The organism is Roseateles terrae (assembly GCF_014192155.1).
GTDB lineage: Bacteria > Pseudomonadota > Gammaproteobacteria > Burkholderiales > Burkholderiaceae_C > Roseateles > Roseateles terrae.
In genome coordinates, this window is the sequence record NZ_JACHXO010000001.1 from 976,728 (window position 1) to 1,090,868 (window position 114,141).

Genomic DNA, 114,141 nt, shown 5'->3' on the forward strand with positions numbered 1-114,141 from the left:
GACCGGGTGGTACGCGTGGATCGGGGCGGGCGAGAGGACTGAGTTTTTGTCAAAACTCAGAGCGGGGTCCGTTTGACGCTGGAGGTTTCAAGGCGCACCGTCCACGCTCTCTAAACTGCTCCGGACCTAGATCATGCCGTCCGGAAGATGAGCCTCATCACCAAGGTCAGAGTTGCCAACACGTCGCGGACGGTGGAGGCAGAGGTCGTCCCATGCAGCTTTGCGGATGTGGTCGCTTGGCACCGCCACATCCACATTCCGTTCGTGGCGCAGACGCGCGTCATTGGAAGCCAGTGGGATTGGCCAGCGCTCTACCTCGGGTGCCATGTGTCCGAGCAGACCCTGGGGCGACAGGCGCTCGCGTTCCAGGTCCGAGTGTCTGACGCTACCGGAAACGCAGTGCCCATTGCGCAGGCATTGGTCAGCCTCCCCTATCCATGGCCCGCGGCGCATCACCAGCGTTGTGTGTTCCTGTGGTTTCTAGCCGCCACTCCCGCAACCGCCCTCAACCATTTCGGCATTCGAGATCGGTTCTCCACCTTGCCGCCCTTGCTCGATGTGGCCGTGCAGGTGTCGCTGTCACACGGCCTGGAGGGACGGATCGGCCTGCACGCGGCCCTGGGTCACACCACTAAGGAGAGCGACGCACTGGCGGCCCGCTACGAGCGGGAGGGGCTCAAACGGCGCTCCCGGCTTTCGCGCTTTTTCCGATTTCCGCATCGCAAAGACGACGGCCGGCTTTTCTACTTCGGGCCGGAGGACGCCAAAGCCTTTGCAGCCCGCCAGGATGACCTTCGCTAAGGTTGTCGTGTATCCTCAAAACATTCAAGGTCTTATCAACATGAGTCACGCCATGCCTCAGCCCTGGGATTCATCTCCGACCGAACGCCAGCCGGATCCGCTGTCTGCGGAACCCGGCAAGCGGTCTGTGGAACTGGCATTTCTCAGTCGCCTGATGGACGCCGCCAAGACAGCCGGCTCAGCTGTTTTGAAGCGCGCCGACCGTGCTCCCTCATCGGTCGCGACCAGTCTCGAACACATGCAGAACCCCGTGTTCCAGCAGGCGGCCAGAGCCATGGAGCGGTCCATGCCCGTCAACACCGGTTTTGGCCGGTTCCGTGACGAGAACTGAACCTCAGAGCAGCGTCTACTGAATCTGCTCGCTCCCAGGCGCCTGCTTCTGCGGATCGGTGAACAGCTCGCCGACATCCACGGCATCGAACTTGTAGTGGTTGCCGCAGAACTCGCACCCGATCTCCACGCCGCCCAGTTCCGCCAGGATCTCGTCCACTTCCTTGCGGCCCAGGCCCAGCAGCATCCGGCCCACCCGCTCGCGGGAGCAAGTGCACGCAAAGTGCGGCGTCTGCGGCTCGAAGCGGCGCACGTTCTCTTCCCAGAACAGGCGGCGCAGAATGGTGTCGCTGTCCAGCGTCAGCAGTTCTTCATTCGTCAGCGTCGCGGCCAGCATGCTGATGCGGTTGTACGCATCTTCCATCAGCTCCCGCTCCACACCCGAACTCGCACCCGCTTCCAGGTTGCCCTCACCCTCGATCGGCAGACGCTGAATCAGCAGCCCCGCCGCCCTCTGGTCATTGGCGGCCAGCACCAGCGTGCTGTCGAGCTGCTCCGACTGCCGCATGTAGTGCTGCAGCACGTCCGACAGCTTGTTCAGCGGCTCGCCTTCCGGCCCCACCAGCGACACCAGGCCCTGATACGGCTGCTGCCCGGGCAAGCGGTCCTTCGGGTCCAGCGTGATGGCGCAGCGGCCCTGTCCATGCGCATTGAGCATCTGCTGCAAGGTGGCATCGTCCGGCACGTCGTCGCGCGTCTTGGCGGTGGCGCGGAAGCTCATGTCCGGCTGCACCTCCGCCACCGCCAGCTTCAGCGGACCGTCGCCCATCACCTGGAAGATCAGCGCCCCGCTGAACTTGATGTTGGCCTGCATCAGCACCCCGGCCGCAGCCATTTGGCCCACCAGGTCGCGCACGGCCGACGGCAGCGGCTCCTTGCGCCGGCTCAGCAGCTCTTTCCAGCTGCTGTCCAGCCGCACCAGCATGCCGCGCACCGGCAGGCCTTCAAACAGGAACTTGTGCAGTTCGCTCATGGATATCCTTCAGTCGATTCGAGTCAGGGAGTCGGCATAACGCTGGCCGTTGCGCACGTAATGCGCGGCACTTAGCGCCAGGCCCTGGATCTGTTCGGGTGTCAGTTCGCGCACCACCTTGGCCGGGCTGCCCATGATCAGGCTGCCGTCCGGGAATTCCTTCCCTTCGGTCACCAGCGAGCCCGCGCCCACCAGACAGTTGCGGCCGATACGTGCACCATTCAAGACCACCGCACCAATACCGATGAGGGAGTTGTCCCCCACCGTGCAGCCATGCAGCATCACCTGATGGCCGACGGTCACGTTCTGCCCCAGCACCAGCGGCATGCCGGCATCGGCATGCAGCACGCTGCCATCCTGGATGTTGGAGCCGGCGCCGATGGTGAGGTGGTCGCTATCACCGCGCAGCACCGCGTTGAACCAGATGCTGACGCGGTCGCCCAGCGTCACCCGGCCGATGACCTGCGCGCTCTCGGCCACCCAGACGGCCTCCCCCAGCTCGGGCCTGTGTTCGCCCAATTGATAGACAGCCATGTGACGTGCTCCCGGTCGGTGGCCGGCCGCAGCCGACGCAAAAGCGATAATTCTAAGGATGGAACTCCGCACCCGCGCCTTGCAGGTCCTTCTGATCCCGGATCCGGATGAGAAGGCCGCCGCCGCCCGCGCGCTCTACGATCAACGCGACACCCTCTCTCTGGACCCGGACGCCCTCCTCACGCCCGACGCGGCGCTGCCCGGGCGACCCGAGCGGCCGCGGTTGATGTCCGTGCTGCAGGTGCCGTCCCGCTCGCCGTTCACCATCGAAGGCCGGGCGGCGTTGCTGCATGCCATCGCCCATATTGAGTTCAACGCCATCAATCTGGCACTGGATGCGGTCTGGCGCTTTCCCGGCATGCCGACCGACTTCTACGCCGACTGGCTGCTGGTGGCGGCCGAGGAAGCACTCCATTTCAGCCTGCTGGACAAGCATCTGCGCACCCTCGGCCGGCGTTACGGCGACTTCGACGCCCATGACGGGCTCTGGTCGATGGCGCGCCGCACCGAAGGCGATGTGCTGGCCCGCATGGCGCTGGTCCCACGCACCCTGGAAGCGCGCGGGCTGGATGCCACCCCACCGCTGCAGGCCAAGCTGGGCCGCGCGGGCGACCACCGGGCGGTCGAGATCCTGGACATCATCCTGCGAGATGAGGTTGGCCATGTGCGCATCGGGAACCGCTGGTATCGGCATCTGTGCCGGGAACGCGGACTCGACCCGGTGGCGCTGTATCCCCGCCTGGTGGAACAGTTCGAAGCTCCGCGGCTGCGACCGCCCTTCAACGTCCAGGCCCGCAGCGAGGCTGGCTTCAGCGATGAGGAAATCGCCTACCTCAGCAGCTGAGGCATGATCGCCGGTCTTGACGCCAGCGGCGTCGCGCCCTCCCCCGGTTCAAAAGCGCCGCGCGTGCACCGACCTGGCGGGTGATCCCTGCCCCGAGATCCGTTGTTCCCATGTCCCGCATCCAAGCCAACCTGCTGCTCACCCTGGTCGCCGTGATCTGGGCCTCCGCTTTCGTCGCCCAGTCCCGCGCGATGGAAGTGATGGGGCCGATGATGTTCACCGGCATCCGTTTCCTCATCGGGGCGCTGGTGGTGTTGCCGCTGATCCTGCGTGAGCGCCGAGCCCCCGGCGCCCGAACCTTGACCGCCTCGGACGGCGGCAAGATCGCCGGACTGGGGCTGCTGCTCACCCTCGGCGCCGCGCTGCAGCAGATTGGCATCCAGCACACCACCGTCACCAACGCCGGCTTCCTGACCGCGCTGTATGTGCCGCTGGTGCCGCTGCTGGGCTGGCTGCTGCTGCGGCACTGGCCGCACTGGTCCGTCTGGCCGGGCGCGCTGGCCTGCCTGGTGGGCGCCTTTCTGCTGTCGGGGGCGCATGAATTGAAGATTGGCCTGGGAGACGCCTGGGTCGTCGCTTCCGCCCTGCCCTGGGCGCTGCATGTGCTGCTCATCGGCGTGGTCGCGGACCGGATGAACTCCCCGTACACGGTGGCCGGCGGACAGTTCCTGCTGTGTGGCCTGCTGGGTCTGACCTGGGGGCTGGTCAACGAGCCCTGGAGCTGGGAGGCCGTCCAGGCCGCCGCAGCGCCGCTGCTCTACACGGGGGTGCTGTCCGTGGGCGTGGCCTTCACCGCGCAGGTCGTGGCCCAGCGGTATGCGCATGCCGCCGATGCCGCCATCATCCTGTCGTCGGAAACGCTCTTCACCGCCGGCTTTGGGTATGTGCTGATGGGTGACCGCCTGTCCGCGGCGGGCTTGCTGGGCTGCGGGCTGATCCTGGGCGCGATGCTGCTGATTCAATTGCTGCCCATGCTCCGGATCCTGCGGCCACGGGCCGCATGAGGGCGCACGCAAGACGGCCCCGAGACGGTCTCGAGAGGGCCTCAAGACAAACTGACCACGCGCTGCGCACAGACCGAGCACGGCCCGGCCCATGGACGGCGCAGACCTGACCCCGCCCCGGCCACTCACTCAAGCGGAAACGCCGTACTGCGCTTCACCGTCCGCAGCACCAGCATCGAATTGGCGCGGGCCACGCCCGGCAGTTGCATCAGCACCTGGGTGTGCACCCGTTCCAGGTCTTCCGCATCCCGGTAGGCAAACCGCAGCAGGTAGTCGTTGCTGCCGGCCACGTAGAAGCAGTCCAGGATGTCGGGCGAGTCCTTGACCGCCTGCTCGAATTCGGCCAGCGCCGTCGGCGTCATGCGCTCCACATTGATGATGGTGTAGCTCGTGCCCGGCTTGCCGATGGCCTTCGGATTCAGCAGGGCCACCACGCGGTCGATCACCCCTTCGTCCTCCAGCCGTTTGACCCGGCGCAGGCAGGCCGACGGAGACAGGTGGATCTGCTGGGCCAGCGCCTGATTGGAGAGGCGCGCGTCCTGCTGCAAAGCGGCCAGAATGGCACGGTCGATCGAATCCAATGTGGGCGGGATGCTCATGTGCCGCATTTTCTGCTGGATTCAGTGGATGGCGCCGCAGGAAATTGCGCCAGCCCGGGTTTGCCCGACAGCACAACGCTTCCCGATTGCGCCGGTCGTTCTCTAGACTCCCTGAATCTCGCAAGGATTGCCCATGACCGACGCCCACACCGCCGCAAACTCGCCTGCGACCACCGATATGGACGCCTACTGGATGCCCTTCACCGCCAACCGGCAGTTCAAGGAATCCCCGCGCCTCCTCACCCGTGCCGACGGCATGTACTTCACCGACGACCAGGGCCGCCAGGTGCTGGACGGCATCGCCGGCCTGTGGTGCGTCAACGCGGGCCACAACCGGCCGCGCATCGTGCAGGCCATCCAAACCCAGGCAGCCGAGCTGGACTTCGCGCCGCCCTTCCAGATGGGCCATCCCAAGGCCTTCGAGCTCGCATCGCGGCTCACCGAGATCACGCCCGAAGGCCTGAACCGGGTCTTCTTCACCAACTCCGGCTCGGAAGCGGTGGAGACCGCCCTCAAGATCGCCCTGGCCTATCACCGCGCCCGGGGCGAAGGCCAGCGGACGCGGCTGATCGGTCGCGAACGCGGCTATCACGGCGTGAACTTCGGCGGCATGTCGGTCGGCGGCATGGTGGCCAACCGGAAGATGTTCGGCACCTTGCTGGCCGGCGTCGATCACATCCGCCATACGCTGGACATCCAGCGCAATGCCTTCAGCGTCGGTCTGCCGGCCCACGGCGCGGAACTGGCGGACGATCTGGAACGGCTGGTCGCTTTGCATGACGCCTCCACCATCGCTGCGGTGATCGTCGAGCCGATCGCCGGGTCCGCCGGTGTGCTGCTGCCGCCGCAGGGCTATTTGAAGCGGCTGCGGGAGTTCTGCGACAAACACGGCATCCTGCTGATCTTCGATGAGGTGATCACCGGGTTCGGGCGCACCGGCCAGCCCTTCGCCGCGCAGACGTTTGGTGTGACGCCCGACCTGATGACGGTGGCGAAGGGCCTGACCAACGGCTGCGTGCCGATGGGGGCCGTTTTTGCGCGGCAGTCCATCCACGACACCTTCATGCAGGGGCCGGCCCATCTGATCGAGCTGTTCCACGGCTACACCTATTCGGCACATCCGCTGGCCTGCGCGGCCGGTCTGGCGACGCTGGACACCTATGCGGACGACCAGTTGCTCACCCGCGCCAGCCACATCGGCGGTCACTTCGCCGAAGCGCTGCATTCGCTGCGGGGCGAGCCGCATGTGATCGACGTGCGCAATTTCGGCCTGGTGGGCGGTGTTGAACTGACGCCGCGGCCGGGCGAGCCGACGAAGCGGGCCTTTAGCGTCTTCCTCGACTGCTGGGAGCAAGGCGTTCTGGTGAGAACCACGGGCGACATCATTGCGCTGTCCCCCCCGCTGATCGCCAGCGCGGAAGACCTCAGCCGGATGGTCGAGGCCATTCGCACCGCTCTGCGGCGGCTGGCTTGACGGGACCGACTCCGCCGTCAGGCATGATGGCGGCCGCCATGCCTAGCTCCAGTCCCACTTCCGCCGCCGCCACCCCTGGTGATGCCCACGCACGCGCCCACGCGGTGCCCTGGCTGGCCTACGGCTGCCTGGCCGCCAGCACCAGCCTGATCGGCAGTTATGTCGGTTTGTCCAAGCTGCTGGTGGCGGTCTTCCCGGTGTTTCTGCTGGCGTGGCTGCGCTTTGGCATGGCCGCTGTGATCATGGCCCCGTGGCTGGTGAAGACGCCGGGGGAAGCCCCGTTGTCCCGGCGCACCAAGGGCCTGCTGTTCCTGGAGTCCTTCTTCGGCAACTTCCTGTTTTCAATCTGCCTGCTGTTCGGCGTGCGGCAGAGCTCCGCCGTGGTGGCGGGGGTGATCATGGCCGGCATTCCGGCGGCGGTGGCTTTGCTCTCGTTCCTGTTCCTGCGGGAGCGCATCGGCGGACGGGTGCTGGCCGGCATTGCGCTGGCGGTGTCCGGCATTGCGATGGTCGCCCTGCATCAGCAGGAGGGCAGCGCGCAGCAAAGCGGCTGGGGCGCCCTGCTGCTGCTGGGCGCGGTGCTGTGCGAAGGCAGTTACGTGGTGATTGGCAAGCAGCTGACGCAGGCGCTGTCGGCCAAGCGGATCAGTGCGCTGATCAACCTGTGGGGCTTGGCACTGGTGACGCCGCTGGGGCTCTGGCAGGCCCTGGACTTCGACTTTGCCGGCGTGGATCTGAAGCACTGGGGTCTGCTGCTCTTCTACGCCGTGGCCGCCAGCATGGTGACGGTATGGCTGTGGATGCAGGGGCTGCGACATGTCAGCGCGCCCAAGGCCGGGGTGTTCATGGTGTTCCTGCCGATCTCGACGGCGCTCATCGGGGTAATCTTCCTCAATGAGAGGATGTCCGGCCTGCAGGCGCTGGCGTATGGGCTGGCGCTGGGCGGGGTGGTGCTGGCCACATGGCCGCAGCGCGGGGCGGTACGGACGGGTGGCCACTGAGCGACTGAGCGAGGTGACATGGCGCGGGCCCCCGGCCTTATGGGCAAGCTCCAAAAAGCAATACAAGTGGTCGAGGAGCGACCGCAAAAACGCCGGAAACTGCGCTAGGCTTACTACCAATGTAATACCATTTGGCCTCTGGCGCTCCGCCGTTCGCCCTGTGACTCTGCTTCCATGCCTGCCTTTGATCGCACTTTGACCAGCTCCAGCCCCTCGTCCGACTGGGAGGCTTGGGTGGAAAGCTGGTGCGAGGTCCTTCAGCAGCCGCCACGGGGCTTGAGCATGAGGGCCTCCACAGGCGATTTTTCGGGTCCAGCTGGTACCGGTGCCGTCAGTGGTCCCGTCTTGCGCCATGCTGTTGAGGCGTTGACGCGTCTATCAGAGATATCAGAGACGCCGCAGCCAGAGGCGCGGCAGCACCAGCCCGATGCGCCCAAGGCGGACACGCTCCCATCTCCGCCCCATGCCCTGATCTTCGCCCCCCACCCCGACGACGAATGCATCGTCGGAGCGCTGCCGCTGCGCCTGCACAAAGAGGCAGGCTGGCAGGTCACCAACGTGGCCGTCACCCTGGGGAGCCGACAGGAACGCCGCGCGGAACGCCTGGCGGAACTCCAGGCCGCTTGCGACGTGCTCGGTTTCGGTCTGCACCTGCTCTCCGACGAAGGCTTCGAGCAGGTCAAGCCCGAAGCGGCTGCCGCCCGCACGCCGCTGTGGCAGGAGCAGGTCTCCCAGGTGGCCGGCCTGCTGCGCACCGTGAAGCCGGCGCTGGTGCTGGTGCCGCACGCGGGTGATGGCATCCCCACCCACATCGGCGTGCATGCGCTGGTGAGCGAGGCATTGGCCCAGGCAAGGATCAATACGGTCGTTGCCTGGACAGAGTTCTGGGCCACCCAGGCCGCTCCCAACCTGCTCGTGGAGACGGGCGTCACGGACACGGCCCGGCTGGTGCGCGCCCTGTCCTGCCACCATGGGGAGATCGCCCGCAATCCGTATCACCTCCGGCTGCCAGCCTGGATGGCGGACAACGTGCGTCGGGGTGGCGAACTGCTCGCCGGCCCCGGAGAGACGCCGCCGCCGTTCGGTTTTGCGACGCTCTACCGACTCTCACGATGGGTGGACGGCGAGCCTCAAGCCGATCTGCCGCCTCGCATGGTGTCCTGCGAGGAGCCGCTCGACGCGGAGGCCTTGTTGTCCACTCACTAAAGCCGGGGCGGATGCGGTGGCGGCATACTGGCCCCGGATCGCGCCGCTGCCGTCCCTTGACGCTTTCAAACAGCGCACAGCGGCGCTACCGTCTATCGCATTGACGCATTTCCGCATTTCCGCACTAGCGCACGACCGCCCCCAACCCCTCACGCCATGACCCAGTCCACCGCCCCCACCCACCTGCGCATCCACCAGTTCGCCGGCTTGAAGCCCGGGCCGCGCCTGCTGGTCAGCGCCGCGGTGCATGGCAATGAAGTGGCCGGCGTTGGCGCCATCGAACGGGTCATGCGTCTGCTGGACGAAGGCAGCCTCACCCTCCTGCAGGGCGCGCTGACGATGATCCCCATCGTCAATCCGCTGGCCCACCGGCTGAAGCGCCGCGAAGGCGATCGCAACCTCAACCGCAACCTGCGCCCCACCCCGATCCCGCAGGATTTCGAGGACCGCATCGCCAACCAGCTCTGCCCGTGGCTGGCGGCCAGCGACGTCCTGCTGGACCTGCACAGCTTCAACAACCCCGGCCCCGCCTTTGCGATGCTGGGCCCGCGCGACAACAATGGCGACCTGGAGCCCTTCCGCCACCAGGCGGCGGAGAGCGCCCTGGCGCTGGCTGTCGGCACCGGCCGCATCGTCGAGGGCTGGCTGTCCACCTACGCCCTGGGCCTGAAGCGCCGCGCTGACAAGGCCAGTGACGGCACCCGCCGCATGGCCCTGCAGCAGGATCCGCACTATGGCGTCGGCACCACCGAATACATGCGCAGCCAGGGCGGCTACGGCATCACGCTGGAATGCGGGCAGCATGAAGATCCGAACGGCCCCGAGGTGGCATTCAATGCCATCCTGCGGACCCTGATGCTGCTGGGCATGGTCGCCGCGGGCAGTGCCGGCGTGCAGGCAGCCGATCCGAAGCGCCCGGTGGAACTGCTGCAGCTGTATGAAGTCATCGACCGGGAGCATGCGGATGACCGCTTCGAACGCCCCTGGGCCAGCTTCGACGCCGTGGCCGAAGGCGAGCGCATCGGCACCCGTGCGGATGGCACGCCGGTGCTGGCGCCGGCGGGGGGCCGCATCGTTTTTCCCAATAGCAAGGCCGAGCCGGGCAACGAATGGTTCTACCTGGCAAAGCCCAGTGACCGTGCATTGACTTGAGCCTGCCGCTAGAGTGGATGCATGACTGACACCCTCCACCCCGCGCCTGTGCGCATCGATTTCGTTTCCGACGTGGCCTGCCCCTGGTGCGCGGTCGGCCTCAAGTCCCTGGAGACCGCGCTGGCGCGTCTGCCGGAGGTGAAGGCGGACCTTCACTTCCAGCCCTTCGAGCTGAATCCGAAGATGCCGCCCGAAGGCGAGGACATCGAGGAACACCTGACCCGCAAGTACCGCTCCACCAACGAGCAGCGGCAGCAGATCCGCCAGCACCTGCGCGACCGGGGCGCCGCCGTGGGCTTCACCTTCACCGAAGGCGCCCGCAGCCGCATCTGGAACACCTTCGATGCGCACCGGCTGATCCATTGGGCCGGACTGCAGTCCGCCCAGGCGCAGCGGGACCTGAAACTCGCCCTGCTGACCGCCTATCACACCAGCGGCAAGAACCCGGGCGACCGGGAGGTGCTGCTGGACACCGTGGCGGGCATCGGCCTGGACCGGGCGGAAGCCGCACGCGTGTTTGACGGCGGCGACTTTGCGGACGATGTGCGGGAAGCGGAATCGCTGTGGCAGGACCGCGGCATCAGCTCGGTGCCGGCGGTGATCCTGAACGAAAAGTACCTGATCTCGGGCGGCCAGCCGCCGGAGGCCTTCGAGCAGGCGCTGCGTCAGGTGATGCAGGAGATGGCCGAAGAAGGCTCAACCCAAGCCTGACCGTGACGCAAGGGGGATGATCCGCCTGCGGGGGTCTGCCCAGACCTGAGACAATACACGGACGTTTCGCCGGGGCCCACGCTGTCCGCGTGGGCCCTTTTGTTTTTGTGCATCTGTAGTTCCGTCCATGTTCAAGAACCTGATCATTTATCGCATCGCCAATGACTGGCAGCCCAACGCCGAGAAGCTGGAAGACGCGCTGGAGGAGGAACGCTTCACGCCCTGCGGCGCCACGCAGGCGCTGTCGGCTGGCTGGGTGCCGCCGCGCGGCGAGCCCGGCGCCCGTCTGCTGGAAGAAATCGAGGACCACTGGCTGCTGAGCCTGCGCCTGGAAAAGCGTGTGCTGCCCGGTTCGGTGGTGCGCGAGCATGTGGAAGAGCTGGCCGAGAAGATCGAGCAGGAAACCGGCCGCCGCCCCGGCAAGAAGCAGCAGCGCGACATGAAGGAGCAGGTGGAGCTGGAACTGCTGCCGCGCGCCTTCACGCTGCAATCGCATCTGCGGGTGTGGATCTCGCCGAAGCAGCATCTGTTGATGGTGGACGCTGGCTCCATCGGCAAGGCGGACGAGCTGATCACGCTGCTGGTGAAGGCCGACAGCTCAATCAACCTGCACCTGCTGCAAAGCGCTGAATCGCCGGCGGCCTGCATGGCGGCATGGCTGATGGACGGAATGCCGCCCAAGGACTTCGTGATCGACCGTGACTGCGAACTCAAGGCGGCGGACGAGATGAAGGCGGCCGTGCGTTATGCGCGGCACAACCTGGACACCGATGAGGTCAAGGCCCATCTGACCAGCGGCAAGATGCCGACGCGCCTGGCGCTGACGTGGAAGGAACGGGTGTCTTTCACCCTGACCGACACGCTGCAGGTCAAGGGCATCAAGTTCCTGGACATCGTGTTTGACGGCCGTGACAAGCCGGCGAAGGACGAAGCCTTTGATGTGGATGCGGCGCTGGCCACGGGCGAACTGAGCCAGCTGATCCCGGATCTGGTGGAAGGCCTGGGCGGGGAGCTGGACTTCATCGGGCAGTCGGCCAAGATTGCGGCGGAGCATGCGCCGAAGTCAGCGGCGGATGGTGCTGAGGGCGTTGCCGAGCACCGCACGCCCGCCATGGACGCGGATCTGGCGACGGAAGCGGCGCCTTGGGATTGAGCGGCTGACGCCGTGTAGCTGCGGTGATCGGAAGAGACGACGGGGCCCGAAGGCCCCGTTTTTTTCAGCCAAGCCGATTCAAGGCTCGACGATCTGCGCCTCGTCGCTGGGATACACCGACACAGCGACCGCCACCCTGGCCTCGGCGGCGAGCTTGAGCAGCTCGACGGGAAAGGTGAACGAGGCCCACCCTGGCGGGTGAATCGCCACGCCAAAATCAAGCAACACCTCCTCGACGCCGGGGAACGACGAAAGGCGCTGAATCGCCTCGAGGTTAGCCGCCAGAAACTGCACCGCATCGCTCAGTTGCTGCGTGACTTCGTCGAAGTCGGCGGCACTCGCGATGACGCGAATGCCCGAGGAAGACATCCGCGCTTCCTGTGCGCTCCCGCGAAACTTCTTCTCGCCGCGGCGCCAGCTTGAATGAATCACGAGCGGGGATGCCGCGACGAAGTCGTCCACGTCGAAGGCGACCCCGCTGGCTCGGAGCATGCAGGTCATGGCGTCGCGCCCGCTTACAGCGCCTGAAACGCCGGATGCTGCCGCGCAATCTCCGCAGCGGTCTCACGCGCCTCGGTCGCCTGACGGGCCACCTCACGCACCGGCAACTGCTTCAGCCGGTGGTCCGACCACACCTGGCGCCAGCGCCGCGCGCCCGGCAGGCCGTTCCACAGTCCCAGCGCATGTCGCATCGCCTGCGACCACGGGCGGCCTTGCGCCACTTGCTGTTCCAGATAGACCAGCCACTGCGCTTCCACTTCCTCGCGGGTCTGTACCGGCGCAGCCTGTGCACCAAAGAAGCGCTGATCCCAAGCGGCCATCTGCCACGGCTCGTGATAGGCCTGACGACCCACCATCACGCCATCCACATGCGCCAATTGCTCTTCAATCTGATCGTCGGTCTTGATGCCGCCATTGATGGCAATCGTCAGCGCGGGGAACTCCTGCTTCAGCCGGTGCACCAGTTCATAACGCAGCGGCGGAATGTCGCGGTTTTCCTTGGGCGACAGGCCCTGGAGCCAGGCATTGCGGGCGTGCACGATGAAGACCTCGCAGCCGGCGTCGGCGATGGTGCCTACGAAGTCCCGGACGAAGTCGTAGCTCTCGATCTTGTCGATGCCAATGCGGTGCTTGACCGTCACCGGGATGCTCACCGCATCCTTCATCGCCTTGACGCCATCAGCCACCAGATTCGGCTCGGCCATCAGGCAGGCCCCGAAGGCGCCGCGCTGCACCCGCTCACTGGGGCAGCCGCAGTTCAGATTGACCTCGTCATAGCCCCATTGCTGGGCCAGTTTGGCGCACGCCGCCAGGTCGGCCGGCTCGGAACCGCCGAGCTGCAGGGCGACCGGGTGCTCCTGCTCGCTGAAGTCCAGATGCCGCGGCTGGTCGCCGTGCAGCAGCGCGCCGGTGGTCACCATCTCGGTGTAGAGCAGCGTGTGGCGCGTCAGCAGCCGGTGGAAGTAGCGGCAATGGCGGTCGGTCCAATCGAGCATGGGAGCGACCGACAAACGCCAGGGAGACAGCCCACCGACGCGGGCTTGCGTGACTTCTACATTCATGAGAATCCAATGCGCCGGACGATGGCTGTCCGGCGTGACGGGCCCGGCGCCAGGTGGGCCAGGCGGAATGCCCGATTTTCGCTGAATCCAGACTCAACGCCCGATCCGGTAGTCCCGCCGCCGCTCAAACTCCCGATATTGATCAGACACTTCCGCGTTAGCGTAGTTCCCAGCTACAGCATGGTCCGGGCCCTGGCCGTCGAGGCCAGGCAACCCGTTCAGCATCCCGCCCCAGACTTGCCGGTGCAATCCTTCACCTACAAATGGCAGGAGATAGTTGTCCAGGATGCCTTTGCCCGGCGTCGCGATCTCATCGCTCAACGCAGTGAGGTACGCAGACTTGCTGGTCCGATGCCATTCGATGCAAAAGCCGGCACGGTGACACAGCTCGGTGTGAACCACCAGCATCGTGCGGCCATTGCCATCGAGAAACGGATGCCCATAAGCGAACAGACCCGTGACCTCGCCGGGACGCTGCCGCATCAAGCGCCTGTCGTTTCCGATCCGCAGACCTTCCTGTACCGCGAGCCTGGCGTGAGCCGGATGGCAAAACCAGGTTCCCGCTTTTGTCACTGCAATGTCGGGCGCTGTGGTCGCGCGATCTTCGCCGGCCCATGGATAAAAGCCCTCGAAGAGAATGCGGTGGACGGCAAGAAAGTCTTCGTAGCGCAAGGCACCTCGCCGTCTTGAAAGATGGGTAATGGCCTCCTCCAGGCTGGCTCGAAACATCTGGTGCTCAAGCTCCTGGACGATCTTCGAATCCTTCTCTGCAAACCTGTTCCGAAGATAGCCGGCCGTTGCAAAGTCTCTGAACGGATCAAACACCCTGCTTGCGCTCTCGTAGGTAATTGACCAGCAGACTGGCCATGTCAGCCTTGCTCAGTTTGCCCGCACGCTTCAAAGCGACCAACAAATCCTGCACCGGACCCGAACGCACTTCATCACCGGCCAGACGGGTGATGGTCTCGGCCCAATGGTCCGCCGGAGTCGCCTTGTAGTCCACCCCATGACGTCTGGCGAGCGAGCGGACATAAGTTTCGACATTGGCAGTCGGCCATGCCACTGGCTCTGCGGGATGCCCTTGAACTGGCTGGGCGCCACGACGACTGCGATTGTTGATGTAGCGGACCGGTTGCTCACCCAGCGACAGCTTGCGGGACATCCGCCGCTCGCCGGTATCCAGCACGACCGTGCCATCCGCGGCGTCAGTCACTTGCGCATTGAGTTTGCGAGCCACTTCATGCCCCAAGGTCTGGCTGTCCACCACCGGCACCACCTCTCTCGTGGCTTCATCCCGATGCGCTTTGGCATAGACGCCGAGCCCCAGGCGGATGAGTTCACCGTCCTGCTGAAGCGCTCGCAGCGCTTCAGACACTTGCGATGGACTCCCCAGCGGGGCGAGGTCGGAACGCAGCACGACCGGACCCGAACGCCGCCGGATGGACTGGCGCATGCGGTCGGTGAGCTTCATCTTCGAACCCATTTCCGCATCGTATCAGCATCAGGCCGCAAAGTCAGAAAACCCCAATGACATCAAATGGTTGCGTGTGCAAATCATGCCGGTCAAGAGTGATCACCCCGCACAAATCTGCATCACTCTCGCCCACTCTTCCCGCGTGCGGGAGGTCCACAAGCGGATGCGCAGTCGCTGAAAGAGGCTTCTGGGCGGCGCCCCGCGCAGCCGATGCCGCTCGATCGCGCTCATCAGCCACTCCTCCTCAAATCCATCCCACACACCGCCCGGCACCGCCCACAAGTTCCGCCAGCAGGCCGGCGCCACTTCGGTCTCATAGATCCGCTGCAGCTCCGCCGGCGGCAGCCCCGTCGACTTCAGCACCCGCGCCAAGGCAGCCAGATCCCCCTTGGCCAGTTCCGTATCCAGGAACAGGCATGAAATCGCCACCTGCGCCTCACGAATTGCAGCCGTCCGCTGCTCCACCTCATTCAGGGACATCGTCCCATCCCCCTTCTGTCAGCAAACGTACACCAGTTGTTTCCACGCGACTGACCGTATGTCTCCCAGTTTGCTGGAAGGTCACGCCTTTCTAGACTGAGTCCCATGCCTCAGAGGCTTCGCAGGGAAGAATGACATGAACAACATCACGACGCGCGCGAACGGCTCGCAGCGTACCCCGTCCTGGGCCCACTTCCGCCGCCCAGCGCCCCATCGTCTCGCCGCGTCACTGGGCCTGACCGTCACCCTCTCCTTGCTAACGCCCCTGGCCGTCCTGGCGCAGGCCACCGCTGCCGATCCTGATGCACCGCCGCGCAAGCTCGAACGGGTCGAGGTGACCGGCTCGGCCATCAAGCGCATCGCCGATCAAGGCGCCCTGCCCGTCCAGGTGCTGACCCGTCAGGACATCACCAAGGCCGGCGTCACCACCGCTGCCGAGCTGCTGGCCACGGTCTCCGCCGCCAGCAAGGGCCTGACCGACGGCGTGAGCATCGGCACCGGCGGCTTCAAGGACCAGATGGGCATGAACTCGGCCAACCTGCGCGGCCTGGGCACCTCTTCCACCCTGGTGCTGCTCAACGGACGCCGCATGGCCAACTTCGCCTCCCCGGGCGACGACCAGGGCGTGGACCTGAACAACATCCCCGCCGCCGCCATCGAACGCGTGGAAGTGCTGCTGGACGGCGCCTCCGCACTCTACGGCACGGACGCCATCGGCGGTGTCGTCAACTTCATCACCCGCAAGGACTTCCAGGGCGTGCAACTGGATGCCTACGGCGGCTTCTCCGGCGAAGGCGGCGCGGGCAAGCGCACCGGCACCGTCTCCGCCGGTTATGGCGACGTCGGCGCGAACGGCTTCAACCTGTTCGGTGTGCTCGACTTCCAGCGCACCGACGCGCTGCGCACCTCGCAGCGGGACTTCATCGGCGACCTGAAGATTCCGGAGCGCCTGCCCCATCTGCTCTCCGGCGTGACCTACCCCGGCAACATCCGCCTGAGCGGCGACCAGCGCGACTATCTCCAGTCCGTCGGCTTTGCCATCAACGGCAAACCCATCGTCAACCGCACCATCAACCTCAGCGCCCCCACCTGCCAGCCGCCGCACACCCTGTATCTGCCCGGTGGCGTGGGCGGCGAAGACGCCTGCACCTACGACTACATGCGGGATCTGGAGCTCTATCCGAAGACCGAAAAAACCGGCTTCCTCGGGCGCGGCGTCTTCAAGATCAACGACAACCACCAAGCCTTTGTCGAATACGCCTACAGCCGCGCGCGCAGCTGGTACGTCGGCACCAGCAACCGCATCGATGCCGAGCTGGACGTCGACAAGATCCCCGCCCTGGCCGCCACCGGCCTGGGGGACGCGCTGCCGGACGACCGCACCATCGAAGTCCGCACTCGGATGATCGAGGCCGGCAACCGCGCCAGTCAGCTGACCAGCACCGGCACCCGGGTGGTCGTCGGCATGACCGGCACGGTGGCTGGCTGGGACTACGACTGGGGCTACAACCACAGCGTCAACCGCGTCTCCGACCGGGACGTGCGAGGCTACTTCCCCGAAGACCAGACCCTGCAGGCCTTCGCCGACGGACTGTTGAACCCCTTCGGCCCGTCCAGCGCCGAAGGCCTGGCGCTGCTGAAGTCGATCAACATCGATCAGGAAGTCCGTCGCGCCCGCGGCGTGATGGATTCGCTGGATGCCAAGATCACCCGGTCCCTGACGAGACTGGAAGGCGGCGATCTGGCCATTGCGCTGGGCGGCGAATTCCGCCGTGAGCGCTCCGCATCGTCCGCCAGCGACCTGCTGATGTCGGACAACATCCTGGGCGACAGCTCCCCCGGCGACTCGCAGTTCACCAACAATTCCCGAAAGGTCTGGGCGGCCTACGGAGAACTGCTGGCGCCCTTTGCCAAGGGCTGGGAGGCGCAGTTCTCGCTGCGTCACGACCGCTACCAGCGCATCGGCGCCACCACCAATCCCAAGCTCGGTCTGCGCTGGGCCCCGGCGCCCGACCTGACCCTGCGTGCCTCCGTCGGCACCGGCTTTCGCGCGCCGTCGATGGACGACCTCTACCGTCCCACCAAGGTCACGTTCACGTCCATCCTGCCGGACCCCGTCTGCATGGCCGAAAACGACAACGACCTCAGCTTCTGCGCGGACGCCTGGGAGACGCACACCTTCTCCAATCCGAAGCTCAAGCCGGAGAAATCGCGCCAGTTCAGCCTCGGCGTGCTGACCGATCCTTCGCCCTACCTCAGCCTGGGCGTGGATTACTGGAACATCCAGAAGCGCAACCTGATCAGCACCATCGGCGACGACGTCATCCTGTCCAACCTGGACAAATACGAGCCGCTGGTGCACCGCTACAACGAGGATGAAGGCCTGGCCGGCTGCGACTACGACCCCACTGACTCCAGCATCTGCTTCATCGAGCTGCGCAAGGAAAATCGCGGCCGCGAGAAGACCTCGGGCCTGGACCTGACGATGCAGCTGCGCTCCGGCGCCACCGACTGGGGCCGCTTCTCCGCGAAGCTGGTGGGCACCTGGACCCTCAGCTCCAAGCGCCAGACCGGGGACGGCGACGCCTACATCAGCAACCTCGGCCGCTTTGTCACCGACGGCGTGGTGCAGCGCTGGCGGCATCGACTGAATCTGGACTGGTCGCGCGGCGACTGGAGCCTGAACCTGGCCAACACCTTCTACAGCGGCTATACCGACCAGAACTCGGCCATCGATACCGACACCGGCACGGTGGTGGCCAAGAACAAGGTCAAGGCCTATTCGCTGTGGGATCTCTCGGGCGGCTGGGAGGCGACGAAGGCGCTGTCCTTGCGGGCAGGCGTGAAGAACCTGTTCGACACCGCGCCACCTTTCTCCAACCAGGCGTATTTCTTCATCTCCGGCTACGACCCGAGCTACACCGATCCGCGTGGACGCTTCTTCTATCTGAGCGGCAGCTACCGGTTCTGAGCACGGCGCCCCCCGGCGCAGGTCCGGTCTTCACATCGGCTTGGTCAGAAACGCCATGGCCCGCGGATCATCGACATAACTGACGTTGATCCGCAGCCAGGGGCAGACCGCCAGGTCCGGCGTGAACACCGAGCCGGGCGAGAAACTCACGCCCCGCGCCGCTGCCCGCGTGACGAGCTCGGTCGCATCGTCCACGCCCGGCCAGCGGGCCCACAGGAACATGCCACCGCTGGGCCTGCAGAACAGCTGCCAGCCGGCCGTGGTCAACACCCGGCTGGCCTGCGCCAGTTGCCGGTCCAGCCGGCGACGCAGCCGCTCCACCAGCTTGCGGTAGCTGCCGTTCTCCAGCATCACCGCCAGCACCTCTTCCGCAAAGCGTGAGGAGGTGATGCTGGTGAGCATTTTCAGATCCACCAGCCGCTTGATCAGCGCCGGTGCCGCCGCCACGAAGCCCACCCGCAGCGAGCAGGACAGGCTTTTGGAAAAACTGCCGATGTAGATGACGCGGTTGAGCTGATCCAGCGCGGCCAGTCGCGGCGTGGTGCTGCTCTGGAAGTCGGCATAGATGTCGTCTTCCACGATGTTGAAATCGTGCCGCTCCGCCAGTTGCAGGATGCGGTGGGCCGTGGCCACCGAGATGGTGCTGCCGGTCGGGTTCTGGAAGACGCCGTTCAGGAAGAAGAGCTTGGGCTGATGCGTCTCCAGCACCCGCTCCAGTGCTTCCACATCCGGCCCGTTGGGCGTGCGCGGCACGCCCACCATGCGGATGCCCTGCAGCTTCAGCAGCCCGAAGAGGTTGTAGTAGCCCGGGGTCTCCACCAGCACCGTGTCGCCGGGGCGCAGCAGCAGCCGCACCAGCAGGTCCAGCGCCTGGCTGGCGCCGCTGGTCAGCAGGAATTGATTGACCGGCGCTTCGATGTCCATGCTGTAGAGCCGGCGGCTGAGCGCCTTGCGCAGGCTGGGGCTGCCCAGCGGCGTACCGTAGTCGAAGAGGCCGCTGCGATCGCGACGCACGGTCTGGCGGATGGCATAGGCCATGTCTTCGCTCTCCCGCCAGCTGTCCGGCAGCCAGCCGCAGCCCAGCTTGACGGTGTCGTTCTGCTCGCGGAACAGATGCCAGAGCTCGTCGGTGACGCTCTCCGCGTCCCGCGGGTTGGCCATGCCGGCAGCGGGGAAGCGCACCGCGCCGTCCTCCACGTAGTAGCCGGAGCCGGGCTGCGAGCGGGCCAGGCCCCGGGTGACGAGCCGGTCATAGGCCTCGATCACCGTGTTGCGGCTCACACCCAGGTTGGTGGCCAGGCTTCGGATGGACGGCAACCGCGCCCCCGGTGCATAGACGCGCCGACCGATATGGGCCTGAAGGCCCTGCTCCACCTGGTCGGCCAGCGGGGTGTCGGAGTCACGTTGGATCTGCAAATTCATGGTGGGGCTCGGTGGGCGGGCACTGTTTCTGAAACGGATGGGTACGGTGGGTGCCGGAAGGCGTCAACTGTGCCTGTGTTTGTACCCATGTCCTGGCTATCCTGCAATGCAGGCAGGCCCCAGGGCACGCAGCACTGAGGGGCGAAACCCACACCAGAGGCCAACGAGGGAGCGTTCGCGGGAATGGCACAGACACAACAACATCCGTCATGGCTGGCCGCCGCGCTGTGCGTGATGACCACCGGCGTCAATCTGCAAGCCCCGTTGTATGCCGCCTACGCCCGTGCGGACGGCGTCGGGGTGATGGCCACCACCGTCGCCTTCTCGTTCTATGTGGCGGGTGTGCTGCCGGTGCTGCTGGCGCTGGGCGGCCTGTCGGACCGGATCGGCCGGCGCCGGGTGATGCTGCTGGCCCTGGTGCTCTCTGCTGCAGGGACGCTGCTGATGCTGTTGCATCCGCATGTGAGCACGCTGGCCGTCGCGCGACTGGTGCTGGGCACCGGGACGGCGCTGATGTCCGCCACGGCCACCGCCTACATGCTGGAGCTGTTTGGCAGCGAGCGCGCCTCCCGCGCCGCCAACTGGGTGACGGCCAGCACCTCCATCGGCTTCGGCCTGGGACCGGTGCTGACCAGCGTCTGCCTGATGCTGCAGGACTCTCTCACCCCGCCCAGCTTCCTGCTGCATCTGGCGGCGGTGGCCGTGTGCGGCCTGCTGGTCTGGCGCCTGCCCGAGACCGCCCCCCGCAGCGGGCCGCGTGCGCCGATGCTGCGCCTGCCCTACTTCACAGCCGAGGGCCTGTGGTTCGGGGCGGCCATCCTGCTGTGCTGGGCCACGACGGGCCTGGTGATCTCCATCCTGCCGTCGGTGCTGGCGCCGCACGGGCTGTCGCGGTACTCGGGGCTGGCCACCATGCTGGCGATCAGCTGCGGGCTGCTGTTCCAGCCGATGGCGCGCCGACAGGAGCCGCGTCACGCGGTCCGAATCGGACTGATGGTGCTGGTGCCGGCCTATGCGCTGCTGGCCTGGGGCGCCTGGTCCGGCACGCTGATGGCAGTGCTCGCTGGGGCACTGGCGGCCAGCAGCGCCTGTTACGGCTTTGTCTATCTGGGCGGGCTGGCCGGCACGGCGGAAGCCGCCGGTGACCAGAAGACCCGCGCCAGCGCCGCCTACTTCCTGATGGCCTATGTCGGCTTCAGCCTGCCGGTGATCTTCACCGGGTTGCTGGCGGACCATTACGGCACCGCCACCGCCCTGCTCACCTTCGGGCTGCTGCTGGCCACCGGCGCGCTGGCGCTACTGAGCCGGCCCGCCCCGGTGGTGGACCTCTCCGAGCTGCCAACGCGTCCGGCCGAGGCCTTCGTCAAGCAGTGATCGTGGACTCAGCCGCCCATACGACGCGCAATCGCCTGCGCAAAGCGCAAGGCGCTGCCCTCGGCAAACGGCAGGTTCAGCGAGGGCTCGCACAGCTCCAGCTCCAGGACACGCGGTTGGCCGCTACCGTCACGGATCAGGTCGACCCGGGCATACAGCAGCGGCTGTTCCAGCTGCAGATGCCGGGCAGCCGCCTGCAGCGCCCTGCCCGCGACGGCCTGCTCCTGCGCATCGGCCTGACGCGCCTGTCGCAGCTCCTGGGTCGGCACGTGCACCGTGCCGTCGGCCATCAGCATGGCGCCTTTGCGGATGGCGTGGCTGTAGTGCCCGTCGAAGAAGGCCAGGTTGGTCTCGCCGTCGCGGTCGATGGCCGACAGATACGGCTGCAGCATCACATGCGCGCCGCGGGCCTGCAGATGGCGGAGATAGAGGTGGGCTTGCGCCTGCGCCGCGCGGGGAAACCGCCGCACGTCCTTGGAATAGGCGCCGACCGTGGGCTTGATGACGACCTCGCCCGACTCGGGATGGCGCGCCATCAGCGAGCCAAGCGCCGCGAGCGATGCCGCTTCGCCGACCTGGGGCGCCACGAACTCGGTCGGCACCACCGGCACGCCGGCCTCGGCGAGATCACGCAGGTAACGCTTGTCCAGCGACCAGCGCGACACCTGCGGCGGATTGAGCAGCCGGGTGCACTGCGCCACCCGGTCGCACCAGGCCAGAAAGGCGGGCAGCGCCTCGACATAGTTCCAGGGCGACCGCAGGACGGCAGCGCCATAGCGCCCCCAGTCCACCTGCGGATCTTCCCAATCACAGACCTGTGCCTGCAGACCGACCGTGCGACAGGCGGCAAGCAGCAGCGGCATGTCGACATCGATCGGCAGGCTGCCGGCACTGGTGACCAAAGCGAGAGGTTTCATGATGAAGTGTTTTGAGCTTGAGCGTGGAAGAGCCGTCCAGCCGCAGGACCCCAGCGTGGCGCCGTGGCCCTGCGAGCGTCACCACGGGATCTGGCGCCCCAGATGCACGTACTGGCCCGTCGGTCCGTCGGGGCCCAGCAGGGCCATGCGCACGCTGGTGGACGCGCCCTGCCGCGGTTCCAGATCGCCGGCGCCGTCGTTCATGTCGGTCCTGGTGTAGCCGGGGTGAACCGCGTTGACCTTGATCGGCGTCTCGCGCAGTTCATAGGCCAGATGCACGGTCCAGGCGTTCAGCGCGCTTTTGGAGGCGCTGTAGGCCGGCAGCGACTTGAACATGTCGCTGTAGGCGTAGGACGCTGGATCGCTGTGGGTGCCCAGGGACGCCAGCAGGCTGGACACGTTGACGATGCGCGCAGCGGGGGCGCGCTGCAGCAGTGGCAGGAGGGCCTGGGTCACGGCGACCACGCCAAAGAGGTTGGTGGCAAAGGTCTGATGCCACTGCGTCAGCGGTTGCTGCGATGGGCGGCGGCCGTAGGACTCCAGGCGGATGGCGGCGTTGTTGACGAGGATGTCCAGGCGGCCGTAGCGCTGGCCGATGCCGGCGGCTGCGGCTTCGATGCTGCGGGCGTCGGTGACGTCCAGCACCACGGCCTCCACATCCAGGCCTTCGCTGACGAGTTGGCGGGCCGCTTCGGCGGCGGCTTCGGCCCGCCGGCCGCTGAGCAGGACACGCACGCCCTCCGCCGCGAGCTGACGGCAAATCTCCAGCCCGATGCCTCGGTTGGCGCCGGTGACCAATGCAATCTGCCGGGCAGCGTTCGGACCGGCGTCGGTGCGCCTTGAATCGGCGCGCTCGATAGCAGCACGGGGCGCGGATGCCGTGAAGGAGCTATCGACCAGGCCAGCCGCGGCGGTTGCGGCGGTTGCGGCGGATGGATCCATCGGAATCGCGGTGGGCTGCCGGTGCGTGGCGATGTTCGTTGTGGACATGTGAGCCTCCTCAGACCGGTGTGAGCATGGGCGGTTCGGCCGCTGCAGCCGCTGCAGCCGCTTGGCCACTCGACTTCAGCGCCTGCGCTTCGTTGACCGACACGGCGGAAATCTGCGCAAACACGTGGGATTGGCCTGCCTGGACCTCATCGAGAAACGCCCTGATCGGCGCCTCGAACGCTGCCAGATCCGCCAGAAAGGCATCGTGACCGGCCAGCGAATCCAGCGCGTGGAAGGTGACCGCCACGCCGCCCGCCTGCAGCCCCTCCGCCACCTGGCGCTGCTGCGACACCGGGAACAGGAAGTCGCTCTTCACCCCGATGACCAGCGCGCTTTCCAGCCGCAAGCGGCGCAGCGCCACATCGGCATTTCCGCCTGCCTCGTCGCCCAGATCGAAGGTGTCGATGGCACGGCTCAGCGCCAGATAGGCATTTGGATCGAACGAGCGCACGAAGCGATGCGCCTGACAGGCGAGATAGCCTTCCACCGCGAAGTCCATCGCCGGTGCGCCGGTCGCGGCCAGCATCGCCGTGTCCAGCCGCTCCCGGCCGAAGCGCGCTGCCCACTCTTCTCCAGACCGGTAGGTGATCAGCCCCAGCTTGCGTGCGGCCACCATGCCGTTCAGCGGAAACCGCTGCCCGTCGTAATGACCGCCCTGCCAATCCGGATCGGACTGGATGAGCTCGCGCTGCAGGGCGCGCAGCGCGATGGCCAGCGGCTGCGCATGCACTGCACCGGAGAGGTGGATCAGGTGACGGGCGAGGCCGGGATGGCGCGCCACCAGCGACAGCGCCGTCATGCCGCCCATCGACGCGCCCAGCACCGCGGCCAGTTGCTCGATGCCCAGGGCTCGCACCGCATAGGCAGCTGCATCGGCCAGGTCCTCCACGGACAGCGCGGGAAAGTCCGGGCCGTACGGGCGGCCAGTCACGGGATTCAGTGAGGCGGGTCCCGTCGAGCCTTTGCAGCTGCCGAGCGAGTTGACGCATACGACGAACCAGCGGCCGGTGTCGACCGGCCGGCCGGGGCCGACCATGCCTTCCCACCATCCGGGCGCGGGGTGGTCGTTGTGGCTGCACACATGCGCGTCCGGCGACAGGCCGGTGAGGATCAGCAGCGCGTTACTTCGATCCGCATTGAGCTGGCCGACGGTCTCATAGGCCAGGCGGGCGCCGGTCAGCCTGCCGCCGCGTTTGAGCGTGAAGGGGTCAGGCAAGGCCACGAAGTGCGTGGCCGGCGGAATGAACTCCATCATGGGAAGCCTCCTTGGGGATGGGGTGGATGGGTCGGCGACGTCAGGCGGATTGCGCATCACGCTGATGGGACCAAGGCGCTGGAGTCATCGCTTCGGTCTTCGGTTCCGCCTTCGCTTCTGCGTCTGCGGCCACGGCTGCACCGACGGCTGCATCTGCCAGCGCCGCGACGGAGGGCCCCCCGAGCCCGTCCAGCCAGGCGTCGTCCGAGCCCTCGTTCACCCCGTCCATCAGGAAGGTGGAGAGATAACGCTCGCCCGTATCGGGCAGCATCGCCAGCAACACCGTTCCGGCGGGTGCTTCACGCGCCACATCCAGTGCCGTCGCGACGGTCGCACCGGCGGAAATCCCCACAAAAATGCCCTCCTCTGCCGCCAGACGTCGCGCGGTGTCGCGCCCCACGGTTTCGTCGATCGGCCGCAACTCATCGATCACGGCCGGGTCCAGCACACTGGGCACGAAGTTGGGTGCCCAGCCCTGGATCTGATGCACCTGCCACGGCTGCCCCGCGAGTACCGCGGCATTGGCCGGCTCCGCCGCCACCACCCGCACCTGTGGACGCGCCAGTTTCAACATCTGCCCGACGCCCGTCAGCGTGCCGGTGGTGCCGAAGCCGGTGACAAAGTAGTCCAGGCGCTTGCCAGCGAAGTCGCTGAGGATCTCCGCGGCCGTGGTCTCGCGGTGATAGGCCGGGTTCGCGGGGTTGTCGAACTGCCGGGCACGGAACCAGCCGTGGCGGTCGGCCAGTTCATCCGCGATGCGGTTACCGCCGCTGCTGCCCAGCGCCGCCGGGAACAGCAACACCTTGCCGCCATAGGCACGGATCAACTTGCGACGCTCGAGCGAATAGGAATCGGACATCACCGCCACGAAGCGGTAGCCGCGGGCTGCGGCCACCATGGCCAGGGCGATGCCGACATTGCCGGAAGTGCATTCGCAGAGGGTGTCGCCGGGTCGGAGCAGGCCCTTGGCCTCGGCGTCCAGCACCACCGAAAGCGCGAGACGGTCCTTGACCGAGCCGCCGGGATTGAAGGATTCGACCTTTACGTAGAGGTTCACGTGCGGCGGTGCGACACGATGCAGCTTGACGATGGGCGTGCGGCCAATGGTGTCGAGGATGCTGTTGTACAGAGGCATGATGAAGTCCTTGAGGATGCAATGGAGGGGCCGGTGGGGCGGCTCGTTTCAGCGCGCCGAGTGCCGCTCGAACACGGGGGCCACGATGTCGAGAATCACGTCGAGCGCGGCCGCATTGACCTGCTCGTCCAGCGAAGCGTTGAATTCGGCCAGCTCGATGCCACGCAGTTGGCCGGCAGGAATCGCCTCGAAGAGCGCGCGGATCTGCGCGGGATGCAGGCCTTCAGGCACCGAGTAATCGGCCGGCAGATGGCCTGGGTCCAGCACATCCCAGTCGATATGCACCCAGACCGGCGCCGTGCCGATGGCCGCCAGCACCGCCTCCGGCGTGACCTGCGCTGGCGGCAGGATGCGCACCCCGGCCTGCGTCAGCAACGCCTGCTCGGGCGGATCGATGTCGCGGGCACCGACCAGCATCACCTGGTGTGGCCGGAGACCGGCGCCATGGCCGCTGTCCCAGAGCCCGCAGGCGCCGGCGAGCACCATGCCGCCGAGATAGCCTGAGCCGGTGGTGGCCGGTGTGTTGAAGTCGCCATGCGCATCGATCCAGAGCACCACCGCCTCCGGCATCGATTGCGCCACCCGCGGCAGGCTCGCGAGACTGGCCGAGCAGGTGTTGGAGAGCATGACGGTCAACGGGTCGCGGCGCAGACTGCGGTCGATGGCATCACGCAGACCGAGCAGTGTGTCGCGGGCCTGTGGCAGGCTGTCGCGCCAGTCGTCGTGGGCATGCGGCTGTGGCACGCCTACGGACTGGATGCTGCATCCATAGCGCTGTTGCAGGGCCCGCGCCGTGCGGGCGGCGCCTTCGATCATGCGCGGCGCTCGGTCGGCCACTCGGCCTTGGGAAACGATGAGGTTGATCATGGTGTGGGTGTGGTGTTGGACGCGTGAGAGGGGGCACTCGCGGCGGCGCGGGCAGTGGATGTCGTAGCCGTGCGGACAAGGAAGGGACAGCGGTCGGCGCGAGGGCCGTTGTGGTCCAGCAGGCTGTACTGCCACCACTCGCGGCTGTCGGCGCCGAAGAACCCCAGCTGCGGTGCATGCGGCTGGCCGTCGTAGCGCTCGATGCGCTGCCGGATGTTGGTGCGGACCTGACGACCGCCCGGCGTATCCCCCGCAAACACATCAAAGCGCTCGCGAGGATTGATGACGAAGAGGAAGTGCCGCCCCAGGTGGCGGCTGCGACGCGCCTGATGCAGGGGATGGCTCATGTTCACGAACAGCGGCATGCCGTTGAAGCACATGGACCAGTCCGCCGCATTGGCGTCCTGACCGACGTGCGAGGGCCAGGGCGCCGGGTCGAGGTCATGCAGCGCCTGCAGGATCCGCCAGCCAAATGCGTCGTAGCCCTCGGCGGTGTCGGCGGCAACGGCATCGCGTGAGAAGCCCACCACGAGGGGATACGCCGTATCCAGGCTGCCATCCCATTCCCGTGAAAGGCGGACATATTGGCTCAAACCTTCGGCGAGGTGCTGGACGCCACCGCTTTCAGCATTGGCAACAAATATGAAGCGGATGAGTTTTTTCTTGAAAGCGTTTTTCGAGAAAACACAAGGAAATCCAGAATCACCAGCAAGCCTGGATTCCAGATCGCGCAATATCTCGACGCACCAGGGAGGGGATTCATTGCAAATCTCCGACTGCGTCATCAGCGGTGAGGACAACCCGTTCATGAATGACATTTCCGGCAAACGGCCACGGCGGGGCCAGGCCTGGGGCGGATGAGGCCACCAGGGGGACAGGAACACTGGGATTTGCGGGGCGCCGGAACCGTCCTTCTCACGCCGGAAGGGAACCAGCGTAAATATCGTTTTTCTGAATTTCCCGAATATCGAACGAACGCCAGCACCACGCGGATCGCAGGATATCCAGAGAAAACTCAGTCAAGAAGGTACGGTATTATTTAATTAAATGGGTACGTTACTGCCGTTTGGATTGACGCAGATATCCATATTCGATTTGGTGAAATATGGCGTAACGCCGCGCCTGGAGGAAATCGAATCCCCGCCCGGGCGAGGATTGCGCGGACAGTTCAGCGAACGCCGGCGGCCGCGGGGCGGGCGCTCGGGACGCTGTCCTCAAGTTAGGCGTTGACCCAACGCAAGCGCGAGCGCACAACCGGCTTCAGGGCCCGAGACATTGACGCTGCGCAATGCAGGTCCCCGCGTGCAGGCGCACGCTGTCCACATGCCTTCGCCGCACTGTCGCAGCGAGGGACTTCAGGAGACCGTCATGATTGCTCTGAGCCTGTTCACCCGTCTGTGTGCTGTGGTCCGTCAGATCGGGTCCGCCCTGCGCGCCGGCTATGCGCGCAGCGACCTGCGCGCGACCTCGGCCCTGTCGCGCGTGATGGAAGGCGGTGGTGCTGGCGCTTGACCGGCGCTCACGCGCGGGAAGCCAGCTCCTGGTCCTTGCGGCCTGCGGTGGCCCACAGCACCAGCGCAAACACCGCACCAATGACACTGCAGATGCCGAAGAACCACATCATGTCGTTGTAGCCGGCAGGGTTCTGCGCGCTGGCACCGGCGCGGGTGTTGAGCCATCCAGCCACCAGGTTTGCGCCACCGATGCCGGCGTTCTGCACCACCCACATCAGGCCGATGGCGGTACCGAAGCGGTTGGGCGCCACCACCTTGCTGGCCAGCGGCCACATCACCGCCGGCACCAGTGAAAAGCTGACGCCGATCAGGGCGGTGGAGACCCACAGCCCCGAGCGGCTGAGGGCCATCACCGCCAGTGAGATCGGCAGCAGTACCGCGCCGAACGCCAGGAACGGGGCATACCGGCCGACCCGGTCACACAGCCAGCCAAAGGCGGGCGTCGCAAAAACCGCCGCCAGGAACACGTAGCTGTTCATCTCGCCAGCGGCCGCCAGGTCCAGCCCATGCACGTGCTGGAAGTACTTGATCGAGAAGGTGCTGCGAAACGCCAGGATCACCGAATACCACAGCACGCACAGAATCAGCAGGTACCAATACGCCTTGCCGAAGTGCAGCAGGTCCCGCCAGACAAACGGCTGTGCCTGCTTCTCTGCGGTGTGCTTGGCGGCGGCGGAGACGCGTCGGTCGATCCACCAGTACGCCGCAGCGGCAGCGAAGGAGGCCGCCGCCATCGCGGCGGCGATCAGCAACGGCGGTTGCCAGCCCTGGGCATACGCATGGGGGAACCAGGTCGGCGACATGTCGGTGGAATACGACCCCAGCCGTCCCAGCGACAACGCCAGACCCATGGTGAAGGCGACGTTGCTGCCGGCGAAGTACTCGGCCAGCACCGCCAGCGTCGAGATGCCGAAGGTCTCCGCGCCGATGCCAAAGAGCAGCCGCCCCGCCACCATGCCTTCGAAGTTCGGGCTCAGCGCCGTGAGCAGCGCCCCCAGCAGGCAGATGCCCGCGGTGCCCAGCGTCACCTTCGCAGCGCCGAATCGATCCACCAGCACACCGCCCAGCAGGATCAACACCACATTGGGCAGGCTGTAGACCGCATTGAGCAGGCCGACCTGCGTGTCACTGAAACCGCGCTGCGCCTGCAGGGCGTCGGCCACCGGGCCGATGGAGTCGTAGACGTAGTAGTTGCCGTACAGCGCTGCCGCCACCAGGGCGCAGATCCACCAGGCTGTCGCCCGGCTGGGAGTGATGGGGTTCATTCGGGATGCTTGGGAGCGGACCGAGGTCGATCCAGAGTCCGCGATTCTCAAGGATTCTGAGAGATTCCCGCAGCCTGGCGCCGGAAATTCCGATCCCTTGCTCCGCACCGGCAAAGCTGATCCAGAGGGTGCCTCATCGCGAGCGCCCGGCCGGGAACATGACCGCCCGACTCGCCCACTTTTGCACGCCCTCCGCACCAGCGGCGGGGCCGTCTGCAAGCAAATGTTGTGACGCGGTCACCTCGTTGCAGTTGGAGATCTTCCCTGATCGAACACGCCGGACGCGGCGGCTATCCTGCGGGCTCGTTGCTCACTTCATTGGTGCCCATGCGCTCTACCCTCGCCCGTCATGTGTTGTCCACCTCGATTGGCGCTGCACTGCTCGCCGCCACGGCCAGCCCCGCCTGGGCCGCCTGCAAGGTCCTCACGCCGCCGGAAGGCTGGTCCGCCGCCACGGTCACCTGGGAAGGCGCCTGCATCGGTGACAACGCCGACGGATTGGGTTTGTTGAAGGAGATGCAGGGCGGCGCGGTCAAGCGCAGCTTCCTGGGCCGCGCGTCCAAGGGTGAGCTGCTGCTCGGCGTGGTGGAAGAACCAGGCAAGACGTTGATGGCCGGCCATTTCGAGAAGGGCCGGCTGCTGCCCACCGAAGAACGCTGGCCCGCCATCAGCGCCTTCGAGGAAGCGGCCAAGGCCGCGACCGAAGCCGCGGGTCGCGCAGACGCCGCGGGCGACAAGGCGGGCGCGCAGGCCCTGCGGGAGAAGTCCGACCTGATGCGCAAGCAGATGGACTGACTGCGACGCTGGCCGGTGTCACCGGCCTTCGCCATTTTGCCGGGGGCCCTCTGCCGGGAGCCGGCTGCCGGGAGCGGGCTGTCGGCTGGCTTCGCCCTTCAGCGGCGCGGACCCGCCGTCTTCACCAGCTGCACTTCAAACAGCTTCGGCCACAGCTTGCCGGTCACAAACAGCCGCTTGGTCTTGGCGTCGTACGCGATGCCATTGGCGACGTCTTCCCCTTGCGCATCGGGATTGCGGTCGGGCATCAGGCCGGTCAGGTCGATCCAGCCGGTGACCTTGCCACTCGCCGGATCAATGCGCGCGATGCGGTCGGTCTGCCAGATGTTGGCCAGGACTTCGCCCTCCACCCATTCCAGCTCGTTGATCTTCTCGACCGGTTGGCCGCCGGCCGTCACCCGCACCCGGCGCGTCTCCTTGAACGACACCGGGTCGATAAAGCGCAGCTCCGGCGTGCCGTCGCTCATGATCAGCTCCTTGCCGTTCTGCGTCAGGCCCCAGCCCTCGCCCGCGTAACTGAATTTGCGCCACAGCTTCAGGTTGCTCATGTCGAGCACATAACCGATGCCATCGGTCCAGGTGAGGCCGATCACCCGGTCGCCCCAGTCAGCGATGCCTTCCCCAAAGATCTCCGCAGGCAGGCGGGTGTCCATGACCACCTCCCCCGTCTCCAGCTTCACCTTGCGGATGCTGGAGCGGCCCTTCAGGCCGGTGCTTTCCCACATGAAGCCGTCCTTGAAGAACAGGCCTTCGGTGAAGGCGCCCCGGTCATGGGGATAGGACTTCACCACCTTCACCGTATAGACCGGCAGGCCGGCGTCTGCAGGAGCGGCCCCGGCCGCTGTGTGGGTCGTCAGCGCCGTCAGGGACACGGCCGCCGCAAACAGGCCCTGACCGGCCCAGGACATCAGGGCCCGGCGGCCCAGGGAAGACAGGATGGTGCGCATGAGAGTTCCAGAGGAGGGCCCCGCAATCTACACGATTCCGCTCCCTGGCCCGGAAGTCCGAACGCACAGCGCCCACACGCCGCTTTGCCCGAACCGAAGCCCCGTTTTTTCTGAAGGGCTCGATAGGAATCATTCTCATTGTGTAGGACACTCCGGGCCATGACCTCCACCACCACGCTGAGCCGCGTCCTGCCGGCCCTGCCCTGGGTCCTGCGGATGCTTGCAGCGACCGTCGGCGCCTACCTGTTCTGCTGGGGCTTCATCGCCCTGACGCTGGCCGCCACCTATGCGGCCGGCCTGTCGTTCCACGATGCCGAACATCTGTCGGCCATGCTGGGCATGCTGGTCTACCTGGGCCTGTTCCTCTGGTCGTTCGCTGCGCGCAGCACCGCGCGGGTGTGGGGCGTGCTGCTGGTGGGCGCGGGACTGATGACGGGTGCGGCTGCCCTGGTGCAGCGCGCCCTGGTGTGAAGGAGGCCCGCATGTTCCAGAGCTTCCGACTTTCCATGGCCTGGCTGCACACCTGGTTCGGCCTGGTGCTGGGTTTCGTGCTGGTGGTGGTGTTCTTCTTTGGCTCGCTGTCGGTGTTCGACCGGGAGATTGACCGCTGGTCCATTCCGCAGTCGCGCTTCGAGCCGCAGCCGATGCCGTCCTTCGACCGGGTGCTGGCGCCGGCCCTCTCGTCGATGCAACCGGATCCGGCGGTGGTCGCAGGGGTGAAGGACCGGGTCAACGGCCCCTTGCCCGAGCGCTTTGACGAAGTGCGCACCTGGGGCATCTACACCACCCACCGCGATCCGGTCACCACGGTCTTTGCCGGCTTTGCGGTGCCGGGCGCCAAGGATCCCGACGAGACGCTGTGGGCGGTGCATGCACTGGACCCGCGTGATGGCAAGCTGCTGCCGCAGAGCCAGCTGGCCATCGGCAGCCAGTGGTTCTATCCAATGCATTACAGCCTGAATGTCACCTGGAAGGAGTTGGGCACCTGGCTGGTCGGCTTCGCGGCGCTGATGATGCTGGCTGCCCTGGTGAGTGGCGTGGTGATGCACCGCAAGATCTTCCGCGAGTTCTTCACCTTCCGCCGCCACAAGAGCACCCAGCGCAACACGCTGGACCTGCACAACCTGACCGGCGTGGTCGCCCTGCCCTTTCACTTCTTCTTTGCCTTCACCGGACTGGTGATCTTTGCGGGCATCTACTTTCCGGTGGCGCATACGCAGCTGAATGCGCTGCATGAGCTCAGCGAGAAGATCGAAGCCTCCGAGACAGGACTGCCGCACGAACGCGCCGGCGTGGCAGCCCCGATGGCGTCGGTGGATGCGATGGTGGCCGAGGCGCAGCGCCGCTGGCAGGCCAAGGGCATGGCAGGCGAAGTGGGCTACCTGCAGGTACAGCATCCGGGCGATGCCAATGCCTACGTGAGCGTCTTTCGCGCCGGCACCGACCGTGTGGCGCTGACCGGCGAGGGCATCCACTTCAAGGCCAGCACCGGCGAGCTGCTGCGCGAAGACCCGCCGCGAACCGCCGTGGACAACACCACCGAATTCCTCGAAGGCCTGCATCTGCAGCACTTCCGCCATTGGCTGCTGCGCTGGCTGTATGTGCTGGGCGGCCTGACCGGCTGCGTGTGCATCGCCACCGGCTTCATCTTCTTCGTCGAGAAGCGCAAGGTCCAGCATGCGAAGGCAGGCAGCCAGGGCAGCCGCCTCGTGGATGCGATGGCCGTGACGACGATGACCGGCATGCTGGTCGCGACGGTGGCGATGCTGCTGTCCAACCGTCTTCTGCCGGAGGACCTGGCAGGCAAGGGCCTGTGGGAGCAGCGGGTGTTCTGGGGCGCCTGGGCGCTGGCGCTGGGGCATGCCTTCGTTCGCAGCGCACCGGTCGCGCTGGGGCGGATGAATCCGGCCTGGCGAGAGCAATGCGGCGCCGTGGCGCTGCTCGCGGTGGCCGCCGTGGTGGCCAATGCGGTGAGCACCGGGGACCATCTGGTGCGGACGATCTCTCAAGGGTATTGGCCGGTCGCGGGGGTGGACCTGAGCCTGCTCGCGCTGGCGGGCGCTTGCATGCTCGCCGCGCGCCGATTGAGCCTGCGCTCGGGCGGACGCACGAGCGATGCAGCAGCGTCGCTGGGCGCCGCTGGCCTGACGACGGTGGAGGCGAGCCGTGGCTGATCCGTGGATGCTTCAGTTGCTGGCCGCTGTGGTGGCTGTGGTGGGCTTCGGCTGGCTGGCGCTGGCGATGGACACGCACTGGGAACAGGCGCACGGTGAGAGGCCGCAGTCGCCGCAGAGGGTGCGTGTGATGCGCATACTCGGCGCAGTCGCACTCGCGGGATCCCTGGTGCTCTGCCTGAAGGCGGACCATGCCTCCATGGCGGTCCTGGTATGGCTGATGCTGCTGGCCGCGGCGGTGCTGACCGTGGCGATGACGCTGTCCTGGCGGCCGACGTGGCTGCGTTGCCTCTGGCCCTGAAGGAGTTGCGGCGCTTTCGCGGCTGGCGGGGTGTGCGCAGACAGCAGGGCGTGCCGGGCTCGTGCCGCCTGCGAGGTTGGCGAATCTGGCGTGTTGGCGTGGTTGGCTTGGCTGGAGTGGCTGGCGTGGCTAAGTGCGCGGCCGAAAGGGCTTATGGCCGCAACGCCCGCACCACGTCCTCCACATCCACCGGCTTGACCAGATGATCATCAAAACCCGCCTGACTTGCCGCCAGCTTGTCCAGTGGCTGCCCATATCCTGACACCGCGACGAGGCGCACACCCGCCAGCGCGGGGTCGCTGCGCACATCCCGGGCCACTTCCAGGCCGCTGAGCATCGGCATGCCGATGTCCAGCAGCACCACGTCCGGCGTCTGCTCGCGGATCAACTGCAAGGCTCTGAGCCCGTCATGGGCGGTGGTCACGTCATGGCCCAGCGTGCGCAGCAGCATGGCGAGGCTGTCGGCGGCATCGATGTTGTCGTCGACGATCAACAGCCGACGGGGCGCGTTGCCCAGGTCCTGCGCGTTGCGATGGCCAGCGTCGTCTGCATCAGCGAGCGCTTCGCCGTCCGGGATCAGCGGCAAGCGCAGGGACACGGTTGCGCCCTGCCCCAGTCCCGCGCTGGACGCCTGCACGCTGCCGCCATGATGCTGCGCAATGCTGCGGACAAGCGCCAGGCCCAGACCCAGCCCGCTTTCCCCGCGGCTGTAGCGGTGCTCCGCCTGGGAGAACGGTTCGAAGGCGCGGTCCAGCGTCTCCTGCACCATGCCGATGCCGTTGTCCGACACGGCGAGGCTGGCTTCGTCGCCTTCGCGCACCAGGTGCAGCTCGATCCTGCCCGGAGGCGTGGTGAATTTGGCGGCGTTGTTCAGCAGGTTGGACACCAGCTGGATCAGCCGCGTGCGGTCGCCTTGCATCCACAGCGGCTGCGGTGGCCACGCCACCACCAGCGCGTGCCCCCGCTCGTCCAGCGTCGGCCGCATGCCTTCCACCGCCTCCTTGACCACATCGGTCAGATCCAGCCGCTCCATGTTCAGGCGGACCTTGCCGGTGGTGACGCGGCTGACATCCAGCAGGTCCTCGACCAGCCGGTTGATGTGGCGCACCTGTTTCGCCGCCACGTCCAGGCACCATTGCGAGCGCGGGCTCTGCGGCTCACGCGCCATGATGGACAGCACATTCATGATCGGCGAGAGCGGATTGCGCAGCTCATGGGACAGCATGGCGATGAACTCGGTCATGCGCCGGCCTTCGTCCTGCAAGGCAGCCATGCGGCGGCGGTCGCTCAGGTCGCGGGTGACCTTGGCGAAGCCGAGGAAGTGGTTGTCGCTGTCGTAGATCGCGGTGATGACGACATTGGCCCAGAAAGTGCTGCCGTCCTGACGGACGCGCCAGCCTTCGTCCTCAATGCGGCCGCGCTCACGCGCCAGGGTCAATTCCTTCTGCGGCCAGCCCGAGGCGACATCGGCGGGGGTGTAGAAGACGGAAAAGTGCTTGCCGATGATGTCGGCGGCGCTGTAGCCCTTGATGCGTTGGGCACCGGCGTTCCAGGTGGCGATGAATCCAGCGGGGGTGAGCAGGAAGATGGCGTAGTCCAGGACGCCTTCCACCAGATGGCGGTAGGTGGCGTCTCCAGCGCTGCGCAGCCGGCGGATGTCCTGATCTTCGATTTCAGCGGCTGGCACCTCTGGCTGACGCTGCGAACCCGACATGTCGCTTCCTTCCCGGTCTGGAGCCGTTTGCTTGAATGGCTGCCGTGAATGGCTGAATTGAAATGCTGGACTTGAACTGCTGGAATTGAACTACCGAAGTTGACCTACTGACTTGGATCATGAGGCCTGGACCGGCAGATGCCGGGTCGGCGATGGACCGACATTCGCGGCAATCGGGGCTCCCGGTCACGCACAGCGCAAAGGGTGACAGCTTCCACCACGGCCGCAATTCAGGGCGAAGCCGCGTGAAAACATCAGCCTGCGGCGGACCCGTCAGACGCGCCCGCCCGCGGCGTGACGCTCCATGCAGATCCGCGCTCAGCTCAGCGAGCGCAGCGGATGCTCTCCGGCTGCCCACGGACTCACAAAGAACTTCGCCACCTCGGCCGCATCCACCTGCTCCACGCTGGCAGGGTTCCACTTCGGCGCATGGTCCTTGTCCACCGCCAGTGCGCGGATGCCCTCCACCGTCTCGCTGGCCGCACCCGGCCGCAGGTGGAAGCAGTGATGCACCAGATCGCGCTCCATGCGCAGATCGTCCGCCAGGGACATTCCCCGGGCACGGCGCACCTGCTCCAGCGTCACCGCCATCATCAGCGGCGAGCGCTTCTTCAGCACTTCCAGCGTCGATTGCGCCCAGGGGTCCGCATCCGCCGCCAGCGACGCCATCAGCGCTGCCACCGAAGGCGCACTGAAGTGGTGATTGATCTTCTTGCGCGATTCCCAGTGCTCGGCATCCGGCGCCAGATCCGCCCGTTCCATCACCGTGGCCACCACATGCTCGGCGCTGTCCTGATGCCCCGTGCGGAAGGCTTCGATGATCGCCGGCAGCTCGCTGCTCTTGACGAACACATCGCCCAGCCCCAACTCGATCGCGTCGCCCGCGCCGATGACCTGCCCGGTCAGCGCCAGCCATTCGCCGCTCGACCCCGGGCAGCGCGACAGGAAGTAGCCGCCGCCCACATCCGGGAACAGGCCGATGTTGGTCTCCGGCATCGCCAGCTTGGAATGTTCGGTGACCACGCGCAGCTTGGCCCCCTGGCTGATGCCCATGCCGCCGCCCATCACCACACCGTCCATCAGCGCGATGTAGGGCTTGGGGAACTGATGGATCAGATGATTGAGCGCATATTCCTCGGTGAAGAATGCGCCCAGCGCAGGATCGCCCGCCAGGGCCGCCTGATGGAAGAAGCGGATGTCGCCCCCGGCGCAGAACGCGGCCGGCTTGCCTTCCCGCCCTGCCCCCAGCACGACGACCGCCTGGATGCGGGCATCCGCCGCCCAGGCCGTCAGCAGCGTGGTCAGGTCGCGAATCATGGCCAGCGACAGCGCATTGAGCGCCTGCGGACGATTCAGGGTGATCAGGCCCAGGCAGCCATTGACCTCGACCACGACCAGACCTTCAGATTGCAGCGACGGAATCACGACGTCAACTCTCCAATGCTTTGCCGGGAGGCCCACGGGCGTCCGGCGATTCTTTTATGAACGATGCGGGCAGGACCATACCACCGCCCACCGGGTCCGGACAGGGACAAAGGTCATCCGCAAAAACAAAGAGCGTCGCAGTGCGACGCTCTTTTTTCATCCCGCGGACACGAGGGGCCCGCGGGACATGGCCCTCAGGCCGACGCTCAGCTGCGCTGGGCGCGCTTGCGCTCGTTTTCGGTCAGGAAGCGCTTGCGCAGACGGACCGACTTCGGGGTGATTTCCACCAGCTCGTCGTCCTCGATAAACTCCACGCCGTATTCCAGCGTCAGTTCGATCGGGGGCGTGATCTTGATGGCATCTTCCTTGCCGCTGACGCGGAAGTTGGTCAGCTGCTTGGTGCGGGTGGCGTTGACCACCAGGTCGTTGTCGCGGCTGTGGATGCCGACGATCATGCCCTCATACACCGGGTCGTTCGGCTTCACGAACATGCGGCCGCGATCGTCCAGCTTGCCCAGGGCGTAGGTGAAGATTTCACCGGCGTCCATCGAGATCAGCACGCCGTTCTTGCGACCGGCGATGTCACCCTTGTGCGGCTCGTAGCCGTCAAAGATGTTGGAGATCAGGCCGGAACCGCGGGTCAGGTTCAGGAACTCGTTGCTGAAGCCGATCAGGCCACGCGCCGGAATGCGGTATTCCAGGCGCACGCGACCACGGCCGTCCGGCTCCATGTTCACCAGCTCGCCCTTGCGCTCGCCCAAGGCCTGCATCACGCCGCCCTGATGGCCTTCTTCCACGTCGGCCGTCACCAGCTCGATCGGCTCATGACGCACGCCGTCGATGTCCTGGAACACCACGCGGGGCTTGGACACGGCCAGCTCATAGCCTTCACGGCGCATGTTTTCCAACAGGATGGTCAGGTGCAGTTCACCGCGGCCCGACACCTCGAAGATGCCGTCTTCGTCGGTTTCCTTCACGCGCAGGGCGACGTTGTGCTGCAGTTCCTTCTGCAGACGGTCCCAGATCTGGCGGCTGGTGACGAACTTGCCTTCGCGGCCGGCCAGCGGCGAGGTGTTGACGCAGAAGTTCATCGTCAGCGTCGGCTCGTCCACCTTCAGCATCGGCAGCGGGGCCGGGCTGGTGGGGCTGGTCACCGTCACGCCGATACCGATCTCGTCGATGCCGTTGATCAGGACGATGTCGCCCGGGCCGGCTTCAGTCGCCTGCACGCGCTCCAGACCCTGGAAGGTCAGCACTTGGTTGATGCGGCCCTTGGTGGTCTTGCCGTCCGGACCTTCCATCACCAGCACGTCCATCGAGGGCTTCAGCGTGCCCTGGCTGATGCGGCCCACGCCGATGCGGCCGACGAAGGTGGAGAAGTCCAGCGCGGAGATCTGCAGCTGCAGCGGAGCCGCCGGGTCGCCGCTTTGCGACGGCACGTGCTTGAGGATGGTGTCGAACAGGGCGGACATGTCCTCGCCCCACTTCTCACCCGGCGCGCCTTCTTCCAGCGACGACCAGCCGTTGATGCCGGAGGCATACACCACCGGGAAGTCCAGCTGCTCGTCGGTGGCGCCCAGCTTGTCGAACAGGTCGAACGCGGCGTTGATGACGGCGTCCGGCTTGGCACCGGGCTTGTCGACCTTGTTCACCACCACGATCGGCTTCAGGCCCAGGGCCAGCGCCTTCTTGGTGACGAAACGGGTCTGCGGCATCGGGCCTTCCTGGGCGTCGATCAGCAGCACCACACCGTCCACCATGGACAGGGCACGCTCCACTTCGCCGCCGAAGTCCGCGTGTCCCGGGGTGTCCACGATGTTGATGTGGGTGCCCTTCCAGCTGACGGCGCAGTTCTTGGCCAGGATGGTGATGCCACGTTCACGTTCGATGGCGTTGTTGTCCATCACCGTGTCGACGACCTTCTCGTGTTCGGCGAAGGTGCCGCTCTGGCGAAGGAGCTGGTCCACCATGGTGGTCTTGCCATGGTCGACGTGGGCGATGATGGCGATGTTGCGGATTTGCTTGCTCATGGTGAGGCTTTCGCTTTCGGCTTTCTTCGGAGACTCTGAAGTTCTTGGAATCGGTGAATCGGTCGTGCGCCTGGGGCTTCAGCCCGCCGCCTGCATCAGCATGGAGGCGATCTCGGCCGGGCTCAGCAGCCGGTCGGCGATCAGCTCGCCCCCGGTGATGTGCCCGCTGCCCAGGAAGGCGCGCGGCATCTGGCCGTAGACCCGCACTTGCGGGGCGTCGGCCAGCGCCACACGGCGGCGCATGCCGGAGAGGAAGCGGCCAGCCTCCTCGTTGCTCAAAACCACCTCGGGCCACTCGCCCAGCAGGCTGTCAGGCGCGGTCAGCCGGGCCAGACGCGCGGTGTCGTCCATCGCCTCCAGCTGTTCCAGCGTGACGGCCTGCTCGACACCGACCGGGCCGCTGCCGGTGCGGCGCAGGGCCGCCAGATGCGCCCCGCAGCCGAGCCGCTCGCCGATGTCCTCGGCCAGGGTGCGGATGTAGGTGCCCTTGGTGCAGCGCACGTCGATGACCAGCAGCGACGCCTCAGGCTGCCACTGGACGATGTCGAGCGCGTGAATCGTGATCAGGCGGGGCTGCCGCTCCACCGTGAGGCCTTCGCGCGCCAGCTCGTACAGGGCGCGGCCATGGTGCTTGAGCGCCGAATACATCGGGGGCAGCTGGGAGATGGGACCCTGGAAGGCGTCGCAGGCGGCCTGGATCTGCTCCGGCGTCACGGACACCGGACGCTGCTGGACGATCTCGCCCTCACCGTCGCCGGTGGTGGTGGTGATGCCCAGCTGCAGGGTGGCGCGGTAGCCCTTGTCGGCTTCCAGGCTGACCTGGCTGAATTTGGTGGCCGCACCAAAAGTGAGCGGCAGCAGGCCGGTGGCCAGCGGGTCCAGTGTCCCGGTATGGCCGGCCTTCTCCGCCCGCATCAGGCGCTTGACCTTTTGCAGGGCGTCATTGCTGGACAGGCCGAGCGGCTTGTCCAGCATGAGCACGCCGTGCACGGCGCGCTTTTCGATCTTGGGGCGGGGAACGACGGCGTTCATGATGACGAAGCGGCAGCCGCACGGGCTGCACGTAAAACGGGGCGGTGGGCGGTCAGTCTTCCTGAGACTCACCGTCCAGCGCGCGGCTGGCATTGGCCTTGGAAATCAGGGCGCTCATTTCGGCTGCACGTTCGGTGGTGCGGTCGAAATGGAAGTGCAGGCTGGGCACCGTGTGAATCTGCAGCCGCTTGAAAAGGCCATTGCGCAGGAACCCGGCGGCCTCATTCAGCGCCTCCTGGGTTTCTTCGGGTTTGCCCACCAGCAGGGAAAAATACACCTTCGCATGGGCGTAGTCCGGCGTGACCTCGACGGCACTCACCGTGACCATGCCGATGCGGGGATCTTTCAGATCACGGATCAGCTCGGCCAGATCGCGCTGGATCTGGTCCGCCACGCGCAGACCGCGGTTAGGAATCGATCGCTTATGACGCATATCCGACCTCAAACTTCCAAAACACTAAAACAGCTCTCTATGAAACGCAAACCCCGCCTGTGGCCCAGGCGGGGTGTGTGAGACGCGCAGGCGCGGCTTACAGGGTGCGGGCGACTTCCTTGATCTCGAAGAACTCCAGCTGATCACCTTCGTTGATGTCGTTGTAGTTCTTGAGCTTGATACCGCACTCGAAGCCTTCGCGGACTTCCTTGACGTCGTCCTTGAGGCGCTTGATCGACTCGACATCGCCGGTGTAGACCACCACGTTGTCGCGCAGCAGACGGAAGCGCGAGCTGCGGGTGACATGACCACTGGTGATCATGCAACCAGCCACCGTGCCGATCTTCGATGCGACGAACACCGTCCGGATCTCGGCCATGCCGATGATCTCTTCACGCTGCTCAGGCGCCAGCATGCCAGCCATCGCGGCCTTCACCTCATCCACGGCGTCGTAAATGATGTTGTAGTACCGCAGATCGACGTCGTTGTGCTCGGCCAGCTTGCGCGCACCGGCATCGGCACGCACGTTGAAGCCGATCACGACCGCCTTGGACGCAATGCCCAGGTTGACGTCGGACTCGCTGATACCACCCACCGCCGCGTGGACGATCTGCACCTTGACCTCATCGGTCGAGAGCTTGAGCAGCGAAGCGGCCAGCGCTTCTTGCGAACCCTGCACGTCGGCCTTGATGATCAGCGGCAGCGTCTGTACGTCGCCAGCGGTCATGTCGGAGAACATGTTCTCCAGCTTGGCCGCCTGCTGGCGGGCCAGCTTGACGTCACGGTACTTGCCAGCACGGAAGGTGGCGATTTCACGGGCACGACGTTCGTCGGACAGCACCATGAATTCATCACCAGCCTGCGGCACTTCCGTCAGACCCTGGATTTCCACCGGGATGGAAGGACCTGCCTCGTTGGCCGGCTTGCCGTCTTCGTCCAGCATGGCGCGCACGCGGCCATAGGTCGAACCAGCCAGCACCACGTCGCCGCGCTTCAGGGTACCGGTCTGCACCAGCACCGTGGCCACCGGGCCGCGGCCCTTGTCCAGCTTGGCTTCGATGACCAGACCCTTGGCCAGCGAATCCTTCGCTGCCTTGAGTTCCAGCACTTCGGCCTGCAGCAGCACCTGTTCCAGCAGATCGTCGATGCCCTGACCCGTCTTGGCCGACACCGGCACGAACGGCGAGTCACCACCGAATTCTTCCGGCACGACCTGTTCAGCGACCAGCTCGCTCTTCACGCGTTCCGCGTTGGCATCCGGCTTGTCGATCTTGTTCATGGCCACGACGATGGGCACGCCCGCCGCCTTGGCATGGTGGATCGCTTCCTTGGTCTGCGGCATGACGCCGTCGTCCGCCGCCACCACCAGGATGACGATGTCGGTGGCCTTGGCACCGCGGGCACGCATGGCCGTGAAGGCCTCGTGACCCGGGGTGTCCAGGAAGGTGATCATGCCGCGCGGCGTATCGACGTGATAAGCGCCGATGTGCTGCGTGATGCCGCCAGCTTCGCCAGCCGCCACACGGGCGCGGCGGATGCTGTCCAGCAGCGAGGTCTTGCCGTGGTCGACGTGACCCATGACCGTCACCACCGGAGCGCGAGGCAGCAGTTCGTGCTGCGACTCGGCTGCTGCGCCTTCTTCTTCCAGGAAGGCGTCCGGATCGTCCAGCTTGGCCGCGAAGGCCTTGTGGCCCATTTCCTCGACCAGGATCATGGCGGTTTCCTGATCCAGCTGCTGGTTGATGGTGACCATCTGACCCAGCTTCATCAGGTGCTTGATGACCTCGGAAGCCTTCACCGACATCTTGTGCGCCAGATCGGCCACCGAGATGGTTTCGGGAACGTGCACTTCCTGAGCCACCGGTTCGCTCGGTGCCACGAAGTTCGACGGTGCGCCACCGCGATCGTTCCGATCGCCACGACGGCCAGCGCCGGCGCCCTTGGGCGCACGCCAGCCTGCCGGACGGGCTGCGCCCGCACCGGCCGGCGCATCGCTGCGACCCTTGGCCGCACCGCCACGCTTCTTGGCGTCATCGGCCCAGCTCGACGACAGCTTCTCGGACTTGACCGATTTCTTGTCGCCTGGCTTGGCACCGGCGCCTGCAGCGGCCGTGGTGCCCGGAGCACCCGGCGCGCCAGCCGGCTTCTTGTGAATGGTGCCCTTGATGCCGGCCGCAGTGGCTGCGGCTTCCGGCTTGGGCTCTTCCTTCTTCGCCACCAGCACCTTCTTGGGTGCGTTCATCATGGCGCGAATGGCGGCCGCTTCGGCCTCGGCAGCCTTGCGGCGGCGCTCCAGTTCGGCCTGACGGGCCTTCTCGTCCGCGCCGTTATCGGCGGCCTTGACGACTCGCAGGACCGGCTTGGCCACCACTGCTTCAGCAGGGGCAGGCGCAGGCGCGGGAGCAGCCGCAACAGGTTTTTCGACGACCTTGTCGGCCGTTTTTTCCAAAGACTTCTCCACAGACTTTTCGTTGGTCTTGGCGACAGACTTGGCCTGAGCGGCCTTGGTCTTCGCTTCCTCGGCGCGACGCGCCTCTTCTTCAGCAGCGGCTTTGGCCGCCGCTTCGGCGGCAGCGCGCGCCTCGGCTTCGCGAGCCAGACGCTCTTCCTCGCGACGCTTTTCTTCGGCTTCGCGGGCAGCCCGCTCGGCTTCTTCGCGCTCGCGCATCTTGCGGGCCAGTTCCTCTTCCTGCTGACGCAGGGATTCGGCCTGGGCCTGGGCTTCTTCTTCGCGACGCTTGAGTTCAGCCTCTTCCGCCGCAGCGGCCGTGGCTTCATCCATGTTGTCGTCACGCTTGACGAAGACGCGCTTCTTGCGCACTTCCACCTGGATGGTGCGGGCCTTGCCGGAGGCATCGGCCTGCTTGATCTCGCTGGTGGACTTGCGGGTCAGGGTGATCTTCTTGCGCTCGGCGCCGCCGGTGCCATGCGCGGTGCGCAGGTGCTCCAGCAGACGTTCCTTGTCGCTTTCGTTGAGGGTGTCCTCGGTGGACGCCTTCTTGACGCCCGCAGCTTGAAGCTGCTCCAGCAGTGTGGTCGCAGGCCTGTTCAGCTCTGCGGCCAACTGGGCGACGGTGGTCACGGCCATTGTTGAATCCTTAAATCTTGTGTGGGCGGAGCGGTCTGGTGTGGCGCAGGGTGTTATGCGTTGAACCAGTGCTCGCGCGCCTTCATGATCAAAGCGCGTGCCGCTGCCTCGTCGAGGGAGGAAATTTCGACCAGCTCGTCCACGGCCAGGTCGGCCAGGTCGTCGCGGGTGTGGATGTCGCCGGCGGCCAGCTTGGCCAACAGCTCCGGCGTGATGCCGTCGAGGTCACGGAGGTCCTGCGAGACTTCCTCGACCTTCTCTTCACGGGCGATTTCCATCGTGAGCAGCGCATCCTTGGCGCGGGTGCGCAGCTCGTTGACGGTGTCCTCGTCGAAGGCTTCGATCTCCAGCATTTCCTGCATGGGGACATAAGCGACTTCTTCGAGGCTGGCAAAGCCCTCGGCAATCAGGATGTCGGCGACTTCTTCGTCCACATCCAGTTTCTCCACGAACAGGCGACGGACCGATTCGGATTCCTCAGCCTGTTTGGCGGCCGATTCCTCGGCCGTCATGATGTTGATCTTCCAGCCGGTCAGCTCGGAAGCCAGACGCACGTTCTGGCCGCCACGACCGATGGCGATGGCGAGGTTTTCCTCGTCCACCACCACGTCCATCGCGTGACGCTCTTCGTCCACCACGATCGACTGCACATTGGCCGGGGCCAGCGCGCCGATGACGAACTGCGCCGGATCTTCCGACCACAGCACGATGTCCACCCGCTCGCCGGCCAGCTCGTTGGTCACGCCGTTGACGCGCGAACCGCGCACGCCGACGCAGGTGCCGATCGGATCCACACGCTTGTCGTGCGAGACGACGGCGATCTTGGCGCGGCTGCCAGCGTCGCGGGCGCAGCTCTTGATCTCCAGCAGGCCTTGTTCAATCTCAGGCACTTCCTGAGCGAACAGCTCCTTCATGAACTCGGGCGCGGAGCGCGAGAGCATGATCTGGGGGCCACGCTGGGTGGGGTCCACGCCCAGGATGACGGCGCGGACGCGGTCACCGGTGCGCAGGTTTTCCTTGGGGATCATTTCGCCACGCTTGAGGCGGCCTTCCACCCGGCCGGACTCGGCAATGATGTCGCCCTTGTCCAGACGCTTGACCGTGCCGACGAAGATCTTCTCGCCGCGCGACATGAAGTCGTTCAGCAGCTGCTCGCGTTCAGCGTCGCGGATCTTCTGCAGGATGACCTGCTTGGCGGCCTGCGCACCGATACGGCCGATGGGCACCGACTCCACGCCTTCTTCGATGTGGTCGTCCACCTCGATGTCGGCAATCTGTTCCTGCGCCTCAAACAGCAGGATTTCGGCGTCGGCATTCTGGAGACCGGCTTCGTTGGGCACGACGTGCCAACGGCGGAAGGTCTCGTATTCGCCGGTGTCGCGGTCAATGGCCACACGGATGTCGACCTCGCCGCCATACAACTTCTTGGTGGCCGAAGCCAGTGCCGCTTCCACAGCACCAAACACCACATCGCGCTCCACGCTCTTTTCGCGCGAGATGGCATCCACCAGCATCAACAGTTCGCGGTTCATTGATCGAGACCTCCGTCAACCTTGTCATCCGTTTGCCGGGTTTTGGCATTGCTCTTCTTCTTCGTCGCCTTCGCAGCCTTCGAAGCCTGGGGCGCCAAACCCGTCTTTTCCAACTTTGCCGCCGAAGGGCCCTGGCCCGACGGGGTCTTGCCGCCCGGCGCAGCTGCCGGACGACCCTTGAAACTGATCTCAGGGACCAGCTTGGCCGAGCGCACCTCGTCCAGGCTGAAGTCCAGGGCCTGCTCCTGCTTGCCGTCGCTGAAGATCACGCGCCAATCGGCGGCGGGTGCAGCGAAATCAGGAGCGGCGTCATCCACGGTGGTCAGGACACCGCGGTACTTCTTGCGGCCCTGGAAGGCTTCACGCAGGGTGATTTCCACTTCCATGCCGGTGAAGCGCGCGTAATCGGTGGGGGTGTTCAGCGGACGGTCCAGACCTGGGGTGGACACTTCCAGCCGCTGGTAGTCGCACTCTTCCACTTCCAGCACATAGCGCAACTGGCGCGTCACGCGCTCGCAGTCTTCCACGTTGACGGGGACTTCCGGCTCCTGCCAGGTCACAACGCCGTCTTCGCCCGCCTGCTGCACAAGGGGTTTGTCAATGTAGACGCGTAGCAAGCCTCCGGCGCTGCGTTCGCAGCCCACTACCTCGTAACCCAGCCCGGTCACGGTTTTCTCAACAACGGCTTGCCAGCTCAAACTCATCGACGACTTATCTTCCTTGCGTGTAAAAAATCACTCGTGTGAACGCACAAGCAAAAAAAATGGGCTGGATGAATCCGCCCACTCCATACGCTTTCGCGTCGTCTCGTGCAATATCGCGCTCACAACGCGTCCACCTTGCGCTGGGTGCCGGCATGTAAGCCCTGCACCCACCTCACAGCCCGTCTTCGAATGCATCTCTGAAGATGTCTCTGGCGTTGTCTGTGATCGGTGAAGCCGCAAGTGTACTATGCAAACACCTCACCGGCAAGGCGCGGCGTGATTGGCATGCTTGCGTGAGAGAATCCCAGCCTTTCCAGAATCCATGAATACCAGGAGCAGACATGGGATTTCTCGCTGGCAAGCGACTGTTGATCACGGGCGTGCTGTCCAACCGTTCCATCGCCTATGGCATCGCCAAGGCCTGCCATCGCGAAGGCGCTGAGCTGGCATTCAGCTATGTCGGGGAGCGCTTCAAGGACCGCATCACCGAGTTTGCCGCCGAATTCGGCTCCTCGCTGGTGTTCGATTGCGACGTCGGCGACGACGCACAGATCGAGCGCATGTTCGCCCAGCTCGGCGAGCACTGGCCCGAATTCGACGGCTTTGTGCACTCCATCGGCTTTGCCCCGCGTGAAGCCATTGCGGGCGACTTCCTCGACGGCCTCTCGCGCGAGAACTTCCGCATTGCGCACGACATTTCGGCCTACAGCTTCCCGGCCATGGCCAAGGCGGCCCAGGCGCGCCTGCGCCCAGGCTCGGCCCTGCTGACGCTGTCCTATCTGGGTGCCGAGCGGTATGTGCCCAACTACAACACGATGGGATTGGCCAAAGCCTCGCTGGAAGCCAGCGTACGGTATCTGGCCTACAACCTGGGCGCCAAGAACGTGCGGGTGAACGGCATTTCGGCGGGGCCCATCAAAACCCTGGCCGCTTCCGGCATCAAGGATTTCGGCAAGCTGCTGAACCAGTTTGCCGCGACCACCGCCATCCGTCGCAATGTCACCATTGAGGACGTGGGCAATACTGCGGCTTTCCTGCTGTCCGACCTGTCGGCCGGCATCAGCTCCGAAATCATCTACGTGGACGGCGGCTTCAGTCACAGCGCACTGGCCGGCACCGAGTAAGCCACCCAGCTCCGCGCAAACAAAAATGGCCTCCTGTCGGAGGCCATTTTTTTGGGTGGGCGGCAACGCTTCAGCGCCGCCCTTCCCTGCTTCAGCGTCAGCGGTCGACCACGCAATCCACGTAGTAGCGGGTGCGGCCGTCTTCTTCCTTTTCCGCCACCAGGCCGTGCACATCGGTCGCAAAGCCCGGGAAGCGCGCATTGAAGTCGCGGGTGAACTTGAGATAGTCCACGATCCGGCGGTTGAAGCGCTCGCCCGGGATCAACAGCGGAATGCCCGGCGGGTACGGCGTCAGCAGGGCGGTCGTCACCCGGCCCTCCAGATGGTCGATCTCCACCCGCTCCGTCTTGCGGTGGGCGATATGCGCATACGCATCGCTCGGCTTCATCGCCGGCTCGAGGTCCGACAAATACACCTCCGTCGTCAGACGGGCGATGTCGCCGGAGGCATAGGCCTCGTGGATGCTCTGGCACAGGTCCCGCAGGCCCATGCGCTCATAGCGCGGGAAGGCCGCCACGAACTCCGGCAGGATGCGCCAGATCGGGGCATTGCGGTCGTAATCGTCCTTGAACTGCTGCAGCGCGGTCAGCAGCGTGTTCCAGCGGCCCTTGGTGATGCCGATGGTGAACATGATGAAGAACGAGTACAGACCGGTCTTCTCCACCACCACCCCATGCTCCGCGAGGAACTTGGTGACGATGCTGGCCGGGATGCCGGTCTTGGCGAACTTGCCGCTCATGTCCAGCCCGGGCGTGATGATGGTGGACTTGATCGGGTCCAGCATGTTGAAGCCGTCTGCGATCGGGCCGAAACCGTGCCACTTCTCGTTGGTCTTCAACTGCCAGTCGGACGGCTTGCCAACGCCTTCCGCGGTGAGCTTCTCCGGACCCCAGACCTTGAACCACCAGTCCTTGCCGTAGTCCTTTTCCACCTTGCGCATGGCGCGGCGGAAGTCCAGTGCTTCGGAGATGGACTCTTCCACCAGCGCCGTACCGCCCGGAGGCTCCATCATCGCGGCCGCCACGTCGCAGCTGGCAATGATCGAGTATTGCGGGCTGGTGGACGTGTGCATCAGATAGGCTTCGTTGAACAGATGCCGGTCCAGCTTCACGTTCTGCGAATCCTGCACCAGCACCTGCGACGCCTGCGAAATGCCGGCCAGCAGCTTGTGGGTCGACTGCGTGGCGTAGACCATGGCGGTCTTCGGACGCGCGCGGTGCTTGCCCATGGCGTGGTAGGAGCCATAGAAGCTGTGGAAGGCCGCATGCGGCAGCCAGGCTTCGTCGAAGTGCAGCGTGTCGATCCAGCCGTCCAGCTTGCCCTTGATGGTCTCGGTGTTGTAGAGCACGCCGTCGTAGGTGCTCTGGGTCAGCGTCATGATGCGCGGCTTGACCGTCTTGGCATCCACGCCCGCCAGCAGCGGATTGCGCGCGATCTTCTTGCGGATGGTTTCCGGCTCGAATTCCTGCTCGGGAATCGGGCCGATGATGCCGTAGTGATTGCGCGTGGGCGTCATGAAGACCGGCACCGCGCCGGTCATGATGATGCTGTGCAGGATGCTCTTGTGGCAGTTGCGGTCCACCACCACGACGTCGCCCGGCGCCACCGTGTGGTGCCACACCATCTTGTTGGAGGTGGAGGTGCCGTTGGTGACGAAGAAGCAGTGGTCCGCATTGAAGATGCGGGCGGCGTTCTTTTCGCTTTCGGCCACGGGGCCGGTGTGGTCCAGCAACTGGCCCAGCTCTTCCACCGCGTTGCAGACGTCGGCCCGCAGCATGTTCTCACCAAAGAACTGGTGGAACATCTGGCCGACCGGGCTCTTGAGGAAGGCGACGCCGCCGGAGTGACCCGGGCAGTGCCAGGAATACGAGCCGTCCTGGGCGTAGTCCATCAGCGCCTTGAAGAACGGAGGCGCCAGGCCGTCGAGGTAGCTCTTGGCCTCCCGGATGATGTGGCGGGCCACAAATTCCGGGGTGTCTTCGAACATATGGATGAAGCCATGCAACTCACGCAGCACATCATTGGGCAGATGCTGGGAGGTGCGGGTCTCACCGTAGACGTAAATGGGGATGTCCGCATTCTTGAAGCGGATCTCCTGAATGAACTTGCGCAGATTCAACACGGCCGGATCGAGTTCCGGGCCCGAGCTGAATTCCTCGTCGTCGATCGACAGGATGAAGGCGCTGGCGCGGCTCTGCTGCTGGGCGAACTGACTCAGGTCGCCATAGCTGGTGACGCCCAGCACTTCGAAGCCTTCCTTCTGGATGGCGTCGGCCAGGGCGCGGATGCCCAGACCCGAGGTGTTCTCGGAGCGGTAGTCCTCGTCAATGATGACGATGGGAAAGCGGAAACGCGGCGTCATGGGGCCTCCGGCGAAGCGGGGTCAAACAGGAAAGGCGCGAAGTGTAGGGCCAACCCTCGGTCGTGCAAGTGTCGCAGGCCCATTAACCCGAAATCATGACGCGAACGTCGCGCAAACAGGACGGTTGCGGTTTTGCGTCGCACCTCGGAGGGCATGTGATCACCCCTAGGGAGGAGACGAAGAGGCGCCGTGCGGCAGCCCCTGGGGCGTACACTTTCCAGCAGGGGAGGACGGTCCGCCGCCCTCGCCTCAATTCAATAAAACAGGGATGCTTGTTCATCCGGAGGCTGACATGGACTGGAGCCTGTCCACCTGGTGGTGGGTGGTGTGTGGGGGATTGGTCGCGGCTGAACTGGCCAGCGGCACGACGTTCTATCTGCTGATGTTGGCCCTGGGCGCTGCCGCGGCGGCGGTCGCGGCCCATCTGGGGCTGGGATTCAGCGTTCAGATGGTGGTGGCCTCGGTGGTGGGCGGTGCAGCGGTCACCTGGTGGCATCAAAGGCAGTCCCGCCGCCCCAAGGTGCCGGCGCAGGCCAATCCAAACGTGAACCTGGACATCGGGCAGAGCCTGGAGGTGCATCACTGGCGGTCCGACGGCACGGCGGAAGTGAAGTACCGCGGCGCTGCCTGGCAGGCCCGTTTCATCGGCAGCGGCAGTCCGCATGTGGGGCGCCATGTCATCCGGGCGGTGGAAGGCTCCTGCCTGCTGCTGGAGCCGGTCTGAAGCTGGCCGGCCAGCTGGCAGTCGCCACGGACCCAGCCTTCATTCGCCCTCCGCCAGACGCCACCGGGCTTCGCCCAAAGGCTGACGCAACAGGGCCGCTCTCAAGGGCGTTCGAGTTCCCCGAAGGGCCTTCGCTCAATCACCTTTCGCGCGGGCGCAGCTCGCCCGCCTGATCTTTTTCGACCTCACTGAGGAGAGTCTTTTCCATGGAAATCGTTGCACTGGTTCTGCTGGTCGTGGTGGTGGTCTTCATCATCCGGTCGGTCAAGGTGGTCCCCCAGCAAAACGCCTGGGTGGTGGAACGCCTGGGCCGCTATCACGCCACGCTCACGCCCGGCCTCAACATTCTGGTGCCCTTTGTGGACCGGCTGGCCTACAAGCATTCCCTCAAGGAAATCCCGCTGGATGTGCCCAGCCAGATCTGTATCACCAAGGACAACACCCAGCTGACGGTGGACGGCATCCTGTACTTCCAGGTGACGGATGCCATGCGCGCCAGCTACGGCTCCAGCAACTACATCGTGGCCATCACCCAGCTGGCGCAGACCACGCTGCGCTCGGTCATCGGCCGGATGGAACTGGACCGCACCTTTGAAGAACGGGACATCATCAACAGCGCCGTGGTCCAGGCCTTGGACGAAGCCGCGCTGAACTGGGGCGTGAAGGTGCTGCGTTATGAGATCAAGGATCTGACGCCGCCGGCCGAAATCCTGCGCTCGATGCAGGCCCAGATCACGGCGGAGCGTGAAAAGCGTGCGCTGATCGCCGCCTCGGAAGGTCGGCGCCAGGAGCAGATCAACATCGCGACCGGTGAACGGGAAGCCGCGATTGCCCGCTCCGAGGGTGAGAAGCAGGCGGAGATCAACAAGGCGCAGGGTGAGGCCGCGGCCATCACGGCCGTGGCCGAAGCCAGCGCCGACGCCATCCGCAAGATTGCCGCCGCCATCCAGCAGCCGGGCGGTGAGGATGCGGTACAGCTCAAGGTGGCGGAGAAGGCGGTGGACGCCTTCGCCCAGCTGGCGCAGAAGAACAACACGATGATCGTGCCGGGCAACATGAGTGAGGTCTCGGGCCTCATCGGCACGGCGATGGCGCTCTTCAAGAACGGAAAAACGAATTTGTGATCACAACATTGTTTTCACTCTCAAAAACTGCGCTATGATGGCGGGCTTCGGAGAGATGGATGAGTGGTTTAAGTCGCACGCCTGGAAAGCGTGTGTGGGTTAATAGCCCACCGCGGGTTCGAATCCCGCTCTCTCCGCCACAACACTGACAAAGCCCCAGAGTCCCAGCCGCCACAGCAGCTGACGATTCAGGGGCTTTTTCTATTGTTCCGAGGCCCGGCAGTGACGCCGCATCACGGCAGCCGCTCCAGCGTCACCAGCACCACGTCATGCGTGCGCATCGGCAGCGACTCCACATGCCGGCCGTCGCGCCCCACCCTCACCCGCTTCACGCGCTCGGGCGCATCCTCGGTCAGCGCCTGAAGCCTCGTCAGTTGGGACGGTGACAGCTCACCCGGCTTGCCCAGCTTCAGCCAGGCCGTATAGGCATCATTGGCCCCATGGCCCACCCGGAAGCGACGCAACTGATAGGTGCCCGGACGCAGTCCTTGCCAACGCAGCGTGGCCGGGGCCAGGGCTTGCGCGGGTCGCACCTCGCCAAAGTAGGGTCGGTTGCTGATCGATTGGTCCGGCAGCCGCCAATCCCATACCAGCGTGGCCACCGCATCACCCTCTTTCGCCGCCAGCGCGCTCGCGTCCGTCAACGGAATCTCCTGCCCCCGCACGCGGTTCAGATATTTGTAGGCAAAAAACGCCGGCTTTCTGATGCCCTCGCGCGTGAGCAATCCAAACCCGCCATGAAACGGCGCCGGCGGCGGACCCGCTTCTTCAAACAGATCGCTGTAGGTCCAGTAACTCATGGCTTGTGCCAGGCCCCTCACCTGCTTGAGCTTCTCCAGAATGTAGGGCGCACTCAGGTACGCATCGTGGATGGGGTCGCGCGGGTTGTAGCTCGTGCTCCATTCGGTGATGTAGAGCGGCAGGCCTGGGAACGGCGACGCCTCGATCTGCGCGCGCACCCGCTTCACATCACCCACGATGGCGTCCGGCGACTGCGACAGCTTGTTGTCGTCCTGGCCGAACTCATCCAGGAATCCGCCCTCCACGCCGTAGGTATGCGTGGTGACGAAATCCACCGGCACGCCGTGGTCCTTGCAGAAGGCAAGAAATGCATCGATCCAGGCGGCACCTGCGGTCGAAGGGCCGCCTACCCGCAATTGCGGATCCACCGCCTTGATGGTGCGAGCCGTGCGGGCATACAGCTCGAAGTAGGCCTTCTGATCGGCACCTTCCCAGAAGCCGTCCAGATTCGGTTCGTTCCAGACTTCAAACGGCCACTGCCTCACCTCAGCGGCGCCGTAACGCGCCATCAGATGCCGCGTGAATGAATCCACCAGCGCCACCCAGGGCTCCGCCTGGGGATGTGAGGTATTGCCCTTCCAGTAGAAGATCGTCTGCGGCGATGTGGCCATCGCTTCCGGCGTGAATCCCAACTCGACGAACGGCCGGATCCCTTTGGCCAGCAGATCGTCATACAGCGCATCGATACGGCTGAAATCAAACTGAAAGTCGCCGTTGGCATTGCGGCTGACCGTGTTCAGCGCATCGTGGAAGACCGCGTGGAATCGCAGCATGCGAAATCCCAGCTCGTCGACGGCCGTTTTGAGTTGCGCCTGACTGTCCGAACGACGCAGCGTCCCCGGAAAATCGGCTCCGACCGCATGGTCGAAGCTCCGATCCACCGGACCGCCCGCCCGCCGCAGATCCACCTCAATCACCCGCGCTTTTGGGGGCGCCTCCACGGCGCTTGAGCGCTCGCCGGCCCACGCATCGGCGGCCAGCGCCAGCGACGACACAACAGCAGCCAGCGCAGACCCGGCGCACGCAGCCCGCTTCGACAACAGAGCAGCCATCCACCCCTCCTCAGTGCGTCTGCGGATATTAGTTTGACCGCTGCACTAACTGACCAGAGCTTTCCCTTGCCGCCCCCTGTTGCGTTCCTCCCCTTCCTGCGGCATAAACCTCCTGTCCCGTCTGCACGGCAGTCCAGCACCGACGCATCGCAGGCACGTTTGCTGCCCCTTCCGCGCATCCCGTGAACCTCCAAGGAGACCCGCATGAAGACTCGCCACTGGCTGGCCACTTCCCTGCTCGCCCTGTGCCCGTTGATGGGCGCCTATGCGGCGGAAACCACTGTCACGCTGAAGATCGCCACGCCGCAGGGTGAAGGCGAATCGGTCGGGACGGTGCGCATCGTCGAGACCCGCTATGGTCTGGTGTTCTATCCCCAATTGACTAATCTGCCGGCCGGTCTGCATGGTTTTCATGTGCATGCCAATGCGTCGTGCGCACCCGGCATGAAGGACGGCAATCCCGTCCCCGCCGATGGTGCCGGCGGCCACATGGATCCGGACAAGAGCAGCCGGCATGGCGAGCCCTGGGGCGAAGGCCATCTGGGTGACCTCCCCGCGCTCTACGTCGATCCGCAGGGCAATGCCAGCAATCCCGTGCTGGCCCCGCGTCTGATGCGCCTGCTGGACGTTCGCAAACATGCGCTGATGGTGCATGCCGGTGGTGACAACCATGCCGACCATCCGGCCCCGCTCGGTGGCGGCGGCGCGCGTATCGCCTGTGGCGTCATCGAATAAGCGGACGTGCATCCGCTCCCTGAACATGCTTCAGGGGACCTTCAACCGCGCGCGCGCTGCCGTGCCGCGTACAGCCCCAGTTGGGGCTTTTTCTTTGTTCCTGGCGGGCATGCTGCTTGCCATTGAAACGCGCAGTTTCAAACTTGAACAAAGGACACATCATGAGCAACCCTGCCGCCTCCGTTTCTTTGCCGGTGAATGACCAGGCGAAGGCGCTGCAGCGCCACGTGCTGCAGTGTGCGAAGGCTCGAGGCCGATGGTTTGGCGTCTCCGTCTGGGCGGAGCGCCTGCACGGCATGATCCTGCCGCGCCTGGCAACCACGGCCGCCCTGGGGGCTGCCACGCTGGCAGTGGTGGCGCATTGGCTATGAAGGCTGAGGTGTCGGCGCCGGATCGGGCGCCGTCGCCCACACCCCCGGAGATCAAGGAAGAACTGGCCCTGCTGGACCCCGCCCTCGGCGCACTGGAGCCTCCGGTGCGCTCGGTGCTGTTCGGCGCGGCCCGCTTCGAGCAACACGGCCGCAGCCTGGCCCAGGCGCAGGCGGTGCAAGGCACGGCAGGCGCCAGTCGGTTCTTCCCCCGCCTGGACGACAACCTGGCGGTTTTGCAGCAGGCCCGCGCGCTGATCGAGAAACGCTCCCGCGACTATCGCCATCTCGGCGCCGCCGGCAAATGGCTGCTGGACAACGCCACGCTGATCGACGAGCAGACCGACCAGGTCCGCCGCGGTTTGCCCCGCGGCTTTTTCCGGCTGCTGCCGCGCCTGCGCGATGAGCCGCTGGCCGGCCTCCCGCGCATCTACGGCATTGCCTGGGCCTGGGTGGCGCATACCGACGGCGGATTCGATATCGATCTGCTCACCCGCTACCTCAAAGCCTACCAGGAAGAGCGCGCGCTATCCCTGGCCGAGATGTGGGCGCTGCCCACCACCTTGCGGGTGGTGCTGGTGGAAAACCTTCGCCGCCTCGCCGAGCGCTTTGCGACGCTGCAGGCCGCGCGTGATGTCGTCCATCACTGGTACGACGGCAATCCGGCCAGGACCGGCCTGGCCGCCGTCACCGACCTTGAACCCCGCATGCGCCAACGCGGCGTGCTGGAAGCTTTCTGGCTGCAACTGGACCACCGCCTGGAAGAGCTGCCCTCCGGCCTCGGCGGCGAGCTGCGCGCCTGGCTGAGCACGCGTCTGCCAACGCCGGCCCAGGCGCTGGCCCGCCAGCAGGACGAATCCATCCGCGACCTGCAGAGCATCCGCAACGCCATCACCGCCCTGCGCCGCATCGACCAGACCGACTGGCGCCGCCTGGTGCAAGCCGTCAGCCCGGTGATGCAGACCCTGGCCGAGTCGCCGGTGTATGCCGCCGAAGCCACCGAGACGCAGGATCTGACGCTGCACGAGATCGAACAGCTGGCCCGCAAGTCCGGGCGCAGCGAGCTGGAAGTAGCCAAGGAGCTGTTGACGCTCACCCGAACCGCCAGCACGTCCATCGACACCGACCGCCGCAGTGCTCCCATCTACTGGTGGCGCGGCGCGGGTCGTCCGCAACTGCTGTCGATTCTGGGCATCCGCGCACGCGCCGGCTGGCCGGTGGAACCGGCTCAGCGCGAGCGATGGGCCGCCGCCTATCTGCTTGGCCTGACGGTGTTGAGCGCCGGCGTGCTGGTCTGGCTCATCGGGCACATGCGGCCGGACCTGGGCCTGGGCTGGCAGGTGCTGGTGGCCGTTCTGGCCGCCGGACCGATCAGCGAGGCCGTGGTGGCCCTGACCAACCGCTGGATCAGCGAGCTGTCCAAGCCGGTGCGTCTGCCCCGACTGGATTTTTCCGAAGGCATTCCCGCTGCCGAGGGCGCATTGGTGGTGATGCCGGTGATGTTCCCAGGCCCCGGCACCATCGCGCCGCTGTGTGCCCAGCTGGAACAGCATTACCTCGCCAATCGTGAGCCACATGCGCGCTTCGCGCTGCTGAGCGACTTCTCCGACGCCGTCGAAGAACACCGTGCCACCGACGATGCCATCATCAGTGCCGCCGTTCAGGCGGTGGCTGCCCTGAACGAACGACACGGTCCGCTGCCGGACGGCCGGCTGCGCTTCCTGCTGCTGCACCGCCCGCGCACCTGGTGCAAGACCGAGCGCAAGTGGATCGGCTGGGAGCGCAAGCGCGGCAAGCTGGAGCAGCTGCTGCAATGGCTCAACACCCCCGAGGCCGCATCGCCCTTCCTGGATCTGGGCCCGATGTCGGTGCCCGGCGCCAGCGTGCGCCACCTCATCACGCTGGACAGCGACACCGACATGCCCCCGGGCCGTCTGCGCTCGCTGGTCGGCACCGCCGCCCACCCGATGAACCGTCCGCGCCTGTCCACCGACGGGCTGCGCATTGTCGAAGGCTACGCCATCCTGCAGCCGCGGGTGCTCGCGCCGATACCGGAGGACCACCGCGGCACGCCCTACCACCGACTCTTCGGCGGCCAGTTCGGTATTGATCCTTACAGTGCCGTCAGCTCCGAGATCTTCCAGGATCTGTTTGGCGAAGGCAGTTTCACCGGCAAGGGCCTGATCGACGTGCAGGCCGCCCATGCGGTGCTCACCGGCCGCCTGCCGAAAGACCAGGTGCTGAGCCACGACCTGCTGGAGGGCAGCATTGCACGCTGCGCCGGAGTGTCCGACATCACCGTGGTCGAAGATTCACCGATGCACGCCGACGCGGCCCATGCCCGTCTGCACCGCTGGACACGCGGCGACTGGCAGCTGCTGCCCTTCCTCTTCAACACCCGTCGCTATCGCCTGGGCGCGATCAACCGCTGGAAGCTGCTGGACAACCTGCGCCGCTCGCTGGTGGCCCCGCTGTCGCTGGCGCTGATCGTGATGGTGCTGGCCACCGACGCGCTGCCGCTGGGGCTGACGCTGGCCCTGGTCGCGGCGGCCTTCAGCATCGGTCCGCTGGTCGGCGCGCTGGCGGGCCTGGTGCCCAGCCGCGAAGGCCTGGCGCTGCGCCACTTCTATCGCGAAACCGGGGCGGACCTTGGCCGCGCCGTCGCCCTCGCCGCCTGGCATATGGCGCTGCTGCTGCATCTGGGTCTGCTGTACCTGGATGCCATCGGCCGCGCCTTGTGGCGCCAGGCGGTGACCCGTCGCCACCTGCTCGAATGGACCACCGCCGCTGCGGCGCAGGCGGCCGCCAAGCATGAACTGCCGGCGCTGATCGCCCAGCATCTGCGCGTGCCGGTCTCTGCCGCGGTGATCGGCGCCTTGCTGATCTGCGCCGACCTGCTGGGCGCGCCGGTCGATGGCACGGCGGCCGTCTGGCTGTTGTTGCTGTGGGCCCTGTCGCCGGTCTGGATCTGGTGGGCCAGCCGTCCCCGTCCCGCCGTGCAGGATCCGGAACCCATGCTGGACCCGCAGGGCCGCGACTACCTCTGGCAGCTCGCCCGTGACACCTGGCGCTTCTACGACCGTCATGTCGGACCGCAGGACCATCACCTGCCGCCCGACAACGTGCAGCTCACGCCCCACCTGCTGGTGGCGCATCGCACCTCGCCGACCAACATCGGCATCTACCTGCTGACGGTGGCCTGTGCGCGTGAACTGGGCTTCATCGGCCTGGTCAGCATGACCGAGCGTCTGGGCGCCACCCTGGACACACTGGACCGGCTGGACCGCTGGCAGGGCCATTTCTACAACTGGTACGACACCCAGACGCTGGCCGTGCTGCCGCCGGGGTATGTCTCTGCCGTGGACAGCGGCAACTGCTCCGGCCACCTGCTGGCCGTGGCACGGGCCTGCGAGATGCTGATCGACACACCCTCGGAGTCGATCGCGCGCAATACCCGGCAGGCCCTGAAGCAGACCCTGCACCGCCTGCGCATCCATCAGCCGCCGCTGGCCGGCGGCGGAATGCTGCCCGCCAGCACCGCGCTGGTCGAAGCCCTGTCGGCACTGGAGGTGCTGGATGCCGGGGTGGAAGAACAGCAGGCGCTGCTGTCCGGGCATGTGCAAGCTGCTCGCGCGGAAGTCGGGGAAGCCTCGCCCGCCGGGCTGGATGCCGACGGCAAGCCGCTGCCCGTGCCCAATGACCTGCCTCCGGAGCCGGACCGGGCCCCGACGCCCACCGGCCTGGACACTCCGCTGCATTGGCTGGTGCGCGATCTGGTGGCGCAGCTCGAGTCGTACTGGCGCGATCAGGGCGCGCCGCTCGCGCAGGCCCGCACGCAGTTGCGCCTTCTGGCCGATCGCGCCCGCTGCATGGCGTTGGAAGCAGACTACCGGCCGCTGTTCGACCCGGAGCGCCGCCTGCTGCGCATCGGCTGGCGCGCGGACGCCCAGCAACTGGACGACAACCACTACGACCTGCTGGCCAGCGAAGCCCGCCTGACCAGCCTCGTGGGCATCGCCAAGGGCGACCTGCCGCCCGAGCACTGGCGGTCCCTGGGCCGTCCCTTCTTTGCCCGCAACACACCCGACGCCTCACTGGGCCTGAAGTCCTGGTCCGGCTCGATGTTCGAGTACCTGATGCCGTCGCTGGTGCTGCGTGAACCCGCCGCCAGTGCCCTGGGCCGAGCCATCCGCACGGCGGTGGCCGAGCAGCAGGCCGAAGCGCAGGGACGCCGCACGCCATGGGGGATTTCCGAGTCCGCCATCGCAGGCCAGGACCACACCCTCGCCTACCAGTACGGACCGCAAGGCATCCAGACGCTGGCGCTGGCGCGCCTCTCCAACGAGGAGCGCGTGCTGGCGCCTTATGCGGCCATCATGGCCAGCGTGGTGGCGCCCTCGACCGTGGTGCGCAACCTGCAGGCCTTCGAGCGGCTGGGCGCGCGCGGCAGCTTCGGCTTCATCGAATCGGTGGACTACACCCCGCAGCGACAGACCGCCGGCACGCCGTTCACCCTGGTCCAGACCTACATGGCGCATCACCAGGCCATGGGCTTCGTGGCCTTGACCAATGTCCTGGCCGATGAAGCGCCGCGCCGCTGGCTGATGAGCGATCCGCACATCAAGGCCGTCGCCACGCTGCTGCATGAACGTGCGCCGCGTGAAGTGACGCCACTGGCCGTCCCCGCGCCGGAGGTGCTGCCGCGCCGCCGCGAGCTGCGCAAGGCCCGCATGGTGCGCGAGACCGAGCCCCTGGGCGAGGCGCTGCCGCTGACCCACATGCTGACCAATGGCCGTTATGCCGTTGTGCTGCGCAGCCACGGTGGCGGCTACAGCAGCTGGGATGGCACTGGCGTCAGTCGCTGGCGGGACGACCTGCTCCGCGATCAGCATGGACAGTTCCTCTTCCTGCGCCGTCAGGGCGAAGTGGAATGGTTCAGTGCCAGCGCCCGTCCCGCGCCGGACCCGCGCGCCAGCTACCACTGCCGCATGCAGGCGGAGCGGGTGCTGTTCGAAGCCCGCTGGGCGGATCTGCGCAGCTGCACCACCGTCTGGGTCAGCCCGGAAGATGACTGCGAACTGCGCCAGGTCGAGCTGTGCAACACCGGCACGGCGCCGATGGAGCTGGAGCTGGCCTCCTGCTTCGAAGCGACGCTGGCACCGCAGCGCGGCGACGAGGCCCATCCGGCCTTCTCCAACCTGTTCATCCAGGCACGCTGGGTGGCGGGCGAACATGCCCTGCACCTGCGCCGTCGGCCACGGCTCTTCGACGAAGCAGCCCTGCGGGCCGTCTTCTTCATGGTGCCGGACGAGACGCCCGCCAACACTCCCGGTCATCCGCTCCACGCCAAGGCACCCACCGGACCGCAGGCCCGCATCCACGACGTGACGCCCATCGCCGACCGCGCCCGCTGGCTCGGCCGCTACGGCAGCACGACGCGCCCTGCGGGCGATGCAGGCGTGACGGTGGTGGACAACGAAGCCGATGTCACCTCCGCCGGAGAACCCGGACGGCTGCTGGACACCGGCCTCGATCCGGTCGCCGGCATCAAGCTGAAGATTGAACTGCCGCCGGGCACCACCCTGCGCATGACCTTCTGCACCGCCGCGTCGCGGGATCTGGACCAATTGCACGCGCTGGTGGACAAGTACCGCCAGGCGGCGCATTTGGAGCGCAGCGCGGCGATGTCCCACACCATGGGCGGCATCCGCCTGCGGGAACTGCAGTTCGACACGGCGACCTGGGGCGCGTTGCTCCAGCTCAACACCCTCATCACCGGACAGGCGGCGCGCGAGCCGCTGCATGCCCGCGAATCGATCGGACGTTGCGACCGACGACTGCTGTGGCGCTTCGGCATCTCCGGGGACCGTCCGATCATCGCAGTGCAGATCGTCGGTGAAGAAGGCCTGGACCTGGTGCGGGCGCTGAAGAAGGCGCTGCGCATGTGGACCTCGCATTCGGTGGGCGTGGACCTGGTGGTGCTGAACGAAGAGCCGTCGTCCTACCTGGCGCCGGTGCAGCAGGCCCTGGCCGCGCTGCAGGCCCGGCTGGAAAGCCAGCATCAGGGGCGTCCGGCGAATCTGCGCTCCGCCCTGCATGTGCTGCGCGAGAACGACCTCAGCACCGATGAGCGCTTCACCCTGCATGCCCTTATCCGCATCCGCCTGCAGGCCGACGGGCGCAACCTGGCGCAGCAAGTGGAACGCTGGCTCGAGGATCTGCGTCCGGCCGACGACGCGGCGCGCATGGTGGTTCCCCAGACCTTGCCCCTGCTGCCCGATCCGGCGGCACCGCCGCGCACACCGGATGGACAGTTCGATCCCGACCATGGCGGCTTCCGCTTCGACGTCTCGGCCTCGCGGCATCCGTCGCGGCCGTGGGTCAACGTGCTGGCCAATCCGGACTTCGGCTGCCAGGTGACAGACGTGGCCGCGGGCTACACCTGGGCGGGCAACAGCCGCATGCATCAGGTCACGCCGTGGTCCAACGATCCGCTGCTGGACCCACCCGGCGAGTGGCTGCTGCTGCACGACCTGGACCATCAGCGCGTCTGGTGCCTGGGCCGCCATGTGCTGGATCAGGCTCCGCTGCAGGTGGAGCACGGCATCGGCTACAGCCGCATCCGGCAGCAGCTGGACGATCTGGACATCAGCCTGTGCTGGTGTGTGGACCGCGAGGCCTCGGTGAAGCAGCTGCAGGTGGACATCCGCAGCTCGGCATCGGAACGTCGCCGTCTGCGGCTGGTGGCCATGGCCGAATGGCAGATGGGCAGCGCGCGCAGCGAGCGGCTGTCGGTGACCACACGCAGCGACTGGTTGACCGTCGGCGCCGTGGGCGCCGGACTGCCGCAGCCGGAGCGTGCGTTGTCCCTGTGCGCCACGCAGCTGGATGAGCTGGGCGGCTTCGGACAGGCCACCGCCGCGTTGAGCCTGCGTCCGCGACAACCGAACGATGCGGGTGTGGCGCCGGAAGCCACGGCCCGCATGCGCCTGGACACCCAGGACTGGACCTGCGACCGCCGGGAGTTCTTCGACGCCTCCGGACGGCTGGTGGTGCCGACGGTGCTGGGTAAGCGCTGCGGCGGTGGACTGGACGCCTGCGCGGGTCTGGCCGCGCGGCTGGACGTCGACCCGGGTCAGACCGGCGCCTTCACCGTGCTGCTGGGCCATGCGCCCTCGCCTCATGCGGCCCATGAACTGATGGAAGCGGCGTGGCAGGTCGACCCCGCACAGCGCCTGGCTGCGCAGCGCGCGCAATGGCCGGAGCTGCTGGGCGGCCGACAGGTCCGCACGCCGGACCCGCGCTTCGATGCACTGACCAACTTCTGGCTGCCTTACCAGACGCTGGCCTGCCGCATGTGGGCGCGTGCCGGCTTCTATCAGGCCGGTGGCGCCTTCGGTTATCGCGATCAGTTGCAGGATGCGATGGCCCTGACCGACGTGGCCCCGCAACTGCTGGCGCACCAGCTGCGGCGCAGTGCGGCCCGTCAGTTCCCGGAAGGCGACGTGCAGCACTGGTGGCATGAGCCGGGTGGCGCCGGCGTGCGTACGCATTTCTCGGACGACCGCCTCTGGCTGCCTTACGGCCTGGCGCACTATGCGGCCCGGACCGGCGACCTGGCGCTGATGGATGAGCAGGTGCCCTTCCTGATGGGCCAGCCCGTGCCGGAAGGCGCCGAGGACATTTACGAAACGCCGCGCACCGACGGCCCGATGGCGACGCTGTATGAGCATGCGGCACGGGCCATCGACCGGAGCCTGGAGAGCGGCGCCCACGGCTTGCCGCTGTTCGGTACCGGCGACTGGAACGACGGCATGAACCGCGTCGGCCATGAAGGCCGGGGCGAGTCGGTCTGGATGGCCTGGTTCCTCTGTCAGGTGATTGAGGACTTCGCGCCGCTGGCCATGGCCCGGGGCGACAGCGAACGCGCCCAGCGCTGGACGACCGCCCGTGACGGCTGGGTGCGCGCACTGGACGGTCCCGGCTGGGACGGCCAGTGGTACCGCCGCGGCTTCTTCGATGACGGCTCGGCGCTCGGGTCTGCCGCCAATCCGGAATGCAAGATCGACCTGATCGCACAGAGCTGGGCGGTGCTGACGCAGGCCGCCGATCCGGACCATGCGAAGCAGGCCATGGCCAGCGCCAACACGCATCTGCTGGATCCCGTCGCACGACTGGCCCGGCTGCTGCATCCGCCGCTGGCGGTGTCGGAGCCGAGTGCGGGCTACATCCAGTCCTATGCGCCGGGCGTACGGGAAAACGGCGGCCAGTACAACCACGCGGCAGTCTGGGCATTGATGGCGCTGGCGCAGCTGGGGCAGCGGGACACGATGTGGCAGGTTTACACCGGTCTCAGTCCCGCCCACCGCTGGGCCGATCCGCGACTGGGCCCGACGTACGCGATCGAGCCCTACGTCATGGCCGGCGACATCTATTCCCATGCGCCCTGGGTCGGACGCGGCGGCTGGAGCTGGTACAGCGGCTCGGCAGGCTGGTTGCTGCGGGCCTCGCTGGAGTCCATCTGCGGTGTGGTGGTGGAACAGGGGCGCCTGCGGGTGCGGGCCTGTCTGCCGGTGCACTGGGACTGGGCCGAGGTGCGGCTGCGCCATGACGGCCGCTGGCATCGCGTCATCGTCTGCGCGCACGACACGGCTGCTCGTGCCGTCATGACGCAGGAGCCTGCCGCCATCCGAGTGCAGACCAGCGATCCCATCGACTTGAACGCCTTGACCGACGATGCGCCGCTGGTCGTGGTCAGCCAGGTCGAGCGGGTGCCGCTGCCGGAAGGGGCGTCCTCGGACGAGGCCGCAGCGCCTTGATCCGGAAGGGCTGATGCCGGGAAGGCGGGCGGGGACGCGCAGGGTAGGATGCGCCTCCTCGCCTTCCCGCCTCCCTGTCTTCCGGAGCCCTGCCCTTGACCCGTTCCGCCCGGCTGCTCGAACTGATCCAGACGCTGCGTCGTCATCGGCATCCCGTCACTGGCGATGCATTGGCTGCCAAGCTCGGCATCAGCCTGCGGACGCTCTACCGGGACATTGCCACGCTGCAATCGCAAGGCGCACGCATTGATGGCGCGCCGGGGCTGGGCTATGTGCTGCGTGAAGGGTTCCTGCTGCCGCCGCTGATGTTCACCGTCGAGGAGATCGAGGCGCTGGTGCTGGGTTCGCGATGGGTCAGCAGCCGGGACGATACGCGGCTGGCGGCCGCCGCCCGGGACGCGCTGGCGAAGATCGGCGCGGTACTGCCGCCCCATCTGCGGCACGAGATGGACACCACCACGCTGATGGCCGGCCGCTCCGACGCGCCCGGTCTGGACCGCGACCTCATGGCCCTGCTGCGGCAGGCCATCCGCAGCGAACACAAGCTGCGGCTGACCTATCGGGATCTCAAGGGCGCCACCACCGAGCGCATTGTGTGGCCCTTCGCGCTGGGCTTCTTCGACCACGTCCAGGTGCTGGTGGCCTGGTGCGAGCTGCGCGGCACCCACCGCCATTTCCGGGCGGACCGTGTCACCGGTGCACAGGTGCTGGACGAGCGCTATCCGCAGCGGCGCACCGCGCTGATCAAGGCCTGGCGGGAACAGGAAGGCGTGCCGGCTGCTGACGGAAATTGACAGACCCGATTCCTAGCATGGCGGCACACCAACCGAAAGGCAGCTGCCATGAACCACCCCAACTTCATTCTTCTGTACGTCAAGAGCCCGGCCGACAGCGCCGCGTTCTATTCGCGCCTGCTGGGCGCGCCGACGGTGGAAGCGTCACCCACCTTTGCGATGCTCTCACTGGAATCGGGCGTGATGCTCGGGCTGTGGGCGTCGGCCGGCGTGGAGCCCGCCGCGACGCTCCCCGGTGGCAGTGAACTGGCGATTGCGGTGAAGGACGATGCGATGGTCGAAGCACGCCTCGACGCCTGGCGCTCCGCCGGCGCCCAGGTGCTGCAGCCGCTCACCCGCATGGATTTTGGCTACACCTTCACCGTCGCCGATCCGGACGGGCATCGGCTGCGGGTGTTTGCGCCCGGGGAGCGGTGAAGCCGTGATGGGGTGAAGCGAAGACATGCAGGGCCCTGCGAAGTGGACCGCTTGACTTAAAAGCATACTTTTCACGCGCCCGACATATCCGGTGCCTAGAGTGCGGCGGTTTTTCCACCAACCTCCCCGGTCTCCCGGTCCACCACATGCGCGCTTCGCTCTTCCCTGCCGGCTTCGTCTCCTCCGGCTCGCCCCTGCATCGCTTCCCGCTGCGGCCCGTCACGCTGGCGCTGCTGACCGGCTTCCTGATGGCCGGATGCGGCGGCGATGGCGGGGACGACAACGCCGTTGCCACCTTGCCCGCGGCCCCGGCCGGCCTCGGCACCACCGACACCGCCGCCGTGCAGGACGCCGCCACGGTGCCGGCATTTGTCGACAACTCGGCCACCAACCAACGCGGCGACGCCCGCTACGCCACGCTGGAGACCAATGCCGGCGTGCGCGCCGTCTCCGGCTTCCTGAAGGTCTGGCAGCCCAGCACGCTGATCGTCGATGCCGGCGTGACGGCGCCCGCCAATGGCAGCTTCCCCGCCGTGACCGCCTCCACCTGGACCGGCATCCCCGGCGACGCCACCGACGGCAAGGTCCTGGACGCCGCCGCCCATAACGCCAACATCCAGTACGTGGTCACCGCCACGGCCGGGCGCACCGACGCGCAGGCCCTGGCCGCCTACCTGGACGACCGCCGTGGCAAGGGCTACAGCATCAGCGACGGCATGGGCCCGCTGACCACTGCCTGGCGCACCGCTGCCGGCCAGACCACCACCATCACCAGCATGCCGGCGGACGCCACCACGGTGCTCTACAACGACACCGGCGCCGAAGTCGGCATCAGCACCGCCGCAGGCAACAAGACGCTGGGCCTGGCCGTTGACTTCATCAACAACGTCGGCGAGAACGCTTCCACCGAGCCGGCCAAGCGCTTCTACAAGTACGCCCGCCCCTGGCGCTGGAGCAGCAACGTCATCGTCGTGCCGCAACTGGTGCCGGCCAAGAGCAGCACGCCCACCACGGACGGCGGCTACATCAGTGGCCACACCGCCGAAGGTGTGCGCAAGGCGCTGGCGATGGCCTATCTGGTGCCGCAGCGCTTCCAGGAAATGATGGCCCGCTCGCTGGAGCTGGGCGAGAACCGCATCCTGGCCGGCATGCATTCGCCGATGGACGTGATCGGTGGCCGCATCCTGGGCCAGGCCTCCGCGGCCGCTTCCATCGCCAACGGCTCGGACGCTGCCATCAAGGCCACCGCCTATCAGCAGGCGCAATCGGTGATGCAGTCCGCTGCCGGCGTGAGTTCCTTCGCCGCCCTGCAGACCTACGCCCATTCGGCCAGCACCGCCGATGACCGCTTCAACGACTGGACCACGCTGCGCGCCAACGCCCTGCGCCGCATGAGCTTCGGCCTGCCGCAGACCGGCGACAAGACCAAGCCTGCCGTGGTGCCTAAAGGTGCGGAAGTCTTGCTGGAAACCCGCCTGCCCTACCTGAGCGCCGATCAGCGCCGTGTGGTGCTCAAGACCACCGCCCTGCCCTCCGGCTGGCTGGTGATGGACGATGCCGAAGGCTGGGGCCGCCTGAACTATGTGGCTGCGGCCGATGGGTACGGCGCCTTCAATGGCGACGTGGACCTGACGATGGATGCGTCGCTCGGCGGCTTCTACGCCGAGGACAGCTGGCGCAACGACATCAGCGGCGCCGGCAAGCTGACCAAGGCCGGTACGGGCACGCTGCATCTGAGCGGTGCCAACACCTTCTCCGGCGGCCTGGTGCTGAAGGCCGGGGTGATCTCCGCCGACAGCGCCTCGGCGCTGGGCAAGGGCGACGTGTATCTGGCCGGCGGCACGCTGATCAGCAACGCCGCAGCGCCGCAGGTCGCCGTTGGTGGCAAGTTCAGTCAGCGCGCGGGCGCCACGCTGCAGGTGGTGCTGGGCGGCAGCGGCGCAGGCCGTCTGGTGGCCGCAGGCGCCGTCAATGTGGAAGACGGCGCGACGCTGGCGGTGAAGTTTGCCAAGGGCACCGTCGTCAAGGCGGGAGACACGCTTCAGGTGCTCTCCGGCGCTTCGCTGGCCGGCCGCTACAGCACCGTCACGGTGGACGGCTTCAGCAAGATCAGCACCAGCTACACCGGCACCACGCTGAGCATCAAGATCGAGGGCTGAGGCCGATCAGGAGCGATCCGGCGACGGCTTCGCTTCCAGCGCCTTCTGCCACAACGCGGCTGCTGCTTCCACGCCTTCGGCGCTGAAGTGGCAGCCGTTTCTCATGGAGCCGGTCAGTGTGTCGGTATCGGCGCCGGCCCGAAAACCATGGGTCGGCTCGTCCACCAGGTCCTTCACCGCGGCGCGGATCTCATCGCGCTCGTGTTTCCGCGCCCCGGGGGGGCACAGCGTCGAGCGGGCCAGCCACCAGGGGCCCGGCAACCCACGGGCTTCCGTCATCGCTCGCAAGTCGCGCAAGCCTTGCGCATAGTCCTCGGTGCTGGTGCCGCTCAGGGCATCGGCCTCGCCCTGCTGCCACAGCACACCCGCGATGGGCCAGCCGGTGGCGACGGCCGCGTCGACCTCCCGTTCCCACACCCGTCGCAGCGGGCTGCGGGCATCCGTCCAATCGTCGAGCCGGGTGGATTCCACCCCGATGACCAGCCAGACGATGGGCTTGTTAGCCCAGGTGCCGTTCAGTCGCTGATGCAAGGTGGACCACAGACTCGCGCCTGATCCAGTCCCTCCCGGCAGAGGCTCCTGCGCCATCACGCACCGCCCTTGGTGCAGCACCGGGAGGGCGGGTCGGCGACCACTCTGCGGCGTGAGGTCGCCATGGTTGCCGGCATTGGATTGCCCCATCGCCACCAGCACCAGCGGCATCCGGCCGGCAAGCCAGGCATCGCAGCTGGCGGCGCCCTGGGGAATCGGCTGGATGGCCTTCACGCGGCTCTCCAGCGTCTGGTCGGCACGGCGTTCATCCGTCCACAGTTTCAGGCCCGCTGCAGCGCCGACCGCCAGCAGCGTGCCGGTGGCAAGGGCCCAGCCGAACTGGCGGCGGCGCATCGGACGCTCGATCACCGCAGGCCCCGGCCAAGAACAGCCGGGTAGCGCCTGCGCAGACGCCGCCCGCTCATGCGGCCGCCTCGCGCAACTGGTGCTGCTGGTAGCGACGGCGGATCCATCGCATGGCGGGCTGCTCCACCAGGTGGGTGAGCCCGTGGGCCAGCGACAAAGCGACCGCCATCACCAGCACGATCGACACCGTGGCCGACAGGCCCAGGCCCTCCAGCCGGCGCAGCAGCGCCCAGCCGATGTTCTCGTGCAGCAGATAGAGGGTGTAGGAGACGCTGCCCAGCCAGAGCCACAGCCGATGCTCCAGCCAGACCCAGCGTCCCCGCGCCGCGCCATGCAGCAGGACGAGGCAGGCGCAGGCCAATGCACCCACGGCCAGCCCCTGACCCAAGGCAATGACCGCGATGGCTGCCATCACCAGGCTCCAGTCCGCCCGCGCGGCACGAGCCTGTGAGAAGAACTCCTGAACCGACGTCACCAGGGAAGCTCGCCCCCACGCCTGATGGGTCGGCACGCGGGTCAGCCGATACACCGCCACCCCCAGCGCGAACCAGGCGATGTAGGGCAACAGCATCCACCGCTGCAGCACCCAGGGCAGATCGATGCCGGCGACGCTGGCCGCCAGCAGATACACCGCCCGCACGGCCAGGAAGACCCACAGCACCTGACACAGACGCCGTCCTCCGCCCTGCAGCCAGCTCAGCAGCGCCCAGGCGTAGAACAGCAGCTCCACCGTCAGCGTCCAGTACACCCCGTCCACATGGGCCACGCCGGCGAGTTCCTGCACCATGCTGAGATTGGCCAGCAAGGTCGGCCACCCGGCTTCCTTGCCCGGCAGGCCCAGCAGATGCGTCAATCCGAAGGTCAGCAGCAGCGCACCCCAATAGGCCGGATACAGCCGACTGAAGCGGGACACCACGAAGTCCATGGGCCGCTGGGTGCGCTCCAGCGTCATGAAGATGACGAAGCCGCTGATCATGAAGAACAGGTTGACCCCGTAGTGGCCCCACGGCAGGGACACCAGCGGCGCGCTGGTGTGCCCATACAGGTCCTGATAGCGGGTGGTGTAGTGGAAGCCCACGACCAGCAGCGCAGCGACACCGCGCAGGGCATCGAGCTGCGCCAGCCGGCGCGCCGACCCGCTCATGACCGCCGCGGCCTCACACCAGCACCTCGGCCGCCGCCGGGTGACTCAGGAAGTTCTGCGGACTGGCACTGACGCCGTAGGCCCCCGACTGAAACACCACCACCAGATCGCCGGGCTCGGCATGGGGCAGCGACATGCGCTCCCCCAGCAGGTCCAGCGGCGTGCACAGCGGCCCCACCACCGACACACCGGGCTCCATCTCGGCGTCCATGCGGTTGCCGATGGCCAGGGGATAGTTCTTGCGAATGACCTGGCCGAAATTGCCCGATGCGGCCAGGTGATGGTGCAACCCGCCGTCGGTGACCAGGTACACCTGGCCGCGGGAGACCTTGCGGTCCACCACCCGGCAGACATACACCCCGGCTTCACCGACAAGATACCGCCCCAGCTCGATGACCAGCCGCGTGCCGCCCAGTTCCTGCTTTGCGCGGGCCTGCAGTGCCGCCAGGTTCTGGCCGATGGGGGCAAGGTCCAGGCGCTGCTCCCCCGGGAAATACGGAATGCCGAAGCCGCCGCCCAGATTCAGCGTGCGCACGGGTGCCGGCGCCGATTCCGCGAGCCGCAATGCCAGCTCGAAGCTTTTTTGCTGCGCTTCGATGATGGCTTCCGGCCGCAGGTTCTGCGAACCGGCGAAGAGGTGGAAGCCCTCGAAGCCCAGTCCTGCCTGGCCGATCTGCGCCAGCAGGTCCGGCACCTGCTCCGCATCCACGCCGAACTGCTTCGGGCCGCCGCCCATCTTCATGCCGGACGACTTCAGCTCGAAGTCTGGGTTGACCCGCACCGCCACCCGGGCGGCATAGCCCGTCTCCGCGCTCAGGCGGGCCAGCAAGGTCACTTCGCGGAAGGACTCGATATTGATCAGGATGCCGGCCGCCAGCGCCTGGCGCAGCTCCAGCTCGCTCTTGCCCGGGCCGGCGAAGCTGATCTCGCGCGGGTCGGCCCCGGCATCCAGCGCCACCTGCAGCTCGCCGCCGGAGGCCACGTCGATGCCGTCCACCAGCCGCGCCATGTGCCCGACCACGGCCGGCATCGGATTGGCCTTCATCGCATAGTGCAGCTCGATGCCCGCTGGCAGCGCCTCGCGCAGCGACTTCACCCGCGCACTCAGCTGCTCGCGTCCATAGGCGTAGAACGGCGTGCGGCCGATGCGGTCCGCCAGGCGGGTCAGCGGCTGGCCGCCGATCTGCAACTGGCCCGCAACCACCGGGAACTGCACCAGCGGCGCATGCTGCGGCGGCTGACGCACCGTTTCTTTCACCGCTTCTTTGTCAGGACTTTGCATCGGATTCCAGTGCCGCGATCCACTCGGTGCTGAGCAGCTTGCGATCGATCTTGCCGTTGGGATTGCGGGGCAGCGGGCCGCTGCGGGCATGCACCCCCGCGGGCATCATGTAAGCCGGCATGCGGGCGCGGCAGGCGGCCAGCAGGGCTTGCGTGTCCAGCGCGTCACGCCCCGCAGGCGGCGTGGCAATCACCTGGATCGCCTGCCCCAGGCTGGCATGGTCCACCCCGAAAGCAACGCATTCGCCCACCAGCTGGGTGGCATAGAGGATTTCTTCGACCTCGGTCGGGCTCACCCGGTAGCCGGAGGTCTTGATCATTTCGTCGCGGCGGCCGATGAAGTAGAGGAAACCTTCAGCGTCCATGCGCACCGTGTCGCCGGAGAACACCGCGTATTCCGGCAGTTGCAGGCCGGCCTCGCGACCGGGGGTGCCGGCAGGCAGCAGCTTGTAGCGCTCGGCGGTTTTCTCGGCGTCGTTCCAGTAGCCCATGCCGACGAGCGCACCGCGGTGGACCAGCTCGCCCGGCTCATCCGGCGCGCAGGGCGTGCCGTCTTCGCGCAGCACCAGGATCTCGGCATTCGGAATCGCCTTGCCGATCGAATCCGGTCGGCGGTCCACTTCTTCCGGCGGCAGATAGGTCGAGCGAAAGGCCTCCGTGAGGCCATACATCAGGAACGGCTGCGCCGATGGCAGCCGCTGGCGCAGCAGCCCCAGCGTCTCGCGCGGCATGCGGCCGCCGGTGTTGGCAAAGTAGCGCAGGTGTTCATTGATGGCCGCCGGCCATTCGAGCTGTGTCAGCTGGATGTACAGCGGCGGCACGGCCGTCAGGCCGGTGATGCGGTCGCGCTCCAGGGCCTTGAGCACATCCCGGGGCATCAGGTAGTTCAGCAGCGTGACCGATGCGCCGCTGTGAAAGGCGGTGGTCAGCTGGCTGAAACCGGCATCGAAGGACAGCGGCAGCGCTGCCAGCAGCCGGTCGTCCGCCCGATTGCCCAGGTAGCTCGCGACACTTTTGGCGCCGGCCACCATGTTGCGGTGGGAGAGCACCACGCCCTTGGGGCGGCCGGTGGAGCCGGAGGTGTAGAGGATGGCCACCATGTCGGTGTCGATGACCCGGTGGGCGGGGCGCGCCGGGGCGTCCAGCAGGTCGGCATAACGGACCCAGGCGCGGTCCGGACCCGACGACACGGAAGTACCCACGGTGCCCGCAGCCCCGCCAGCCTCCGCGGGCGGATCCACCAGCACCACCTGACGCAGCGACGGGCACTGCGCCAGCACCGGTTGCAGCGTGACCCAGCGGTCGCGGGTGGTGATCAGCACGCGGACATCGCAGTCCCGGAGGATGAAGCCGACCTGTTCGGCCTTGAGAATCGGGTTGATCGGCACGAACACGCCGCCCGCCGCAGGCGCCGCAAAGCTGGCGACCACGGTCTCCAGCCGCTTGTCCAGGTAAATGCCGACCCGCTCCGCGCGGCCCAGTCCGAGGCTCAGCAGGCCATTCGCCACCGCCTCCACCTGGGTGGCCAGTTCGCCATAAGTCAGCGACCGGGCGCCGTCCCGCAGGGCGGGGGCGGCCGGGTCGCGGTCGGCACTGCACCGGATCAGGTGCGGAAGCAGGTGGCTGTCGAGGGCAGGCATGGAAAAAAGTATCTCATGCAGCCCCCCGGAAAGAATGCACGCGGCTGAGGGTCTCCCCTTGGGATGGGGGGGCGTTTGGCGGGCGTGCGCCCAGGGGGCGACGGTTAAGATTCCGCCCGACATGAACACACAAGAACATCTGCTGGACATCCTGGACGACGTCCTGAGCCTGGAGGGGCGTGCCAAGACCTTCACGCCGGACACGGCCTTGCTGGGCGCATTGCCCGAGCTCGATTCAATGGCCGTCGTCAGCCTGATCACCGCGCTGGAGGAACAGTTCGGCATCGTCGTGGACGATGACGAGATCGACGGTTCCACCTTCGCCACGGTGGGTGCGCTGACGGATTTCCTGAACGGCAAGCGGGCCGCCTGAACGGCGCCTGACCGGCCATGACCGCCGCGTGCCGCAGCTTCTTCCTGGATGCCGGCCCACGCGGCCAGCGCCTGTGCGTCTTTTATGCCGCGCAGGGCGTTGCCACGCCTGTGGGGCAGGTGCTGCTGCTGCCGCCGTTCGGGGAAGAACTGAACAAGTCGCGCCGGATGCTGGCGCTGGGCAGCCGGGCGTTGGCCGCCGCTGGCTTTGACGTGCTGATGATGGACCTGCTGGGCTGCGGGGACAGCAGCGGCGACTTCGGGGACGCGACCTGGGGCGACTGGAACCAGGACATGGATCTGGCGATCCAGTGGCTGGCGACCCGACCGGCGCCGTTGTGGCTGTGGGGCGTCAGGGCCGGGGCGCTGCTCGTACCGGCGGCCCTTGAAGCGGCGGGACGGCCGGTGAATCTTCTGCTGTGGCAGCCCGTCACGGCGGGCAAGCTGCAGCTGCAGCAGTTCCTCCGCCTCAAGGTGGCGGCCGATCTGGTCGGCGGTCAGGCCAAGGGTGCCATGCAGGCACTGCGCAGCCAGCTGGACCAGGGCCAGCCGGTGGAGATTGCAGGCTATCAACTCTCGCCCGCGCTGGCGGCTGGACTGGAACAGGCGCAGCTGAAACCGCCGGCTGTGGCAGGTGGCGCGAATGGCGCGAATGGCGTTGATGTCGCCACAGGCTTTGATGGCGTCAATGGCGCTGATGGTGCCCATGATGCCGCTGGCGACGGACGACCGGTCCATCGCGTGGTCTGGCTGGAAACCAGCCTGCGTGACGAACCGGCCCTGTCGCCTGCGGGTGCTTCCGCGTCGCAAGCCTGGGCCGCCGCGGGCTGCGACGTTCACGCGAGGGCCGTCAAAGGCCTCTCCTTCTGGGCCGCGACCGAAATCGAGGTGGCACCCGATCTGATCGCCGCAAGCGTCCAGGCGATGCTTCGCACAACAACGCCAACAACATCCACGGAAGTCTGCGCATGAACCACCGCGACACCGTGTTCACTGTCGACTGCCACGGCGACCAGTTGCTCGGCATCCTGTCGGAGCCGGCCGCAGGCGTCGGAGCCGGCGTCGAGGGCGCAGGCGTTGGCGCGGCCTCTGGCGCTGATGGGACGGTGCGGGCCGTGGCAGATGCGAGCAGCGGCGCCGCTTCCAGGACGAACGGCATCGCGGGTGACCTCGGTGTCCTGCTCATCGTGGGCGGGCCGCAATACCGCGTCGGCTGCCATCGACAGTTCACCCTGCTGGGACGCGCGCTGGCGACAGGCGGAGTGCCTTGCCTGCGCATCGACTACCGCGGCATGGGCGACGCCACCGGCGAGGCCCGCGACTTCGAGCAGATCGACGACGACATCGCCGCCGCCATCGACCACTGGCAGCGGGAACGTCCCGGCCTGCGTCGCGTCGTGATCTGGGGGCTGTGCGACGCCGCGTCCGCCGCGCTGCTGTATGTGCAGGGCCGCGCGGACCCGCGCGTGGCGGGCCTGTGCCTCGCCAATCCCTGGGTCCGGACAGAGGAAAGTCTCGCCCGCGCGCAGGTGCGCCACTACTACTGGGATCGGCTCCGCCAAGGGTCGTTCTGGCGCAAGCTGCTCAGCGGTCGCGTGGGGTGGGCCGCGGCACGCGAGCTCCTGGGCAAGCTGAGTCAGGCCCGGGGCGGCGCATCGCTGGAATCTGCCCACACCACGACTCACGACACCAGCAGTGCCCCGAATGGCAGCGGCACGAGCAGCCGCGCCACCGCTCATGGCGGCCCCGGCAGCAGCCGCGCCCCCGCACGCCGCAGCGCCCGCACGACGCACTACACCGTCCGCATGGCCGAAGGCCTGCGCCGCTTCCCCGGCCCGGTGCTGCTGATGCTGTCCGGCGACGACCTGGTCGCCAAGGAATTCCTGGACCTGTGCCGCACCGGCGGCGGCGCCTGGAAAGGCGTGCTCAACCGTCCCCGGCTGCGCCGCGAGGATCTGCCGGAAGCCGATCACACCTTCGCCAGCGCCGCCTGGCGGGCGCAGGTGGAAGCCTGGACCCTGTCCTTCGCCACCGCGCTGGCCGCGGACTGAATGGAGACCCGCATGTTTGGAATGCCCCGCTCTGCGCGCCGCTGGCTGATCGGCGTCTGCGGCGTGATGCTGATGGCCCACAGCAGCGCACAGACGCTGGCGGGTTGCGGCAGCCTGGCCAACAACTACGGCCCGCACGACTACCGCGACTGGAAAGACCTGCCACCGATCGACCCGGTGACCAAGGAGATGTCCCCGCTGCAGCTGGTGGAAGGCGCCCACTTCATCGACACCTGCGAGGCCCTGTTCAAGTGCAAGCGCGGCAGCATCGGTGCGGATCTGGACTACACCCTGCGTGCCTTCCCCAACCACCATCGCGCCCTGGTGGCGATGATGCGCTATGGGGAGCTGACCCGGAAGTCGCAGCCGCCGGACGCCCGCTACACCGTGGATTGCTATTTCCGCCGCGCGCTGGTCTGGCGCCCGGAAGACGCGATCGCGCGCCTGCTCTATGCCACCTATCTCAACGAGAACAAGCGGGTGGCCGATGCCAAGGTGCAGTTGCAGCAGGCCGCCAGGCAGACCGGCGACAACCCCTTCACCGTCTACAACCTCGGCATGGTGGCCCTGGACCTGAATGAGGTGGACATGGCGGTGGACGCGGCCCGCCGCAGCTACGCGGCCGGCATGAAGCACCCGGCGCTTCGGCAGCGGCTGCAGGCAATGAACCGCTGGCCGAGCGATCTGGTGTTGCCGGAGGATGGCGCGTCCGCGCCTGTCGGCGCCCCTTCACCCGCCACGCCAGCCGCGCCCGCTGCGCCCGCCGCCCCCCCGGCAGGTGCAGCGCCCAGCGCAGCGTCCGATGCAGCGTCGGAAGCGAAGGGCGCAGCGCCGAAAAGTCAGGCGCCATCGGCTTCTTCAGCCGCCGCCATGTCCGCAGCGCTGGGCGCCGCATCCGCGCCCGCCCGGGCCTCGTTGGCATGACGACGGGTTCTGCCATGACCAGCGCCTCCACGCCCCTCGCCCCGCGCCTGCCTGTCATGGGCTGGCAGACCTTCCGGGGCGCCCGCGACGCAACGCTGCCCAGCCTGCTGGACCACTCCCGCCACCAGCTCACCACCAGCGGCCGCGCGGCCATCCTGCTGGCGCTGGAGTGCGTCGGGGTCGGCCCCCACGATGTGGTGCTGGTGCCGACGTATCACTGCCCCACGATGGTCGCGCCGGTGCTGACCCTGGGTGCGCAGGCGGTCTTCTACCCCATCGACGACACCGGCGCCCCACGGCTGGACTGGCTGGAGCAGCACGCGCCCCGTCAGGCCAAGGCCATGCTCGCCACCCACTACTTCGGCCTGCCGCAGCCGATGGAGAGCCCCCGCGCCTGGTGCGACGCACGCGGCATTGCGCTGATCGAAGATTGCGCCCACGCCATGTTTGGCCGCAGCGGCACACGGGCCGTCGGCGGATGGGGCGATGTCGCCATTGCCAGCCTGACCAAGTTCTTCCCTGCGCCCGAAGGCGGCGTGCTGGCGCTGAACCGGCCCGACCTGCACATGCCCCTTCTGACGCCGGCACCGCTGATCCAGCAGGTGAAGGCCGCTGCGGACATCCTGCACATGGGCGCCAGCCATGATCGGCTCACCGGATTGAACGGGCTGATCCGCGGCGTGTTTGCGCTGCGCGGCCTGTTGCGTCGCCCGCAGGCTCCGCGGATGTCGACGGGGTCGGCGCCACCGAGCGCGAACCCCACCCGATCCAGCCCCTCGCCATCGCCTGCCCTTGCACCCGCGATGGACACGCTCGACGACGCCGTCGACGCCAATATGTCGCTCATCGACCTGCCGCTGTCGCACCGCGCTCTGACGCGCGCCAGCGCGTGGGTCTCGACCGAGATTCCCCGTCAGCGCATCGTCCAGGCCCGCCGCCGCCATTACGAGCGCCTGCTGCAAGCCCTGCAAGGCAACGACGGTTTCCGCCCGCTGCGACCGCAACTGCCGGCGGACAGCGCGCCTTACGTCTTCCCGCTGTGGGTCCGCACGCCGGACCCCGGCTACCTGGAAATGCGCCGCCTGGGCGTCCCCGTCTCCCGCTGGGACCGGCTCTGGCCGGGCGTTCCGTCGATCGACGGGGATGCGGGCGTGTCCTGGTCCCACCATGTGCTGCAGCTGGCGTGTCATCAGGACCTGAGTGATCAGGAACTGGATGCCATCGTGGTGCAGGTGCGTCGCCTCTTCGGCGCCTGAGCCCGCGGACCGCCCATGAAACGCGTGCTGATGATCAGCTTCCAGTTTCCGCCGATGGCGGGAACGAGCGGCGTGCAGCGCGCCTTGCGCTTTGCCCAGCAACTGCCGGAAGAAGGCTGGACGCCCAGCGTGCTGACGGTCCAGCCCAGCGCCTACGAACGCACGGCCGCCGACTTGATGGACGAGGTGCCGGCAGGCATGACGGTGCGCCGCGCCTTTGGACTGGATGCCGCCCGCCAGCTCTCGGTGGCCGGACGGTATCCCGGCGCCTTCGCCCGCCCGGACCGCTGGACCAGCTGGCAGTGGGGTGCCGTGCCCGCCGGTCTGGCGATGATCCGGCGCGAACGGCCGGATGTGATCTGGAGTACCTATCCGATTCCGACGGCGCATCGCATCGCTCATACGCTGGCGCGGCTGTCCGGCCTGCCTTGGGTGGCGGACTTCCGGGACCCGATGGCGCATGACGGCTACCCCGCCGACCCGGTGCTGTGGCGCAGTTTTGAGGCGGTGGAGCGCCGGGTGTTTGCGCGCGCACGGCGCATGACTTTCACCACGCCGGGCGCAGCGCGCTTGTATGCGCAGCGCTATCCGCATGCGGCGGACCGGGTGCGGGTGATCGAAAACGGGTACAGCGAAGAGGCGTTTGAGGCAGCACAGGCACAGGCACAGGCACAGGCCCACACGGCTGCGGCTGCGGGAGGTTCACCGCCCGCACCACCGGCCAGGGCGGCCTCATCAGCTCCGACAATATTGCTCCACAGCGGCGTGGTGTATCCGGACTGGCGCAGCCCGGCCGGCCTCTTTCAGGCGCTGGCCGCCGCCCGTGCCGCTGGGCGCCTGTCCCCCGTCAGCTTCCAGCTGCGACTGCGCGCCACCGCCCACGACGACTTCGTCCGCCAACTCGCCGCCCAGCATGGCGTCGCCGACCTGGTGCAGGTGCTGCCCGCGTTGCCGTACGTTGAGGCCCTGTCGGAAATGCTGACCGCCGACGGCCTGCTGTTGCTGCAGTCCCGCGACTGCAACGACCAGATCCCCGCCAAGGCCTATGAATACCTGCGCGCCGGCCGTCCGGTCCTGACACTGGCCGACCCCGCCGGCGACACGGCGCAGTTGATGCGGCGCGCCGGCCTGCCGCATCAGGCGCCACTGGAAGACGCCGCCGCCATCCACACGGCCCTGGACCGATTCCTGGACGACTGGCAGCTGCCTGCTTCCCCCCGGGCGCAGGCGGCACTGGTCCGCAGCTGTTCCCGCCGCGCCCGCACCACCGAACTGGCCCGTGTGCTGGACGAAGCGGTGGCGTCCGCCCCGAACCCCCGTGGCCAGCGCCAGCCGCTGCCCGACACCCCTTGAGCGAGTCCGCCATGACCTGGACGATCCATCCCCTGCCCACCGCCGACGCCTTTGGCGCGCATGCCGCCGCCTGGGACGGGCTGCTGGCCCGCTTGGCGCCTGCCAGCGCTGGCGGAACCGCACCGACGCACCCCGCTGCGACGGAAGGGACTTCCTCGTCCCTCCGCCTTGGCGGTCTGCCGTTCCTGGAGAGCGCTTTCCTTCAACCCTTGCTTGCCGCCTTCGGCACCGGCCACGAACTGCTGGCGCTTCGCGGTCCTGTCCAGGCCCCGACCGCGGCGGCCCTGCTGACCAAGGGCGGTCGCGGTCAGTGGACCACCTTCCAGCCTTCGCAACTGCCGCTGGGCGCCTGGCTCAGCGAGAGCGGCGCGGCCCTGGAGCCGCTGGCCGCCGAACTGGCACGCGCCCTGCCCGGCCTGACGCTCGCCGTGGGCCTCACCCAGCTCGACAGCCTCTACCACCCTCGCCCCGCTGACACGGCGCGATGGCGCGGCCAGGACTACATCGACACCGCCTGGGTCGACATCGACGGCCCCTTCGAGGCGTACTGGGAAGCCCGCGGCAAAAACCTGCGGCAGAACATCCGCAAGCAGCAGAAGAAGCTGGAAGCCTCCGGCATTCAGACGCGCCTGGAATGCCTCACCCACCCGGACGACGTCGCCCCGGCCCTCGCCCATTACGGCCGCCTGGAGGCCAGCGGCTGGAAGGGCAATGAAGGCACGGCCATTGCGCCCGGCCATCCGCAATATGCGTTCTACCTCCGGATGCTGCAGAACTTCTGCCGCCTGGGCCGCGCCCGCCTCTATCAGTACCGCTTCAACGACGAAGTGGTCGCGATGGACCTGTGCATCCTCGGCGGCGATTGCATCGTCATCCTGAAGACCGCCTACGACGAAGCCCACAAGGCGGTGTCGCCCTCCACCCTGATGCGACAGCAGCAGTTCGAGGAGATGTTCAGCGAGGCGGCTGCCGGCGGGCCGGTGCGGCGCATCGAGTTCTACGGCAAGGTCATGGAATGGCACACCCGCTGGACCGCTGAAGCGCGCTCCGTCTATCACGGCACCTGCTACCGCTGGGGCTGGGTACAGTCCCTGCATCGGGCCCTCTCGGCGCGACGCGAGGCCGCCGCCGATGCGTCTCCGCCGGCCCCAGCCACTCCCGCGCCCGCGGCATCGGTGTCCGCCACACCCCCCACCACCACGGAAGCCTCGCCTTCATGACGCAAGGATCTGTCCGTGGCGCGCTGGCCTGGTCGTTCGCCGAGCGCTATCTGAGTCTCCTGATCACCGTGCCCACCACGATGATCCTGGCCCGCCTGCTCACCCCGACGCAGGTGGGCGTGTATTCGCTGTGCGCGGTGGTGACCAACCTCGCCTCCATCCTGCGGGATTTCGGCGTCTCCGAATACTTGATTCAGGAGCGCGAGCTGGACCGCGAGAAGCTGCGCAGCGCCTTCACCATCACGCTGATGATGGCCTGGGGCCTGGCGCTGACCATCTTCCTGGGACGACACCTGTTGGCGGACTACTACCGGGAGCCCCTGCTGGCCGACCTGCTGTTGGTGCTGTGCCTGAATTTCGTGATGCTGCCGCTGGCGTCGCCGTCCTTCGCCCTCCTCAACCGCGAGATGGCATTCCATACGGTCTGTGTGGTGCAGGTCGCCGCAAATCTCGCCAATGCGGCCACCAGCATCGGCCTGGCCTGGCATGGCTACGGCGCATTGAGCCTGGCCTGGGGCCCGGTCGCCGGCATCGCCATGCAGGTGATCATTCTGGTGTGGCTGCGACCGCGTGAGGCGCTGCTGTGGCCGCGGCTCCGGGGCGCCGGGCGCCAGCTGCGCTTCGGTGCGATGTTCACCGCTTCCCGGCTGGTCGAGTCCGGCTCGCGCAACGGGCATGAGCTGATCATCGGGAAGCAGTTCGGCTTCACCTCGCTGGGTCTGTTCAGCCGGGCCACCGGATTGATCGACCTGCTGGCCACCACCGTCAGCTCCGCCGTGCTGCGGGTGGCGACCCCCGCCTTCGCGGCCGACCACCGCGCCGGTCACAGCCTGATCGGCCCCTACGCCAAAGGCACCGCCATCTACAGCGGCGTGGCCTGGCCGTTCTTCGGTGGCGTGGCCCTGCTCTCGCGCGACGTGCTGGCCCTGCTGTTCGGTCAGCAATGGGTCGATGCGGCCCCGCTGGCCACCCTGCTGGCGATCTCGGCCATGCCCTACGCCCTGACCGTGCTGGCGCCCAATGCGCTGGCGGCGACGGGTCATGTGAAGCGCCGCCTGACGGTGGCGCTCTGGTATGGGCCGCTGCATCTGATCTGCGTGCTGGTGGCGTCCTTCTGGAGCCTCAAGGCGGTGGCGGCAGTGTTCCTGATCGGCAACCTGGTGCAGACCAGCCTGTACACCCACCATCTCACCACCGTGCTGCAGGCCACGCCGCGGCAGCTGTTCGGCCCCAGCTGGGCGAGCGCCAAGCTGGCGGTGGGCTGCTGCACCGGTCTGGCCCTGGCGGAGCTGGCCTGCATGGAGTGGAGCCTGCCCTTGCTGCCGCGCCTGCTGGTGTGCATCGTGGCCGGTACCGCGTCCTGGATCGCCTGCGCCCTGTGGCTGGATCACCCGGTGATGGGTGAACTGCGCCGGGCGCTGAGTCACTTGCGGAGTCGCCATGCCTGAGCTTCTCACCAACCGTGCGCCCACCCTGGCCCGCCCCGCGCCGTCACGCCGCCGGGCGGGCATTGGCGAAGCGCTGCGATGGTCCGCCTTCCGTGCTCTGGAGCGGCTGAGCGACTGGCGCGGCAACAACACGCAGGGCGTGTTCGCTCTGTCCGATCCGCAGGCGCGCGGGCCCGCGATGTGGCTCTACATCACCACCATCGGCGAGCTCAATGCGGTGGCGCCGATGCTGGAGTGGCTGGTGACCCAGCGGCCGGATCTGCGGCCGGTGCTGATCACCGAACATGCGCATTACCAGGACGCCTATCTGGCACGCCTGCCCCACGCAGTGGTCTGCCTGACGCGCGGCCACAGTCTGGATGCCCAGAAGCTTGCTGAGCAGTTGCCGCCGCAGGTGCTGGCGCTGGCGGAAATTCCGTGTCTGCCGTCCGATGCGCCCTGCCGGTTTTCCTACGCATTCCTGCGGCAGGCGCGCCGGCACGGAGCGGCCACGCTGCTGCTCAATGGCTGGCTTTATCACTACGAGCCGCCGGCGCGGCTGGATCAGATCGAGCGTCAACTGCTGGAGCGGGACTTCCTGCGCTCGCTGGATGTGCTGTGTGTGCAGGACGATGCCACCGCGAAGACCCTCGCGGATCGCGGGGCCGATCCACAGCGGCTGGTCGTCACCGGCAACATGAAATTCGATGCCATGCAGCGTCCGCACTGGCAGGTGTCACAGGCGCGCAGCCCCGGCCTGCTGGGGGCGCTGCTCGCGGCCCGCCGTCCGACGGTGGTGGGCGGTTGCGTCACCGAGCTGCCGGAACAGCAGGCGGTGCTGGGCGCCTTCCAGCGGCTGCGGCGGGACCATCCCGAGGCGCTGCTGATCCTGGCACCGCGGCATCCAGAGAACAAGGAACGTCTGCAGGCGCTGCTGGCCCAGATCGAAGCCGCCGGTTTACGCTGGGTGCGGCGCTCGGCCGTGCCCGATGCGCCGCTGCCGGAGGCAGTGAACTGCCTGGTGCTCGACACCGTTGGCGAACTGCGCGACTTCTACGCCGCGGCCAGCGTGGCCCATGTGGGCGTGGACCACAACGTGCTCGAGCCCCTGGGACTGGGCAAGCCGCTCACCATCCAGGAAGGCTGGAACACAACCTACCCGTCGTATCCGGTGTACCGCCTGCTGCGCGACCAGGGCGTGCTGCACAGCTGCGCCGATGAAGCGGCGCTGCATGCCTATTGGCGCTCGGCCCTTGAAGGTGCCGCGTCGGTGCAGGAGGATCTGCGTCGAACTGAAGAGGTGCTGTCGCACCTGCGGGGGTCGGTGCTGCGCCATCAGCAGGCGTGTCTCGCGTGGATGGGCGCGGAAGGCACCACGCGTCGCCCGGAACACGCCGCTGGGGCAGCCGGAACAGCCAAGACCCGCTGAGATCGGCCGAGACGGGTCAGCGCGCTGCAGCCCTGGCCCGCGCCAGGGCCTCGCGCGTGGCTGCCAGGTAGGCGTGCCCGTCGCGCAGATCGGGCTCCAGGTGATTGCCTTCCGCCCATTCGTTCCAGGCATTGATGAATACCACCTGACGCCCGGCCGGCTGGTGCGTGCGTGTCCACGCCAGCGCCGACTCCAGCCAGCGCTGGTAGGCCTGCGGCGTGTTGTTCATCAGCACCGTGGCGCCTTGCGGCCGCCGGGCGGTGTTGTCAAACCCGGGGCTCACACAGCGCATGAAGGGATACGTCGGCGTCGGCTTGGCCAGCACCCGGTCCACCATCCGCTGGTAGTCGTAGAAGTTGTGCTGTCCGTATGCCTTGGGCAGCAGGCCAAGCTGCATCGCCAGCCTGGACTTCCAGCCGGTGAAGTGCCGGCCGCCCAGTTGACGCCAGTCCGGTGCAAATTCGATCGAGAGGTCCAGGCCCACGTCGCGGATGTCGCTGCCGGACCCGGCACCGCTCCATTCGAACTGCGCCAGCATCAGCTCCCCCACCCCTTCACGGCGTGCGATCTCGCGCCAGCGGCCGAAGGTCGTCTGCGGATCCGGCAGGTGGTCCGCCTTGTAGACGATGAACAGCGGCTTGCCGTTGATGCGGATGTAGCGCGGATCCCGGAAATGCGGCAGCAGCGTGCGCAGATGGGCTTCGTCATCTTCGGCGCTGTAGTGCTGCGCCATGAGCACTTCACGGTCGCGGCCGTTCCAGGCGCGGGTCCAGTTTTCATTGGCCCAGGCGAGGCAATACGGGAAGTCGGGGTCGCCGCTCGCGCGGATCGCTTCCACCGGCTGCTCCAGCAGGCGTCGGCCGTTGAACCAGTAGTGGTAGTAGCAGAAGCCGCCGATGCCGTACTGACGCGCCAGCGCGGCCTGCGCTGCCCGGGCCTGCGGCAGGCGCAGATCATAAAAGCCCAGGTCCGCGGGCAACTGCGGCTGGTGGTGACCCTTGTAGAGCGGGCGTGCCTTGGCCACGTTCCGCCATTCCGTGAAGCCGGTGCCCCACCAGGCGTCGTTCTCCGGAATCGGGTGGAACTGCGGCAGGACGATGGAAATCAGCAGCGGGTCCTGTGCGGAAGAAGAAGGTGTCGTGTTGGCGACGGGGTCGGCGATCGCGTTGGGGATCGCAACGGGTGCAGAGCCCGCCGTAGGGCCGGATGTGACGCCTTCTGTGACGCCGGATGGAGCACCCAATGGAGCATCCAATGGAGTGCTCATTGGAGCGCCGGGGGTTGGGCGGGGTGTGGCGTCAGCTGACGCGCCGGATGCCGTTTTCATTGCATCTGGATCCGTGTGAGCAGGTCGAGCCATTGCCGCGCAATGGCCGAGGTGGAGTAGTCCCGCGCAATCGCGGGCATGGCGGCGCTGGCACGGGCGGCCAGCGGCCGGGGGTCATGCACATGCCGTGCCAGTTGCTCCCAGTCGTCCATGGCGCAGTAGTCGCGCCAGGGCAGATAGTCGGGCAACGGGTCCGTCATCACCGGCACGCCCTGCGCCAAAGCCAGCAGCATGCGGTTGTTGCTTTTCGCGACGGTGAAAGCCGTCAGCCGCGCTGGCAGCAGCACCAGATCGTGCTCCCCCATCAAGCGCAGGAAGTGCAGCCGGTCCCAGGGGCGATAGCGGTGCTCGAAGGTGGCCGGGGCCAGCACCTCCCGGTAGCGCTGCTCGGAGTTGCTCACCACCGTCAGCCGCAGCGGCTGGTCCTTCGCCACGGCATTGAGCATGGGCAGGATGCGGTCCAGTTCCGACATGCCGCCCGCCGCGTAGGCGCTGCCATGGTTGCCGAACCACAGCAGCTGGCGCGCCTGGCGCCGTGCATGGCGGTGCTCCCGCAGCTCCTGGGCCGCGCGCCAGTGACCGGACCAGCGGCCGGGATGGTGGCGTCGCCACCAGGACTCATAAGTGCTCAGCGCATCGGGCGTTTCGACCGGGTCGCCCACCACATGCACCGGCGTCCCGGGCGGCAGCTCGGCCTGCAACAGCGGCTGCAGTCCGGGCGAAGACACGGTGAAGGCCTTGAACAGCGGCAGCGCCTCGCGGTAGGCCTGCAGCAACAGCGCGCGGGCGGCATCGCCGGATTCGTTCAGGAAATAGTTGTCGAAGCTGTCGAGCACCAGCACGGCGCCCGCATCCCGGGCCTGCTGCAGCACCGTGGTGCGGCTGCGCAAGCCTTCGGGGGTACCAGCATCCAGCAGCCATTTGGCCTGCACCACCACCACGCCCTCGCGCGGCAGCGGTTGCCCGTCCTGCAACAGGCGCGAGCGCACCCCTTGCCGGGCCAGCGCGCCTTGCGGCATCAGGCAGCGCAGACGGACCCCGGCATAGGCCGGGTTCCAGGCATGGGGCAACCAATGGACCTGCAACACTCACTCCGGGCGCCTGACTGCGGCGCGAAAACCCGCGATTGTGGGCCCGCCCCCGCCCTGATTGAGGGGAATGCCCCCCTTCGCAGGCCCCCAAGATGGGTGGAATGAACCGCTTTGCGGGACGTCCCGGCCGGGGCACGCTGATAATCGCCGCGCACTTGGGAGGCCCATGTCAGTTCGCGACACCTTTTTCTGTAGCGGTCAGCCGCGTTTTCCAGCGTCCGTCACTGGCGCGGTGGATGCCCTGGCCGCGCCGGGATCGTCCGGCGCAGGGGCTGCGGACCGATCGGCGTCACTGGCCCGGCCGTGGCAGGCGCTGCTGATGCAATCGGATCCGGTGCAGGGGCTGGCGCAGGTGGGTGGACGTTTCTCGGTGGCCTGGCGTCAGGCGGAAGGCCGCACCATGCTGGCCACCGACCGGTTCGGCATCGAGCCGCTCTGCTATCGCGTGGTCGGTCAGCAGCTGCACTTCGCGACCCGGGCGGATGCGCTGGCCGAAGTGCCGGACGAGCACGGCGGCACCTCGGTGGCCGACCTCGACCCTCAGGCGCTGTTCGACTATCTCTACTTCCACGTCATCCCGGCGCCACGCACCATCTTCCGGGATGTCTACCGCCTGCCGCCGGGCCATGTGGCGATCTTCGAGCGCGGTCAGCTGCGGATCCAGCCCTACTGGGTGCCGACCTTCCACCCCGAGCCGGTGAAGGACCTGCCGGCGCTGAAGCAGGAGTTTCTCGGGCTGCTGGAAGGCGCCGTTCGCCGGCAACTGGACGGCACCGATGCGGCCTGTTTCCTGAGCGGCGGCACGGACAGCTCGACGGTGGCGGGCATGATCAGCCGGGTCGCGGGTCGTCCGGCGGACACCTATTCGATCGGCTTCGAGGCCGAGGGCTACGACGAGATGGCCTTTGCGCGCATTGCCGCCAAGCATTTCGGCTGCCGCCATCACGAGTATTACGTGACGCCGCGGGACCTGGTGGACGGCATCGCCCAGGTGGCCACCCATTACGACCAGCCGTTTGGCAACAGCTCCGCGTTGCCAGCGTACTACTGCGCCCGGGTGGCGCATGAAGACGGCGTGCTTCGACTGCTGGCCGGGGACGGCGGCGACGAGCTGTTTGGCGGCAACACCCGGTACGCCAAGCAGACGGTGTTCAGCTGGTATGACCAGATTCCGGGGCCGCTGCGCAGCGGGCTTCTGCAGCCGTTGCTGGGCTCGCCCCTGGGGCGACTGCCGCTGTTGAAGAAAGGCGCCAGTTATGTGGACCAGGCGCGGGTGCCGATGCCGGACCGGCTGCAGAGCTACAACCTGCTGACGCGCCTGGGGCAATCGCAGGTACTGGAGCGAGAGTTCCTGGCACGGGTGGATCCGCTGGCGCCACAGAAGCAGCAGCGGGAAGTGTGGGCGACCACGCAGGGCGCGCATCTGGTGGACCGGATGCTGGCCTTTGACTGGCGCTACACGCTGGCCGATACCGACCTGCCCAAGGTAGTGGGCACCACGGGCCTGGCCGGCATGCAGGTGGGTTTCCCCATGCTGGATGATGGGCTGCTGGCCTTTGCCCAGCGGCTGCCGCCCTCGTTCAAGCTCAAGGGCCTGCAACTGCGCTGGTTCTTCAAGGACGCGCTCAAGGGCTTCCTGCCGGACGAGATCATCACCAAGAAGAAGCAGGGGTTCGGCCTGCCGTTCGGGGTGTGGGCCACGCGGGACGAAGGTCTGGCCGCCCTGGCGGCAGATTCACTGGGCAGCCTGGCGGCCCGCAACATCGTCCGCCCGGACTTCATTGACAGCCTGCTCAAGCATCGCCTGCGGGAGCACCCGGGCTACTACGGCGAAATGGTCTGGATCCTGATCATGCTGGAGCAGTGGCTCCGCGGCCATCGCCCCAATTACAGGCTATGAACCTGGCCCCCCAGTCGCTTCGCTCCTGCCCCCAAGGGGCGCCAGCCGGTGGCCCGGCAAAGCCGGTTCCACGGCTGTTGCTGGAGGGGCGCCCAGGCTGCGCCGGGCTGGAGTGGGTCCCCAAAGGGCGCCAGCCGGTGGGCTGGCGGAGTCAGTTCCACGGGTGTGGCTGGGTTGGGCGCTGAGGCGGAAGTGCGGGCGATGGCTACAGATCCAGGTTGATGCCCTTTTCCTGGGCGAAGGCCTTGAGGGCGGGCAGGAGCGCGCCGACCTTCTCAGCCACGGCGTCGCGGATCGTGTCCACCATCACCTGCGTCTGCCGCTCAATCTCAATGTGCAGCGGCGCGCCCACGCCCTTCTCTCCGAAGGTGGTCATCCGCAGCGTCTCGGGAATCAGCCACACCTCGAACCAGCCAGAGCCGTCCGCCTCGCGATGCGCCTCGGCCACCGTCAGGCTCGCGCCGTTCACCGCCACATAGCCCTTGGCAAAGATGTAGCGCATCCAGGGCGCCGGCACCGCAATCCGCAGCACATGGTTGTTGGCCGGCTGGCGGATCTCGGCAATGCTGGCCATGAAGTCCACATGCCCGGACAAGGGATGCCCGCCAATCTCCGCACCCTCCTTCGCCGCCCGCTCCACATTCAGGTGGCCCCCCTCCCCCAGCCGACCCAGCGTCGTCAGGTTGAGGCTCTGCTGCATGACATCAAAGTCCGCTTGCGTGTCGCCCCGCAATTCGGTGACGGTCAGGCAGACGCCGTCGCAGGCCACGCTGGCGCCGATCTCCAGCCCCTCGCAGAAGCCCTTCGGGAACTCCAGGGTGAAGCTGCGCAGCCCTTCCCTGTCGGTGATGCGGTGAACGGAGGCAATGCCTTGCACGATGCCGGTAAACATAAACGGTCCTTGATCAACGATGGGAAGCAAACAGCTCGGGCGAGAAACCCACGCTCAGGCGGCCATCCGGCCAGGCCACCAGCGGCCGCTTGATCACGCTCGGCTGCGCCTGCATCACCGCGGCTGCGCTCGCCGCATCGGTCACGCCCGCCTTGGTGGCCTCGTCCAGCTTGCGCCAGGTGGTGCCGGCGCGGTTCAGCACCTTGTCCCAGCCCAGCGTCTCCAGCCAGTGCGGCAACTGGTCTGCAGGGACCCCCTGCTTTTTGTAGTCGTGGAACTGGTAGGCCAGGCCCTGGTCATCCAGCCAGGTGCGGGCCTTCTTGACGGTGTCGCAGTTGGGAATGCCGTAGACGGTGATCATGGTGAAACGGGTGGGCAGACAGCAGAAACAAAGGCCGTCACGCTACCATGAAGCCATGATCCCCTGGCTCGAAGACGACTCTCTGGACTTCCCCCCCACGCGCCGCGCGCTCGGCCCGCGCAGCGACGCCCCCGGCCTGCTGGCCGCCGGCGGCGACCTGCGCCCGGACCGTCTGCGGGCGGCCTACGCTCAGGGCATCTTCCCCTGGTATGGGGAGGGACAACCCATCCTTTGGTGGTCCACTGAGCCGCGGATGGTGTTGCAGACGGCCAACTTCAAGTTGTACCGGTCGCTCCGCAAGACGATTGCCAGATTCCGGCGCACGCCCGGCTGCGACATCCGGGTGGACACTGCCACCGAAGCCGTCCTCAAAGCGTGTGCGAGCACCCCACGAGACGGCCAGGACGGCACGTGGATCCTCCCGGAAATGCAGCGCGCCTATCTGCAGCTGGCCCGGGAAGGCACCGTTCACAGCGTCGAAACCTGGATGGACGGCGAACTGGTGGGCGGCCTGTATGGCGTCAACCTGGGGCGCATGTTCTATGGGGAATCGATGTTCATGCGCAGGACGGATGCCTCCAAGATCGCTCTGGCAGCGCTCGTCTGCCTGTGCCGCGAGCATCAGATTCCGTGGATCGACTGCCAGCAGCAGACCGGCCATCTGGCCTCGCTGGGTGCGGCGCCGGTCGCGCGGGAGGCCTTTGAGGCGCACCTGGCCAGCCACGTGGGACAGCCAGCCCCCCGGGATTGGACCTATCATCCTCGCCTGTGGGCCCATCTGGAGGCCGGTGAGGAGGCTGATGCCTCACTGGACGATGGACGCACCGTTCAGGAGAGTTGAGCAAGAAATGAGCGCCTGGATGTCGTGTTTTCGTCCGGTCGCTGTCGCTCAGCATCGTCGTTCAGCGTTTTTTAGCGTTTTTAACCGCGTCGCACCGCCGTGACCCACCCTCAGGAACTCCCGCTATCCGAGCTGCAGTTCTACGCCACCGCGCCCTATCCGTGCAGCTATCTGTCGGACCGGCAGGCGCGGTCGCAAGTGGCCACGCCCAGTCATCTGATCCATGCGGATGCGTATTCGACGCTGGTCGCCGCCGGTTTCCGCCGCAGCGGCATGTTCACTTACCGGCCTTACTGTGATGGCTGCAAGGCGTGTGTGCCGATGCGGATTCCAGTGGTCGAGTTCCGGCCCAATCGAAGCCAGCGCCGCGCCTGGGCGCAACATGCCGACCTGCAGGCGCGGGTGATGCGGCTGGGCTACAGCGACGAGCACTATCAGCTTTATCTGCGCTACCAGGCCGGACGCCATAGCGGTGGCGGCATGGATCATGACAGCGTCGACCAATACACCCAGTTTCTGCTGCAGAGCCGGGTCAATTCGCGTCTGGTCGAGTTTCGGGCGCCGGATGGTTCGTTGAAGATGGTGTCGATCCTGGACATCCTGAGTGACGGCCTGTCGGCGGTCTACACCTTCTACGAACCTGAGGCCAAGGTCAGCTATGGCACCTACAACGTGCTGTGGCAGCTGAGGCAGACCCGGGAGCTGGGGCTACCCCATCTCTATCTGGGCTACTGGATCGCTCAGAGTGACAAGATGGCCTACAAGGCGCGCTTCCTGCCGCACGAGCTGCTGCGGGAAGGCCGGTGGCAGCGCGTGGAGAGCGGGCAAGGTCTGCCGGGCTGACGCTTGGGTGTGGATCACGCGCGCAGGTCGGCACCGCCCTCCGGGTGCATCAGCCCCCAAGCAGTCACTGCGGCAGCGTCGACGCTGAACTCGTCCCGCATTAGCCGCTGGGCCAGGCTCTCCAGGTCGAAGGACAGAAACTCGCTCACTTCCCCATCCTGATTGCTGGCCACGAAGCCGGGCGGCAGCACGAGGTGATAGATGTGCAGCACTTCGTCGTGCAAACCTTCCGGCGTCATGCGGGTGCTGCGAAGCTGACCGCGCGGCTGAAGCAAAGCGCTCAGGCCCAGCGGGACACCGGCCTCTTCCCACAGCTCGCGCTGCGCGCAGGCATCGAAGGCTTCTCCCACCGGCACGCCGCCGGCGGCGAGGTTGTCGAGCCGTCCGGGATCGGTCGCCTTGGACATCGCCCTGCGTCCGCAGAGCAGCCGCCCGCCCGGCAGAAAGCCGTTGATGTGCACCGCGCGGCTCCTCAGGCCAAAGAAGCGAAAGGCCGCACGTTCGAGGGCAAAGAGCATCTCCCCTCGCTCTGCGCAAGGGTCGCTGACGGGCTGCTCACAGGCGAAGGCTTCATCGCGCCAGCCGGTGATGGCCTGCCGCTCACGCAAGGCCGACGCCACGATGCCGATGCGCTCCGAGCGCTGGGCCGGTGCGAGCCCGGACGCATCCCAGCGCGCGAGCCCTGGGGACAGGTGCAGCTCCGGCCAGCACGCCTGTAGCGCAGGGATCCGCATCGGGTGGATCCAGCCCACCGGCCAGTCCCCCACCAGAAAGCGCATCAACCCCTGCGGCACCGGCTGCTGCGCGCGGGACAAGCAACGCTGCAGTGCGGCAGCCAGTGGCGCGGGCAGGACGGTGAGTGGGGCGGAAGGGAACTTCATGTCCGCGATTGTGAATCGACACCTTCAGCACGCGCTACATCACATTCCGATCTGGCGCAGCTGTTCCGCCGCGTGCTGTTCAACGTCCGCATTGGCAATCGAGACGATCATCTCCGGAATCACGGATTCATCCGCGTGAAGACCGGCTGGCGCCTCGCCCCGGCTTACGACATCAATCCCAATCCTTACAAGGCCGCACACACCCTGACCCTTGACGGCTACACGACCGAGCCGGACGTGGGTGCGGCCATGGCGTGCGCAGAGCTGTATCGAGTCAATGATTCAGAAGCCAGGAAGATCCTTCAGGAAATAGATGCCGCACTCGGCGATTGGCAGCTCACTGCCTCTCAACTCGGACTGGCACGCAGCGACATCGCGCGAATGGCTGCAGTGATTCAGAACTGAACGGGATGGCGACGCTTTCCGCAGAGCGCCTGGCAGGCCAACTTGCAGACGCCATGGCAGACCTCAGGTCCTGAAATGAAAAAAGCACCTGGCAGGGCTGCCAGGTGCTTTTTCGTTCTGGTGGGCGGTGCAGGGTTCGAACCTGCGACCCCTGCCGTGTGAAGGCAGTGCTCTACCGCTGAGCTAACCGCCCGGTATCTGTCTGCCGATGCATGAGACATCCGGCTCGTCCAGTTTCCCGGGATTTCTTCGCGACGCGTTCCTGGTTGATCTCATTTGCCATGCAGACCATGAACCAACCTGGTGGGCGGTGCAGGGTTCGAACCTGCGACCCCTGCCGTGTGAAGGCAGTGCTCTACCACTGAGCTAACCGCCCGATTTCTTGCTTCGGGCTCGCCGCGAAAGACCAAGAGTATGCCATGGAAATTCAGGCCTGCTCAAGAACTTCACGGCGATTTATTCAGACCGGTCGAATGACGATTTTGTTAATCGCACCAACTGCTTCACAACGCGGCAGCCGCCACCGCATCCGCCGCGGGCGCGGGCACTTGCCAGATGCGATGGCCGCCACTGGCCTTGTCCAGGTCTGCGAGCACCTTGTCGTGCAGCGCCAGTTCTTCCGCCGTCGCGGTGATCACCGGCAGCTGGAAGCTGCTCAGGTCGATCGCCGCCACCTCCAGTTCCCCACCCTGCCCTTGCGAAGACGATTCCGAATCGTCGATGACCAGCGAGTCCTGACCCCGCGTCAGGCGGATATACACCTCCGCCAGCAGCTCCGCATCCTTCACCGCGCCGTGCAGGCCGCGGTTGCTGTTGTCCACTTCCAGCCGGCGGCACAGGGCGTCCAGCGAGTTGGCCTTGCCCGGGAACATGTCCCGGGCCATCAGCAGCGTGTCGGTCACGCTCCCGACCACCTCGTGCAGCAGCGGGCGCCTGGACCGTTTCAGCTCGGCATTGATGAACCCCACGTCAAAAGACGCGTTGTGAGCCACCAGATCCGCGCCGCGAAGAAACTCCAGCAGTTCATCGACGATCTGCGCGAACCTGGGTTTGTCCGACAGGAATTCACTGCTCAGCCCGTGAACGCGGAAGGCCTCTTCCGGCATGTCCCGCTCGGGGTTCAGATAGAAGTGCAGATGCCGGCCCGTCAACTGCCGGTTGATCATCTCCACACAGCCGATGTCCACCACGCGGTCGCCGGACTCCGGATTCAGGCCGGTGGTTTCGGTATCGAAAAAGATCTGTCTCATGTCTTCACTTCAAAATCAGGGACGCGCCACCGACGGCGTCGCCACCGTGCGGGCACGGCGATAGGCCCACACCATCATCAACATGCCGATCAGCACCATCGGGGCACTCAGCCACTGCCCCTGGCTCCAGCCAAAAGCGCGCAGGCCGAGGAAGTCATCCGGCTCACGGAAGTATTCAGCGATGAAACGGAAGGCGCCATATCCGATCAGGAACAGGCCGGACACCGCCCCCAGCGGCCGCTGCTTGCGCGCGAACAGCCACAGGATGATGAACAGTGCCAGCCCCTCTCCCAGGAATTGATAGACCTGAGACGGGTGGCGGGGCACCATGTCGTGCGCCTGCGGAAAAATCATCGCCCAGGGCAGCGACGGATCCGCGGGACGGCCCCAGAGCTCGCCGTTGATGAAGTTGCCCAGACGTCCCATGGCTAGACCCGTCGGCACACACGGCGCCACCAGGTCGCCCACTTCCAGGAACTTGAAGCCTCGGCGCCACGCGAAGAAGGCCAGCGCGGCAATCACGCCCAGCAGCCCGCCGTGGAAGGACATCCCGCCTTGCCACACCGCAAAGATGTTCAGCGGGTGCTGCAGGAATTCGGCCGGCTTGTAGAACAGCACATAGCCCATGCGGCCGCCCAGCACCACGCCCAGCACGCCAAAGAACAGCAGATCGTCCACGCCCTGTCGGGTCCAGCCGCGCTGCGCGTTCCAGGGCTTTCTGGCCTGAAGGTTGGCCAGCCAGAGGAACAGGCCGAAGGCCGCCAGATAGGTCAGGCCATACCAATGGATGGGCCATCCAAACACATGGAAGGCGACCGGGTCGAACTGGGGATGGATCAGCGGAGGAGTCATGCGAATGGGTGCGGCCGTCGGCGAGGTGCCGAATCATAGTGCGGCGCCAGGCGGCGCCACGCGCTCCTCGCCCCCATGTCAGGGTGCCCGGCGCGTTGGGGAGCCGGCGCCAGCGTCAGCAAGACCTGCGCCGACCGGATCTCAGGTGGCTGCGCCCAATTCCGCGAGGCGGCGGCGGCAGTCCTCGACATTGCTCGCACTGGCGCGGCGATTGGTGAGATAGCGCTCGAAGGCCGCCCGGGCACCGGACTTGTCGCCCTTGTCCTGCAGCGCGATGCCGATGCGGTGATCCAGCGCCAACTGCTCCGCGCCGTTGAGGGTCCTGGCCTTTTCGTAGGCGGCGACGGCGCCATCATGGTCATCCATGGCGTCGAGCACCCGGCCCAGGCCGTACAGCGGCATCGCCTGTTGCGGCTGCTGGCGGGACAGCTCTTCCAGCCAGCTCCGCGCCTTGGCGAATTGCCGGTCATGCATCCACTGCCGACCCAGGTCATTGCCCAGCACCCGCTGTTCCAGCTGCAGCTCCGGACGGCGGGTGTGCACGCCGCGAAGTTCCCGCTCCATCGCCGCCCAGTCCTTCTTGGAAGCGGCCACCCGGGCGCGCATCAGGCGCAGCTGATCGTCGTCCTGCACGCCCTGTTCCAGCGCCCGGGCCTTGGATTCCCCGCCGCCAATGAAGCCGGGCAGCGCCAGGTAGTACTGCTGCAGCGCGCTTCTCGGTTCCGGCGCATCCGGCAATTGGCTCATCGCCTTTTGCATCAGCTCGCTGACCCGGCCGAGCGCCCCCAGGGCCTTGAATTTGCTGCCGCCCCGCACCTGCATCACCAGGGCCAGGGCCAGGGCGTACGAGCAACTCGCCTCCTGAGGCGTTTTTTGGACGCACTGCTCCAGCCGCTGGATGTTCTGCCGAAGCGCATTGCCATCCGCCAGATCCAGCTGGGCCAGCGCCAGGGCGGCGGTGGCCTGCGGGTCATCCGGCTGGGACTTCAAGCGCTGGCTGGCCACCTTTTCAAGCTGGTCCGCCTGGCCGTTGTCCAGCAGGTTCTGGAGGGTACTGTCCTTGAAGACCGCCGCTTCGGCAGCCGACGCGCCCAGCATCAGCGCGGGCGCGAGCAGCATGCCGGCCAGCCAGGCACGACCGGCGCGCCGGGTCTGCCCCACCTGCCGCTGCGGCTGCGGCTGTATCGGCTGCGGAAAACTGTGTCGGGTCTTGCCATTCATGAAGTCACCTTGTGTCGCGCCGCTTCTCTTCGCATGGGAACCATGCAGCGGGGTGGGAGCATCTGATGTGCCTGAGCATCCATGCTGAACCTTCGGTCCAGCCGCACGCTCGGGCCGTCGGCGCAAGCTTATCGCCTGCCGCCGTGCTTCAACGGCCCAGAGGCACCTCGTGCAGACAGGGCGCCGCAGAACCCGCAACGGCGGGGCGCGCCGCGCGCAGTCCTGACACGGAATGACCACACAAGACCCGCACAACTGAACTGGATGGGTCGGTCATTCATTGACCAAACACAAAGGGGACCCGCAGGTCCCCTTCATTTGGGCGAACACAGACCACCGCCCCGCTGGCCACCGGCATGCTTGCCGCGCTGGTGGCGACCGCGCTCGTGGCGGCCGTGGCCAGGCTCAGCGACGGCGACGGCGCTGCTTGTCGGACGTCCCGATCTTGGTCATGGCCTCCTCGCGACGCGCCTTCTGGCGTTCGTCGAGGCGGTCCATGGCCTTGCGTTGGGTGTAGCCGGTCTTGTCAGCAAATTCCCACCAGAGCACCGCCAGACCGAAGGGCGCCAGCACCCACCACCAACTCAGGTCGGCCCCAGGTCCTACCTCGGCCACCTTCATCAACAGGAGCAACACCCCAACGACGATCAACCACATCCCTTTTCTCCTCTGGGCCGACGCGCCACCGCGCGGCGGACCCGACACTACAATCTTTTGAGCCCGGCATGCCCCAGCCAAGCCCTTGCGCTTGTTTCATATTGCCGCTTTTCCGACGCACCCCAAGGTGCAGGCGGTCCGGCGGCCTGAAATGTAGCGAAAAGGAACCGATTGGGGCCCACCGAATTTCGACCGTTTCCAACCGTTTCCTTCCGAGTATCCTCCCGGAACGACTGAAAGGACGCCATGAAAATTGCCCTGATCGCCTCCGCCACCCTGCTGACTGCGGCCTTCGCCACCCCGGCGCTGGCCAACCAGGAACTGGCCCAGAAGAAGAACTGCATGGCTTGCCATGCGGTGGACAAGAAGCTGGTCGGCCCCGCCTACAAGGATGTGGCCGCCAAGTACGCCGGTGACAAGGACGCTGTGAAGAAGCTGTCCGAGAAGGTCATCAAGGGCGGTTCCGGTGTGTGGGGCCCGGTGCCGATGCCGGCCAATACGCAGGTGAGCCCGGCCGAAGCCGAAACCCTCGTCAAGTGGATCCTCACCACCAAGTGACCCATGAAAATGGGGGCTCACGCCACCACACGTGAGCCCCCTCGGAGCAACGACCAGGCCTCCCTGGTCGTTCTTCTCTACCCGACGGATCAGCCGATCCGCACCGGTACGAAGATCTTGTCGCCGCCTCGCTGCACCAGCAGGGCCACCGACTTTTCAGCGTGCTGCAACAGGCTCTTGACCTGTTCCACCGACTGCACCGGCGTGCCGTTCACCGCCAGCAGCACGTCCCCGGGCCGCACCTGCGCACGCGCCGCCGGACCGGACACTTCCTCAATCACCAGACCTTCGCGGATGCCCAGCTGACGCCGCTCCTCCGCCTGCAGCGGACGCAGCGCCAGGCCCAGCTTGCCTTGTGCGGCGGACGGCGTGTCGTCGCTCTTCGCCTGACGGTTGGCGCGGTCATTCGCATCACCGAGCGTCACATTGAGCTGTTCACGCTTGCCACCGCGCCAGACTTCCATCGCGATCCGGTCGCCGGGGCTGGACTGGTCGACCAGGGCCGGCAGGTCGCCGCTGGCCACGATGGGCTGGCCCTTGAAGCTCAGGATCACATCCCCGGGGCGCAGCCCGGACTTGGCCGCCGGGCTGCCCTCTTCCACATTGGCCACCAGCGCGCCTTCCGGGCGATCCAGCTTGAACGAGTCAGCAAATCCCTGGTTCACTTCCTGGACCATCACCCCCAGTCGGGCATGTTGCACCTTGCCGCCGTTCTGGATCTGTTGGCGGATCTTGTTGGCCACCTCCACCGGAATGGCGAAGGACAAGCCCTGATACCCCCCCGAGGCGCTGTAGATCTGGGAGTTGATGCCCACGACCTCGCCCCGCGCGTTAAACAGCGGGCCGCCGGAGTTGCCTGGGTTGATGGCCACGTCGGTCTGCAGGAAGGGCACGCGGCTTTCTTCCGGGCCCAGCGATCGGCCCTTGGCGCTGATCACACCGGCGCTGACGCTGTTCTCGAAACCGAAGGGCGAGCCGATGGCCAGCACCCATTCACCCACACGCAGGTCCTTGGCGGAGCCCAGGCGCACGGTCGGCAGGTTCTTCGCCTCGATCTTGAGCACCGCCACGTCGGTGGACTTGTCGCTGCCGAGCACCTTGGCGCGGAATTCGCGCCGGTCGGTCAGCTTGACCACCACTTCCTGCGCATCCTGCACCACATGAGCGTTGGTCAGGATGACGCCGTCATTGCTGACGATGAAGCCCGAGCCCTGACCGCGGATCTGGCGGCTGCCACCGTCCGGCTCACCGCCAAAGCCGGGGCCGCCCGGAATGCCGAAGCGGCGGAAGAAGTCGTAGAAGGGATCGTCCGGATCCATCTGCGGCATGCGGGAACTGCGGGCCTTGACCGTGCCCGAGACGCTGATGTTGACCACCGCCGGGCCCTGGGTGGCGGCGATCTGGGCAAAGTCCGGCAGGCCGGCCGGGGGCGGCGTGGCCGTGGCGGCCGCAGCCCCAGCCATGGGCGTGGTGACGGCCGCGACCTGGGCGCCCTCGAGGGAACCGGCTGCACCGGCGGAGGTCGCGGATGACGCGCCGTTGGCGCCCGCACCGCTGTCGGACGACGCAGTGGCGGCGGGGGCATCGCCCTCGGGGACGGTCTTGGCATTGCGCATGGCCAGGGCACCGCCTGTGGCACCCAGCACGCCTGCGGCGGCCAGCGCCCACACCAGTTTTTTCGCCGAAATCATCTTTTCCACTTGAGCCATTTGAATCACCTCCTTGAGGTAAGTCAGAGTCGATGGCTGAAGTGTGAAGGGGCTCCCTTAGACGTTTCTTAAGCGATCCAAGTCTTCGTCAGGTCCTGGCCAGGGACGGCTGCATCGGGTCCGGCAGAAGCGGAAACGCCAGCTCGACCCGAAGCCCCCCCAGCGCGGTGCTGTGCCCCAGCTTCAAGGTCGCGCCGTGGTCGCTGGCGATGCTGCGCGCAATCGCCAGTCCCAGGCCGCTGCCCGGCGCCAGCTGGGCCTGGGCTTCGGAGCGGTAGAACCGGTCAAACACCCGCGCCCGTTCCGCATCGGGAATGCCCGGGCCGTCATCTTCCACCACCACCAGCGCCTGATGCGCGGTGCGCTCCAGGCTCAGGTCCACCTGGCTGTGGCCATATTTGACGCCGTTGTCCAGCAGGTTGCGCAGCAGGATCTGCAGGGCGTCCCGCTGGCCGCTGACCTGGACCGGGTCGCACCGGCCCAGCCCGAGGTCGACGCCACGCGCCTGCGCCAGGGTGCTGGTCTCCACCACGCCATCGCGACAGAGCTCGTCCAGCGCGATGACCTGCGGCGGGGCCTGCACCTTGGCGCTGTCCTGTCGGGCCAGGGCCAGCAGTTGCTCGATGAGGCGCCCCGCCCGGTCGATGCCCGTCGCCAGCCGCTCGGTGGCCTGGGCGCGGGCCTGTTCGTCCGGGGCGCGCCGCAGGGCCTGCAGCTGAAGCTTCAGCGCCGCCAGCGGCGAGCGCAATTCATGGGCCGCATCGGCCACGAACTGCTGCTGGGTTTCGAAGGCCTGCCGCACCCGGTCCAGCAAGGCATTGAGTTCAGTGACCAGCGGCTCCACCTCGCTGGGCAGATCACCGGCATCCACCGGCGACAGGTCCTGCGCCGCCCGCCGGGAGATCTGCTGTCGTACCCGCTGTAGCGGATCGAGTGAGTAGCTCACCACCCACCACACCACCATCGCCAGCAGCGGCAGCATCATGCCGGTGGGCAGCACCGTGCGCCACGCCAGCTGGCCCGCCATGCGCTGTCGCACCGACAGGTCCTGGGCCACCTGCACCACCTGGAATCGCCCCTGGATGGCCAGCACCCGATAGCGCTTGCCCTTGAGCTCGACATTGGAAAAGCCCAGCACCGCCCGCTGCGGCAGCCAGTCCGGCCCGGCGGAGCGGTACAGCGGGGTGCCATCCAGACCCCAGACCTGCACGATCAGGTCGATGCTCTGCTCTTCCCCGAGCGGCAGGGGCAGCCCCGTGCCCATGCCGGCGCGCAGGGAGAGCGCCACCTGCTGCATCTGATAGTCGAAGATCTCATCGGCTTCAGCCAGTGCATTGCGATAGGCACTGCCGCCCTGCACCAGCGCGCTGAGCAGCATCGCCCCAAACAGAAACAGCACCAGGCGATAACGGAGTGAACGCGGCAGCACGCTCATTCCTTGGGTACGCGGTAGCCCACGCCTCGCACGTTCTGGATCAACTCGGCGCCCAGTTTCTTGCGCAGGCCGTGGATGTAGACCTCCACCGCATTGCTGCTGATCTCGTCCTTCCAGCCATACAGCTTTTCTTCCAGCTGCTGACGCGACAGCACCATGCCGGGCCGGGCGATCAGCGGCTCGAGCACCGCCCATTCGCGGGCGGACAGGGTGACCGGCTGACCGTGGGCGGTGACTTCCCGCGTGGCGGGATGGATGGTGACGCCCATATGCTCATACACCGGCTCGGCCCGGCCGGCCGCCCGGCGCAGCAGCGCGCGGATGCGTGCCAGCAGCTCGTCGAGCTCGAAGGGCTTGAGCACGTAGTCGTCCGCGCCGGCATCCAGGCCCGCCACCCGCTGTTGCAGCGCATCGCGGGCGGTGGCAATCAGCACCGGCATCGTCTGCTTGCGGGCGCGAAGGCCCTGCAGCACCTGCATGCCATCGCGTTTGGGCAAGCCCAGATCCAGCAGGACCAGGTCGTAGGTCTGGGACTGGAGGGCGGCATCGGCCATCTCGCCGTCCCGGACCCAGTCCACCGCGTAACCATCGGCGCGCAGCAGCTCCAGCAGCTGCTCGCCGATCATCGCGTCATCTTCCACCAGCAGGAGTCGCATGGGCCAGATTGTGCACGAGGGACACCTCGGGACGAGGCCGCCCCCCTGCTTCCAGGCGCCCGCTTCTGCTGACGGTCAAGCTGCGATCAGCGACGGGTCCCCGCCACATCCCGGGCCAGACTCAGCACCCAATGGGTGGACCATTCCCGGTCCACCATCTGGCGGATGCCTTCGGGGCTGCGCAGGCCCTCGGCGCTGCGCTGGCGGAGTGCGTCTCCGTCGGCAACGGGTCGGGCGGCGTCAGGACGGTCTTTGTGCCGGCGCATGAAGATCGGTGGCGCCTTCAGCGGCGGGGCTGCCAGCGGCGCATCGGCCTGGGGGCTGTTCGGTGACAACCGCCGGGGCAGCTCATGCACCCGTTGCTGGCTGCTGCTCAGCGCCAGCTCGAAGCGTGGGCTCCGCCCATCGACGCGCTCACGCCAGCGGGTCTGCTCGCGGGGCGTGAGTTGCTCGAAGCGACGGGACACCAGCTGCTTCACCGCTTCATGGGCGGCCGTCGCGACGAGCGTCTGATCGACGTCCGGCGGCGCTTCGGACGACGGCCCGGCCCGCGATTGAAGGTCGCGCGTCACCTCCGCCTGAACCTGTTCGATCAGTTCGCGCGCCCAGTGGGTGTGCGGCTCCAGCGTGCGGGTGAGCGGGTCGGTGAAGCGGGCGCGCAGGAAGCCCACCAACCCCGTGCGCGCGGTCATCTCGTTGACCAGGCCGTCCAGGCGCGGAAGGAATTCCGTGAACTTCGAACCGCCCGGCATCCAGAGCTTGCGGATGGGCTTGGGGATACGGTAGAGGTCGTCCACGGAGGCCCCCTGCGCCGCGCTGCGGCTCTCGGCCAGGCTCAGCGCGGTCTGCAGCGGCGTTAACGGGGGCTTTGCGCGGGCGCCGGACGTGGCGAAGACGCCCCGCGGCGTGCTGCCGCTCGCGTTCCAGAGATCCGAAGCGCGAGAACTCGCGGACGCGGGTGACCGCGTCCTGGCTGCCGCAGCATCCGAAGCCGGCGCCGTCAGATGCGCCACCATGGCCTGGACCTTGGCGTCAGTCGCCCTGTGCGCGGGATGGAAAATCCGGGCGCGCCGACCCTCCGTGGTCGGCAGATCAATCGCACGGGCGGGCGTGCGCGGCACGGTGCGCGTGGCGGTGGCGTGCACGACCGAGTCGACGGTTACATCGGCGGCCGAATCGACGGTTACATCGGCGACCTGCCCCTTCACTGCTCGCGGCAGCGTGGCGGCCGGCGACGTGACGGGGGACTGCACCGCGGCATCGACGTCCGCCCACCGATCCCCTTCACCGTCTCCCACCTCCTGCATGGGCGGCAATGCAGCGGCACCCCGCCCTCGCGCCAGGGTGGAGAACTGGCTGCTCGCCAAGGTGGTGTCCGAGAGCACGCCGGAGTCTTCGGAACTTGACGACAGCAGGCGGGCCAAGCGGGACTGGCGGGTACCGGACGGCGCCGCCGTTTCTGTCGAGGTCGTCGCCCCGTCTACCGCGTCCAGCAGCGGCGTCGTGTCGTCCGAGTTCAGCCAGACGCCTTCGTCCAGCTGATGACGCCGAAGGGTCTGGACCGCCACCGAGTCCGGCTTGCTCTGCAGCGAGGCCCAGGCCTGCCACAGGTCGCGGGCCATGCGCCGGGTGTCGACCGGCTTGCCGTCCACCTTCGCGAATTCCGGACTGCGTACCGACTGCCCGGCGCGGATGAAGTCGTCCAGGCGGGCGGCGAGCGCGGCCTCATCCGGCATGTGGAGGTCGCCGCGGTTCAAGGCCTCCAGGCACTCCATGCCGTGCAGCGCGGTGGCGACCGCCCCAGACGCGGTGGCGCCGTCCTTGCACATGAGGGCCAGCTGCAGCGGTTTTTTGTCGCTCTCCAGGAAACGCACATTCAGGGCGTACAGGAGCTGGTGGGCCCAGTGAGGCGAATTCAGATTGAGGGTGTGGGTGCGCACCCGATGCTGGAAGCAGCGCCCGTCGGCGCCCTCCAGCGAGATCGTCAACTGGCCCTGCGGGATGCCGCCCTTGCGCTTCGTCGGCGCAACGGTCTCCGTCTTGACCGAGGTGTAGGGGGATTCCGCCGGGAAGGCGTAACGGCAACTGTCGGTGACCGCGTCCGTCAGCGGGTTGTCCAGCGGGAAGGCCACCGGGAAACCCGGCGCTTTCTGGGTCAGCGCGGGCGTTTTGCCATGCGCAGCGGCAGGACCGGCCGCCTCCGCGGCATCCGGGTGGCGGACCAGGGCGTCCACCGCAATCAGGTCGGTGGTGCCGGTGGCCAGCAAGGCGGTGGCGAAACCCCCAGCCGCGCGCGAGTTCGGCTGCACCACCGACTGCATCTGCAGCACCACCGGCTGCTTCATCAACTGGCTCCAGTTGGTCACGCCTTCCCGCAAGCTGCGGGTGTGACCCGGTCGCTGGGCGTCGGCCGGCCGCAGCGACAGCGGCGTGGCGTTGATTCGGGCCGTCTCCGGCCCCAGAGGGTCACACCAGTCGCTCTGGCCCACTGCCGGCATCCTGAGCCCGTCCGGCAGCACGAGGAAGTGGGCCGGAACGAACGGCAGCCTGGAAGACATGCACCAGTGGCGGTCGAGCAGCGGTTGAGCCGTCGCCTGCGGGGCCGGCTTCATCGGCGTGGCGCTCAGGACCACCGACGGTGGGGCGGACGGCGTGACCCGCGAAGCCGACGGGGCATTCCCGCCGGCGGCGGATGTCGCGTCGGTGACTTCCGGCGCGTGGGCATGGTTCGAGGCGGACTCGATCACTTCGGACATACGAACTTGGAACATGGCAACTGGGCGCGGAGCCTTTCAACACATCAGCCGCCTTGGTGCCCGACGCGATCGGCGGAGTTCGCATGACAAGGCCGAACCATCACTGAAGGGCAATCCATGACTACAATGCGCAGGTCAGGAGAGAGTTCCCGTCGGCGCAAGCCGTGGGAGCCGCCGAAGGCGCAGTGGTAGAAGCCCGGAATGTCCGGCGCGCAGCTGCGAACGCTCAGGCAAAAGGACTGGCAAGACGTTGGCCGCACCGCTTCAGCGGCGCACCAGCGTTCCTCACTGGAGAGAGGCGGGGTGGACCCAGGGCCAGGTGCCCGGGTTGAGCCCGCCCACCGAAGGGGCAAGCCGCGGATCTGCTGGTCACACCAGCCGCTCTTCGGCCAATCTCTCAGGTAAAGCGGACAGCGAGGGCATCCCCCATTTCAGCCCGCCGGCGTCGGCGTCTGAAAAACCGCGATTCGTTCCCGAATCCCCACCGGTTGATCAGCCGCGGCATCCGGGACTGAATGGCTTTCAGAATGCCCCCGGAGACGATCCATGTCCGCTGACACCGCCGCCCTGCTCAAGACCCCCCTGCACGCCCTGCACGTCGAACTCGGCGCCAAGATGGTGCCCTTCGCTGGTTACGACATGCCAGTGCAATACCCCACTGGGGTCATGACCGAACACCGCCACACCCGCACCGCGGCCGGCCTGTTCGACGTCTCCCACATGGGTCAGGTGCTGCTGGTGGGTGATGACGCCGCCGCCGCCCTCGAAACCCTGGTGCCGGTGGACATCATCGGCCTGGAACTGTTCAAGCAGCGGTATGCCCTGTTCACCGACGAGAACGGCGGCATCCTGGACGATCTGATGGTCGCCCGTCGCACCGACGGCCTGTTCGTGGTGGTCAATGCCGGCTGCCGCGACCAGGACATCGCCCACATGCAGAAGCACCTGGGCGGCCGCTGCGAAGTGCGCCCCCTGCCCGACCAGGCCCTGCTGGCGCTGCAGGGCCCGCAAGCGGTGACGGCCCTGTCCCGCCTGAATGCGGACGTCGCCAGGCTGGTCTTCATGACCGGCGGCTTCTTTGAGCTGGACGGCATCCCCACCTTCGTGACCCGCTCCGGCTACACCGGCGAAGACGGTTATGAGATCTCGGTCGCGGCCGACCGCTCGGTGGAACTGGCCCGCAAGCTGCTGGCCCAGCCGGAAGTCAAGCCGATCGGCCTGGGTGCGCGCGACTCGCTGCGCCTGGAAGCCGGCCTGTGCCTGTATGGCCACGACATCGACACCACCACCACCCCGGTCGAAGCCTCTTTGACCTGGGCGATCCAGAAGGTCCGCCGTGCTGGCGGCGAACGTGCCGGCGGCTATCCCGGCGCCGCCGTGGTGGACCGTCAGCTGGCCGAAGGCGCCGCCCGCAAGCGGGTGGGCCTGGTGGGCAGTGAACGCATGCCGGTGCGCGAAGGCGCCAAGCTGGTGAACGAAGCTGGCGAGGAAGTCGGCGTGGTCACCAGCGGCACCCTCGGCCCGACGGTCAACAAGCCGGTCGCCCTCGCCTACGTCACCAAGGCACATGCCGCCCTGGGCACCCAGCTGTTCGCCCTGGTGCGTGACAAGCGCACCCCGATGACGGTCTCTTCCACGCCGTTCACCCCCAACGGATACTTCCGCGGCTGACCGCCGCCGGAAGCTGCGTCAGCACTTTCGTTTTTCCCTTTCATCCTTCCGCCCTTTTTTGACGGAGCCTCTCATGACCATCAAATACACCCCCGACCACGAATGGGTCGAGATCCACGCCGACGGCACCGCCACCGTGGGGATCACCGTGCACGCCCAGGACGCCCTGGGTGACGTCGTGTTCGTGGACCTGCCCGAGGTGGGCAAGAGCTTCGCCGCCAAGGAAGTGGCCGGCGTGGTGGAGTCGGTGAAGGCCGCCGCCGACGTCTACGCCCCCGTGTCGGGCGAGATCGTGGAAGTCAACGAATCCCTGCGTGACGACCCCTCCCTGGCCAACAGCGACCCGCTGAAGGCCGGCTGGTTCTTCAAGGTGAAGCTGTCCAACCCGTCGGAGACCGACGGCCTGATGGACAGCACCGCCTACGACGAACTGCTCAAGAACAGCTGAGACTGAGACCGCCGCTCCACAGGATCACCGCCATGTCCGCCCTGCCCTCCTTCGCCGACCTCGAAAACTCCAGCGAGTTCCACGCCCGCCACATCGGCCCCGATGCCACCGATGAAGCGCTGATGCTGTCCGCCATCGGCGCCGCTTCGCGCGAAGCGCTGATCGACGCCATCGTGCCGACCAGCATCAAGCGGGCTGCCCGCATGGAACTGCCCGAGGCGGTGACGGAAGCGCAGGCGCTGGCCGAACTCAAGGCCATCGCGAGCCGCAACCAGCTGCTCAAGAGCTTCATCGGCCAGGGGTACTACGGCACCCTGACGCCGGGCGTGATCCTGCGCAACATCCTCGAGAACCCCGCCTGGTACACGGCCTACACGCCCTATCAGGCGGAGATCTCGCAGGGCCGCATGGAAGCGCTGGTGAATTTCCAGACGATGGTCTGCGACCTCACCGGTCTGGCCATCGCCAATGCATCGATGCTGGACGAAGCCACCGCCGCCGCGGAAGCGATGACGCTGGCGGCCCGCGTGGGCAAGAGCAAGAGCCAGGTGTTCTTCGTGGCGGACGACGTGCTGCCGCAGACCCTGGAAGTGATCCGCACCCGTGCCGAGCCCCTGGGCATCACCGTGCAGGTGGGCGCGGCGGAAGATGCCGGCAAGACCGAATGCTTCGGCGCGCTGGTGCAGTATCCGGGCGTCAACGGCCTGATCCGTTCGCTGCAGCCGATCGCTGATGCGGTGCACGGCCAAAGCGGCCTGCTGGTGGTCGCCGCCGACCTGCTGGCCCTGACCCTGATCAAGGCGCCGGGCGAACAAGGCGCCGACATCGCCGTGGGCACCACCCAGCGCTTCGGCATGCCGATGGGCGCGGGCGGTCCGCACGCCGCCTACATGGCCTGCCGGGACGAGTTCAAGCGCAGCCTGCCGGGCCGTCTGGTCGGTGTGTCGGTGGACAGCCACGGCAAGCCGGCCTACCGCCTGTCGCTGCAGACCCGTGAGCAGCACATCCGCCGCGAAAAGGCCACCTCCAACATCTGTACCGCGCAGGTGCTGCCGGCCGTTGTGGCCAGCATGTACGCGGTCTACCACGGCCCGCAGGGTCTCAAGCGCATCGCCCAGCGGGTCGCCGGCTACACCGCCGTGCTGGCCAAGGGCCTGAAGGGCCTGGGCCTGACGCTGGCCCATGAAGCCGCCTTCGACACGCTGCATGTGCGCACCGGCGCCCACACCGCGCCGATCATGGCCGCCGCCGTGGCCGCCGGCATGAACCTGCGCCGCGCCAGCGACGACAGCCTGAGCCTCTCGCTGGACGAAACGACCACCCGCGCCGATCTGCAGGCGCTGCTGACCGTCTTCGCCGAAGGCCGCGCCGTGCCGGACGCCTTCGAAGGCACCACCGCCGTGGCGGCGCTGATCCCTGCGGATCTGGTGCGCACCAGCAGCTTCATGACCCATCCGGTCTTCAACCGCCACCATTCCGAAACCGAGATGCTGCGCTACCTGCGTCAGCTGTCGGACAAGGACCTGGCGCTGGACCGCACCATGATCCCGCTGGGGTCGTGCACGATGAAGCTGAACGCCACCAGCGAGATGATCCCCATCACCTGGCCGGAATTCGCACAGGTGCATCCGTTCGCACCGCAGAGCCAGCTGCAGGGCTATGCCCAGCTGGACCAGCAGCTCACCGCCTGGCTGTGCCAGGCCACCGGTTATGCCGGTGTGTCGCTGCAGCCCAATGCCGGCTCGCAGGGCGAATACGCCGGCCTGCTGATCATCAAGGCCTGGCACGAGTCGCGCGGTGAAGCCCATCGCAAGATCTGCCTGATTCCTGAATCCGCCCACGGCACGAATCCTGCATCCGCCCAGATGGTCGGCATGCAGGTGGTGGTCACCAAGTGCGACAAGGAAGGCAACATCGATCTGGCCGACCTGAAGGCCAAGTGCGAACAGCACAGCGCCAATCTGGCCGCGATCATGATCACCTACCCCTCCACCTATGGCGTGTTCGACACCCATGTGAAGGAAATCTGCGCCCTGGTGCATGAGCATGGTGGCCGCGTCTATGTGGACGGCGCCAACATGAATGCGCTGGTCGGCGTGGCAGCCCCCGGCCAGTTCGGTGGCGACGTGTCCCACCTGAACCTGCATAAAACCTTCTGCATTCCGCACGGCGGCGGCGGCCCGGGCGTCGGTCCGGTCTGCGTGGTGGAAGATCTGGTGCCCTTCCTGCCGGCGCATCGCAGCGCGGGCCTGGGCGAGAAGACCGCCATCGGCGCCGTCAGCGCAGCGCCGCTGGGCAATGCGGCCGTGCTGCCCATCTCGTGGATGTACATCCGCATGATGGGTGAAGCCGGCCTCAAGGCCGCGACCGAAACCGCCATCCTGTCGGCCAACTATGTGGCCGCCCGCCTGGCCGGTCACTACGACATCCACTTCAGCGGCAACATCGACGGCCTGAAGGGCGGCGGCGTGGCGCACGAGTGCATTCTGGACCTGCGTCCCCTGAAGGACACCAGCGGCATCTCCGCCGAAGACGTGGCCAAGCGCCTGATCGACTACGGCTTCCACGCGCCGACGCTGTCCTTCCCGGTGGCGGGCACGCTGATGGTCGAGCCGACCGAGAGCGAATCCAAGTTCGAGCTGGACCGCTTCATCGCCGCGATGATCCAGATCCGCGAAGAGATCCGCAAAGTGGAAGCCGGCAGCTGGCCCAAGGAGGATAACCCCCTGGTCAACGCGCCGCACACCGCGGAAAGCCTGCTCAAGACCGAATGGACCCATGGCTACAGCCGGGACGAAGCCGCCTACCCGGTGGCTGCCCTGCGCCAGGTGAAGTACTGGTCGCCGGTGGGCCGCGTGGACAACGTCTACGGCGACCGCAATCTGGTGTGCAGCTGCCCGCCGGTGTCGGACTACCAATAAGTCTCAGCTCAGTGGGGTGCCGGCATGGCCGTTTCTGTTTTTGATCTCTTCAAGATCGGCATCGGGCCGTCCAGCTCCCACACCGTCGGCCCGATGCGGGCGGCCCGGCTCTTTGTGCAGCGTCTGCGGCATGAGGGTCAGCTGGACCGCACGGTGCGGGTGGCCACGGCGCTCTACGGATCGCTCGGAGCTACCGGCAAGGGCCACGGCAGCGACAAGGCCGTGCTGCTGGGCCTGGCCGGCCATGAGCCGGACACAGTGGATGTGGAACGCATCCCCGCCATCCTGGAAGAGATTCGCGGCCGCAAGCGCGTGGCGCTGGGCGGCGAGCATGAGATCGCCTTTGACGAAGCGCGGGACCTGGTGCTGTATCGGCGCCAGAGCCTGCCGCTGCATGCCAACGGCATGCGTCTGATTGCCTTCGACGCCGAAGGCAACGAGCTGCAGAACCGGGTGTATTACTCGGTGGGAGGCGGCTTCGTGGTGACCGAGGAAGTGCTGGCGGACGGCTCGCGTCAGAAGCAGATTGCGCCGGACACCACCGTGCTGCCCTACCCGTTCAAGACCGGTGCGGAACTGCTGGCGCTGACCGAGCGGGAGCATTGCTCGATCGCCGAGATCATGCGGCGCAACGAGGGCCACTGGCGCAGCGACGAAGACACCCGCGCCGGGCTGCTCAACATCTGGCGGGTGATGCAGAGCTGCGTGGAGCGCGGCTGCCGCACCGAAGGCATCCTGCCCGGCGGCTTCAAGGTGCGCCGACGTGCGGCGCAGTTGCACCGCGAGCTGACCAGTGACGCCGAAGCCGCCCTGCGCGATCCGCTCCAGGTGATGGACTGGGTCAACCTCTACGCGCTGGCGGTGAATGAAGAAAACGCGGCCGGTGGCCGTGTGGTGACGGCCCCGACCAACGGGGCGGCCGGCATCATTCCCGCCGTGCTGCACTACTACGCGCGCTTTGTGAACCCACCGCCGCCCGCGCCGCGCGGCGGCGTGGACGCCACCCGCAACGGCCCCGGTGGACGGACCAATCCGGCCCTGGGCGCCCATGAAGACGGCATCATCGATTTCCTGCTGACGGCAGCCGCCATCGGCATTCTCTACAAGGAAAACGCGTCCATCTCCGGCGCCGAAGTCGGCTGCCAGGGCGAGGTGGGCGTGGCCTGCTCGATGGCCGCTGCGGCGCTTTGCGCGGTGATGGGCGGCACGCCGGCCCAGGTCGAGAATGCGGCGGAGATCGGCATGGAACACCACCTGGGCCTGACCTGCGACCCGGTGGGCGGACTGGTGCAGATCCCCTGCATCGAGCGCAACGCGATTGCCTCAGTCAAGGCGATCAACGCCGCGCGCATGGCGCTGCGCGGTGACGGCACCCACCATGTGAGCCTGGACAAGGTCATCAAGACCATGCGCGAAACCGGCGCGGACATGATGACCAAATACAAGGAAACGGCCCGCGGCGGCCTGGCGGTGAACATCGTCGAGTGCTGAGGTCGGGCGCGGTACGCAGCCTCACGCTCCCCGTCGTTCACGCGGCCTGTGCGCGCGTTGGCATTCGCCCCTACAGCGGCAGCGGCTTGTCGCCGGCTTCCCCGGCGCCCTTGTGAACGCGGTTGGCGAGGAACACCTCGCCGATGTCCAGCGTGCTCTCCTGCCCCACCTTCTGCCCGCAAGACGCCAGCCAGCGCTGCGCAGCGCCCCGCCCCAGTTCAAACAGCGTCGTCAGCAGCCGCCAGTCGGTGTTGAGCTTGCTCGACGCGCCGAACGGCGCGAGCCCGGCCTCGTCCGCCACCCGGTGCAGCCGCATCGCCTTGTAGTGACTCGGGTCCACCCGGCGGTCTCGCAACAGGCGTTGCACGAACGCAATCGCCCGCAGTTCCGCCACCAGGCTGGCATTGAAGGTGATTTCGTTGATCCGGTCGTCGATTTCGGCAGCGGTCTTGGGGATGGCGTCGTGCTCCCGTGGGTTGATCTGCACCAACAGGACGTCATCCGTCTGGGTGCCGTAGACCAGGGGCCACAGGGAGGGATTGCCGGAGAATCCGCCGTCCCAGAACGGCTCACCATCAATCACCACCGTCTGCGCACTGCGCGGCAGGCAGGCCGACGCCATCAATGCCTCGATGCTCAGGTCCCCGTCGCTGAAGACCCGTGGCTGCCCGGTGCGCACCGAGGTGGCGGTGACGAACACCTTGATCGGCCCCTTGCGCAGCGCGTCCTCGTCGACATGATGGCGGACGATGTCGCGCAAGGGGTCCAGATTGAAAGGATTGAGCTGGTAGGGGCTCCACAAGCGCAACCAGGCGTCCCAGGCCACCGCTGCGGGCCAGGCATTGCGGTTGTAGATCCAGGGCGGTGGCGCATGGGCGCCCGCGGCATCCGGGCTGGGCGACACTTCTCCCATCATGCCGAACACACTGGGGACGCCGGAGACGGCCTGCCAGAACGACCGCAGCGCCTGACGCGCGCCGGCCGCCCCGCCCTGTGCCATGCCGGTGGCCAGCACGGCAGCGTTCATCGCCCCGGCACTGGTGCCCGACACGCCGTCCATCGCCATGGTCCCGTCTTCCAGCAGCGCATCCAGCACGCCCCAGGTGAAGGCGCCGTGCGAGCCACCGCCTTGCAGGGCCAGGTCCAGGGGGCGACCGACAGGGGCCGGTGCATGGGAATGGGGGGTAGGCGCCATGGGTCTCTCCAGGGGACGCCAGGAATATAGCCGGGCTCAGCTTCTTGGCAATGGCTCGTTTGGCAGCCAGCGTTTGTAGATGGCCTGAAACGTGCCGTCGCGCTTGAGGTCCTGCAGACGGGCCTGCCAGGCGGCCACGGTGGCCTTGGGGGTGCTGAGGGAAAAGGCGATGTAGCCCTCGTTGACCGCGAAGCTGAACAGCTCCCGGAGCTGCGCCGGCTTGACGCCGGCCAGCTCAAGGGTGCGGGGCATGGAGACCCGCTCGCCGGCCAGCAGCGGCGCGCGGCCCGCCATCAGCATCCGGATGCCCTGCACGGGATCACTCACGGTTTGCAGATTGCGAAACCCCGCCGTGCGCAGCTGCTGGGCGGTATACCAGTCCCGCACCACCAGGACGCGGCTGGCATGGCGGGCGTCGTCCAGGTTGCGGGTCGCGATCGGGACGTTGGCCCGGGCGTAAAACGTGCTGCGGAACTGGACCACCGGCCCCACCCATTGAAAGAGCGACTCGCGCTCCGGAATGCGTGCGGTGGCAAACAGCGCGGTGGGCATGGCCTCCTGCGCTTCCCGGAAGGCGCGCGCCCAGGGCAGCACCTGGATGGGCAAGTCCTGGCCCAGCCGCTGCTGGATGGCCTGCACCAGGTCCACCGTCAGGCCGCGCGGCACGCCGCCTTCGCTGAAATTGATGGGGGGAAACTCCTCGGTCAACAGGCGTAGCGACGCGGGAAGCGGCACGCCGGCCTGACCGGCCGAGGGCGCACCGTTGGGGCCCTGGAGGCGACCCAGACTGCCGGGCCCGGTGCTGCCGGCCTCAACGCCGGGGCCGGTGCCGGTGCCGGTAGCGCTGCCACCTGCCATGCCGCCGCTGGCGGCCAGGGGTCCGCTGGCACGCGGCGAGGGTCCCAAGGGGCTCGTCCTGGCGGTGCTGCCAGTGGCAGCCAGCAAGGCGCCGGCCGGCGAGGCCACACAGGCCAGCCCGATCGCGGCCACATGTCGTCGCTGCATATCTGGTCGTCCGATGCCGTTGTACGGAGTATTGGACGGTGATGATAGGGGCGGACCGAAACCACTGCGCGCCTGCGCCCCGTGCAGAACACACGCCGCCCGGGTCTGCGTGGAAGCGCGACGCGCGAGCGCGGCGCGAGGGCGCGGTGTCCTGGGGGCGGTGTCGGGGGGCCCGGGTCCGGGTGCGTCAGGACGGACCGCGCCGTGGTCGAGGCCGCTTTATTTGCCTGCGCGCAGCTTGGTCAGTTGGGCCTGCGTTTCGTTCCACAGATCCATGCCCACCTGCGCCGCCACGCCGGCATTCACCCGGGTCAGCTTGTCGCGCATGCGGGTGGCTTCGGCAGGGCTCAGTTCGTTGACCTGCATGCCCTTGGCCTTGAGTGCGGCCAGGGCCTTGGCGGCCTCGTCGCGTGTGTCCTTGCGCTCGAAGTCACGGCTGGCCACGGCGGCCTTCTGCAGCACAGCCTTTTCGTCCTTCGACAGGCCGTCCCAGAACTTCTTGCTCACCGTCACGATCCACGGGCTGTAGACGTGGTTGGTCACCGTCAGGTACTTCTGCACCTCGAAGAACTTGGCCGACAGGATGGTGTTGTAGGGATTCTCCTGGCCATCGACCGCATTGGTCTCCAGCGCGGTGAACAGCTCGGAATACGGCAGCGGCACCGCATTGGCGCCCAGCTGCTTGAAGCTGTCCAGGAAGACATTGTTTTGCATCACCCGCAGCTTGATGCCGTCCAGGTCTTCCAGCCTGGTGACCGGACGCTTGCTGTTGGTCAGGTTGCGGAAGCCGTTCTCCCAATAGACCAGGCCGACCATGCCCTTCTCTTCCAGCTTGCCGCGGACCTTGTCGCCCACCGGGCCGTCCAGCAGCGCATCGGCTTCACGGGTGTTGTTGATCAGGAACGGCGTGTCCCAGAGCGCCATTTCCTTGGCGATGCCGACCAGCGTGGCGGTGGAGCCCACCATCATCTCTTGAGCGCCGCCGATCAGCGCCTGCTGCATCTGCGTGTCCGGGCCCAGCGCAGCGCCGCCGATGGCACGCACCTTCATCTTGCCGCCGGAGAGCTTCTGCACCTCGTCGGCGAAGACCTTCACCGCGCGGCCCTGGTTGCTGTTCTCGGCCAGGCCATAACCGAAGCGGATCAGGCGGGGCTTGATGTCCTGCGCGGCGGCGGGCAGCGCGGCCAGCAGCACGGAGGCGCAAGCGGCGGCGAGGGCCAGACGGCGGCGGATCGGGGAGCGGTTCATGAGAGTCTCCTGGTTGGACCTGGATCGGTCTTGTTGAATGCTTGAATCGTGCGGAACGGTTGCGGGGTCGCTGCGGAAGCGGTCGCTCAGCGCCACCAGTGCATCGGCACCGTGACCAGCGCCGGGAAGCAGGTGAACGCCACGAGGATGACCACATAGGTCAGCAGGAACGGATTCACCCCCTTGATCACCTGATGCATGGACAGCCGCCCCACACCCGCCACCACATTGAGCACCGTGCCCACTGGCGGCGTGATCAGACCGATGGCGCCATTGAGCACGAACATCAGGCCGAAGTAGACGGGATCAATGCCAGCCTTGACCGCGATCGGCAGCATCACCGGCGCAAAGATCAGGATGGTGGGGGTCAGGTCCAGCGCGGTGCCGATCAGCACCAGCAGCACCATCATCAGCGCCATCAGCAGTCGCGGGGATTCGATCAGCCCGCCCAGCCACTGCGTCAGCACGCCCGGCAGATCGGCCAGGGTGATCATGTAGCTGGCCACCTGCGCGCCGGCGCAGAGGAACATCACCACCGCGGTCGTCTTGGCAGCACGCACCAGCACGCCGTGCAACTGGCCCACCGACATTTCGCGGTGCACCACAAAGCTGATCACCAGCGCATAGAACGCGGCCACCACGGCGGCTTCGGTCGGCGTGAAGATGCCGGACTTCATACCGCCGATGATGATCACCGGCATCAGCAGCGCCCAAAAGGCCTTGAAGGTGGCGCGCATCCGGTCGTTCCAGGAGAGCGCCTGGCCTTCCGGCAGGTTCAGCTTGCGCAGCTGCAGCTTCCAGGCGATGAGCAGGCCGGCGCCCATGAACAGGCCCGGCACGATGCCGGAGACGAACAGCGCCGAGATGGAGGTGTTGGTCGTGACCCCGTAGATCACAAAGGGCATCGACGGCGGGATGATCGGCGCGATGATGCCGCCCGAGGCGATCAGGCCGGCGGACGTGGCCATCGGATAACCGTGGCGCTGCATCATCGGCAGCAGGATGGTGGCCAGGGCGGCGGTGTCCGCCAGCGCGGAGCCGCTCATGCTGGCCATCAGCACGGCCGCGCCAATCGCGACGAAGCCGAGCCCGCCGCGGATGTGCCCCACCCAGGCCTGCGCCATCTCGATGATGCGCCGGCTGATGCCGCCGGAGTTCATCAGCTCACCCGCCAGGATGAAGAACGGCACGGCCAGCAGCGGGAAGCTGTCGATGCCGGCCACCAGGTTCTGCGCCAGCAGCTGGGTGTCCCAGAAGTCCAGCGCCCAGGCCATGCCGGCGCCGGTGAGCACCAGCGCGAACGCCATCGGAATGCCCAGGCCCATCAGGACCAGCATGCCCGCGATGAAGATGATGAAGGACAGTGCCTCGTTGCTGATGCCGGTCATCACTCGACCTCCAGTTCATGATCGAGATTGAGCGGCTGGGCGCGGACCAGTTGCCACAGCGCCATCAGGCCGATCAGCACGCTGCTGATCAGCGCCGGCAGCGGCAGCAGGGCGTTGGAATACCCGAGCACCACTGAGCGGCTGTCCAGGCCCACGACGACCTGCTGCCAGGCGCCCCAGGCCACCATGCCAGCGGCAGCCACGACGGCCAGGCGGATCAGTGCGGCGATGACGGTCATCAGCCTGCGACGGCGCCGCAGCGGCAGCAGCAGGCTGGTGAAGGCCATGTGCTCCCCCAGCGGATAGGCCGCGGTGGCGCCGATGAACACCATCCAGACAAACAGCAGCCGCGACAGCTCTTCGCTCGCAGCCACGCCGCTGCCGAAGCCATACCGCAGCACGACGTTGATGAAGACCGCCAGGGCCATCACCGCCAGGCACAGGGCCATGGCGCCTTCGGCCAGGCGCAGCCACAGCGGACGCGGGCCGTGCACGGGGGGCGGCTGGTCGTTGCCGGGTGGGACCGGCGGACGCTGCGGGACCGGCGAGGGCGACGACAGCGGGGACGATGCAGGCGTGGGCGTCATGCGCGGGTCTCCTTGGACGCGGGATCAGGGTGCGCCAGGCTGGCGCCAGCTGCGAGGCTCGCCCGCTGGGCAAGGATCGATGCGATCTGCTCATCCAGCGACAGCTCGGCCGACACCGTCATCACACCGGCCTCGCCGACCGGCGACTCCAGCGTATTGAACTGGCTGTCAACCAGGCTGGCGGGGAAGATATGCCCCGAGGCGCGGGCCGTCACCCGGGTCAATGCGAGGCTGCGGTCGATGTCGATGAAGACGAACTGCAGCGACGGACTCGCCTGACGCAGACGGTCCCGATACACCCGCTTCAGCGCGGAGCAGCTCAACACCACCGGGCCGGGAGCCTGCAGCAGCGCGCCGAGGCGGTCCAGCCAGCCCCAGCGGTCTTCGTCGGTGAGCGGCTGGCCGGCCTGCATCTTGGCGATGGACGCGGCCGAATGATGGGCGTCCCCTTCCACGAAGGGCCATTTCAGCTGGCGCGCGAGAGCAGCGCCCACGCTCGTCTTGCCGCAGCCCGCCACGCCCATCACCACGATGGACGCGCAGCCATTGTCTTCTTCAGCCATGTCTGGCCTTTCTGCTCCGCCATCCGGTTGGATAGCGCTGTCCCGTTATCGAAAAAGAGACGGCGAAACGTTCGCCGTCGGTTGTCGCTGCGCGGGCCCCATGGCAGCGGCCCACATCCCGTCCCAACGCGCTCGTGTCGGCCGCCGCGTGCGCCGCGACTCTGTCTGTGCCTAGGGCTTCCACGGCTGATGTCGTGGACCGGGTAGCGCTATCCTACGCCGGAGCGCCACGCACCTCGCTAGGGAAACTACGCACCATGAGCCAGCCATCCGCCCCAAAACGACGCCGAGCCACCGGCCGGGTCACCCTCCAGGATGTGGCCGTGGCGGCGGGGGTCAGCCCCATCACCGCCTCCCGCGCGCTGCGTGGGGAACGGGGAGTGGCGGCGGACCTGGTGGAACGGGTGCAGGTGGCGGTGCGGGAGCTGGGCTATGTGCCGGACCCGGCCGCGCGCGCCCTCGCCTCGGCCAAGAGCAACCAGGTGGTGCTGCTGGTGCCGCTGCTGTCCAACGCGCTGTTTGTGGACCTGCTGGATGCGGCGCAGCGGACACTGCTGCAGGCCGGCTACCAGAGCATGATCGGCGTGACCCACTATCAGCCGGAAGAAGAGGAAGCGCTGCTGCGCACCTATCTGATGAACCGGCCAGCCGGGCTGCTGGTGACCGGCTTTGACCGCACCGATACCGCCCGCAGCCTGCTGACCGGCAGCGGCGTGCCGTGTGTGCACCTGATGGAGAACCGCGCCGGCGACGGTCTGTATTCGGTGGGCTTCTCGCAGGAAGATGCCGGCCGTGCGATGACACAGGCGCTGATGGACAAAGGTTATCAACGCATCGCCTTTGCGGCCGCCCAGCTGGACCCGCGCACGCTGCAGCGCGCCACCGGCTACCGCGCCGCATTGGGTGACCGGCACGACCCGCGGCTCGAATTCATGGATGCGGCGCCCTCCTCCTTCGCGCTGGGAGCGCAGATGTTCGACCGGGTGCTGGCCGATGCGCCGGACGTGGACGCCATCTTCTTCAACAACGATGACCTCGCCCAGGGCGCGCTGCTGCAGGCGCTGCGGCGCGGCATCGAGGTGCCTGCCCAGGTGGCGGTGGCCGGCTTCAATGACCTGATCGGCGGTGAGCAGATGCTGCCGCCGCTTTCCACCGTGCGTACGCCACGGGGCGAGATCGGGTTGAAGGCCGCGGAGATGCTGATTGCACTGATGCGCGGAGAGGCCGTGGAGCAGCCCTGCGTGGACCTCGGCTTCGAATTGCTGATGCGCGGCAGCTGCTGATGCGAGGCCGTTGCGGATGGGCGGCAGCGGTCAAGGTGCGGCGCTTGCAG

The 114,141-nt window shown here is 67.0% G+C and carries 96 protein-coding genes, 3 tRNA genes, 1 pseudogene and 2 riboswitches (1 of these 102 cut by a window edge); of the genes and pseudogenes, 48 read left to right on the forward strand and 52 right to left on the reverse strand.

What is annotated here, in order from left to right; genetic code table 11:
* From FHS28_RS04035 to FHS28_RS04045, 3 genes are all read left to right on the forward strand, one after another.
* A protein-coding gene (locus tag FHS28_RS04035) for a bifunctional metallophosphatase/5'-nucleotidase (protein ID WP_246409472.1) crosses the window boundary here: on the forward strand, window positions 1–42 show its final stretch. The gene continues 1,713 nt to the left of window position 1, outside the view; the window shows 42 of its 1,755 coding nt (coding positions 1,714–1,755); its start codon lies beyond the left edge, outside the window; the stop codon is at window positions 40–42.
* A 105-nt stretch (window positions 43–147) separates the two neighbouring features.
* Window positions 148–801: a hypothetical protein gene (locus tag FHS28_RS04040; protein WP_088448976.1), complete on the forward strand. Its 654-nt coding sequence runs from the start codon at window positions 148–150 to the stop codon at window positions 799–801.
* On the forward strand, window positions 788–1,132 hold the full coding sequence (locus tag FHS28_RS04045) for a hypothetical protein (RefSeq protein ID WP_184294119.1): 345 nt from the start codon (window positions 788–790) through the stop codon (window positions 1,130–1,132). The genes FHS28_RS04040 and FHS28_RS04045 overlap by 14 nt, the downstream gene beginning before the upstream one ends.
* A 15-nt stretch (window positions 1,133–1,147) precedes the next feature.
* Here the strand turns inward: FHS28_RS04045 and hslO are convergent, their stop codons facing one another.
* Window positions 1,148–2,104, reverse strand: a complete 957-nt coding sequence (gene hslO, locus FHS28_RS04050) for an Hsp33 family molecular chaperone HslO (RefSeq protein ID WP_088448974.1) — start codon at window positions 2,102–2,104, stop codon at window positions 1,148–1,150.
* Between the two features lie 9 nt (window positions 2,105–2,113).
* Entirely contained in the window at window positions 2,114–2,638 is a 525-nt protein-coding gene (locus tag FHS28_RS04055) for a gamma carbonic anhydrase family protein (RefSeq protein WP_088448973.1), read from the reverse strand.
* 58 nt (window positions 2,639–2,696) lie between these two features.
* Between FHS28_RS04055 and FHS28_RS04060 the strand changes: the two genes are divergently transcribed.
* Window positions 2,697–3,482, forward strand: a complete 786-nt coding sequence (locus FHS28_RS04060) for a ferritin-like domain-containing protein (protein ID WP_088448972.1) — start codon at window positions 2,697–2,699, stop codon at window positions 3,480–3,482.
* Window positions 3,483–3,592: 110 nt separating this feature from the next.
* Window positions 3,593–4,486, forward strand: a complete 894-nt coding sequence (locus tag FHS28_RS04065) for a DMT family transporter (RefSeq protein WP_088448971.1) — start codon at window positions 3,593–3,595, stop codon at window positions 4,484–4,486.
* Between the two features lie 125 nt (window positions 4,487–4,611).
* Here the strand turns inward: FHS28_RS04065 and FHS28_RS04070 are convergent, their stop codons facing one another.
* On the reverse strand, window positions 4,612–5,085 hold the full coding sequence (locus FHS28_RS04070; RefSeq protein ID WP_088448970.1) for an Lrp/AsnC family transcriptional regulator: 474 nt from the start codon (window positions 5,083–5,085) through the stop codon (window positions 4,612–4,614).
* Between the two features lie 133 nt (window positions 5,086–5,218).
* Here FHS28_RS04070 and aptA point away from each other — a divergent pair, with 133 nt between their 5' ends.
* The 6 genes from aptA (at window position 5,219) to FHS28_RS04100 (ending at window position 11,782) form a co-directional block, all read left to right on the forward strand.
* Window positions 5,219–6,559 (forward strand): omega-aminotransferase AptA, encoded by a 1,341-nt coding sequence (gene aptA / locus FHS28_RS04075; protein ID WP_088448969.1) that lies wholly within the window; start codon window positions 5,219–5,221, stop codon window positions 6,557–6,559.
* A gap of 38 nt (window positions 6,560–6,597) precedes the next feature.
* The gene (locus FHS28_RS04080) at window positions 6,598–7,560 is read left to right on the forward strand and encodes a DMT family transporter (protein ID WP_088449703.1); all 963 of its coding nucleotides are present in this window, start codon (window positions 6,598–6,600) and stop codon (window positions 7,558–7,560) included.
* Window positions 7,561–7,926: 366 nt separating this feature from the next.
* Window positions 7,927–8,766: a PIG-L deacetylase family protein gene (locus FHS28_RS04085; RefSeq protein WP_221193700.1), complete on the forward strand. Its 840-nt coding sequence runs from the start codon at window positions 7,927–7,929 to the stop codon at window positions 8,764–8,766.
* A 156-nt stretch (window positions 8,767–8,922) separates the two neighbouring features.
* Window positions 8,923–9,918: a succinylglutamate desuccinylase/aspartoacylase family protein gene (locus tag FHS28_RS04090; protein WP_088448967.1), complete on the forward strand. Its 996-nt coding sequence runs from the start codon at window positions 8,923–8,925 to the stop codon at window positions 9,916–9,918.
* A 21-nt stretch (window positions 9,919–9,939) separates the two neighbouring features.
* Window positions 9,940–10,629: a DsbA family oxidoreductase gene (locus tag FHS28_RS04095; RefSeq protein ID WP_088448966.1), complete on the forward strand. Its 690-nt coding sequence runs from the start codon at window positions 9,940–9,942 to the stop codon at window positions 10,627–10,629.
* A 127-nt stretch (window positions 10,630–10,756) separates the two neighbouring features.
* Window positions 10,757–11,782, forward strand: a complete 1,026-nt coding sequence (locus FHS28_RS04100) for a recombination-associated protein RdgC (protein ID WP_088448965.1) — start codon at window positions 10,757–10,759, stop codon at window positions 11,780–11,782.
* A 78-nt stretch (window positions 11,783–11,860) separates the two neighbouring features.
* On the opposite strand, the gene FHS28_RS04105 is transcribed toward FHS28_RS04100, so the two are convergent.
* From FHS28_RS04105 to FHS28_RS04125, 5 genes are all read right to left on the reverse strand, one after another.
* Complete coding sequence (locus FHS28_RS04105) at window positions 11,861–12,283, reverse strand: hypothetical protein (protein ID WP_088448964.1); 423 nt, start codon at window positions 12,281–12,283, stop codon at window positions 11,861–11,863.
* A 14-nt stretch (window positions 12,284–12,297) separates the two neighbouring features.
* Entirely contained in the window at window positions 12,298–13,344 is a 1,047-nt protein-coding gene (gene dusA / locus FHS28_RS04110; protein ID WP_088448963.1) for a tRNA dihydrouridine(20/20a) synthase DusA, read from the reverse strand.
* Between the two features lie 93 nt (window positions 13,345–13,437).
* Window positions 13,438–14,169, reverse strand: a complete 732-nt coding sequence (locus FHS28_RS04115; RefSeq protein WP_088448962.1) for a Fic/DOC family protein — start codon at window positions 14,167–14,169, stop codon at window positions 13,438–13,440.
* Window positions 14,162–14,827, reverse strand: a complete 666-nt coding sequence (locus FHS28_RS23840; RefSeq protein WP_221193702.1) for a hypothetical protein — start codon at window positions 14,825–14,827, stop codon at window positions 14,162–14,164. The genes FHS28_RS04115 and FHS28_RS23840 overlap by 8 nt, the downstream gene beginning before the upstream one ends.
* Before the next feature lie 90 nt (window positions 14,828–14,917).
* The gene (locus FHS28_RS04125; RefSeq protein ID WP_088448961.1) at window positions 14,918–15,298 is read right to left on the reverse strand and encodes a DUF7079 family protein; all 381 of its coding nucleotides are present in this window, start codon (window positions 15,296–15,298) and stop codon (window positions 14,918–14,920) included.
* Between the two features lie 136 nt (window positions 15,299–15,434).
* On the opposite strand from FHS28_RS04125, the gene FHS28_RS04130 reads away from it, so the two are divergent.
* Window positions 15,435–18,269 (forward strand): TonB-dependent receptor, encoded by a 2,835-nt coding sequence (locus tag FHS28_RS04130; RefSeq protein ID WP_088448960.1) that lies wholly within the window; start codon window positions 15,435–15,437, stop codon window positions 18,267–18,269.
* A gap of 30 nt (window positions 18,270–18,299) precedes the next feature.
* Here FHS28_RS04130 and FHS28_RS04135 read toward each other — a convergent pair whose 3' ends face one another.
* Window positions 18,300–19,691 carry an aminotransferase-like domain-containing protein gene (locus tag FHS28_RS04135; RefSeq protein ID WP_088448959.1) on the reverse strand — a complete coding sequence of 464 codons (1,392 nt, stop codon included), beginning with the start codon at window positions 19,689–19,691 and terminating at the stop codon, window positions 18,300–18,302.
* A 171-nt stretch (window positions 19,692–19,862) separates the two neighbouring features.
* On the opposite strand from FHS28_RS04135, the pseudogene FHS28_RS04140 reads away from it, so the two are divergent.
* Window positions 19,863–21,065: pseudogene (locus FHS28_RS04140) on the forward strand (MFS transporter); the annotation flags it as partial.
* Window positions 21,066–21,073: 8 nt separating this feature from the next.
* Here FHS28_RS04140 and dcsG read toward each other — a convergent pair.
* The 6 genes from dcsG to FHS28_RS04170 all read right to left on the reverse strand — a co-directional run bounded on the left by dcsG (window position 21,074) and on the right by FHS28_RS04170 (window position 26,882).
* Window positions 21,074–21,982, reverse strand: coding sequence for a D-cycloserine synthetase (gene dcsG / locus FHS28_RS04145; RefSeq protein ID WP_088448957.1), 909 nt, complete (start codon window positions 21,980–21,982; stop codon window positions 21,074–21,076).
* Between the two features lie 78 nt (window positions 21,983–22,060).
* The gene (locus FHS28_RS04150; RefSeq protein WP_246409474.1) at window positions 22,061–22,972 is read right to left on the reverse strand and encodes an SDR family oxidoreductase; all 912 of its coding nucleotides are present in this window, start codon (window positions 22,970–22,972) and stop codon (window positions 22,061–22,063) included.
* Window positions 22,973–22,982: 10 nt separating this feature from the next.
* Window positions 22,983–24,227 (reverse strand): homoserine O-acetyltransferase MetX, encoded by a 1,245-nt coding sequence (gene metX / locus FHS28_RS04155; protein ID WP_088448956.1) that lies wholly within the window; start codon window positions 24,225–24,227, stop codon window positions 22,983–22,985.
* Between the two features lie 40 nt (window positions 24,228–24,267).
* A complete protein-coding gene (cysK, locus tag FHS28_RS04160) occupies window positions 24,268–25,362 on the reverse strand; it encodes a cysteine synthase A (RefSeq protein WP_088448955.1) in 1,095 nt (364 codons plus the stop codon).
* Between the two features lie 48 nt (window positions 25,363–25,410).
* Window positions 25,411–26,229, reverse strand: coding sequence for an arginase family protein (locus tag FHS28_RS04165; protein WP_088448954.1), 819 nt, complete (start codon window positions 26,227–26,229; stop codon window positions 25,411–25,413).
* Complete coding sequence (locus FHS28_RS04170; protein ID WP_310736747.1) at window positions 26,226–26,882, reverse strand: YqcI/YcgG family protein; 657 nt, start codon at window positions 26,880–26,882, stop codon at window positions 26,226–26,228. Before FHS28_RS04170 ends, FHS28_RS04165 begins: the two co-directional genes overlap by 4 nt.
* Between FHS28_RS04170 and FHS28_RS24545 the strand changes: the two genes are divergently transcribed.
* The gene (locus FHS28_RS24545) at window positions 26,814–27,023 is read left to right on the forward strand and encodes a hypothetical protein (protein WP_310736748.1); all 210 of its coding nucleotides are present in this window, start codon (window positions 26,814–26,816) and stop codon (window positions 27,021–27,023) included. The two genes, FHS28_RS04170 and FHS28_RS24545, sit on opposite strands and share 69 nt — an antisense overlap.
* 574 nt (window positions 27,024–27,597) lie before the next feature.
* Window positions 27,598–27,741, forward strand: a complete 144-nt coding sequence (locus tag FHS28_RS04175) for a hypothetical protein (protein WP_184294123.1) — start codon at window positions 27,598–27,600, stop codon at window positions 27,739–27,741.
* Between the two features lie 7 nt (window positions 27,742–27,748).
* On the opposite strand, the gene FHS28_RS04180 is transcribed toward FHS28_RS04175, so the two are convergent.
* On the reverse strand, window positions 27,749–29,008 hold the full coding sequence (locus FHS28_RS04180; protein ID WP_088448951.1) for an MFS transporter: 1,260 nt from the start codon (window positions 29,006–29,008) through the stop codon (window positions 27,749–27,751).
* A gap of 327 nt (window positions 29,009–29,335) precedes the next feature.
* On the opposite strand from FHS28_RS04180, the gene FHS28_RS04185 reads away from it, so the two are divergent.
* The gene (locus FHS28_RS04185) at window positions 29,336–29,803 is read left to right on the forward strand and encodes a hypothetical protein (protein ID WP_088448950.1); all 468 of its coding nucleotides are present in this window, start codon (window positions 29,336–29,338) and stop codon (window positions 29,801–29,803) included.
* Between the two features lie 98 nt (window positions 29,804–29,901).
* Here FHS28_RS04185 and FHS28_RS04190 read toward each other — a convergent pair whose 3' ends face one another.
* Window positions 29,902–30,750 carry a glutaminyl-peptide cyclotransferase gene (locus tag FHS28_RS04190; RefSeq protein WP_246409476.1) on the reverse strand — a complete coding sequence of 283 codons (849 nt, stop codon included), beginning with the start codon at window positions 30,748–30,750 and terminating at the stop codon, window positions 29,902–29,904.
* Between the two features lie 159 nt (window positions 30,751–30,909).
* Between FHS28_RS04190 and FHS28_RS04195 the strand changes: the two genes are divergently transcribed.
* From FHS28_RS04195 to FHS28_RS04205, 3 genes are read left to right on the forward strand one after another with little or no spacing between them, the layout of a single operon-like run.
* On the forward strand, window positions 30,910–31,221 hold the full coding sequence (locus tag FHS28_RS04195) for an iron uptake protein (RefSeq protein WP_088448949.1): 312 nt from the start codon (window positions 30,910–30,912) through the stop codon (window positions 31,219–31,221).
* A gap of 11 nt (window positions 31,222–31,232) precedes the next feature.
* Window positions 31,233–32,924 (forward strand): PepSY-associated TM helix domain-containing protein, encoded by a 1,692-nt coding sequence (locus tag FHS28_RS04200; RefSeq protein WP_088449699.1) that lies wholly within the window; start codon window positions 31,233–31,235, stop codon window positions 32,922–32,924.
* A gap of 7 nt (window positions 32,925–32,931) precedes the next feature.
* Window positions 32,932–33,225, forward strand: a complete 294-nt coding sequence (locus FHS28_RS04205; RefSeq protein ID WP_088448948.1) for a DUF3325 domain-containing protein — start codon at window positions 32,932–32,934, stop codon at window positions 33,223–33,225.
* 151 nt (window positions 33,226–33,376) lie between these two features.
* On the opposite strand, the gene FHS28_RS04210 is transcribed toward FHS28_RS04205, so the two are convergent.
* The 8 genes from FHS28_RS04210 to rimP form a co-directional block, all read right to left on the reverse strand.
* Complete coding sequence (locus FHS28_RS04210; protein WP_088448947.1) at window positions 33,377–34,939, reverse strand: hybrid sensor histidine kinase/response regulator; 1,563 nt, start codon at window positions 34,937–34,939, stop codon at window positions 33,377–33,379.
* 318 nt (window positions 34,940–35,257) lie between these two features.
* On the reverse strand, window positions 35,258–36,364 hold the full coding sequence (locus FHS28_RS04215) for an enoyl-CoA hydratase/isomerase family protein (protein ID WP_310736733.1): 1,107 nt from the start codon (window positions 36,362–36,364) through the stop codon (window positions 35,258–35,260).
* A 206-nt stretch (window positions 36,365–36,570) separates the two neighbouring features.
* Complete coding sequence (typA, locus tag FHS28_RS04220; protein ID WP_088448946.1) at window positions 36,571–38,394, reverse strand: translational GTPase TypA; 1,824 nt, start codon at window positions 38,392–38,394, stop codon at window positions 36,571–36,573.
* A 78-nt stretch (window positions 38,395–38,472) separates the two neighbouring features.
* A complete protein-coding gene (gene truB, locus FHS28_RS04225; RefSeq protein ID WP_088448945.1) occupies window positions 38,473–39,426 on the reverse strand; it encodes a tRNA pseudouridine(55) synthase TruB in 954 nt (317 codons plus the stop codon).
* A 52-nt stretch (window positions 39,427–39,478) separates the two neighbouring features.
* Window positions 39,479–39,859, reverse strand: a complete 381-nt coding sequence (rbfA, locus tag FHS28_RS04230) for a 30S ribosome-binding factor RbfA (RefSeq protein ID WP_088448944.1) — start codon at window positions 39,857–39,859, stop codon at window positions 39,479–39,481.
* A gap of 97 nt (window positions 39,860–39,956) precedes the next feature.
* Entirely contained in the window at window positions 39,957–42,947 is a 2,991-nt protein-coding gene (infB, locus tag FHS28_RS04235; protein ID WP_088448943.1) for a translation initiation factor IF-2, read from the reverse strand.
* A 53-nt stretch (window positions 42,948–43,000) separates the two neighbouring features.
* Window positions 43,001–44,479 carry a transcription termination factor NusA gene (gene nusA, locus FHS28_RS04240; protein WP_088448942.1) on the reverse strand — a complete coding sequence of 493 codons (1,479 nt, stop codon included), beginning with the start codon at window positions 44,477–44,479 and terminating at the stop codon, window positions 43,001–43,003.
* On the reverse strand, window positions 44,476–45,183 hold the full coding sequence (rimP, locus tag FHS28_RS04245) for a ribosome maturation factor RimP (RefSeq protein WP_310736734.1): 708 nt from the start codon (window positions 45,181–45,183) through the stop codon (window positions 44,476–44,478). The genes nusA and rimP overlap by 4 nt, the downstream gene beginning before the upstream one ends.
* A 341-nt stretch (window positions 45,184–45,524) precedes the next feature.
* On the opposite strand from rimP, the gene fabI reads away from it, so the two are divergent.
* Window positions 45,525–46,307: an enoyl-ACP reductase FabI gene (fabI, locus tag FHS28_RS04250; RefSeq protein ID WP_088448941.1), complete on the forward strand. Its 783-nt coding sequence runs from the start codon at window positions 45,525–45,527 to the stop codon at window positions 46,305–46,307.
* 97 nt (window positions 46,308–46,404) lie between these two features.
* On the opposite strand, the gene FHS28_RS04255 is transcribed toward fabI, so the two are convergent.
* Window positions 46,405–48,669 carry an arginine/lysine/ornithine decarboxylase gene (locus FHS28_RS04255; protein WP_088448940.1) on the reverse strand — a complete coding sequence of 755 codons (2,265 nt, stop codon included), beginning with the start codon at window positions 48,667–48,669 and terminating at the stop codon, window positions 46,405–46,407.
* A gap of 292 nt (window positions 48,670–48,961) precedes the next feature.
* Between FHS28_RS04255 and FHS28_RS04260 the strand changes: the two genes are divergently transcribed.
* The 3 genes from FHS28_RS04260 (at window position 48,962) to FHS28_RS04270 (ending at window position 50,657) form a co-directional block, all read left to right on the forward strand.
* Window positions 48,962–49,393: an NfeD family protein gene (locus FHS28_RS04260; protein ID WP_088448939.1), complete on the forward strand. Its 432-nt coding sequence runs from the start codon at window positions 48,962–48,964 to the stop codon at window positions 49,391–49,393.
* A 206-nt stretch (window positions 49,394–49,599) separates the two neighbouring features.
* Entirely contained in the window at window positions 49,600–50,517 is a 918-nt protein-coding gene (locus FHS28_RS04265) for an SPFH domain-containing protein (RefSeq protein ID WP_088448938.1), read from the forward strand.
* Window positions 50,518–50,566: 49 nt separating this feature from the next.
* Window positions 50,567–50,657, forward strand: a tRNA-Ser gene (locus tag FHS28_RS04270).
* A 93-nt stretch (window positions 50,658–50,750) separates the two neighbouring features.
* Here FHS28_RS04270 and FHS28_RS04275 read toward each other — a convergent pair.
* Window positions 50,751–52,370 (reverse strand): GH39 family glycosyl hydrolase, encoded by a 1,620-nt coding sequence (locus tag FHS28_RS04275; RefSeq protein WP_088448937.1) that lies wholly within the window; start codon window positions 52,368–52,370, stop codon window positions 50,751–50,753.
* A gap of 204 nt (window positions 52,371–52,574) precedes the next feature.
* Here FHS28_RS04275 and sodC point away from each other — a divergent pair, with 204 nt between their 5' ends.
* From sodC to FHS28_RS04305, 6 genes are all read left to right on the forward strand, one after another.
* Window positions 52,575–53,105, forward strand: coding sequence for a superoxide dismutase family protein (sodC, locus tag FHS28_RS04280; protein ID WP_088448936.1), 531 nt, complete (start codon window positions 52,575–52,577; stop codon window positions 53,103–53,105).
* A 161-nt stretch (window positions 53,106–53,266) separates the two neighbouring features.
* A complete protein-coding gene (locus FHS28_RS04285) occupies window positions 53,267–53,476 on the forward strand; it encodes a hypothetical protein (protein WP_184294125.1) in 210 nt (69 codons plus the stop codon).
* Window positions 53,473–62,292: a GH36-type glycosyl hydrolase domain-containing protein gene (locus FHS28_RS04290; RefSeq protein WP_184294127.1), complete on the forward strand. Its 8,820-nt coding sequence runs from the start codon at window positions 53,473–53,475 to the stop codon at window positions 62,290–62,292. Before FHS28_RS04285 ends, FHS28_RS04290 begins: the two co-directional genes overlap by 4 nt.
* A gap of 95 nt (window positions 62,293–62,387) precedes the next feature.
* The gene (locus FHS28_RS04295) at window positions 62,388–63,086 is read left to right on the forward strand and encodes a helix-turn-helix transcriptional regulator (RefSeq protein WP_088448934.1); all 699 of its coding nucleotides are present in this window, start codon (window positions 62,388–62,390) and stop codon (window positions 63,084–63,086) included.
* 48 nt (window positions 63,087–63,134) lie between these two features.
* The gene (locus tag FHS28_RS04300) at window positions 63,135–63,503 is read left to right on the forward strand and encodes a VOC family protein (protein WP_088448933.1); all 369 of its coding nucleotides are present in this window, start codon (window positions 63,135–63,137) and stop codon (window positions 63,501–63,503) included.
* 248 nt (window positions 63,504–63,751) lie between these two features.
* Window positions 63,752–65,662, forward strand: a complete 1,911-nt coding sequence (locus tag FHS28_RS04305) for an acid phosphatase (protein ID WP_184294271.1) — start codon at window positions 63,752–63,754, stop codon at window positions 65,660–65,662.
* A 6-nt stretch (window positions 65,663–65,668) separates the two neighbouring features.
* Here FHS28_RS04305 and FHS28_RS04310 read toward each other — a convergent pair whose 3' ends face one another.
* The 4 genes from FHS28_RS04310 to FHS28_RS04325 form a co-directional block, all read right to left on the reverse strand.
* Window positions 65,669–66,547 carry a sialate O-acetylesterase gene (locus tag FHS28_RS04310; protein ID WP_184294129.1) on the reverse strand — a complete coding sequence of 293 codons (879 nt, stop codon included), beginning with the start codon at window positions 66,545–66,547 and terminating at the stop codon, window positions 65,669–65,671.
* A 67-nt stretch (window positions 66,548–66,614) separates the two neighbouring features.
* On the reverse strand, window positions 66,615–67,703 hold the full coding sequence (locus FHS28_RS04315) for an acyltransferase family protein (protein WP_088448930.1): 1,089 nt from the start codon (window positions 67,701–67,703) through the stop codon (window positions 66,615–66,617).
* A gap of 13 nt (window positions 67,704–67,716) precedes the next feature.
* On the reverse strand, window positions 67,717–68,985 hold the full coding sequence (locus tag FHS28_RS04320; RefSeq protein ID WP_088448929.1) for a pyridoxal-dependent decarboxylase, exosortase A system-associated: 1,269 nt from the start codon (window positions 68,983–68,985) through the stop codon (window positions 67,717–67,719).
* Window positions 68,972–70,624, reverse strand: a complete 1,653-nt coding sequence (locus tag FHS28_RS04325; protein ID WP_088448928.1) for an acyl-CoA ligase (AMP-forming), exosortase A system-associated — start codon at window positions 70,622–70,624, stop codon at window positions 68,972–68,974. Before FHS28_RS04325 ends, FHS28_RS04320 begins: the two co-directional genes overlap by 14 nt.
* Window positions 70,625–70,745: 121 nt before the next feature.
* Between FHS28_RS04325 and FHS28_RS04330 the strand changes: the two genes are divergently transcribed.
* From FHS28_RS04330 to FHS28_RS04370, 9 genes are read left to right on the forward strand one after another with little or no spacing between them, the layout of a single operon-like run.
* Entirely contained in the window at window positions 70,746–70,997 is a 252-nt protein-coding gene (locus tag FHS28_RS04330; RefSeq protein WP_088448927.1) for an acyl carrier protein, read from the forward strand.
* 17 nt (window positions 70,998–71,014) lie between these two features.
* A complete protein-coding gene (locus tag FHS28_RS04335; protein ID WP_088448926.1) occupies window positions 71,015–71,968 on the forward strand; it encodes a hydrolase 2, exosortase A system-associated in 954 nt (317 codons plus the stop codon).
* Window positions 71,965–73,047, forward strand: a complete 1,083-nt coding sequence (locus FHS28_RS04340; RefSeq protein ID WP_088448925.1) for a hydrolase 1, exosortase A system-associated — start codon at window positions 71,965–71,967, stop codon at window positions 73,045–73,047. The genes FHS28_RS04335 and FHS28_RS04340 overlap by 4 nt, the downstream gene beginning before the upstream one ends.
* 12 nt (window positions 73,048–73,059) lie before the next feature.
* Window positions 73,060–73,971 carry a hypothetical protein gene (locus tag FHS28_RS04345; protein ID WP_184294131.1) on the forward strand — a complete coding sequence of 304 codons (912 nt, stop codon included), beginning with the start codon at window positions 73,060–73,062 and terminating at the stop codon, window positions 73,969–73,971.
* Window positions 73,972–73,985: 14 nt separating this feature from the next.
* The gene (locus FHS28_RS04350; protein WP_184294133.1) at window positions 73,986–75,227 is read left to right on the forward strand and encodes a DegT/DnrJ/EryC1/StrS family aminotransferase; all 1,242 of its coding nucleotides are present in this window, start codon (window positions 73,986–73,988) and stop codon (window positions 75,225–75,227) included.
* Between the two features lie 15 nt (window positions 75,228–75,242).
* A complete protein-coding gene (locus FHS28_RS04355; RefSeq protein ID WP_088448922.1) occupies window positions 75,243–76,580 on the forward strand; it encodes a glycosyltransferase in 1,338 nt (445 codons plus the stop codon).
* 11 nt (window positions 76,581–76,591) lie between these two features.
* Window positions 76,592–77,800 (forward strand): GNAT family N-acetyltransferase, encoded by a 1,209-nt coding sequence (locus tag FHS28_RS04360; protein ID WP_088448921.1) that lies wholly within the window; start codon window positions 76,592–76,594, stop codon window positions 77,798–77,800.
* Window positions 77,797–79,248, forward strand: a complete 1,452-nt coding sequence (locus FHS28_RS04365) for a lipopolysaccharide biosynthesis protein (RefSeq protein WP_088448920.1) — start codon at window positions 77,797–77,799, stop codon at window positions 79,246–79,248. Before FHS28_RS04360 ends, FHS28_RS04365 begins: the two co-directional genes overlap by 4 nt.
* On the forward strand, window positions 79,241–80,656 hold the full coding sequence (locus FHS28_RS04370; RefSeq protein WP_088448919.1) for a 3-deoxy-D-manno-octulosonic acid transferase: 1,416 nt from the start codon (window positions 79,241–79,243) through the stop codon (window positions 80,654–80,656). The genes FHS28_RS04365 and FHS28_RS04370 overlap by 8 nt, the downstream gene beginning before the upstream one ends.
* Window positions 80,657–80,672: 16 nt before the next feature.
* Here FHS28_RS04370 and FHS28_RS04375 read toward each other — a convergent pair whose 3' ends face one another.
* Together FHS28_RS04375 and FHS28_RS04380 are read right to left on the reverse strand one after the other, a co-directional pair.
* On the reverse strand, window positions 80,673–81,923 hold the full coding sequence (locus tag FHS28_RS04375; RefSeq protein ID WP_088448918.1) for a glycoside hydrolase family 99-like domain-containing protein: 1,251 nt from the start codon (window positions 81,921–81,923) through the stop codon (window positions 80,673–80,675).
* 56 nt (window positions 81,924–81,979) lie between these two features.
* Window positions 81,980–83,068: a glycosyltransferase family protein gene (locus FHS28_RS04380; protein ID WP_184294135.1), complete on the reverse strand. Its 1,089-nt coding sequence runs from the start codon at window positions 83,066–83,068 to the stop codon at window positions 81,980–81,982.
* A 172-nt stretch (window positions 83,069–83,240) separates the two neighbouring features.
* Between FHS28_RS04380 and FHS28_RS04385 the strand changes: the two genes are divergently transcribed.
* Window positions 83,241–84,974, forward strand: a complete 1,734-nt coding sequence (locus FHS28_RS04385; RefSeq protein WP_088448916.1) for an asparagine synthetase B family protein — start codon at window positions 83,241–83,243, stop codon at window positions 84,972–84,974.
* Window positions 84,975–85,179: 205 nt separating this feature from the next.
* On the opposite strand, the gene FHS28_RS04390 is transcribed toward FHS28_RS04385, so the two are convergent.
* Together FHS28_RS04390 and FHS28_RS04395 are read right to left on the reverse strand one after the other, a co-directional pair.
* The gene (locus tag FHS28_RS04390) at window positions 85,180–85,866 is read right to left on the reverse strand and encodes a riboflavin synthase subunit alpha (protein ID WP_088448915.1); all 687 of its coding nucleotides are present in this window, start codon (window positions 85,864–85,866) and stop codon (window positions 85,180–85,182) included.
* Between the two features lie 13 nt (window positions 85,867–85,879).
* Window positions 85,880–86,227, reverse strand: coding sequence for an ArsC family reductase (locus FHS28_RS04395; RefSeq protein WP_088448914.1), 348 nt, complete (start codon window positions 86,225–86,227; stop codon window positions 85,880–85,882).
* A 55-nt stretch (window positions 86,228–86,282) separates the two neighbouring features.
* Here FHS28_RS04395 and aat point away from each other — a divergent pair, with 55 nt between their 5' ends.
* The gene (gene aat / locus FHS28_RS04400) at window positions 86,283–87,068 is read left to right on the forward strand and encodes a leucyl/phenylalanyl-tRNA--protein transferase (RefSeq protein ID WP_088448913.1); all 786 of its coding nucleotides are present in this window, start codon (window positions 86,283–86,285) and stop codon (window positions 87,066–87,068) included.
* Between the two features lie 99 nt (window positions 87,069–87,167).
* Complete coding sequence (locus FHS28_RS04405) at window positions 87,168–87,911, forward strand: arginyltransferase (protein ID WP_088448912.1); 744 nt, start codon at window positions 87,168–87,170, stop codon at window positions 87,909–87,911.
* A gap of 14 nt (window positions 87,912–87,925) precedes the next feature.
* On the opposite strand, the gene FHS28_RS04410 is transcribed toward FHS28_RS04405, so the two are convergent.
* Window positions 87,926–88,792, reverse strand: a complete 867-nt coding sequence (locus tag FHS28_RS04410) for an NUDIX hydrolase (RefSeq protein ID WP_088448911.1) — start codon at window positions 88,790–88,792, stop codon at window positions 87,926–87,928.
* A gap of 72 nt (window positions 88,793–88,864) precedes the next feature.
* Here FHS28_RS04410 and FHS28_RS04415 point away from each other — a divergent pair, with 72 nt between their 5' ends.
* Complete coding sequence (locus FHS28_RS04415) at window positions 88,865–89,197, forward strand: HipA domain-containing protein (RefSeq protein WP_184294137.1); 333 nt, start codon at window positions 88,865–88,867, stop codon at window positions 89,195–89,197.
* A gap of 118 nt (window positions 89,198–89,315) precedes the next feature.
* On the opposite strand, the gene FHS28_RS04420 is transcribed toward FHS28_RS04415, so the two are convergent.
* The 6 genes from FHS28_RS04420 to FHS28_RS04445 all read right to left on the reverse strand — a co-directional run bounded on the left by FHS28_RS04420 (window position 89,316) and on the right by FHS28_RS04445 (window position 93,177).
* Window positions 89,316–89,390, reverse strand: a tRNA-Val gene (locus FHS28_RS04420).
* Window positions 89,391–89,498: 108 nt separating this feature from the next.
* Window positions 89,499–89,573, reverse strand: a tRNA-Val gene (locus FHS28_RS04425).
* Between the two features lie 127 nt (window positions 89,574–89,700).
* On the reverse strand, window positions 89,701–90,447 hold the full coding sequence (gene dnaQ, locus FHS28_RS04430; RefSeq protein WP_088448910.1) for a DNA polymerase III subunit epsilon: 747 nt from the start codon (window positions 90,445–90,447) through the stop codon (window positions 89,701–89,703).
* 15 nt (window positions 90,448–90,462) lie between these two features.
* Window positions 90,463–91,299 carry a prolipoprotein diacylglyceryl transferase gene (gene lgt / locus FHS28_RS04435; protein WP_088448909.1) on the reverse strand — a complete coding sequence of 279 codons (837 nt, stop codon included), beginning with the start codon at window positions 91,297–91,299 and terminating at the stop codon, window positions 90,463–90,465.
* A 141-nt stretch (window positions 91,300–91,440) separates the two neighbouring features.
* Window positions 91,441–92,520, reverse strand: coding sequence for a tetratricopeptide repeat protein (locus FHS28_RS04440; RefSeq protein ID WP_088448908.1), 1,080 nt, complete (start codon window positions 92,518–92,520; stop codon window positions 91,441–91,443).
* Between the two features lie 405 nt (window positions 92,521–92,925).
* Window positions 92,926–93,177, reverse strand: coding sequence for a TIGR04438 family Trp-rich protein (locus FHS28_RS04445; RefSeq protein WP_088448907.1), 252 nt, complete (start codon window positions 93,175–93,177; stop codon window positions 92,926–92,928).
* 246 nt (window positions 93,178–93,423) lie between these two features.
* On the opposite strand from FHS28_RS04445, the gene FHS28_RS04450 reads away from it, so the two are divergent.
* A complete protein-coding gene (locus FHS28_RS04450) occupies window positions 93,424–93,735 on the forward strand; it encodes a c-type cytochrome (protein ID WP_088448906.1) in 312 nt (103 codons plus the stop codon).
* Between the two features lie 89 nt (window positions 93,736–93,824).
* Here the strand turns inward: FHS28_RS04450 and FHS28_RS04455 are convergent, their stop codons facing one another.
* The 4 genes from FHS28_RS04455 to FHS28_RS04470 form a co-directional block, all read right to left on the reverse strand.
* On the reverse strand, window positions 93,825–95,444 hold the full coding sequence (locus FHS28_RS04455; RefSeq protein ID WP_246409478.1) for a DegQ family serine endoprotease: 1,620 nt from the start codon (window positions 95,442–95,444) through the stop codon (window positions 93,825–93,827).
* Between the two features lie 88 nt (window positions 95,445–95,532).
* Complete coding sequence (locus tag FHS28_RS04460; protein WP_088448905.1) at window positions 95,533–96,879, reverse strand: ATP-binding protein; 1,347 nt, start codon at window positions 96,877–96,879, stop codon at window positions 95,533–95,535.
* The gene (locus tag FHS28_RS04465; protein WP_088448904.1) at window positions 96,876–97,535 is read right to left on the reverse strand and encodes a response regulator; all 660 of its coding nucleotides are present in this window, start codon (window positions 97,533–97,535) and stop codon (window positions 96,876–96,878) included. Before FHS28_RS04465 ends, FHS28_RS04460 begins: the two co-directional genes overlap by 4 nt.
* Before the next feature lie 86 nt (window positions 97,536–97,621).
* Entirely contained in the window at window positions 97,622–100,306 is a 2,685-nt protein-coding gene (locus FHS28_RS04470; RefSeq protein WP_184294139.1) for a hypothetical protein, read from the reverse strand.
* 111 nt (window positions 100,307–100,417) lie between these two features.
* Window positions 100,418–100,543, forward strand: a riboswitch (glycine riboswitch).
* Window positions 100,544–100,569: 26 nt separating this feature from the next.
* Window positions 100,570–100,715, forward strand: a riboswitch (glycine riboswitch).
* 122 nt (window positions 100,716–100,837) lie between these two features.
* Between FHS28_RS04470 and gcvT the strand changes: the two genes are divergently transcribed.
* The 4 genes from gcvT (at window position 100,838) to FHS28_RS04490 (ending at window position 106,822) form a co-directional block, all read left to right on the forward strand.
* Window positions 100,838–101,962 carry a glycine cleavage system aminomethyltransferase GcvT gene (gcvT, locus tag FHS28_RS04475; RefSeq protein WP_088448902.1) on the forward strand — a complete coding sequence of 375 codons (1,125 nt, stop codon included), beginning with the start codon at window positions 100,838–100,840 and terminating at the stop codon, window positions 101,960–101,962.
* A gap of 73 nt (window positions 101,963–102,035) precedes the next feature.
* Window positions 102,036–102,410, forward strand: a complete 375-nt coding sequence (gcvH, locus tag FHS28_RS04480) for a glycine cleavage system protein GcvH (protein WP_088448901.1) — start codon at window positions 102,036–102,038, stop codon at window positions 102,408–102,410.
* Window positions 102,411–102,442: 32 nt separating this feature from the next.
* The gene (gene gcvP / locus FHS28_RS04485; RefSeq protein ID WP_184294141.1) at window positions 102,443–105,331 is read left to right on the forward strand and encodes an aminomethyl-transferring glycine dehydrogenase; all 2,889 of its coding nucleotides are present in this window, start codon (window positions 102,443–102,445) and stop codon (window positions 105,329–105,331) included.
* A gap of 24 nt (window positions 105,332–105,355) precedes the next feature.
* Window positions 105,356–106,822, forward strand: a complete 1,467-nt coding sequence (locus tag FHS28_RS04490; RefSeq protein WP_088448899.1) for an L-serine ammonia-lyase — start codon at window positions 105,356–105,358, stop codon at window positions 106,820–106,822.
* A gap of 70 nt (window positions 106,823–106,892) precedes the next feature.
* Here the strand turns inward: FHS28_RS04490 and FHS28_RS04495 are convergent, their stop codons facing one another.
* From FHS28_RS04495 to FHS28_RS04520, 6 genes are all read right to left on the reverse strand, one after another.
* Window positions 106,893–108,017 (reverse strand): patatin-like phospholipase family protein, encoded by a 1,125-nt coding sequence (locus tag FHS28_RS04495; RefSeq protein ID WP_088448898.1) that lies wholly within the window; start codon window positions 108,015–108,017, stop codon window positions 106,893–106,895.
* A gap of 36 nt (window positions 108,018–108,053) precedes the next feature.
* Window positions 108,054–109,022, reverse strand: coding sequence for a substrate-binding periplasmic protein (locus FHS28_RS04500; RefSeq protein ID WP_088448897.1), 969 nt, complete (start codon window positions 109,020–109,022; stop codon window positions 108,054–108,056).
* Window positions 109,023–109,241: 219 nt separating this feature from the next.
* Window positions 109,242–110,270 (reverse strand): TRAP transporter substrate-binding protein, encoded by a 1,029-nt coding sequence (locus tag FHS28_RS04505; protein ID WP_088448896.1) that lies wholly within the window; start codon window positions 110,268–110,270, stop codon window positions 109,242–109,244.
* Window positions 110,271–110,356: 86 nt separating this feature from the next.
* The gene (locus FHS28_RS04510) at window positions 110,357–111,658 is read right to left on the reverse strand and encodes a TRAP transporter large permease (RefSeq protein WP_088448895.1); all 1,302 of its coding nucleotides are present in this window, start codon (window positions 111,656–111,658) and stop codon (window positions 110,357–110,359) included.
* Complete coding sequence (locus FHS28_RS04515; RefSeq protein ID WP_088449694.1) at window positions 111,658–112,107, reverse strand: TRAP transporter small permease subunit; 450 nt, start codon at window positions 112,105–112,107, stop codon at window positions 111,658–111,660. Before FHS28_RS04515 ends, FHS28_RS04510 begins: the two co-directional genes overlap by 1 nt.
* A gap of 134 nt (window positions 112,108–112,241) precedes the next feature.
* Window positions 112,242–112,808 (reverse strand): gluconokinase, encoded by a 567-nt coding sequence (locus tag FHS28_RS04520; RefSeq protein ID WP_246409480.1) that lies wholly within the window; start codon window positions 112,806–112,808, stop codon window positions 112,242–112,244.
* Between the two features lie 257 nt (window positions 112,809–113,065).
* On the opposite strand from FHS28_RS04520, the gene gntR reads away from it, so the two are divergent.
* Window positions 113,066–114,091 carry an HTH-type transcriptional regulator GntR gene (gene gntR / locus FHS28_RS04525; RefSeq protein WP_088448894.1) on the forward strand — a complete coding sequence of 342 codons (1,026 nt, stop codon included), beginning with the start codon at window positions 113,066–113,068 and terminating at the stop codon, window positions 114,089–114,091.
* Window positions 114,092–114,141 lie beyond the last annotated feature (50 nt).

Excerpts from the sequence above, each read along its gene's own strand:
- FHS28_RS04500 (WP_088448897.1), bottom strand. The coding sequence starts at position 109,022 with ATGCAGCGACGACATGTGGCCGCGATCGGGCTGGCCTGTGTGGCCTCG.
- FHS28_RS04070 (WP_088448970.1), bottom strand. The coding sequence starts at position 5,085 with ATGAGCATCCCGCCCACATTGGATTCGATCGACCGTGCCATTCTGGCC.
- FHS28_RS04300 (WP_088448933.1), top strand. The coding sequence starts at position 63,135 with ATGAACCACCCCAACTTCATTCTTCTGTACGTCAAGAGCCCGGCCGAC.
- FHS28_RS04365 (WP_088448920.1), top strand. The coding sequence starts at position 77,797 with ATGACGCAAGGATCTGTCCGTGGCGCGCTGGCCTGGTCGTTCGCCGAG.
- FHS28_RS04260 (WP_088448939.1), top strand. The coding sequence starts at position 48,962 with ATGGACTGGAGCCTGTCCACCTGGTGGTGGGTGGTGTGTGGGGGATTG.
- metX (WP_088448956.1), bottom strand. The coding sequence starts at position 24,227 with ATGATGGAGTTCATTCCGCCGGCCACGCACTTCGTGGCCTTGCCTGAC.
- FHS28_RS04060 (WP_088448972.1), top strand. The coding sequence starts at position 2,697 with ATGGAACTCCGCACCCGCGCCTTGCAGGTCCTTCTGATCCCGGATCCG.
- FHS28_RS04090 (WP_088448967.1), top strand. The coding sequence starts at position 8,923 with ATGACCCAGTCCACCGCCCCCACCCACCTGCGCATCCACCAGTTCGCC.
- FHS28_RS04285 (WP_184294125.1), top strand. The coding sequence starts at position 53,267 with ATGAGCAACCCTGCCGCCTCCGTTTCTTTGCCGGTGAATGACCAGGCG.
- FHS28_RS04445 (WP_088448907.1), bottom strand. The coding sequence starts at position 93,177 with ATGTGGTTGATCGTCGTTGGGGTGTTGCTCCTGTTGATGAAGGTGGCC.
- FHS28_RS23840 (WP_221193702.1), bottom strand. The coding sequence starts at position 14,827 with ATGGGTTCGAAGATGAAGCTCACCGACCGCATGCGCCAGTCCATCCGG.
- FHS28_RS04410 (WP_088448911.1), bottom strand. The coding sequence starts at position 88,792 with ATGAAGTTCCCTTCCGCCCCACTCACCGTCCTGCCCGCGCCACTGGCT.
- FHS28_RS04465 (WP_088448904.1), bottom strand. The coding sequence starts at position 97,535 with ATGCGACTCCTGCTGGTGGAAGATGACGCGATGATCGGCGAGCAGCTG.
- FHS28_RS04125 (WP_088448961.1), bottom strand. The coding sequence starts at position 15,298 with ATGTCCCTGAATGAGGTGGAGCAGCGGACGGCTGCAATTCGTGAGGCG.
- FHS28_RS04515 (WP_088449694.1), bottom strand. The coding sequence starts at position 112,107 with ATGGCCCTGTGCCTGGCGGTGATGGCCCTGGCGGTCTTCATCAACGTC.
- FHS28_RS04195 (WP_088448949.1), top strand. The coding sequence starts at position 30,910 with ATGACCTCCACCACCACGCTGAGCCGCGTCCTGCCGGCCCTGCCCTGG.
- FHS28_RS04135 (WP_088448959.1), bottom strand. The coding sequence starts at position 19,691 with ATGAATTTGCAGATCCAACGTGACTCCGACACCCCGCTGGCCGACCAG.
- sodC (WP_088448936.1), top strand. The coding sequence starts at position 52,575 with ATGAAGACTCGCCACTGGCTGGCCACTTCCCTGCTCGCCCTGTGCCCG.
- FHS28_RS04190 (WP_246409476.1), bottom strand. The coding sequence starts at position 30,750 with ATGCGCACCATCCTGTCTTCCCTGGGCCGCCGGGCCCTGATGTCCTGG.
- gcvT (WP_088448902.1), top strand. The coding sequence starts at position 100,838 with ATGTCCGCTGACACCGCCGCCCTGCTCAAGACCCCCCTGCACGCCCTG.
- FHS28_RS04275 (WP_088448937.1), bottom strand. The coding sequence starts at position 52,370 with ATGGCTGCTCTGTTGTCGAAGCGGGCTGCGTGCGCCGGGTCTGCGCTG.
- FHS28_RS04390 (WP_088448915.1), bottom strand. The coding sequence starts at position 85,866 with ATGTTTACCGGCATCGTGCAAGGCATTGCCTCCGTTCACCGCATCACC.
- infB (WP_088448943.1), bottom strand. The coding sequence starts at position 42,947 with ATGGCCGTGACCACCGTCGCCCAGTTGGCCGCAGAGCTGAACAGGCCT.
- FHS28_RS04490 (WP_088448899.1), top strand. The coding sequence starts at position 105,356 with ATGGCCGTTTCTGTTTTTGATCTCTTCAAGATCGGCATCGGGCCGTCC.
- dnaQ (WP_088448910.1), bottom strand. The coding sequence starts at position 90,447 with ATGAGACAGATCTTTTTCGATACCGAAACCACCGGCCTGAATCCGGAG.
- FHS28_RS04210 (WP_088448947.1), bottom strand. The coding sequence starts at position 34,939 with ATGTCGGGTTCGCAGCGTCAGCCAGAGGTGCCAGCCGCTGAAATCGAA.
- FHS28_RS04105 (WP_088448964.1), bottom strand. The coding sequence starts at position 12,283 with ATGACCTGCATGCTCCGAGCCAGCGGGGTCGCCTTCGACGTGGACGAC.
- nusA (WP_088448942.1), bottom strand. The coding sequence starts at position 44,479 with ATGAACCGCGAACTGTTGATGCTGGTGGATGCCATCTCGCGCGAAAAG.
- FHS28_RS04305 (WP_184294271.1), top strand. The coding sequence starts at position 63,752 with ATGGCCGGATGCGGCGGCGATGGCGGGGACGACAACGCCGTTGCCACC.
- gcvH (WP_088448901.1), top strand. The coding sequence starts at position 102,036 with ATGACCATCAAATACACCCCCGACCACGAATGGGTCGAGATCCACGCC.
- FHS28_RS04440 (WP_088448908.1), bottom strand. The coding sequence starts at position 92,520 with ATGAATGGCAAGACCCGACACAGTTTTCCGCAGCCGATACAGCCGCAG.
- FHS28_RS04165 (WP_088448954.1), bottom strand. The coding sequence starts at position 26,229 with ATGATCAACCTCATCGTTTCCCAAGGCCGAGTGGCCGACCGAGCGCCG.
- aptA (WP_088448969.1), top strand. The coding sequence starts at position 5,219 with ATGACCGACGCCCACACCGCCGCAAACTCGCCTGCGACCACCGATATG.
- FHS28_RS04360 (WP_088448921.1), top strand. The coding sequence starts at position 76,592 with ATGACCTGGACGATCCATCCCCTGCCCACCGCCGACGCCTTTGGCGCG.
- FHS28_RS04455 (WP_246409478.1), bottom strand. The coding sequence starts at position 95,444 with ATGGCTCAAGTGGAAAAGATGATTTCGGCGAAAAAACTGGTGTGGGCG.
- gcvP (WP_184294141.1), top strand. The coding sequence starts at position 102,443 with ATGTCCGCCCTGCCCTCCTTCGCCGACCTCGAAAACTCCAGCGAGTTC.
- lgt (WP_088448909.1), bottom strand. The coding sequence starts at position 91,299 with ATGACTCCTCCGCTGATCCATCCCCAGTTCGACCCGGTCGCCTTCCAT.
- FHS28_RS04375 (WP_088448918.1), bottom strand. The coding sequence starts at position 81,923 with ATGAGCACTCCATTGGATGCTCCATTGGGTGCTCCATCCGGCGTCACA.
- dcsG (WP_088448957.1), bottom strand. The coding sequence starts at position 21,982 with ATGAAACCTCTCGCTTTGGTCACCAGTGCCGGCAGCCTGCCGATCGAT.
- FHS28_RS04460 (WP_088448905.1), bottom strand. The coding sequence starts at position 96,879 with ATGAGCGTGCTGCCGCGTTCACTCCGTTATCGCCTGGTGCTGTTTCTG.
- hslO (WP_088448974.1), bottom strand. The coding sequence starts at position 2,104 with ATGAGCGAACTGCACAAGTTCCTGTTTGAAGGCCTGCCGGTGCGCGGC.
- FHS28_RS04470 (WP_184294139.1), bottom strand. The coding sequence starts at position 100,306 with ATGTTCCAAGTTCGTATGTCCGAAGTGATCGAGTCCGCCTCGAACCAT.
- FHS28_RS04345 (WP_184294131.1), top strand. The coding sequence starts at position 73,060 with ATGTTTGGAATGCCCCGCTCTGCGCGCCGCTGGCTGATCGGCGTCTGC.
- FHS28_RS04200 (WP_088449699.1), top strand. The coding sequence starts at position 31,233 with ATGTTCCAGAGCTTCCGACTTTCCATGGCCTGGCTGCACACCTGGTTC.
- FHS28_RS04130 (WP_088448960.1), top strand. The coding sequence starts at position 15,435 with ATGAACAACATCACGACGCGCGCGAACGGCTCGCAGCGTACCCCGTCC.
- FHS28_RS04350 (WP_184294133.1), top strand. The coding sequence starts at position 73,986 with ATGACCAGCGCCTCCACGCCCCTCGCCCCGCGCCTGCCTGTCATGGGC.
- truB (WP_088448945.1), bottom strand. The coding sequence starts at position 39,426 with ATGAACGCCGTCGTTCCCCGCCCCAAGATCGAAAAGCGCGCCGTGCAC.
- FHS28_RS04395 (WP_088448914.1), bottom strand. The coding sequence starts at position 86,227 with ATGATCACCGTCTACGGCATTCCCAACTGCGACACCGTCAAGAAGGCC.
- FHS28_RS04370 (WP_088448919.1), top strand. The coding sequence starts at position 79,241 with ATGCCTGAGCTTCTCACCAACCGTGCGCCCACCCTGGCCCGCCCCGCG.
- FHS28_RS04265 (WP_088448938.1), top strand. The coding sequence starts at position 49,600 with ATGGAAATCGTTGCACTGGTTCTGCTGGTCGTGGTGGTGGTCTTCATC.
- FHS28_RS04205 (WP_088448948.1), top strand. The coding sequence starts at position 32,932 with ATGCTTCAGTTGCTGGCCGCTGTGGTGGCTGTGGTGGGCTTCGGCTGG.
- FHS28_RS04045 (WP_184294119.1), top strand. The coding sequence starts at position 788 with ATGACCTTCGCTAAGGTTGTCGTGTATCCTCAAAACATTCAAGGTCTT.
- FHS28_RS04450 (WP_088448906.1), top strand. The coding sequence starts at position 93,424 with ATGAAAATTGCCCTGATCGCCTCCGCCACCCTGCTGACTGCGGCCTTC.
- FHS28_RS04325 (WP_088448928.1), bottom strand. The coding sequence starts at position 70,624 with ATGCCTGCCCTCGACAGCCACCTGCTTCCGCACCTGATCCGGTGCAGT.
- FHS28_RS04065 (WP_088448971.1), top strand. The coding sequence starts at position 3,593 with ATGTCCCGCATCCAAGCCAACCTGCTGCTCACCCTGGTCGCCGTGATC.
- FHS28_RS04495 (WP_088448898.1), bottom strand. The coding sequence starts at position 108,017 with ATGGCGCCTACCCCCCATTCCCATGCACCGGCCCCTGTCGGTCGCCCC.
- FHS28_RS04385 (WP_088448916.1), top strand. The coding sequence starts at position 83,241 with ATGTCAGTTCGCGACACCTTTTTCTGTAGCGGTCAGCCGCGTTTTCCA.
- FHS28_RS04095 (WP_088448966.1), top strand. The coding sequence starts at position 9,940 with ATGACTGACACCCTCCACCCCGCGCCTGTGCGCATCGATTTCGTTTCC.
- FHS28_RS04330 (WP_088448927.1), top strand. The coding sequence starts at position 70,746 with ATGAACACACAAGAACATCTGCTGGACATCCTGGACGACGTCCTGAGC.
- FHS28_RS04520 (WP_246409480.1), bottom strand. The coding sequence starts at position 112,808 with ATGGCTGAAGAAGACAATGGCTGCGCGTCCATCGTGGTGATGGGCGTG.
- dusA (WP_088448963.1), bottom strand. The coding sequence starts at position 13,344 with ATGAATGTAGAAGTCACGCAAGCCCGCGTCGGTGGGCTGTCTCCCTGG.
- FHS28_RS04150 (WP_246409474.1), bottom strand. The coding sequence starts at position 22,972 with ATGTCCACAACGAACATCGCCACGCACCGGCAGCCCACCGCGATTCCG.
- FHS28_RS04505 (WP_088448896.1), bottom strand. The coding sequence starts at position 110,270 with ATGAACCGCTCCCCGATCCGCCGCCGTCTGGCCCTCGCCGCCGCTTGC.
- FHS28_RS04055 (WP_088448973.1), bottom strand. The coding sequence starts at position 2,638 with ATGGCTGTCTATCAATTGGGCGAACACAGGCCCGAGCTGGGGGAGGCC.
- FHS28_RS04310 (WP_184294129.1), bottom strand. The coding sequence starts at position 66,547 with ATGCGCCGCCGCCAGTTCGGCTGGGCCCTTGCCACCGGCACGCTGCTG.
- FHS28_RS04335 (WP_088448926.1), top strand. The coding sequence starts at position 71,015 with ATGACCGCCGCGTGCCGCAGCTTCTTCCTGGATGCCGGCCCACGCGGC.
- FHS28_RS04080 (WP_088449703.1), top strand. The coding sequence starts at position 6,598 with ATGCCTAGCTCCAGTCCCACTTCCGCCGCCGCCACCCCTGGTGATGCC.
- gntR (WP_088448894.1), top strand. The coding sequence starts at position 113,066 with ATGAGCCAGCCATCCGCCCCAAAACGACGCCGAGCCACCGGCCGGGTC.
- FHS28_RS04255 (WP_088448940.1), bottom strand. The coding sequence starts at position 48,669 with ATGACGCCGCGTTTCCGCTTTCCCATCGTCATCATTGACGAGGACTAC.
- cysK (WP_088448955.1), bottom strand. The coding sequence starts at position 25,362 with ATGCCTCTGTACAACAGCATCCTCGACACCATTGGCCGCACGCCCATC.
- FHS28_RS04510 (WP_088448895.1), bottom strand. The coding sequence starts at position 111,658 with ATGACCGGCATCAGCAACGAGGCACTGTCCTTCATCATCTTCATCGCG.
- FHS28_RS04100 (WP_088448965.1), top strand. The coding sequence starts at position 10,757 with ATGTTCAAGAACCTGATCATTTATCGCATCGCCAATGACTGGCAGCCC.
- FHS28_RS04340 (WP_088448925.1), top strand. The coding sequence starts at position 71,965 with ATGAACCACCGCGACACCGTGTTCACTGTCGACTGCCACGGCGACCAG.
- fabI (WP_088448941.1), top strand. The coding sequence starts at position 45,525 with ATGGGATTTCTCGCTGGCAAGCGACTGTTGATCACGGGCGTGCTGTCC.
- FHS28_RS04290 (WP_184294127.1), top strand. The coding sequence starts at position 53,473 with ATGAAGGCTGAGGTGTCGGCGCCGGATCGGGCGCCGTCGCCCACACCC.
- FHS28_RS04320 (WP_088448929.1), bottom strand. The coding sequence starts at position 68,985 with ATGCAAAGTCCTGACAAAGAAGCGGTGAAAGAAACGGTGCGTCAGCCG.
- FHS28_RS04185 (WP_088448950.1), top strand. The coding sequence starts at position 29,336 with ATGCGCTCTACCCTCGCCCGTCATGTGTTGTCCACCTCGATTGGCGCT.
- FHS28_RS04175 (WP_184294123.1), top strand. The coding sequence starts at position 27,598 with ATGATTGCTCTGAGCCTGTTCACCCGTCTGTGTGCTGTGGTCCGTCAG.
- FHS28_RS04040 (WP_088448976.1), top strand. The coding sequence starts at position 148 with ATGAGCCTCATCACCAAGGTCAGAGTTGCCAACACGTCGCGGACGGTG.
- FHS28_RS04315 (WP_088448930.1), bottom strand. The coding sequence starts at position 67,703 with ATGAGCGGGTCGGCGCGCCGGCTGGCGCAGCTCGATGCCCTGCGCGGT.
- FHS28_RS04355 (WP_088448922.1), top strand. The coding sequence starts at position 75,243 with ATGAAACGCGTGCTGATGATCAGCTTCCAGTTTCCGCCGATGGCGGGA.
- rbfA (WP_088448944.1), bottom strand. The coding sequence starts at position 39,859 with ATGCGTCATAAGCGATCGATTCCTAACCGCGGTCTGCGCGTGGCGGAC.
- aat (WP_088448913.1), top strand. The coding sequence starts at position 86,283 with ATGATCCCCTGGCTCGAAGACGACTCTCTGGACTTCCCCCCCACGCGC.
- FHS28_RS04180 (WP_088448951.1), bottom strand. The coding sequence starts at position 29,008 with ATGAACCCCATCACTCCCAGCCGGGCGACAGCCTGGTGGATCTGCGCC.
- typA (WP_088448946.1), bottom strand. The coding sequence starts at position 38,394 with ATGAGCAAGCAAATCCGCAACATCGCCATCATCGCCCACGTCGACCAT.
- rimP (WP_310736734.1), bottom strand. The coding sequence starts at position 45,183 with ATGAGTTTGAGCTGGCAAGCCGTTGTTGAGAAAACCGTGACCGGGCTG.